Raw genomic sequence first — 108,828 nt, 5'->3', positions numbered from 1 at the left:
GTGTCGGTGTCAGTGTCGCCCGATGTCTTGTCGCCGCTCGTTGTGCCGGGCGTTTTATCCCCGCTTGTTGTACTGGGAGTCTTGTCCCCGCTTGTTGTGGTGCTCTGTGCTGAGACTGTTACGGTTCCGAGAGTTGTACGGCCGATTTCCTGAGTCAGCTTTGACTCATACGGCACGAACGCGACCGCTATAACGTTGCTTCCTGTTGACATTGCTGACGTGCTGAATGAAATTGTCGCTGACGATGACGACCCCGCCGAGATTGTTACGCCGTTTGCTGACGGAATGAACTCCGCACCCGCAGTGCCGGGTGATGTCGCCGAGGCCGCAAGCGTGTTGTTGACGTAGACGCGCCAGATGTCAACCTCGAAGCCGAGCGATAATGCAACGGGGCTTAATGTCTCGCCCTGCGTAACCTGAGTCACCGCTGTTTTCGAGAGTGATTTTGCTGACGTTCCTGTGCTGTAGTTCACTGCGCTGTCCGGGAGAGTCTCATCGGAATTGAGGCCGCCTTCCGCTATTATCTCGTTCACGTAAGCCTGAACCGTTGAGTCCCTTCCCGTGCCTGTGTCCGTGTCAGTGTTGCCGGACTGGTCGCCGCTTGTTGTTGTGTTGCCGTTATTGTTTCCGGTGTTGTTGTTGATTGCGACAGTCCCGCCGCCTGAGCCTCCGCAGCTTGAACCCATTGCGAAAAACGCAAGCACCATAATTGACGCGATGCAAAGCCAAAATCTTGCTGCCTTCATACTGCTATAACCTCCTGCAAAATTCTTCCATTCTGTTCATTGATTCCATAAGAGTCTCCGTAGACTGGGTGCAGGCGATTCTCACATAGCCTTCTCCAGTCTGCCCGAATGCGCTTCCCGGCAATACAGCAACTTTTGCTTCATTGAGCAATTGCCACGTAAACTCCTCGCTCGTTAATGAAGTCTGTGATATGTCGGGGAACAAGTAGAACGAGCCTTCAGCCCTGTGGCACTTCACCCCTTTCATCGCGTTCAATCTTGCCTCAACCGCTCTCATCCTTTCGCCGAAAATTTCAGCCCTTGCTTTTACTTTCTCGTCCTGCGTGTTAAGGGCATAGGCGGCGGCTTTCTGTGAGAGGGTATTTACGCCGTAAGTCTGGAATGATGACAATACGCACATAGTGTTGATTACGTTCTGCGGGGCGAAAAGGTAGCCGATTCTCCATCCCGTCATGCAGTGGCTTTTAGAGAGTCCCGCGGCCAGTAGTGTGCGCTCCTTCATGCCGGGGATTGTCGCAAAGCAAACATGCTCCCCGCTGAATATCATTGACTCGTATATCTCATCGCTGAGGACGAACAAATCACGCTCAAGCACAAATTCTGCTATCTCCTCAAGCTGTTTCCTTGTCGCGACTCTGCCTGAAGGATTCCCAGGGTAATTCAGGATTATTCCGCGAGTCTTGGGTGTTGCCGCCGCTCGTAATTCCTCGATTGTCGGGGCAAAATTATTCTCCTCTCGCGTTCTGACTGCTACCGGGACTCCGCCGTTCCATCGAATCTGAGACTCATACGGCGTAAAGTACGGCTCAATCAGCATGACTTCATCGCCAGGATTCAGCAATGCCCCGAACGCAAGCCACGGAATATGAAGCCCGCCCACCGAAATATATACGTTATCCGGGGAAGACTTGAGTCCGTGATGCCGTTCCCAGTAAGCGCAGGCCGCCTCGCGTGTCTCAAGATAGCCCTGAAGCGGGGGGTAATGTGTGAAACCTTCCTTTGCGGCTTTTGCTCCCGCGTCGACAATATCAGGCTCAGTAACAAAATCCGGCTCGCCTATGCTGAGATTCAACACTCCCTGCATTTTCTCTATGGCCTGAAAGACTCGAATCATGCCGGACGGCTTAGAGTCTTTGAATTTCCTTGCAAGCTCCATAAATTTACACTTCCTTAAATTTGGGTTGGAATGATTAAATATTATCACATAATGGAAATTGTTACGCGCAGGCACAAAAAAATGCCCCCGGAATTTTTCCGAGGGCTTCCCGTTTCCATCGCAAACTAGAACGGCCACCACCACGAATTTTTGCCCGCAAGCCGCTTCAGTGCCTTCTTCGCTCCCGAATGACCCATCTCCGCCGCTTTCGTGTAATGCTCCTTGGCTGTGTCAAGATTCCTGCTTACGCCCTGCGCGTGTTCGTGCATACGTCCTATCATGTATTCGGATGATGAGTTTCCCATTTCCGCCGACTGCCTGAACATTTCGAGGGCTTCCGTGTACTGCTTTGCGTTGTAGAGCCTCATTGCCTCCGCGTGAATCTCATCGGGGGACGGCTGTTTGGGCTTTTCGGGCTGGCTCGTGTAATCTTGGGACGTTAGCATGATACTTACGCACATGTTCTGCGAGTAAATATCACCGCCGAATCCCGCGATACGGTAATATTTCAGTGCCATGAAAGAATCCCGGCTCACTCCGAGTCCGTAATTGTACATGTCAGCAAGAAACGCCGAGGCCGGGACATTCCCCCCGTCAGCATAATCGCGGATGAGATTCAGAGCGCGGGAATAGCACGAGACATCCCCGGAAATTTCCGCAAGCCTCAGAATCTCAGCGAACCGCGCACCCCTCTTTGATTCTTCACTTGGCAGGGGGGACAGGAGACTCGCACACGCTTCAGCCTGAGTGATTAGCCGCAATGCATGACGCGAAAGAGGGCTATTATTTTCCCGCAATGACTCGTAATATTCTCCCCTGTCATCAAAATAATCCGCCAGAATCAAAGCCGCTTCCCTGTCAGAGTCATTCATGCCCTCCGTGAGGCGTGAAAGTTTCACCGCCCGCAATGTGTCTTCAGGCAGAAGGGGGAAATCAACATCAGCCCGCATTTGTTCAAGCATGGCCGAGCTTAATTCATACTCATAGCCGAAATCTACATTAATCTCCGCGCACTTTATTGCCTTGTCCTTTTCACCGAGCGAATAATACAGGGCAGAGGCAAAAAGATTATTCGTCCAATCCTCGCGCAATGTGTTTTCACGCATGATTTCAGCAAGCTCAAGAATATTTTTCCGCGACTCGTCATCGTTCACTCCGTCATTCAGCAGGATATTTATACTGTGCTTTACGGCCTCAAGTTTGTACGGGTCTTTGCGTAACACTGGCCGCCAAACTTCATTGAAGCGGTCAAAACATTTCTCCGCCTCGTAATTATCACCGTCATCAAGTGCCGCCCTTGCCCGGTAAAACCAGTAAGGCGGATACACCCGGAAATCTCCCTCAATGGCCTTCAGCATTCGGAGTCTTCTTGACGGGGTATCAGGCTCATCAACAGCCCTGAAGAAATCATCTAATGCCCGCTGAACTAGCCTGTAATCGTCCGGCAGATGATATTTGTTGAGCAGCCTCCACGATGAGGAAAGCAGCTGCTTCTGTAGCTCGTTGAAGTCTGTCATGTCCTCAGCTTTGAGCCGGAACAATTCTGCGCTGAGATTGACAGCCTGATTCACTCTGTCTGATTTGTCCCTGAAGTAACCTGCGGTGCAGGCAGAGAGAAGCCGCCCAAGTCCCACGAAAAATTTTCCGGCGTTCTCATCACCTGCTAGGACTCCCCGCCCGATTTCGGACATTTCCGTGAGTGCGTGCTTGATTCTGTTGCTGCTCTGAGCGTCATAACGCTTGCGGATTTCGGCAGCCTCGTCCTGTCGGAGTCTCTTGCTGTGCGAAACGTCTAAAAGTTTGCGGTAAAGGTCTGTGATTTCGGGGTCTGAGCGTATATTGCCTATGCTGAGATTGTTGATGATGTTCTGATATTCTGCGTCAAGAATGATTCTGTCCTGCGCGGATAATATCCTGTGGACTGATACGACCGCCATATTCAGGGCTAACATTGTGTGCTGAGGGTCATATGTTTCCTCAGCGTGTGAGACGGAAATGAACGCGACAGAAATCACTGCTGACAGAAAAATTTTCCTCATCAGTTCTGCGCCTTCCACGTCCGCAATAACTCCCCGGCGGTAAAATCAGGGTCAAGATTATTTTCCTTCAGCAATTGCTTGACCGTCGCCGCGTTGAATGGCTCGCCACATTTCACGGAGTCAAAAGCTACTGCCTCCATCAGCCCGGCAAATTCTTTATGTTCCTTCAGCCATGTGAGAATGTGCTTCTTCTTTGCGCGTTTCTCTGCGTCTTTGCTCCTGTCGCGTGTCTTGTAGGAATAAGCCGCGTATGCTTTCTGAATGCTCTTGTAGCCGTAACCTTGCGCATCGTCTAAAATTTCGCCGGAGTCTTTGTCGACAACAACATAACGCTTGTCGTATTCGCCTGAGAGTTTTGCGGACTCAATGACTGCTATATTTCCTGATGGCATTTTGTTTCCTCCTAAAATTTTCCCTGCGAAATTAATTCCTCGTAGTCGATACGGCCAGGACTAATCTTTATACTGTCATCTATGCAGCGTCCTTCCGTGAGAAGTTTATTTGAGTACTCATAAAGCATTTCCGTTACGGTATGAATGGCCTTTGCGTTACACGGAATCTGTGAGACATGCATTATGATTTGTGCGCCGCTGTTTGTTTTGTTCTGCCTGATACCAATCCACCACAGACAAATAAAAATTCTGCGGTTCTCCTTGCGCCTTCTGCTGTATACTCCGCTAATTTCTAGGTCAAATCCATTCTTGAAATTGCGGTACAAGCACGGCTCACCGTCGATATTCTTAATCTCGTAAGGCTCTCCGAGTTCATTTTGCATTTCAATTACACTTTTGGGATATTTCATGATTTTTCCTCCCTTCTGTAACGAAAGCGGAGAAGCAATATCTCAATCACTCCTCCGCAGATTTCCTCAGAATTTCAGCGTCTCACCTTCACGCGGAACATATACACGGTCTCCGAGGCTGTGAGCTTTCGTGAACTCTCTTACTTCCCCGCTGCTTGTCATCGTGTGATTCACAGCGTCCATGTGAACGGCGATAATTTTTGCTTCCGGCATTGTCTTATACATGCGGAGAATGTCATCTTTGCCCATGATGAGACTCCCTTCAATGCCGTTTACCATAGCATAGCCCGTATTCATCACTATAATTTCGGGCTTGTAGGTATCAAGCGCGACTTCAACAAACGGATGCCATGTAGTATCGCCGACAACGTAAAGAGTTTTCGCCCCGTCAGACTGAAACACGAATCCCATAGCGTCCCCGGCAAATTCAGCCATCGCAGGAACAGAATAAAGCTCGTCCGGCCCGTGCTGGCCTAATGTGCGAGATATTCGCACGTTCCTGAAGGGTGTATTTTTCCCGACGACCATGACATTTGTGAATCCCTGCTCGCGGATTATCCTTGCGTCCCCGGCATTCTGTACGAAAAACGGAATATCTTTCGGGAGAATCTTTTGCGCGGATTCGTCCCAGTGGTCTAAATGTGTATGAGTGAGAATTACCGCGTCAATCCCCTTTACGACCTCTGAGGCAGGCTCGGCCATGTCGATTAACGGTATGCGCTTGTCGGAATTTGGAGTCCCCTCGAAACCCGGATACGCTCCTTTGTCCGCAAGAAACGGATCAACAAGAAAGACACTCCCGGCGTATTCGATTCGTGCTGTTGCGTTGCGTACGTGCGTGTAGCTTATACCGTCAGCAAAAGAAATCCCCGCAATGAACAATGACAAAAACAATGCCGCCAAAATTTTTGTGACTCTCATGATTTTTTCTCCTTCTGTAACAAAAAACGGAGAAGCAATTTTCTCAATCACTCCTCCGCAAAATTTCACGCTGTTATGTTTCTTGTTACTTTCCGGCTAAGTATTCGTTCATGCTTGCGGCGGCTCTTCTTCCCTCGCCCATCGCAAGAATTACCGTAGCGGCTCCGAGTACTATATCACCGCCCGCCCAAACACGCGGGATGCTCGTTTTCTGGTTCTCGTCAACGATGATGTTGCCCCATTTAGTTGTGTTGAGTCCTTCTGTCGTCTGAGCCATTAACGGGTTCGAGTCATTGCCCAGCGCGATAACGGCCGCATCAATGTCAAGCACGTGTTCAGTTCCGGGGACTGGTACGGGCTTTCTTCTGCCGGACTCGTCAGGCTCGCCAAGCTCATACGTAAGCAACTCAACGCCTACAAGCCTTCCCTTGTCATCGCCGATAAACTTTGTCGGGTTCTCTAGGAAGTGGAAATCTACGCCCTCTTCAAATGCGTGCGCTACTTCCTCGATCCTTGCGGGCATTTCTGCGCGTGTCCTTCTGTAGACGCAGTAGACCTTCTCAGCTCCGAGACGTAATGCCGTCCTCGCGCCGTCCATCGCGACGTTGCCGCCGCCGAATACAGCGACTTTCTTAGCGTCATACATGGGCGTGTCTGCGTGTTCGCGGTCATATGCCTTCATGAGGTTGGAGCGTGTGAGATATTCATTCGCGCTGAAGACTCCGATGAGGTTCTCGCCCTCGATGTGCATGAACTTGGGAAGCCCCGCGCCTGTACCGATAAATGCCGCGTCAAATCCCTGCTCCGTCAAAAGCTGGTCAAGTGTCGCAGTCCGTCCAACAAGGAAACTTGTCTTGAACTCAACGCCCATTCTCTTGAGGTTCTCGACTTCTTTCGCGACAAGTGCTTTCGGAAGCCTGAACTCAGGAATGCCGTATACCATGACTCCGCCGGTCTTCTGGAACGCCTCGAAAACCGTAACGCTGTGGCCTTCCCTGCGAATGTCAGCCGCAACAGTGAGTCCTGCAGGGCCTGAGCCGATAACGGCGACTTTCTTCCCGGTCTCAGGTTTCGGAGTCGGGACGGTAATTTTGTCGTTGGCTCTCTCCCAGTCTGCTACGTAGCGTTCAAGACGGCCGATAGCTACGGCTTTCTCCGGGGACTTCAGCATTTTGCCGATTGTGCAGTGGCTCTGGCACTGTTTCTCCTGAGGGCAGACTCTTCCGCAGATGGCCGGAAGAAGGTTTGTTGTCTTGATTGTGTCGATTGCTCCCTTGAAGTCTCCCTGCTGAATGTGCTTGATGAACTCAGGAATCGGAACTCCTACGGGGCAGCCTTTCTTGCACGGGGCTGTAGGGCACTGTATGCACCTTTCCGCCTCGACTCTTGCCTGCGTCTCTGTGTAGCCTAACGCGACTTCCGACATGTTGTGAGCGCGTACTTCCGGCTCCTGCGAGGGCATTTCCTGCTGAGGGATCGCGAATCTGTCCTTGTTCGTTAATGTTTTTCCCTCAAGACCCGCCCAGATTTTCGCGGCTTCTTCCTGTAACATTTCTGTTGTCTTGTGTTCGCTCATCGTCTAAGCACCCGCCTTTTTCCCGGCATCAAGGCCGATTCTGCATTTGTGATCTGCTTCCTTCTCTTTGTCCTTGAAGGCTGTCATTCTCTGCATCATGTTGTCAAAGTCGACTTCATAGCCGTTAAATTCGGGGCCGTCAACGCAGACAAACTTTGTTTTACCGCCGACACTGACGCGGCAGCATCCGCACATCCCGGTGCCGTCAATCATTATTGTGTTGAGTGATGTTGTTATAGGTACGTTAAACGGACGGGCGGCGGCAACGCAGAACTTCATCATTATGGCCGGGCCGATTGAAACTATTTCGCTGACTTTCTCCTTCTCGCAAATTTCCGTGAGCGGTGCTGTTACGACTGCTTTGCGTCCATATGAGCCGTCATCAGTTACTACGATTAATTCATCGCTGGCCTTCCTCATTTCGTCCTCAAAGAAAAGTAAATCCTTTGTCCTTGCGCCGATGATTGTTACAACCTTGTTGCCGATTCTGTGATTGGCCTCGACAATCGGGTGAAGAGGAGCGATACCGATTCCGCCGCCTACGCAGAGGACTATACCGTCTTTTTTCTCGATGTGCGTGGGCTTTCCGAGAGGCCCGACAAGAACGGGTACATTGTCGCCAACGTTGAATGTCTCTGAGAATCTGCGAGTCGTTGCTCCGACTGTCTGGAATACGATTGCGATCCAGCCTTCCTCGGCGTTTGCGTCCGCGATGGTCAGCGGGATTCTTTCGCCGTAATCCTCATCAAGCTGGAAGATTATGAACTGCCCGGCTTTTCTGTTGCGGGCGATTTCGGGTGCTTCAACCTTGAAATAATAAACGCTCTGATCTCTTTCCTTGTCATAAGAGAGCTGGCGTTTCTCAAGAATCTTATGCAAAAATTTTTCCCCCTCATATAAAGATTATTGTTAGGAAATTGGATAATTAACTTGCAAATAATATGACAAAATCCCGTATCAGGCAAGCAAATATCAGACTCTAATTTTTGTGGCCGCGACAAATTTCCGGCGGTGCGGTAACATTTCAGCGAAAATTGAACACCATTCAAGCCTATGCTACAATTCACACAAAATCCAATCCCAATAACTGAAAGTGAGTGCGTTATGCTGAAGAAGTTTGCAATTGCAATTTTTGCGATTCTCCTTTTCTCCGGCACTGCTTGGTGCGATACGCTCATCGTAAAAAGAGGCACTGAAGTACTTATCAGAGCTGCGGAAAAAATCAAGTCCAACAAAGTATCAATAGGGCAGACAATCCGCTTTGTTGTTGAACGGGCTGTGAAGAATGAAAACGGCTATCACATTGATAGAGCGGGGGGCGTTTGCTTACGGAAAAATAACCAAAGCGACCTCGGCGGGCATTGTAGGCGCAAAAGGTTCGCTGAGTTTCTCAATTGATTCTGTTGAGGCGTTCAACGGGCAGGTGATTCCGCTTACGGGACATCAGGACAATGAAGGCTCAGCAGCACCGGAGTTGTCGCTGTAACTGCGTTAGTTATGCCGCTGGCACTTCTTTTCAGAGGCTCGAACGCTGTAATTGACCCGCGCACTATTTATCCCGTGTATGTTGCCGAGACTACGATGCTTGAAGGCGATTTCCTAGGAATCCCGAAGGACTCTCCTATGTCAGTGTCATCACAGAATCGAAAAGCGCAGGAGATGGAACAGACCACGAATGACCCTCTTGAGGAATACACGCGAAAGAAAGCCGCAAGGAAGAGAGGTCGCTAAATGTTCCAGGTATCATGGAAAATTCTTGCGTTTACGGTGCTGATTATGGCTGTGTCATCCGGGGCGTTTGCCGCAAGTTTCAGGGAAGTTAATGATGTAGGGATTGAGCTTGCCGACAGTATATCGTTTCTAGGCTCGCAGATTATCGCCAACAACAAGCCCGCGCTGCAGGTAAAGCTGTCGAAGGCTGAAAGGATGTATGACGAAGACGGGGGAAGCAAAGTATCTCCGTATCTCCTGAACCGCGTATGGGCAAAGGACAAAACAGTAGTATGCGGAGTCGCAAAGAAAAACAAGAAATTTGAGGTCGAACACCTAATCACAAGCGACCCAGGAATATTTTTCACAGGCGGGCTTCATGTCGGCGACACGCTGAAAGCACTTGAGGAAATTATCGGGGCTACTATCGTTGAGGCCGCTGAAGCCGGAGAATTTGAAGGCGCGGGATGGGATGTTGACGCTACATCATCGGGCGGCACTGTAACATGGGACTCAGCTCCTGAGAACGCCGACTCAATCGTGATATATTTCGACCAGACCAGAACAATAACGCAGATAGAATTTTTCTCCAACAAGTCATATATGCCCGTCTCAGAAAACACGCAGGCATTCATCATAGACAAAGCAAGGGAGCTTAAAATATTCTCGCGCTGACAAAAAAAATACCCTCCGCATTAATTTCACGGAGGGCAAATCTTCAGTTCACCGGGAAAAATTTATTTCTTGTCGCGGAATGTTCCTTCAGTCCTCGAAACTATTACAGCCGATGCCGCATCCCCGACAATGTTCGGAATAACCCTGCCCATGTTCAATATACGGTCAATTCCCGCAAGAAGCCCGATTGCCTCCATCGGAAGATTCACAGACGACAGCACTATAGTCAGCATTACGAGGCCTGAGCCGGGGATTCCCGCTGTGCCGATTGACGCAAGAGTCGCCTTGACATACTCCCCACGCCTAAAGGCGGGGGATTCTGGTATCAACAAACCTTGCACTCCGAAGAGCGTCTTACGGGTTCTCCTCCATTGGCTGATGTCCAAGCCATCAAGATGTTTTTTGCCGCGTTCTTATCCCTGTCGTGTATAGCATGGCAGTTTGGACATTCCCATTCCCTTATCTTCAAGTCCTTCACTGCCTTGTTTTTATACCCGCATACACTGCAAAGCTGGCTTGAGGGAAAATACTTATCCACAAAAATTATTTGCGTTCCTAGCTTCATTGCTTCATACTTCAAAATTTCTACAAAGCTATAGAACCCTAAGCTATGGACTTTCCTACCCCACCGCCGTGCCATTCCCTTTATGTTCAGCGTTTCAAGACATATCACTGCGTATTCTTCACAAAGCATTCTGGCTGTCTTGAAATGGAAATCTTTACGTTGATTGTTCATCCTTCTATATGCGCGGGCTAATTCTTTTCTTGCTCGGTTGCGGTTGTGTGAGCCTTCTTTTTTGCGGGATAAGTTGCGACACTTTTTACGAATTGTTTTAAGGTTTCTCTTTCGGTTTTGTGTTCTTGACTTGCAACTCCGTTAACATTGTATGCACCTCACTTTTAGGATTGACCGTAGAAAAATTTTTAGGGTTTGTATTTCTACGGTTCTTTACACGGTGTTATTTCGGTTTCAGCGGGTTTTTGTCGGTATTCAACGGAGTAATAATAACAAAAAAACCGCCTTATGAGCGGATTTTTATCTTTTAACGGTCTTCACCGTATTATATTCTGATGGAGGCGGGGAGAATCGAACTCCCGTCCAACGTGGGCCAGTCATGACGGCTCTACAGGCTTATTCTCTGTTCGTTGTCGTCGGGTCAAGTACAGGGACAAACTTTAACCGTTCCAGAATCCTTAGGGGTCTATCACCATGCCGGGATTCTCTACATGGCGGGGAGCTGACTTTCATGACACCTCAGGTGAACCGTCAGCATTGTCCATCCCTCGGCGTAGCTGGCAACTAGGCCGCTAATGCGAAATTATCTTCGACTTTTATTTTTTTGTCCGAGAGTTTTACGGGTGATTGCAGACTTTCCCCGGCCTGCTCCTTCAGACCCTCCTTCACGCTGTCGAAACCTGTCGCCCCCGTGAAAGTTAGTCGTCGTAGTCTCGTCCTTTTCCCCTTACTGCGCGGGCTATATCTCTCTTTGCGTCCCGGTCGGCTATCATGTCGCGCTTGTCGTGTGTCGTTCGTCCTTTCGCGAGTCCTAACTCGACCTTTGCGCGTTTCCCGTCCTTTATGTATACGCTGAGAGGAACAAGAGTCAATCCCTTCTCGCGTGTCTTGCTGTTTAGGCGGGTAATTTCGTGCCTGTGAAGCAATAATTTTCTGTCGCGTTCGGGTTCGTGATTGTAGTACGTTCCCTTCTCATAGGGGGAAATATGCACACCGTACAGCCAGATTTCTCCGTTTTCGATTGAGGCATAAGAGTCTTTCAGGTTGATATTCCCGGCCCTGACACTTTTTATTTCGGTGCCTGTCAGAACTATTCCGCACTCAAAGGAGTCCAGAATGAAATAATCGTGCCTTGCCTTTCTGTTTACGGCTACTTTCTTGTCGTTAGTGTGATTTGAACTTGACATAGCCGGAAATTATACACGAATTAGAATTTTCCGCAAGTAATTCACGCTAAAACAAATCGCTCTGAGTCCCCGTTCGCCTGAGAGCAAGAACCATTTTCCCGGCTTCCTTCTTGTATATCAAAAGCCAGTCCGGGTTAATGTGGCATTCACGGCAGCCCTTGTATTTTCCGCCTTCGAGTCTGTGATCTCTGTGCCTAGCCTCTAACGGCTCATCACGGCTTAACCTGTCAATTACATCTTCAAGCTCTTGCATTGAAAGCCCGCGCCTTTTTGCTTTCTCCGCGTCCTTCCTGAATCGTGAAGTAGGGTAGACGGTGTAAATCATATCAGGCCGAAATCCATCAGCATGTCCCCGGCGGTCATGTAGCCTTTGTGCCTCTCAGGGTGCGCGAGTATATCATCAAATTCCGCAATGTCGTCAAATGTTTCATCATCAAATCCGGCTGATGATTCAAGTACGGTATTTCCCTTCTCCAATGTATCAATGTTCACTGCAAAACACCTCCCGCATGATTCTATCACCGCAGATATTTCTTCAGCACCGCTTCTTTCTTCCCCTCAAGAGCTTTGAGACTCATTAGTGCCTGCGAGATTTCACGCTCAAGACTCATCACGTCATTCATGGCCGCAACCTGTGAGTCCATTTCAGGCACTCCGAACTTTATCCCGCCGATTCGGTCAAGCGATGCCCGGAAATTTCTTGAGAAGCCCAAGCGAGTCCCTTCACGTTCGAGAATGCGAGCCATGAATCTTGGGTGCACTCCGTCAGCAATAACACGCAACACTCCGCAGTGATCCGTAGGGTAAAACTCCCGGCCATGTTCCATGAAGCTCACCATAAAATCGCCGTCAATCAGTCTTGCAGAATGACCCCGAAACGGTGAAATATATCCTGTATTTTTGCTTTGTAGTCTTCCATGCTCATGCGCGTATTGTTGTATTCGGCATCAACTTTTTCACACTCACTCACGATTTGCCTTTGTATTTCCATCGGCGGAAGGGGAATTTTTATGTATTCTTTCAAGTACTTGCTGTTCAGACTTTTTCCGAATGCTTTATCTCCTACGCTGGTTAAATTTATTGCTCCGCTGTTGAAGACATAGAATATATACTTGTTGAGGATTGCGCTTTTGTCCTGCGGTATGAGGGCTGCTATTGCCTCGTTTGTGTACAAATCCGCCCCCGCGATAGCAGTCTTTCCTATGGTGAGTTTGAAGCTGAGTAACGTTGTGCCTTTCGGAATCAGTTTGACATTGGAGTTCTTCACAGCCTCATCGGTTATTTTTTCTTTTGTGTCTGTGATAACCTGCCCGCGCATTTCAGCGATTGAGACCCATAAATTATTGCCCCTGAAATATGCAGGATTGTTACGGCTTGGAGTCCCGCCTATTAATATTGCGCAGACGCTTCCGAGCTTGTGCATTGGGTATTTACTCTTGATTTCGGTGCGTTTGTTTTCCTCCAAATCAATACCCGCATTGAAAGTTACACGCGAGAAATCTAACATCCTCCACGTCTCAACAACTCGCGCATACCTCATATTATCCTCAGTCATCACTATATCCCCGTCCCCGAATGACTGCCTCACAACATCAGCAAGAGTCCCGGAGGCTTCACGGTCTGAATTTACGTACATTTTCCCGCCCCGCTCACCGTCATAGTGAATCCCCTCGTCGCCCTTCCTGTAGCTCCAGTAATATCCGAGAAACTCACGCTGCCCGGCATTGTCCGACGGCGCAATGATTACCGTTGTCCGCTGGCAGTACGTGAAGGCGTAATACAGCAGCTTTTCATATTCGACTCTTTTCGCCAGCTTGTAGAAATCTTCACCGTATGCGTCAATGTACATCCTGAAATATTCCGGCATTGTCTCAGGCGTTAATCTTCCGTGAACAAAATCATTCCACTGTTCCCGCGTCAATCCCTGCATATCAAGATAGCCCATGAGAATGTCTATATCCTCCCATGACTCTAAATCCCTCTCGCGCCTGTCTAGTATTGCATCTGTGCTGTCTAGTGCCTGAGCGAGTCTTGACGGGTTATGATAGTACCTTTCGAGGAATAATATTACGGTGTTCGTGCCTGTTGCGCCGAAAGTTTTGCTTCCGAGTTTCACGACCGCACGGAGCTTGAACGTCCGCAAGAGTTCCTGACGCGCTCCCGTGTAAGCCGCTGAGTCGTTGCTGAGGATTGATGACGGGAGAATCACCGCCGCGATTCCGTTGTCGTTCAGCAATTGCCCGATACGCTCGACAAACAGCACCTCAATCTCGGAGCTTGCTGGGCTGATTGAGTCCCACAATCTGAAATCTTTTGCCGTGAATCTCAAATGCTGCTTGAATGACGCTACAGAATAGGGCGGATTCGCTGTGAGAATGTCGAACTTCCCGCGCCGTATTCCCTTGTCGGGGGAATCTTCGAGGCCGTCCCCGAAAATTATGTTGCTTCCTCCTGCGCCGTTCATGAACATTGAGACTTTCGACACTCGCGAGAGCCTGTAATCTTTCTCGATCCCGAAAATTGAGTCCCGTATCCATTCGCGGGACTCTGACGGGATAAAGTGATTCACCGCCTCTATTGCCTCAGTCAGGAAATGACCCGCCCCGCAGGCGTAATCGATGACTTTCGGCCATGTCTCCCAGCGTTTCAGGGGAAGGCAGTCCCATATGAACCGCGCCAAAGGAATCGGCGTGAAGAATTGTCCCTCGTTCTGTCGGAATCCCTGATCCAATAATTTCTCGAACATGTCGCCGAGAAGCTGATGATTTTCCGTGTGTACTATCCTGTAATGCTCGAATAATTGCACGACTTCCACGAGAATTTTCCCGTTCTTGTAGAATAATTCCTCGTTGTGTACGTCAAGAAACGCAAAATCATTGTTCGTGAAAAATTTTAGCTTCCTGAATGCCTCGGACAGCTCATTGATTGCCCGCTCCCTGTCCCCGCCCCTGTACTGCTGCATGAACTCACGCGGATATTCGGCGGAAATGTACGTTATTTCCTCACGCATGAATGCCGACATTCCCTTGTGATATAACATCTGTAATCTGTCCTGTAATTTCTCGTATGTGTCTCTTCTCGGAACGTATTGGAACTCTAATTCGTCGCTGTCATTCTTGCTGTATTCGTCAACAAGTTTGCAGATGAAGAGGGCTACAAGGCGGTTGAAGGCGTTTTCTTTGTCGCTTACGTTGTTATGCCGCAAAATTTCCTCGAACCTGTTAATGATTCCCTTCTTGCTGTCCTCGTCAAAGGCTTTGAGATTCCTCTTGAGGATTGGACGGTTCCCGATGTCATACGCTGATGACTCGTCCGAAAATATTATGTCTTCCCGGAAATCACTGCCGTAAGTTTCCTGCCACACTTCGAATTTTTCCCGCGCCGTGTGTGCGTTCACGAATAATTTTATTGCAGGGTCATTATGACTCAGTAAGTTAGGATCATCGGTGCAGTTTATTGCGGGCGAAGGGTGAGTGATTTTCCCGTCAGCAAAATTTGACGTGTAAAGGACGAGCCACTTTGCTGAAATTTCCTGCTGCCAGTAAGAAAACAATTGCCCTCCGTCCGTGTTAGTGTCATTGAGTGCCTTTGAGTATTCCCGTCCTGCTGTCTTGCACTCAATAATCATCAGCACATTCTCTGAGCCTTTCTCGTAAACGCAAATATCAGCCCGCCCGCCTTTAGTGTCATGGCCGAGCTTCCATTCTTTTTCGAGCTCAATATCTGCGGGATCATAGCCCTTTGTGATTAGACGGTGTACGCACTCAAAGACAACGAAATTTTCCGGGGCGGTGAAAAGCGTGTTATGACTCCTTCCCCGGACTTTCTCAGGGTAGACGAGAGTCCCCGATGAGAAATCCGCGCTCATTGTGATTCCGTCATGCTCATACGTGAAAACCTTCCCGGCACTGTCAGCAGTGAAGCCCATAATCCTCAGCACCTCAGCGAAATTCCCGCGGTCAATCATTCTGCGTGTCTCCATTCTCCTGTAATGGTAATATAATATCGTAATCAGCAAAAAATTTTTGACGGAGGAGAGATTCATTTGCCCCCTGAATTTGACAGCAAGCTTGAATACTTCTATGACCCGGACGAATTTCACAGGGAAGTCATTTACGCCGGAGTCAATTCGCCGGAAGCATTTTCACGCCAGCAGGCAAGGGACGCTGACAAACGCGCCATTGAGACTTTCGGAATCCCAAGCATATTGTTGATGGAGAACGCCGCATTAGCTGTTGTGCGTGTCGTTCAGGAGTACGCAATTTTCGCGGTGGTGTGCGCTCCGGGGTCAAACGGCGGGGACGGACTCGCAATCGCCCGGCACTTGTGCATAATGGGAAAGGACGTAAGAGTCTACATTCTCGGCGATCCCAGGAAGGGAAGCGCGGACTTTCAGACTAACCTCAAAATCATGAGCCGTCTTGCGCCTGAAGTTTTGCACACGGTGAACGATGAGAATTTCGCGGAGTTCGAGAGCGCGCTGAAAGGGTGTGAGGCATGTATCGACTCTATTTTCGGGACAGGGCTTAACCGTCCGCTTGAAGGAATTTTCCGGCGGGCTGTCGAGGCCATGAATAAATTTGCGTCCCACATCGTAGCGGTTGATATTCCTTCCGGGCTTGACTGCGACACGGGCGAGGAGCTTGGCGTTTCCGTGAGGGCGGCGCGTACAGTTACGTTTCACCGAATGAAGAAGGGATTAGACATTTCCCCGGAATACGGCGGAGATGTTACAGTTTCATACATAGGCATTCCCAATTAAAGGAGGAAAAATCTATATGTTCAAACGTTTTGCGGCGGGATTAATCCTGCTGTCTGTTATGTGCGGGGCTTCATGGAGCGCGGAAACGCTTGACCCCTACAACCTGCATTACTGGTACACAAGCCACGATTACGAGGCGAAAGTTTACGGCACTTACGGCAACACGGACTATAATTTCTTCTACCAGCTCCGTGATATTACGGGGGCTTCACGGCGGGAGCAGGTTGGCGGGCCTCAGTGGTTCGCGACTGTCTACGAGAATTATTACGGGGGAATACGCGACACAAGCCGCACTATCGGAATTTACCGCAGGACAACGGGAGGCGGAATGCCCGACATAACATTTCAGACTGTGGGAGATCTTCTTGACGGGTTCAATTTCGTTTTCGCCGAGGAGCCTCAGCCCTATACATCATTGTGGTGGCGTTACATAAATTCCCAAGTCTATGACCCTTACCCTGACCCCGTAGAAAGTCTCTGCCTCGTAATCACAAACGGGCAGGGCGAGTTCAACGTCAATTTCGCCAACCCCTACGCCCGGCATTTTCCCTTCTGGTATTTTTATGGCACCGAGAGCAGCACCGCCGCAAGCACTAAATGGTGGCTTCAGAATCAGAACACAAGCCTGCTTGCCTACACTTTCCCGACTCAGGAGCCTATAGCCTACATTTACAGCTCCCCGAACGTTTACACCCGCAACAACAGACTCGGCAAGTACGAGAAAACGCACACCGTTGCGGCTTCCGGCGACAAACAGATCATCAGGAACACCGCAGGGACATGGCTCTACACAGTTTCAGGCGACAATGTTTATACTTCCGCCGATGTTCTCACATGGTCATTGAACGCGAGCCGGGATAAAGTCTACAATACTTCCGGGACTCTTCTCTATACGCTTGAGACTGACTCAGCCGGCGATATTCTCATCTGCGAGCCTAGGAGCGTAAACGAGTCTATAACCTTCTCGGACTTTGACGGGAAATATACCCTCACCGTGAACCCGTCATCAGAACAGGCAATATCATCAGGAAATTCACTGAGCGCGAATATCAGGGTCAGGGGGCTTACTCCATCGGATTACGGCAGCGCATTGGGATATATCACGTTCAGGCAGAGGGCGAGTCTTGCGACAGGCTACACGAATTACCGCGAGTTCACATCGCTTCCCCTCGTAATCGCCAATGTAGCGAACGGCAACGCCTCTGTTTACCCGCTAATGTTCGACATGATTTTGTCAGCCAGCGGGGATATAGTCAGCAGGATAAAATTCACGTGGGACGCTCAGAGCGACAACACCGGGCAGGACTTGGGTACGTTCTTCATGTTCGGCTCGCCTGATACATGGCCGGAATATGAACTTGAGACGCGAATCACTAACCGCACCGGGACACGCTACGAGCTTTACCGCTACGACATGACGAACACCGCAAACGGGACTCCCACATACCGCGACGGCTACAGCAGCATAATGCCGGATTACTGGAAGTATGACCTTACGCCGGACATGTACGGGACACTGCCGGAGACGTTCCTTCTTGACGCTCACAGCCAGATAGCTCCGGGGCTTGTTACGGTCTACAAGAGCAAAATCGGCGAGGGCTACAGGACAATCAACACTCAGAATGACACCTCTGAATCTTTCCGGCTCTACGAATATTCGTCAGCAACGCCCAGAAATTTGCGGCTCAAGTACAAGCGCGTTGGAGGACTGACTCCCATAGCCAGCCACAGCAATGTAACCGGGGTTAATGTCGCGGAGTTCATTATGGATTTCGCTGACGTTGTGCAGAACAGCAATGAGACAGCAATGGAGCTTTACAGGCTCACGGGGAAATATCCGGCCATGATAGGACGAGGGCGGCTGTTTGACGATTCAAGGATTTCTGCCTCTGAGTATGACTACAGCACGGGAGATGCGGCGGCGGTCTCATCAGTACACATAAACTCGTCAGCCGTTGACGCTTTCAGGATCGTGAAATATGTCCCGGAAGGACTCGTATCAGCCGACACGACTTCAGGCACAGTAACTTCTGACGACACGACAGCCTCCGCTGACATCGGAGTAGCCCCGGCGGAAACCGTAAGCATTGACATACCGCTTCTGCCCGTCGCAATAAGGATGACGATACCGCGTCAGAACAGCCTTATAGTGAATCACTGGGACGAGCTTGACGGAGCTGCAAATTCTGCGGAGCTGTTCAACATATTCTCGCGTTACGGAACTGTGTGGGTTCGTGCGGAGAACACCGGCGAGAAAGACGCGAATCTCTTCACGGCCATCAACAACAAGGGGAGCAATCTCGGAGTCAGCGCGGGCAACTGCGTAAGGGCATTCATATCTAACGATGAGCTTTGCCTCGACTTCATTGTGATTATGGCGGACGGCTCAAGCGTCAACAGCGGGAAAACTGCCTACGTTGGAATCTTTAAGGATGACGATGTTCCGTATATCCTCATCGGCGACGGAGACGAGGACGGGAAATGGGAGCTGACATTCTATGTCGCATCGTCAGCGGAAAGAACAACCGACACTGATACCAGCACGAATACGAATACCAACAGCAACACGAATACGAATACCAACACTAACACGAACACGAACACGAATACCAACACGAACACAGGCACAGGCACCAACACCAACGGCAACACCAGCACTAACAGCGACACAGGTACAGCAGGTGCTTCCGGCGGGGGCGGAGGCTGTAACAGTTTCGGGATGATTTTCGCGGGTATTCTTGCGGGAATTATTCTGAGGAAGAAATAGCGTTAAAGGACAAAAAAATTTCCCCTCTGTCAGAAAACGGCAGGGGGGATTCTTTCACTGCACGAATGCGTTGTAGATGGCTTTCACGGCGCGTTCAAAGTCTTCATTAATCACGCCCACGATAATATTCAGCTCGCTTGCGCCCTGGTCAATCATTCTGACATTTATTCGTGCGTCCGCCAATGCCTGAAAGATTTTCGCGGCTGTTCCTGTCTGAGATTTCATGCTGCGTCCCACAACCGCAATCAGCGCGATTCCCGGCTCAACTTCAACCGACTCAGGCTCGACAAATTTCACGATACGCCGCAAGACATCCTGCTCATGTTCGACAAAAAGAGACTCCCTCACAACTACCGTCATTGTGTCAATCCCTGAAGGCAGATGCTCAAGCGGAATATTATTCTCCTCGAAACACTGAGCTACTTTCCTGTAGAAATCCGGCTGTGAGTGCATGAGGTCTTTTGCGATTATGATGGAGCAGAAATCTTTTCTCCCGGCGATTCCCGTGATTGTGTGCCGGGAACGTTTTGCGGTGTTCTCGACAATCCATGTTCCTGAATCGGCGGGGCTGTTAGTGTTCCGTATGTTGATGGGTATTCCTGCGCTCTTGACGGGGAAAATTGCGTCCTCGTGCATTACGCTTGCGCCCATGTAGGCAAGCTCGCGCAACTCGCGGTAAGTTATGCTGTCGATTCTTGCGGGGCTTGTGATGATTCGCGGGTCAGCCATGAGAAGCCCGGATACGTCCGTCCAGTTCTCATAGACAGCCGCACGGCACGCCCTCGCGGTGATTGAGCCGGTAATGTCGCTCCCTCCCCGTGAAAATGTGCGTATCTTCCCGTCATGGCCGAGACCATAGAATCCGGGTATCACTGCCCGCTCTGTGTGTTCGAGTCTCTCGGAGAATATCGGGTAGGTTTTCGCGCCGTCAAAATTCCCGTACACGTCAAAAAATATAACGTCTGACGCGTCAATAAACTCATATCCCAAGAACGCCGACATGATTAGCCCGTTGAGGTATTCCCCGCGTGAGGCCGTGTAATCTTTCTCCGGCTCATGAAGCAGCTTGTCTTCTATTTCGTCAAACGCACCGGACAATGACAGATTGAGTCCGAGTCCCTGTATTATTTCGTTGTACCTGTCTTTGACGGTCAAAAACGGCTCGTAGAAATTCTGACCCTTTGACGCAAGCTCGTAGCATTCATATAGCAGATCAGTAATCTTTGTGTCGGACGGATTCCGCTTTCCCGGCGCAGAAGGAACAACATACACCCGCGAGTCATCAGCCCGGATTATGTCAGCAACTTTCCTGAATTGCCCAGCGTCAGCAAGAGAACTCCCGCCGAATTTCACAACCTTCTTCATTAAAACATGCTCCCTTTTGCCTTATGCTGTTACCCCTATAACCCCTCCGGCGACCCCACCGTCAGCAAGCTGACACCTCCCCTTGCGCAGGGTTGTCGACCCCTCCGGCCTTCGGCCACCTCCCCTTGCGCAGGGGAGGCAAGAACCCAAGCGAGTCTAGTCCCCCTAACTTAGGGGGGATTATAGGGGGGTCAGAGGATAAATTATTCACCAAGTACGCGGAATTTCTGCCCTTCAGGTTTTGACGGAGCATTAACCGAGTCAACTGGCTGAATGTCAGCGAACCCCGTCGGAATGTTATGGCCGATGTTTTTCGCGCACTCTATAACGTCAGACACTACCGCGCTTGCTGTCGGCAATTTTCCCGCGCCCCTGCCGTAGAACATAACATTGTCGACCATGTTCCCCGAAATCATTACGCCGTTGAACACGTCATTGACCGCGTATAACGGACTCGATTTCGGCACAAGGTACGGAGCGACAACAACAGAAGGCCCGTCAGCCTCATAGACTCCCAGCAGCTTTATGGCCATTCCGTTTGACTCAGCGTCTGCTATATCCTGCTGTGTGATTCCCGTAATGCCCTCGCATGATACCTGCTCATAGGAAAATTTCCGGCCTGACACTAACGAGGCAAGTATCGCGATTTTCCGGGCTGTGTCGTGGCCTTCAACGTCTGCGGCGGGGTTTCGTTCGGCAAATCCTTTCTCTTGCGCTTCCTTCAATGCGGAATGGAAATCTTTTCCGGCTTTCATGTTCGTGAGAATGTAGTTGCATGTCCCGTTGAGGATTCCTGCTATGCGTGAGACTCTCTCATGGCCGAATGCCTCGCGGATAGTCCGCAAAAGGGGTATCCCGCCTCCTACGCTGGCCTCAAAGAGATATGAGCAGTGATGATCCCGGGCTATCGCGCTGAGTTCCACGCCGTGAGCGTCTACAAGCTCCTTGTTCGATGTGCAGACGGAAATCCCCCGCTCTAGTGCAAGATGTGTGTACGTGTACGCGGGTTCCTTGCCTCCCATAGTTTCGCAGACTACCTTAATGTCCGGGTCATTCACGATAATGTTGATGTCGTTGACGACTCCGGGAATGTCGCGAATGTCGAGGATGTATTTCACGTGAATGTTGTCGCCCAATGCCCTGCGTATTTCGTTCTGATTCTTCTCGATTACCTCAGCGACTCCGCCTCCGACAGTGCCGAGTCCCAGTATTGCAACGTTAATCATAATTTCACCGCCCTATTTGGCCTCAATGTATTTCATGTTCACGAGCAATTCAGCGCATTCAACCGCGCCCCCTGCCGCACCCCTGAGCGTGTTATGAGAGAGTCCGACAAATTTCCAGTCATATATAGTGTCAGGTCTGAGTCTGCCGATTGTAACGCCCATTCCCCCGCCGTAATTCACATCAAGTGCTACCTGCGGGCGGTTATCCTCTTCCATGTACTTTATGAACTGCGCCGGGGCTGTGGGAAGTTTCTCGCGCTGAGGGATTCCCGCAAAGTTATTCAGGAGGTCGATTAACTGCTCTTTGCTGTCGGGCTTCTTGCGGAATTTCACGAACGCCGCCGCCGTATGACCGTAAAGCACGGGAATCCGTATGCACTGAGCGGAGATTGACGGCTCTTTTGCCGGGACTATCGCGCCCCCCTCAATATGTCCGAATATCCGCAGGGGTTCTTTCTCGGATTTCTCTTCCTCGCCGCCTATGTAGGGGATCACATTGCCGACCATTTCCGGCCATGTCGTGAAGTTTTTGCCCGCCCCTGAAATCGCCTGATATGTCGTAACGATTGCTTCATACGGTTCAAACTCCTTCCACGCCGCGAACGCAGGAACATATGACTGAAGCGAGCAGTTCGGCTTTACGGCAATGAATCCGCGGGAAGTGCCGAGTCTCTTTTTCTGCACGGGGATGATTTCTGCGTGATTGGGATTGATTTCGGGGACTATCATCGGTACATCGGGTGTCCATCTGTGAGCGGAGTTGTTCGACACTACCGGGGTTTCTGTGCGGGCGTAATCCTCCTCAATTTTCTTTATCTCGTCTTTCGTGAGGTTGACCGCACTGAACACGAAATCTACATCATCTGCGACCGACTTCACATCATTCACATCACGGAGAACGAGTCCCTTCACATTTTCGGGGATAGGCTCATCGAGAAGCCATCTTCCTGTCATGGCCTCAGCGTAAGTTTTTCCCTTGCTGTTAGGGGAAGCGGCTATGACTTTCACATCAAACCACGGGTGATTGTGGAGTATCTGAATAAATCGCTGTCCTACCATCCCGGTAGCACCCAGGACTCCAACGGATAACTTTTTCTGCAACGCTGTACACTCCCTTTAATTGTCAAAAAATTTCTGCATAGTATATCACTGACATGTTCAGATTTTCGGGATATAATGCCTAATATCCACCCACCTGAAAATCTATTGACGTAAGGAGTCGTTATACATGCCGTTATTCGGTTTCAGCAAGAAAGAGCCTGCCCCCGTAGTTTTCCCCGCCGTGTTAAGCTCGCCCGCCGCCGGGGATTTCGTGCCGATGTCAGCCATTAAGGATGAGGCGTTCTCAGGAGGCGCGCTCGGACAGTGCATAGGGGTAAAGCCCTCGGACGGGAACATAGTCGCGCCCATTGACGGAATAATCTCGGAGGTTACCGACACAGCACACGCGGTTGTAATCATGGCCGGAGAAATCGAGGTATTAATTCACGCAGGTATTCACACGGTCAACATGAAAGGCGAGGGCTTCAGGAATCACATCAGGCTCGGCCAAGTAGTGAATCGCGGGGATATTCTGCTTGAGATGGATTTGTGGAAGGTCAGAAATTCGGGGTACGATGACACGGTGATAATGGCCGTCTCGAACTCAAAGGACTTTGCGAAAGTTGAAGCACTCGTTACGGCGGGAAAGGTAACAACCGGGGACAGCGTTATGAAGGTCAGCAAGTAACAGAAAAATTCCGGGGGGAGTATTGCGGGAGGCGCGGTACTCTCTTTATTTTTGCGCCGTTCACATTATGCTACAATTCCGGCCATGAATCCCAAACACACAAAGGAGAGAATCAAATATGCCCGGAAAAATTCTGCTTGCCCTAGGGGATTACGGCAACAATTACGGCACAGTCCTTCAGGCGTTCGCGACATACAGGAAAATTTCTGACATGGGTTATGACGCAGAAGCGATAGACTTCACCAACCTGAAAAAATCCATACGCAACAGAAAATTACGGTACTTTGCCGGAAAAATATTCGATGCCTCTGTCATTCAGGACAAAGGAAGAATCGCCGTCAGCAAAATTTACAAGCTCTTCAACCCTGAATACAGGCGCGGACATTCACGGAGGGGAAAACTTTTCGACACCTTTCGCCGTGAGATGATAAAACATTCTCGGCCGTTTCAGTCGTGGGATGACCTTTCGGAATCATGCCGCCAATATTCAGCCGTCCTTATCGGAAGCGATCAGCTCTGGCTTCCTTCACAGATAGCCGCCGATTTCTTCACGCTGAATTTTGTTCCCGATGAGATAAAGCGAATCTCATACGCTTCAAGCTTCGGAGTCTCTTACGTCGAGAAAGCCCAGGAAGACAAAGCCCGAAAATTTCTGTCGCGCATAAATCATCTCTCTGTCCGCGAAAAATCCGGGCAGGAAATCGTGAAGAGACTCACAGGCCGGGACGCTGAATTAGTCTGCGACCCTACACTCCTTCTTACCGCTGATGAGTGGAATACGGCACTAGTCAACCGTAGTTCTATTGAACAGGGGAGAGGGGATTACGTTTTTTGTTACTTTCTCGGCGTAAATGATTGGCAGAGGAAATTTGTACGTGCGCTTGCGGACAAACTCGGCCTCCCAGTTATCGCGCTTCCGAATCTGGATCAGTACATTCCTTACGACAATAGCGGGTGGGCTGAAGAGATGCCCTATGACATTTCGCCTTCAGATTTTCTCCGGCTTCTGAAAAACGCTGCGTATGTCTGCACGGATTCATTTCACGGGACAATGTTCTCGCTGATTTTCGGCAAGAAATTTTTCACGTTCAGGCGTTTTCCGGGCAAAGAAACTCTGTCGACAAACACACGCATTGAGTCAGCAGCGGAAAATTTCGGAATAAAAAGCAGGCTCGCGGCGGAAAATGATACTGTTGATTCCATGCTTGCGCGTGAGCTTGACTTTCAGTCGGTGCAAAAGAGGATTCACGATTTCCGGGAGTCCTCGCTGAAATTCCTGCGCGAATCATTGGAGGCTCACTCATGATAACTATCACCGACAAGGAAAAATGCTGCGGCTGTTCGGCGTGTATGAACATCTGCCCCGTGAACGCAATAGAAATGACTCCCGACAGTCAGGGCTTCCTTTACCCGTCAGCAAACGCAAAAATCTGCATTGAGTGCGGAAAATGTGAGGCCGTCTGCCCAATCCTTAACCCCGAAAAAGAGTCAGCCTTTGAGCAGGAAGCGTACATCATTCAGCACAAAGACCCCGAAATCCTCAAAGACAGCACATCAGGAGGAGCATTTACGGCGGTTGCGGAGTCGATTCTTGAGAAGGGCGGAGTCGTATTCGGAGCGGGCTACGGGGAAAATTTCAGGGTGATTCACAGGTGCGCGGAAAACTCCGGGGAGCTTCACGCTTTCAGGAATAGCAAATATGTTCAGAGCGACAAAGAACGGACATTCAGCGAGGCGCGGAAATTCCTGCGGGAAGGAAGGCACGTTCTCTTCAGCGGGACTCCCTGCGAGGTTGAAGGCTTGCTGAAATTTCTGGGAAGTGAAAGCGAGTCGCCACTGCTGATTACAGTTGATATTGTCTGTCATGCCGTGCCGTCTCCGGCTGTGTGGAATGCGTATCTCAATATCATCGGTGCTGAGAATGTGAGAGACCTGCGATTCAGGGACAAAGATAAATACGGCTACCTTTACTCACAGTTTGCGGCTGTCAGGGAAAATTCGCGCACGGTTTATGAGGGCATAGAAACAAACATAATGATGAGGGCGTTTTTCTCGAACGTCTGCGACCGCCCATCGTGCTATTCGTGCAGATTCAGGAAACGTTACAGGAGAAGTGATATTACGCTCTGGGACTGCTGGGATGTCTCAAAGTTCAGCAGTCAGGGCAGTAAGTTTAATCAGAATGCCGGAGTCACACGGGCTTTAGTGCATTCGCAAAGAGGCAGGGAAATTATGACTGACGCGCTGAAGTTCTGCCTTTATGACAGGATAAGCGCAGAAGATGCCGTGCGTTTCGATGCCAACGAAATGTTTAACCCTGTTCCGAAAGACGAGGAGCGTTACGCAAAATTCTGGGACTCATTCGGCCATGACCCTGAAGGGACGCTGAGAAGATTTTTCCCGCGAACATTAAGGACGAGGCTTGAGTCATTTCTCAGGAGAGTCGCATTCAGAACGGGGATATACTCATTTGTGAGGAAGATGTACAAGAAACTTTTCGGTTCACGCAGGAGGTAAACGGACGGCGCAATCATGTACACGGCTAGGGCAATGCGCTTCAGAAATCTGCCGATGGAGTCGCAGATGTAAAAATCCGCAATACTGGTAATTATGATAATAGCTATGAGGCCGTTAATCCGCTATAATATCCTCATCCACAAAAAATTTTATGAGGAGGAAACACCGTTGAAGCGTTTTGCATTTGTAGTACTCACTGCACTTTTCACGCTGTCGATTTTCGGCGCATGTTTCGCGGCTGACGAAGCGACTCCGGCATCGTCGGCGTGGAAGTTCGACCGCAAAATCATCATCGTATGCCCCTGGGGCGAGGGAGGCGGAGCAGACTCAACCCTCCGCGCTTTAGTGCCTCTCCTGAAGGAAGCCACAGGCCAGGAGATTGAAGTCGCCAACATCACAGGCGGGGGCGGCGTAAACGGAGCATCATTCACACGCGGAAGAGAAGCGGACGGCTATACGTTCATGCTTGGGACTCAGAGCCTTTTCGCGATGGATGTACAGGGGGCAATGCCCTTCAAGTTCAGGGATGAGTTTGTCCCGGTCGCCCGTCTCGTGAACGCCATCAACATTATTGCGGCCTCGCGCAAGGCAATGGAGGAGCGCGGCTACACGAATTTCACGGAGTTACGCGATTTCGTGAAGTCTCACCCGTTCAGCGTAAGCGTCGGAATGCTCACAAGCACAGGCATTGACGGAATATCGATGAGGCAGGCTCTTGAGGGTCTGAATGTTCTTGAAGTCTCTTACCCTTCAGGTGCAGGAATGAATGACGCTCTCAAAGCAGGACAGATCGACCTTATGATTACGGGAACAGATGAGATTGAAGACCTCATAGCCACCGGGGATATTGTCCCGCTCCTTGTGCTTTCACGGAATCCGATGAGGCGTTATCCTAATGTCCAGGCTTCCGGCGAAATCGGGATTAATGCTTTCTTAGGGCCTGAGAGGGGAATTTTCGCCAAGAAGGGAACACCTCAGCCCGCAATTGACGCAATGGCCAAAGCAATTGAGGAAGCCACAAAGACAGAGGCATGGAGAGAGTTCCTGATTCGCGGAGGATATGACGAGCGTCCCGGATTCGCGTCAACAGAAGAGTATCAGAAAATCATGGCTGACGAGTACAAGACATTCACCGACATGCTCAAGCCCGCCGCAAAGGACTCAAAAGCTGCCAAATCCGCGGCGAAACCCTCACCGAAACTTGCGACAATCGGATTCCTGATGGTACTCGTTCTCATCATCTGCCTCATCAAGAAGATTGTCATCCCTCCGATCGCGTTTATACTCCTTCCGACAATCGCGGCATTAATCGCAGGATTTGACCCGCTTGTCATCAACAAGTTCGCGGCTTCCGGCATAAGCAAAATGGTATCTACCGTGTCGCTTTTCGTGTTCTCGATTTCGTTCTTCTCGCTGATGTCGGATCAGGGAGTCTTTGACCCCGTTGTGAATTTCCTCATCAAGAAGGCCGGAACAAACGTAACACTCGTATTGCTGGCCACAGCTGCCGTTGCGGTAATCGGACATCTTGACGGCTCCGGCGCAACAACATTCATCATCACAATAACGGCAATGCTTCCGCTGTTCAAGAAGCTGAAGATGGACAACCGCGCATTGATGATGCTCGTGTGCGTTGCAATCGGCGTAATGAACGTATGTCCGTGGGGCGGCCCGACAATCAGAGCGGCGACAGTGCTTGAGACAGATCCCAATATTCTTTGGCACAGACTGTTACCGGTTCAGGGATTTATGCTTGTGGTTACGTTCGTGGTGGCGTTCCTCCAGAGCGGTATACAGAAGAGGAGAATAAAGAAGCTCGGACTCACCGCTGACGACTCAGCCGTCGAGGATACAGCCGCGGAAGTGAAAGACGACAAGCCGAAAGTGTCAACGGCTCTTCAGTATTGGAACTTCCTTGTAGTCGTTGCGGTTATCGCTGTGCTTATGATGGGTCTGCTTAACCCTGCGTACACATTCATGCTTGCGCTTGCATTGACTCTCCCGTTCAACATCAAGAGCCTGAAGGAGCAGAATGGCAAGCTCAAGAATTACGGCGTTGCGGCAATGTCGATGGTTGTAACGCTGTTCGCGGCCGGAATTTTCACGGGCGTATTGAGCGGTACGGGAATGCTTAACGCTATGGCCTCTGCTGTCGTTACGGTAATCCCGCCGGATCTCGGACGCTATACGCATTTCATCGTGGCATGTTTCGCGGTGCCTCTGATTATGTGCTTGGGTACGGATTCATTCTACTTTGGGCTTCTTCCTGTCGTTGTGGGAATCGCGTCGCAGTTCGGCGTGAACCCGATGGATGTCGCGTGCGTGTTGCTCGTAGCTGAGAACGTCGGAGTCATGATTAGCCCGTTAAGCCCGGCCATGTATCTTGGTCTCGGACTTCTTGAGATTGACGTGGGCGAACACATCAAGTACTCGCTTGCGTGGATCTGGGGAGTCAGCATTCTTGCTATTGCGGCCTGCATAGTGCTGGGAGTTACTCCGCTGTAACAGAAATATAACCTGTCCCCCTGTCATTACGGCGGGGGGATTTTTTTTGTGAGCCGCGAATCTTTCCTGACATTTTCACCAGCTGTTGATTGCTGTAAAATTACGGTGCTTTTATCCCAGTGCAAAGGAGGATATTTTTATGACGCGCAAAATTTTAATGGCCGTGATGATTCTTGCGGTTATGTTTTCGTGCGCCCATGCTGAAATCTCAAAGAAGACAGTAGAATCAGCGTTCACACGAATCGCAAAGGCTGACAGCTTCAAGGCAGTCCCGATAAATTACGAGAATGACAGCTCGCCGAATGCCTGGGTCGCGTTCAAGTCGAAAGATGACTACACCATTCACGTAACAACCGGGCTAATGAAGATTCTTACGACTGAGGACGAAATGGCAGGCATCTGGGGACACGAGATAGGGCACGTAAGACTAGGGCATTACACAAAAGGAAGACTCCGCAATATAGGCTGGTCAGTCGCCGGAAAAATTCTCGAAAGAAAGACAGGGAAAATCACTCAGACAGTCGGCAACATCGGCATGAACCTGGCGGAAAACGGTTTCAGCAGGAAGCAGGAGACAGAGTCGGACGAGTACGGCGTGAAACTTCTCGTGAAAGCCGGATATAATCCCATGGGACTCTACAATGCCATGAAAGCCTTTAGGGATAACGGCTACGGCACGCAGTCAGGAATCGCAAACTGGTTCAGCACACACCCGGCCACAGATGACAGGCTGAAGAATCTCGCGTCTTTCGCGGAAAAATACAGGAAGGCAAGGTGATAATCATGCGTAAAATTTTTGCGGCGATAATATTTGCGGCGTTGTCATGCACATGCGCCCATGCTGAAATCTCAAAGGACATTGTAGCGTCGGCATGGAGGAGAATCGCCAAGGCTGACGGATTCAAGGAAGTGCCGATAAACTACGAGAAGCAGGACTCGCCAAATGCTTGGGTAAGATTCCAGTCGGAGAAAAATTACAGCGTCCACGTTACGACCGGGCTAATGAAAATACTTAACGCCGAGGACGAAATAGCCGGGGTACTCGGTCATGAAATCGGCCATGTTAGACTCGGACATTACAGCAAGGGAGTCTCCCGGGCTGTGGGCTGGAATATTCTCGGTGCCCTTCTTGGGAGAATCGGCGGCATAGGCGGAGTCGCGGCGCAGACAGCCGGGCAGATAGGCGCGAATCTTGCTGAGAGCGGATTCTCGCGTGGGCAGGAAGTTGAAGCGGACGACTACGGCACAGAGCTTCTCAGGAGAGCCGGCTATGACCCCTACGGCCTTTACAGGGCAATGAAGGCGTTTAAGGATCACAAATACATTACACAGCCTGACGGGTTCAACTCACATCCGCCGACAGACAGAAGACTTCAGCACCTCCAAGAAAAAGCAAAGGAAGTAAAAGAGCGCAAAGAAGTCAAATCATCATCAGGCAAATCACAAAGCAGGAAGGCCAAAGCGAAATCACCCAAGCACAAAGAAAACGAGTGGGTGAAATAGCAATAACATACCCTGAAATATTCTGCCCTCTCTGAAACATGAGGGGGCTATATTTTTGCTATAATACGCGGGAAAAATCACACACAATAACAGCAAGAGCAGGTGAAAAATTTTGTTATCCTCGCGAATAAAAACGGCGGTGATAATTTCTGCTGTCATTATGGCACTGATACAGCCTTCGCACGGAGCTGAAAGACTCACAGTCCGTCCGGGCGGAGTGATACTTGAGGGGGCGAGGTCATACGGCGGGGCGGTAATGTCGGCATATCAGAAGGCTTACGCGATGAATTTCGAGATATGGCGGCCTGCTGACCTTCCTGCGGGATGGTACGCGACATTTGACGGCTTCCCCGTGGCGCAGATTGCCGAAAACAGATGGGTATACGGGCAGTTAGGCATTGACGGCGCAATTTCCCCGACAAATATTCTCGTAGGCTCAGTGATTCCGGGGCGTGTTCCCGGGCTTGCGAGGATTGCGGCGGTATGGAGCTGGGGCAGAAAGCTCGACAGCCCGGATTTTCTCAGCATACGCAGAAAGCGCATAAACCGAATGGGCTGGCTCAATACCGATTACATGAACACGATAATAGCATGGCACACACAAAGGCCGGGGATATATATATGGCTCGGCGACAAATGGCACAGGTTTGAACCCCGCCCTGGCGAATACACCTATCAGATGATAAAGCGCATTGGTCCGTGGGTAGCTAACCGTCTCAGGAAAAATAATGCATACTATTACGGCGGAGAACCTGTAGAAGTGGCAGACCTTGCGCGGCAGTGGGGACTTATATGGGGAGGGCGCGTGATTCTCGACAGCCTCAAAGCATACGGCTATGACGGAGGGCGCGACATTCAGGAGTCAGCCACAACGACAATCAGCGAGACCAGCACGACAACAGAGACCAACACAGGCCCGCAGGAACCTACCCGCAACGAGGGGCAATGGGACGTTGATTAGCCATGTATGACGACAGAACAGCAGACCTCCTCAATGAGGCGTGGAACAGTCCCACAAGCACAAAGGCGGTATCATTGGCGCGGAAAGTCCTTGAGGCTGTCCCCGAATGCACAGAGGCACTAATCATCATCGCAGACAACACAGACTCGGACGGCGAACGAATGAATACCCTTCTGCGCGCACTGAAGTCCCTTGACGATGAGAGAAACTATCAGCCCGGCGAAAAGGAAGATTTATCGTTCTCGGTGAATTACAGACTGGCATATACCTATCTCATCATGCGGAATTTCCCGGCCATGCTCGCGGCGTGTGAGTCGGCAATGAAGTCCCTTAATGACCCCGACAGCGAGGACGATATAAAGTCCCTGCATTACCGTGCGTTAATCGGGCTGTGTAAATGGCAGAAGATATTAGCCCTCACGATGAAGGACGAAACACACGGGCTTGCTTGGGCGTATTCGCGGCTGATTGCGGCGTGGATGACTTCCGGCAATAAATCTCTCTGCGCTAATATGTTCTGGGACGCTCTGATTATTGCGCCTGATGTCCCGTTCTACATGCTGGGATATTACGGAGAGCCGGAAGACGGAGACGACAACGGGGATTTTGATTTCGCGCTGATATATTCTGATGTCGTGAACATGTCCGACGATTTCCGGGAATGGTTCACGCGGGGTACTGCGCTTTTCGGGCTTCTGACAAACAGATTTGACGGCCGGGAGCGGGAATATATGCTTGATGTCCTTGACGCTTTCGGCGGATATGAGGAGTATGAGAGAATGAGCGGTATTATGATGGAGGCTGACGACGAGTCAGTGATAGAGACATTAGCGGCGAATAAATGCCTTACAGAATAGGAGAACGATTTGACGAATAAATTATTACCCGAAAAACTGAGGAAGGTTAAGCCTTCAGAGACATGGAAAATTTCAACGACAGACGATATACCCTTGACGAAATCCCGAAAGCCTGAGCCTTTAATCGGACAGCAGAGAGCCTTTGAGTCGATGGAGTTCGGCTTGAGGGTTGACGGTCGCGGCTACAATATATTTGTTGTGGGACAGCCCGGAAGCGGGAGAACGAGCTATGTTCTTGAGCGGTTAAACGACATGGCCGGGAGTCTTCCCGCGCCGGATGACTGGCTGTATCTCTACAATTTCGCAAAGCCCGGTGAGCCTCTCGCGGTGTCAGTTCCAGCCGGAAAAGGGAAAAAGTTATCCGATGATCTTGACGAATTATTGAAGGACTTGAAGACAGTAATCAGCCGGGCATTTGAGCAGAGCCAGTACGAGGAGACGAAAGCCCGCCACATAAAAGAGTTTCAGGAGAAAGCCGGGGCAATCATGGACAAGCTGAAAGCCCGCGCCGAGCGTGAACATTTCAGCCTCAAGAGAACCCCGCAGGGATTCGTGAATATCCCCCTCATCAAAGACAAGGACGAGGACGGCAAACCCATAACCCGCGAGCTTAAACCGGAAGAGTATGAAGCACTTGACGACAAGACGCAGAAAAAGTATCAGGCAAAGAGCGAGAAAATCTCACAGCGTACTGTTTCGGGAATGCGTGAGATTCGCGACATGGAGAAGGCCCTGAAAGAGACACTCAGCAGGCTTGACGCGGACATGTGCCGGGTAGCAATCTCCCCCGTGATGGACGAGATTCGCGGCAAATACGCGGGCAATGACGCTCTCATGAAGTGGTTTGACGCAATGACGGATGACATCATCGAGAATTTCGGGGCGTTCGTTACGGCGGCGAGGGAAGAGAATGCAGAAGTTGACTTCACGCGCTACCAGGCTAATTTGTTCGTCAGCAATGACCCATCAAAAGGTGCGCCGGTGATTTGGGAGACTAATCCGACATACTACAATCTTTCCGGGCGTGTCGAATACGAAAGCCATCAGGGATATTTGTACACAGACTTCCGGCGGATATTGGCGGGGGCGTTCCACAAGGCCAACGGGGGATTCCTCGTTCTTGACGCGGAGAAAGTATTGATGAACTTCATGGCGTGGGAGTCGGTCAAAAGAATCCTGCGGACAGGCTCGGCTTCAATTGAGAATCTCGGCGAGCAGTACGGCGCATTGCCTGTATCATCATTGAGGCCGTCAGCAATTCCCATCAGCCTCAAAATCATAATGACCGGGACAGCGTATATATATGAGCTTCTGCAATATTATGATGCTGAGTTCGGGAAAATCTTCAAAGTTAAGGCCAGCTTTGACTACGATATGCCCCGCACAGCTGCAAACGAGCGAAAAATGGCACGTTATGTTGCTGAGTATGTGAAAATCAGAAACCTGAAGCCCTTTGACGCTCCGGCGTTGTCAGAAATAATAGAATGGGCAGGGCGCGAGGCGGAAGATCAGAATCTATTATCCGTCGAAACAGGCAGGCTCCGGGAATTAATCACCGAGTCAAGCGCATGGGCGGAAGGTGCGACAGTAACACGCTCAGACGTAACGAGGGCGATACATCACAGAAATTACAGGCTCGGACTGTATCAGGAAAAATTATCGCGGGCGTTCCGGGACGGTGTTATACGTGTCGACACAAGCGGGAGTCAGGTCGGGCAGATAAACGGTCTCAGCGTTATAGATTTGGGCGATTACCGTTTCGGGCATCCGTCAAGAATTACGGCAAATGTCTTCATGGGTCAGGAGGGAGTTGTGAATATTGAGCGCGAGGTCAAAATGACAGGGCCGATTCACAACAAGGGCCTCATGATACTGTCGAGCTACTTGGGACGGAAATACGCGCAGGATATGCCGTTGAGTCTTTCGGCTCACATAACGTTTGAGCAGAATTATTCCGGGATTGAGGGCGACAGCGCGTCATCAACGGAGCTTTACTGCATACTGTCGGCACTCTCAGGACTCCCCCTGAAGCAGGGAATAGCCGTAACGGGTTCTGTTGACCAGTTCGGGAACGTTCAGCCCATCGGAGGAGTGAACGAGAAAATAGAGGGCTTCTACGAGTACTGCAAAATCTCCGGGCTTACAGGGGAACAGGGCGTAATGATTCCTGAGTCTAACGTTCGTCATCTCATGCTGAACAATGAAGTTATTGACGCAGTGAGAGAGGGAAAATTCTCGGTGTGGGCGGTGAAGGATATTGACGAGGGACTCGAAATCCTCACGGGGATAACAGCAGGAAGACAGCGCAAGGATGGCTCATTCAGCGAAAAGACAGTACACGGAAAAGTGAAGTCCCGCCTGAAAAAAATGCTGTCGGACGGAATGAGGCTAGAGAAGAGATTTTCACGCAGTCCCCGAAAAAAGAAAAAGCAGCAGCCTCCCTCTGACCCCCCTTTATCCCCCCTAAATTAGGGGGAGGGAGCGACAGCGGAAGGGGGGTCTGTAATAAAAGATGAGGGAGTGTACGCGGAAGGAGGGCAACATCTCACAAAATGAACAAGATAATCCGCATTCTTGACGCATTAGAGACGCAGTACCGCAACGAACAAAACCCGCCGGAGCTCGGACATTCTGAGCCTCTCGACGGGCTTATTCTTACGGTGCTTTCACAGAATACGAACGACATCAACCGCGACCGGGCATATGAAAATCTCCGCGCAAAATTTCCCACATGGCATGACGTAATGACAGCAGGAGCCGCAAAACTTGAGGACGCTATCCGCACAGCCGGACTCGCTCACACAAAAGCCGGGCGAATCATAACGATACTCAGCAGGATTCATGATGATTTCGGCGAGTACTCTATACGGAGTCTTGCGGGTCATGGCCGGGAATTTATCCGCGAATATCTGCGCGCCCTTCCGGGAGTCGGCGCAAAGACTGTAGCATGTACTCTCCTGTTTGATTTCGGGCTTCCTGCTTTCCCTGTCGACACCCACATAACACGCATATCACACCGTACAGGAATCGCCCCGGAAAAGTCATCCCCGGAGGAAATTTCCCGTATGCTTGAAGGAATTGTGCCTGCACCGCGCTGTCTCGGCGGACACGTGAACATGATAGCCCACGGCCGTGCGGTGTGCCGTTCTCAGAAGCCCGCGTGTAATTCGTGTGTGCTTGCGGAAATGTGCAAATACTTCCGGCGGTAAATCCGCGTCAGCAATATCATCATCAGAATCAATCCCGCTCCCGTGAAATTACAGCCGCTGCTGGTGCCTTTGCCTTCCCTGAAATACGACACGCCGAGGGCATTATCAAGAAGCGCAACAGTTTCGTAAAACATGTAATTCGGCATATTCTCAATCCTTAATCTGTGAGACTGCCCCGCGTCCGCAAAATAATAAATGTTGGGATTATCGTCAAATTCCGGGACATGGAGAGAGTACCACGGATCCGATTTGCTGTAGAGGATTAAGACTCTTCTGTCTGTCGATGCGAGAAAATCATAGACCCTGTTACGTGTTGCGGGCGAAAATTTGAACGCGCTGAACTGCTCATCCGTGAATACCATCCTGAAAAGTATATCCTTCTCCATTTCCGGCGTAACAGAAAGTGCCGCCCCGCTTCCGTCAGACGCAAGAGCATTCCGCAAATGCGTGAAGTAATAATCATGCTCGCCGTTTTCTTTGGCCGACTGAATGTAATACGGCAGCAAGTAATTCACTGACCAAATATTTGGGCTTACGTTTGCGGATTTGATTTGCTGAATTACCGCGTCAAGAAATTTCTGATTCTCGTTGATTTCGGTTGACGGGTCATCTTCTCGCGGCATTGCAAGCACTTTCTCAAGCTCGTCAAATTTCTGATCGTACTGCCACACTGAAACAGCAAACTCAAGAAGTATCATGTCAAAGAGTATCTCTTTTGTTACGTACGGCCTCATTTTTATGTCTTCTGACTCGACTACATTCCAGAAATAATTTTGCAGGTACTCACGGTTTTTGACGGCTTCAACCTGAAATTCGAGAATCTCCGCGCGGTATTTTGCTGCCTGTTCCGCGCCGTATTTCTCATCGCCGATTTCCTCGTAAAGATAGCGCGTGAATTTCCCGTCAGTCTCATCACCGAAAGGAGCAACGCTCGACACGTAAATATCCGCGTCATCGGGATAATATGAGGCGAATACCATTGCGGCTTGTCCTCCCTTGCTGGCCCCTGCGAAAACCCATTTTCCCGACAGAATATCTTTCAGCTCAGAAATTATCCTGTGAAAATCATGCGAGGCGTTCTCGTCCGTGAGGTGCTGCCATAAATCTGTGGAGTCGTTCGACAAGCCTTCGGGGAGGGATTTGCCGAAAAATCTGTACTCCGGCTTTATCATGTTTGCGTTGTACATTTTCACAATCTCTTGGCGGTCATCGTTCGGAAATGAACTGTTATAGAGCAAATATCCCGGAACGTAGAAAACATTCGGGCTTGTGTCGGACTGATAACCGATTTCGACTCTCTGCGGGAACATGGCCGAGTCCGGGTCTGACCAGTCAACCGGCTGTGAGAGAGTGAGAATATATTTCTCGGCAAAAACTTTCGTCTTCTGCTCTACAACGTCAACGGATATTACACCGTCAATGTCAAGCAATTTTTCGCGGAGTGATGCTGCGTGTGCGTCTGAGAAAAAGAAAAGAGAAATGATGATTGAGAGCGCAATTTTTGACTTCATGAATAACAATCAGCCTTTCGGAAAAAATTTCATGCTAAGATTATCATAATTTAAATTTTAACAAAGAGGAGAATTTTTCACGATGCAAAAATTTTTCACGGTTCTTGCGCTGCTTCTTGCCGCGATTCCTGAAGAAGACATGCGGAAAGTGATCCGGCGCGTCAGGCCGGGCTGTGTCGTTATGATGGACTTGCAGAGAAACATAAAGGGATATTAGCATGAAGATATTGATTGACTTGTTCGTTACGTTCGCGAAAATCGGGGCTGTAACATTCGGCGGAGGCTATGCGATGCTCCCGATACTGCAGCGCGAGATTGTCGAGAACAAGAAATGGGGAACAGATGAAGAGCTTGCAGACTATTACGCGCTCGGACAATGCACGCCCGGAGTCATCGCCGTAAATGTCGGGACATTCATCGGGCGGAAAGTTGCAGGGAATTTGGGCGGAGTCGTTGCGACATTGGGAGTCGTTTTCCCGTCAGTCGTAATAATCACTCTTCTTGCGGGAGTCATTGAGGCTTATTCCTCGCTTGAATTGGTAGCTCATGCTTTCGCGGGAGTCCGTGTCTGCGTGTGCGTCTTGATCTTCAACGCCGTAGCAAAACTCTTCAGCAAGTCGATAATTGACATTTGGACTCTGGGAATATACCTGCTTATTCTCGCGGGGTCTATATTCCTGAAAGTGTCGCCCGTAATTTTCGTTGTCATAGCGGGACTCGCCGGAATAATCCTGAAAGTGATGGTGAAAAATTAATGCTTTACATCAAATTGTTCTGGGAATTTTTTCAGACGGGATTATTTGCTGTCGGCGGAGGAATGGCGACTCTTCCGTTCCTTTACGACATTTCAGACCGCACAGGCTGGTTCACTCACGGACATTTAGCGGACATGATAGCGGTCTCGGAATCGACTCCCGGCCCCATCGGTGTGAACATGGCGACATATGCGGGCTATATCACGGCGGGGATTCCGGGTGCTGTTACTGCTACAATCGGACTCATTACACCGAGCGTTATTGTGATTTTGCTTGTGGCGGCGTTCCTGTCGAAATTCCACGAGAATAGATACGTTCTCGGAGCATTTTACGGACTTCGCCCGGCAAGCTCGGCCATGATTACGGCGGCGGGACTCATTCTTGCGCGTGTTGTGTTTTTCGGAGGGAGCTTCAGCAATACGCTTAACGTGAAGGCGGCAATACTGGCGGTGATTCTCCTTGTGCTGACTCACGGCGTAAAGTTCACGGAAAAATTTCACCCTACAGTCTGGATTGCGCTGTCCGCGGCTGTAGGGATAATATTCGGGTTCTAACTGCTGTAAATTTTCGTGTCGATTAATTTTTCACGGCTGGCGAGGGCTGTTGTTACTGCGATGTCGCCGATTACGTTTATTGTCATCCTGAACAGCGACACAAGCGGCTCGACTCCAAGCGCAAAAGCGGCGGCCTCCGCAGGCATTCCCAGCGACTGAATAATAGTCGTCAGGCATATGAATACACCGCCGGGGACTCCCGGTGCGCCTATCGAGAAGGCTATTATCGCAATGAACAGCGAGATGAAGAAGTCCGGATCCGTCTCAACTCCGTACATTTTCGCGGCCATCACCGTAAATATCGGGAAATATATACAGCTCCCGTCCATGTTGACAGTTGCGCCCAGCGGAAGCGAGAATGACGCGAGTCCGGGAGACACTCCGATTTTCTCAGAGCAGAATTTCATCGTGAAGGGCATTGTAGCGGTGCTGCTTCCCATTGAGGCGGGAGTGAGGGCGAATCCTGACAGCTTCCGCAGGAACGGCAACGGGGAAAGTTTTCCCAAGAACACGACAAGAAGAGTGTATACCCCTATCATCACTAATCCGCCCGCAATCTGTGTGAAAATGACTTTTCCGAGAAGGTACAGAGAGTCCGCCCCTAGTTTCAGCATAAGCGAAGCCATTGACAGAAATCCCACAAGAGGAATGAATTTCGCGATGGCCGTTATGATTCTGAGGTTCAGCGTGTTGATGATGTCCGCGCCTTTCAGGAGGGGCGATGCTTTTTCCCTCATGATGTTTATTGTTGCCCCGAAAAGGAACGCGACAAATATTATCTGCAGCATGTCGCGCTTCAATATGGGCGTGATTAAATCTTTCGGGATTATTCCTACTATCATGTCAACAACTGAGACGCTTACCGCAGAGCCTGCCCCTGCCGGATGTCCCACAACAGGAAGCCCGGAGCTGAATACCGCCGAGCTTAACGACATTCCGAGAACAGCGGCGATTACGGTCGTGAACATGTAAATCAATATCAGCCTGCCGCCTATCCTGCTTATGTCAGAAGCGTCCGCCATGCTCGTTATTCCCGCGATTATCGAGAAGAATACAACGGGGGCTATCATCATATTCAGGGCGTTTAGGAACATTGTGCGGATGCTCGTGATTATGTTCTTGTCGACAAAAGACACAACGGAATCCGGCGCAAATTCCTTCAGCACGAATCCGGCGATTATTCCCAGTATCATGGCCGCAAGAGTCAGCCTGAACTGCCTCTCCTCCATCCGCAGGTTTATTGTTACGACATTTTCCGAGTTCCTGCGGGTGTAAGCAAGCTGCCTTTTCCGCGAGGCAAGTATAAGCGTCCTGTAATAGTCTTCATCATGTTCATTCTAGGATTCGAGAGCCTCAAGAGGGTTGAAGGGTTCACCTTCCGCCGCGACAAGAAGACGGACATTCCCGGAAACTGTCATATGTCAGCGTGAATTTTCTGTTGCCCGCTGAGAGCCTCCACTTAATTTTTCGTGTCATTGTTATTTCAGCCTCACAGGAGCAGGATTAGCGGCGGGGGTTAAGGCGGTGAGGAATCTTTTTGCTGACATCAGATTTTCGCCTCCGTAAAAATTTTTGAATGCTGAAAATTTTAGTACAAACCTGCGCCCCTGTACACAAAAAAATCCCTCCCGGAAATCTCACAGGAGGGACAAACTTTCTCAGCGTGAAAATTTAGTGTATCGGGTTAAATTCTTTCGTCAGCAATTCCCGGAAAGCCTCAAGACTCATGCTCCCTAAATCACCCTTTGAGCGTTCCCGGACTCCCACAGTCCCGGCTTCCTTCTCCTTGTCCCCGACAACAAGCATGTACGGCACTTTCTGCATCTGTGCATCGCGGATCTTGCGGCCAAGTTTCTCGTTCCTGTAGTCGACTTCCGAGCGGACTCCCCAGTCCATGAAGGTCTCGTGAAGTTTGCGTGCGTAGTCTGCGTGAGAGTCGGTAATCGGGACAATCTTCACCTGAACAGGCGCGAGCCAGTACGGGAATGCCCCGGCGTAATGCTCGATCAATATTCCCATGAACCTCTCAATGCTCCCGAATACAACGCGGTGAATCAACACGGGCGTGTGTTCTGCGCCGTCATCGCCCCTGTAGGTTACATCGAATCTTCCGGGAAGCTGGAAATCAAGCTGTATAGTTCCGCACTGCCATGTGCGTCCGAGGCAGTCCTCAAGGTGAAAATCAATCTTAGGCCCGTAAAAAGCACCGTCCCCCGGATTTATCGTGTACGGCGTATTTGTCGACTCTAGTGCGTCCTTCAGTGCCGCTTCTGCCTCGTTCCACTGCTCATCAGTTCCCATTGAGTCAGCAGGGCGGGTCGAAAGCTCAACAGTATACTTGAAGCCGAATACATCCGTGTACACATAGCGGTCAAGCTCCATTATCGCGAGTACTTCCTCTTTGATTTTCGACGGCTCTATGTACGTGTGCGAGTCGTCCTGAGTGAAACAGCGAACCCGCATAAGGCCGTGAAGGACTCCGCTCTTCTCGTGGCGGTGGACGCAACCCAATTCCGCGAGTCTCATCGGCAAATCACGGTAGCTGCGTAATTGCGTCTTGTAGACGAGAATACTTCCCGGGCAGTTCATCGGCTTGATTGCGTAGGGCTTCTCGTCAATCTCCGTAACGTACATATTTTCCCGGTAATGCTCCCAGTGTCCCGAACGTATCCACAAATCGCGGTCAAGAATCTGCGGTGTCTTTATCTCAGTGTAACCCCTCCTGATATGCTCGCGCCGCCAGAAATCTATTAGCGTGTTCATGATGGCCATTCCCTTTGGGTGGAAGAAGGGAAATCCGGGGCCTTCCTCGTGGAGGCTGAAGAGGTCTAAATCTTTTCCGAGTTTGCGGTGATCTCTGAGCTTGGCTTCCTCAATGCGCTTGAGATACTCTTTCAGCTCATCGGGAGTCGCGAATGCCGTTCCGTATATGCGTGTCAGCATTTTGTTGTGTTCGTCCCCGCGCCAGTATGCCCCCGCTACGGATAACAGCTTGAAGTTGTGCAGGCGTGAAGCGTCCGGGACATGAGGCCCGCGGCAAAGGTCTGCATATTCGCCCTGCCTGTATACTGAGACTGTATCAGCGTCAATATCTGTGATTAATTCTGTCTTGTAGGGGTCATCGGCAAAGAGCTTCAGAGCGTCAGACTTGTTCATTTCCGTGCGTGTTACGGGTTCGCCCCTGCCTGAAATTTTCCGCATTTCGGCTTCAATCTTGGGCAGGTCTTCTTCCGTGATTGGTGCGGTCGCGTCAATGTCGTAATAAAATCCGTCCTTTATCGCAGGGCCTACACCGAAATGTGAGCCGGGGTAGAGTCTCAGCACTGCCTGCGCCATAAGGTGGGCTGTTGAGTGCCGGAGGATTTCGAGTCCTTCAGGGGAGTCAATTGTTACCGGGGAAATTTCGCCGCCTTCTGTTACTGTGCGTGAGAGGTCAGAAATTTCGCCGCTGAAATTTGCCGCGATTACTTTTTTGCTGTCGAGGCCGAGAGATTTTATGACATCATGAAGAGTCGCGGAGGCATTATTGATTTCGATGGATTTGCTTTCGTGTGTAAACTGCAACAATGATGTACCTTCCTTTATGATTATGATTGTGATTTTGCCGAAAGAATATCACCGATACAATTTCACCGCAAGCCGTGAAGGTTATTGCTGTCCCCTATGCTTTTTCTACTCCGGCCATGATTTTGCGCGGTTAATTTCTTTCTCGCGGGGAACAAATACGCCGTGAAGCTCGAAAGTTAAGCGTGATTGAGAAAGCTCAAGTATAATTTCAGCGGAAATCAAGCGCAGGGCAGCAGACTTTTGAGTCGCAGGTGATAAATTAATGTATAACTTTGAGGAATTTACCCGGCCTGAATGGGCGTTAATGTCGCAGGTGTCGAGGCCGTCGCGTTATTGTTACAGTGAGTGGAGACCGTCAGCAAAAAATTCATGGGACGGGGCAGAATTGCGGGTGTGCTTGCTGTTCCCGGACGTTTACGAGACTGGCATGAGCTATTACGGCTTCCAGATAATAGAGGCATTTATTCACAGCATGGGAAAAAATTACCTCGCTGACCGCGCTTATTGTCCCTGGCCTGACATGGCCGGATTAATGAGGGCGAACAATATCCCGCTTTCGTCAGCAGAACAAAAAAAGCCCGTGAAAGATTTTGACGTTGTAGCCTTCACACTTCCTCATGAGACAAGCTACACGAATATATTGACGATGTTACAGCTATCGGGGCTGGGTATATATTCCTCAGAGCGCGGAAATGACTCACCCCTCGTTATCGCCGGGGGCTACGGTGCGTATAACCCTGATGTGATGTCGGCATTCGTGGATGTCTTCTGCGTGGGCGAGGCTGAAGCGATATTGCCGGGATTATTGGCCGCGATTCATGGCATGAAAGGTCGCCCACGTTCCGAAATCCTGAAGGCCGTATCAGAGATTGCCGGGTGCTACGTTCCTGTAATCGGCGGGAAAGTTACACGTCAGTACACGGAAAATATTTTCACGCTGGACTCTATGATAGTGCCGAGCGTGGGAATCGTTCACGACCGGGCCGCGGTTGAGCTGTTCCGTGGGTGCGGAAGGGGCTGCAGATTCTGCCAAGCGGGAATGGTAAACCGTCCTGTGAGGGAACGACCAGAGTCAGAAGCCGCAGAGTCAATACTCAGCATAATACGGTCTACAGGATGGGAGGAAGCCGGGCTTTTGTCGCTCGCGTCATGCGATTATTCCGGGATTGAGGCTCTCATTGATGACCTTTCGCCGACACTCAGCGAACATCACGCAAAATTGAGCCTCCCAAGTCTGCGGATGGACGGATTTTCTGTAGGGCTTGCCGAAAAGTTAGAGGGACTCCGCTCAAAGCACGGCGGAATAACTTTCGCGCCTGAAGCCGGGACTCAGCGGCTCCGGGACGTAATCAACAAGGGCATAACGGAAGACATGATTACAGCCTGCCTCACGGAAATATTTTCGCGCGGATGGGAGCGAGTCAAGCTGTATTTCATGATGGGACTGCCGACAGAAACGGACGAGGATTTAGACGCTATAGCCGAAATATCACACATGACGCTGAAATTAGCGCGTTCATTGGGACGCAGGCGGGCAAGTGTCAGCGTATCGGTGTCGGGATTTGTGCCTAAGCCGCATACCCCGTTTCAGTGGGAGCGTCAGAATGACATTGACGAACTACGCGAAAAGGGCAGGCGCATAAAGTCTCAGGTTCACGACAGAAATATATCCGTGAATTACCATGAGCCGGAGCAGACTTATCTTGAAGGATTGTTATCACGCGGGGACAGAAGGCTCTGTGATGTGATATTCAGGGCGTGGGAGAAGGGCGCGTGTTTCGACAGTTGGACGGAATATTTTGACCTTCAGCGATGGCTTGAGGCGTTCAATGACTGCGGGATTGACCCGGAGAATTACACCCGCGAAAGAAACGAGTCCGAGACTCTCCCGTGGGATTTCGTGAATGTCGGACTGAGCAAAGAATTTCTCCTCCGTGAAAGGCACAAAGCATACAGCGGTGAATTGACTCAAGACTGCCGGACAGGGTGCGCCGGTTGCGGAATTGGCTGTGTGAAGTGAGATATAATTCACAGAAAAATTCAGCGTCAAAGGAGTGTTAATCTTGGCACGAAAATTATTGCCCGCGTTGATTCTTGCTGTCGTGATGTGTTCGTCAGCATATTCCGCGCCCGTCCCGCCGTCAAAAGGACAATGGGCTTACCCTTTGGAGGAATATATGACGCTCTACAGGAAGGCCGGAAGAGATTCACGGAGCGAGGAAATCACAATGCCGCAGAAATGGATCAGCGTACCCAGCGCAGTGCGTGATGATGATAATTATTTGTGGTACAAAGTCAGCGTGAACGGCAAATCAGGCTGGCTCCCTCAGAACGGAATCCGTCTCAAAATGGGCGGAAAAAGCAAGTCAGCCGCAAATCTCTACAGTAACTACGTCAAAGCCCGCCGAAGAATCATGAGCAGGCCGGGGAAATGGACAGTCAGAGAGGAAGACGGCTATACCAGCTACAGCACAGACAATGCGGAGTTCAGAGTCATCGAGGGCAGGAACGGAGTCAGGGATGTATTTTTCACGACAGACAGCTACGAGATATGCCGGGAATTTTTCGGCGTTGACCTCATAGACTTTTCACAGCCGGAAGTACGCTCAAAGCTGGGTACTCCCACAATGCGCGAGACCCCCTACGATTCCCCGGAGATTAGCATACTGTCATATGAGCTTGACGGAAGGAACATGACTCTCTCAGTCCTCGAACGCCGCGAGCCTGGCGATAAAGAGGGGACTGTTTACCGCGTTGAGCTTTACGCAGGCAGGACAGGGGAGCCGGAATATTAGCCCGTGAAATTCGCGCTGATATTGTGCCTTGCGGTTATTTCTGACGGGATATTAGGAGACCCGCGGAGCTTTCCTCACCCTGTGAGATTTCTCGGCCATGTCATAAATTTCTGGCGCGGAATATTTTTCACTGATACAGGCTCATACATTCGCGGCCTCGCTGTTGTGATTATGACGGTCATAACGGCGGGGCTTTCTGTATGCCTTGCGCTTTCTGTTACGGGGTGCAGTGTCATTCTTGAAGTGTACCTGCTGTACTCGGCCATTGCGTGGCGCGACCTGAAGGACGAAACTTTACCCGTATTTCTCTCACTCATGAAGCACGACATTGACGGGGCGCGGAAAAATTTATCGTATGTTGTCGGGCGCGATACGGAAAATCTTGATGAGGCGGGAATAATCCGGGCAGTGATTGAGACTGTCGCGGAAAATTCTGTTGACGGCGTTATGTCGGTGATATTCTTTGCGGCTGTGGGCTGGGCTGTCGGCGGTGATTACGGGATGTGCATAGCGGTGTGGCTGTTCAAGTCAGCAAGCACATTAGACTCAATGCTGGGATATGAATCATTCGGCAGATTCGGGAGTCCGTCAGCAAAACTTGACGACATAATGAATTTCATTCCGGCGCGTCTCGGAGGTGTCATCATAATTCTTGCGGGGCTTTTCACGAGAACGGGGAAAAATGTCCGGGAGGCTTGGCGGGTGTTCATGTCTGACCGTCTGAAGCACAAGAGTCCCAACAGCGCACACGGTGAGAGCGCGTTTGCGGGCGTGTTAGGTGTGAGGCTGGGAGGAGGCGCGGAATACGGCGGGAAGTTCGAGCCCCGGCCATGCCTGAACGAGAATGCGAATGACCCGGAAATTTCCGACATCATAGAGGCGTGGAGGCTGCTTGATATTTCGTGCCTGCTTTCGGCTGTGTTCTGTTTTCCGCTAGGCTGTGAATTATTTTTGTGAGGGAAGATACGCGATATAATTCCCTCATCAACATTCAACGGAGGAAAAATTACATGGAGAGTCTGCTGCTGCTGTTCACAGATTCATTGCCCTGCTGGGACTGGGAGACCGTGAAAACCGCAGGCGAGAATCCCGATGCCCTGAAATTTCTTGCCGAGTCCGGGGATTTACTGCCCATTGCAGGAGGCTACGTACTCACGCAGAAGGGAGTCATTAGCCGCGAGAATGCCGCCCGTGATTTGTGCCTTCCTGTAACACCCGCTGAAATTATCACGGACGAGTCAAAAGCGCGTGAGCTTCTCGAAATCAACCGCATGACTCAATTTTTGGACCGGGCATTTGTTACGGACTGGGGCATAAAGGAAGTTACGACAAATGAAACGTTCCCGCTAATTCCGTTCCTGAATGATGATGAGTATTTCGCATTTGAGGGTGAAAGAGTCATAGCGACATGGCCAGAGCATGAGACAGTGAAAAAATTTCTTGCTGACTTCCCGAATGTAGGAGTCTCCGCGAGGAAATATCCTGCTCCCGGTCAAAAGGGACTCGATGAATGGGCATCACGGAATAATATTGCCTGCGGAAAATTCACGGTTGATTTTGTCATGAGGAGCCGCGCCGATTTCAATCACTACAAGAATTACCCGCAGTTAGCCTCCGACAGGTATAAATTTCTCGACTCGGATCAACTTTTCGCGCACAGGGTAACGGAATCGCCTGAAGATTTATTGCCATTCATAGGGAAACTTCACATTCTGCTGACATTGCAGAGGCGTATATATCTGCCCGGCTGGTTCGACATTGACCACGACGAGAATGAAGACTGGCATTTGCTCGCGCTTGTTACGGACTCGGAGTCGGAGCTTGAGAATCTTACGGGGACTCTGCGTTCATATGGCTGTGAGCTGATTAACCCCGTCAACCCTCTTTTCATCATCGGAACTAGCATAGAGCATCTCAGGAATCAGACCGAGCAGAAGCGCACTATATACGACTGGTTTTGTGATGAGACTGTGAAAATTCTGCGCCCGGATTCTGATGATGACGAGTAATATATTATTGCTGTTCTCGGATGATTATCCCTGCTGGGACGCTGAGACGGTGAGACTTTCGGGCGAAAATCCCGGCTCCCTCGCGGTGCTTGAGGCTTCCGGGAAAATTTTGCGGCTCGGAAATGGCTATATCATTACGCAGGCGGGCATTCAGGAGCGGGAAAATTTATCGCGTGAAAACTTTGTCCCCGTCAGCAAAATCACACGTATCATCAATGACGCAGACACGGCAAATAATCAGCTCGAAATCAACCGAATGACACAGCTTCTTGACCGGGCATTCATGACTCAATGGGGCATAAAGGAATTTACGGTTAATGAAACGTTCCCGCTGTCGCCAATGCTGAATGATGATGAATATTTTGCGGTTAATGGACGCGTCAAAGCCCTGTGGCCTGAGAATGACTATCTGCGCTCGTTCATGGCCGAATTTCCCGATAAGGGCTGGGAGGCGAGGAAGCTCCCTGCTCCGGGACAGCCCGCGCTTGACTCGTGGGTCAGAAAGAATCATGTACCCTGCGGAAATTTCACCGTTGATTTTGTGCTGAGACATCACCATGATTTCGAGCATTACAGGCAGATGCCCGCGCCTGAAGAGGATATATTCAGGTTCGTGAATGCGAGTCTCATTTTCGCGCACAAGGTCAGGGAGAAGCCTCAAGAGTTATTGCCGCTAATCGGAAAAATTCACATACTCTTCACGCTTCAGAGACGCATATATATTCCGGGATGGTTCGACATGGACTCGGAGGAACAAGAGCCGATGAAGCTATTGACGCTCGTAACAGACACAGACACGGAGCTTGACGCGCTGACTCAGACTCTAAGGTCATACGGAAAAGATCTTGTTGACCTTGCCCGGCCAATGTACATTATCGGGACAAGCGTTGAACATTTGCGGACTCAGGAAGTCAAGCCGATGTTTTACGACTGGTTTGCGGAGGAGACCGTGAAGATTCTGCGCCCTGATATTCAGGATTATGATTAAGTTTGCTGACTCCAGCTCAGTGTCGCCCGCGTACAATCTCGCCTGCGAGGAATATATCTGCGGACTCGATGCTGATGTCTTCATGCTGTGGCGTAATTCCCCCTCAGTGATAATAGGCCGCTTTCAGGCCGTCGAGTCGGAGGTGTTCACGGACTTTGCGAGGGATAACGGGATTCAGGTCATACGGCGTAATTCCGGGGGCGGTGCTGTCTATCATGACTTGGGCAACGTGAATTACAGCTTTATTTTGGCGGACGACAGGAGGCTGACTCTTGAGCATTTCTCGCGGATAATCATGGAAATTCTTTCGGGGCTGGGCGTTAGGAGACTCGAATTTCGGCATAATGATATTCTTTCTGACGGGCGCAAAATTTCCGGCGGGGCGCAGTATCATCATGACGGCAGAATCCTTCATCACGGCACACTGTTATTTGACTCGGAGCTGGGAATAATCCCGCAGGTTTTGAGGCGTTCGGGGAAAATCGCTAACATCAGGCCGCTTCTGAGGAAAAATATTTCGGCTGATGACTTTATGACGGCGATACGCAGCAGGATGGGAATATCCGAAAATTTGACTCTGACTCAGAATGATTATGACAATGTTGACAGGATTATGCGCGGTAAATATCTCAGTCCTGAATGGAACATGCGCGGGATTTCTTAACCGAGCTGCAAATTTTTCCCGTTAAGGTAAAAAAGTCCCCGCAGTCGCAAAAGGCTGAGGGGATTTTTCATTTCATTCTCCGCCCAGGTACCTCAATCATTGCGCTTGTCTCTACATATCCGCTGTCGTAGTTTTTCCATTCCGGAAGTGAGGTTGTGTATCTATAGTTTCCAGAATTAAGAGGAATGCTGCCGGTCAACATACACTGCTTCAGTATAGCCAGATAATTATCGGGCATACCCTCAGAACCTGTTCTCACTAGACTTTTTCCCATTCCCGCAGCCGCCATCAGCCAGAGATCTCCGATTGAGCGTCCGCCGATAGCACTGTGCTTAGTGGAGCTCACATCAACGTAGAATTTCTTGTCGCTGTTGAAGTTCTGTGAGTTGACGTTGTAGTAGGTTATGCCGTCGAAAGTGTACGTGTCCGCAATGGCCTTCGGTGTTTTTGCTGCTGCCTCTGCGCCGTGCGGAAGTGCCGCGAATGTCAGAGCAAGGAGAAGAAGCCCTGACAAAATTTTTGCCTTCATGATTAATCTTGCCTCCTATGAATTAATATGCTTTGGTGAATTAATATGCTTTGGACACGGATAACCGCGCCCGACCTTCTGCGCCTCTTCTTGCGGACGCTACCATAGGAGACCTGTACCGTCATTCCAGAAGCCTATAGATGACCAATGACTTAACGCAGGTGTGCAGTAATGATTAAGGGGGAATTTTGGGGAATAGTTATGCCGAAGCCCGAAGCCTTTTACGCATATATATCTTCATAAGTCAAGAGGCATTTTCCTGAATTTTGTGCAAGCATTTGAAATTATGCCTCCGTATTACGCTTTACTTCTCTGCATTAAAAACAGTCCGCAGTGTGATAAAATTCCATGATATGTTATTCTACACTATGTTCACTATAAATTCATTTTTACGGGAGGCTGAGATTCTAAATTGTCCCCTAAAGGTGTTCACTATATCGTTGAAGTATCAGGCTGTGATGAAACAATCACAAACGTTGCAAGACTTCAGGATATTCTTGTTGAGGCCGCCAACCGCGCACATGCTCAAGTCTGGTCGGTGTCGTTCAACAAATTTCCCCCCAATGGCGTTAGCGGAGTAGTCGTAATCAGTGAGTCGCACTTGTCCATTCACACATGGCCGGAAGTGAATTACATGGCCTTGGACATTTTCACCTGCGGCGCACACACTGACCCGATGAAAGCGGTCGATTACGTCCTCGAAAAGGTGAAAGCCTCGCACATTCACATAACAGAAATCACACGCGGGCTTGACGACAATGACCAGAAATATTATCACTCGTTCATTACGTGGGAGGAAGACAGGAAAGAAGGACTCAAACCGTGAGGAAAATTATTCTCCTCGCAATGCTCCTGATTTCTACAGCGTGTTACGCCTCAAGCGCGGATGAAAATTTCCGTTCAGCAAGACGCGCAGACATTTACCGCCCGGACAAATCCGCCGACAAATTATTACAGTCTCTAATCACAGAATACGCCAAGAAATTCACGCATTCAGAATATATTGATGACTCAGGAATGAAGCTGCCGTTTGCGGTTTACGTTCCTGAAAATTATTCTGCGGACAAAAAATTTCCCGCTGTATTCTTCATCGCTGACGCAAGCTCGGCAGGGAAGGACGTAAATTATTCCCTCACTCAGGGACTCGGCGGACTCATCTGGTGCCGTCATGACTGCGTTGTGATTGTGCCATCGTACCCGGAAATTGTGCTTGACGATCATAACGGCTTCACGGAGAGTCAATATGTCGAACTCACAGCAAGATTCGTGAAATGGGCGGTGAAACATTATCCTGCTGATGAGTCGCGGGTATATGCTACAGGGCAGTCGATGGGCTGTATGACGTTTCTTGTGTTGGCGGCGAAATACCCGGACATGTTCACGGCCTGCATGTTTGTGTCGGGTCAATGGGACATCAACGCGCTGAAAGGACTTCTGACTCAAAAATTCGTTTACGCCGCTTCAGCAGGAGACCCGAAAGCATCGGCCGGAATGAATGAAGTGATTGACATGTTCAGGAATGACAGCAGCAGAAGTTTCACCGTCAGCATGAACGTGAACGCAAAAGACCCAGCAATCGCGCTCATAAAAAGCCTGCCCGTGAATTTCATCATGTTCACGAAGGGAAGCACATTGCCGGCCATGACAGACGGGAATTTTTCCGAGCATATGTCATCATTCGATTATGCTTACAGGACAGAGGCAATAAGGGAATGGCTTTTAGCGCAGAAGAAGGAGACAAAATAATTATGGACAGATTTTTTGACAAACTCGCGCCGAGCTACACATTCGAGATTTTCCCCCCGAAAGGCAACAAAAGCACAGAAGGCACCTACGGCGTAATAGACAGCCTAGTGAGCTTCAACCCGGATTTAATCAGCGTAACTTACGGTGCGGGAGGCTCAAGCCGGGACAACACCGTAGAAATTGCGTCAGGGATTCAGAACCGCTATCACGTAAACGGAGTCGCGCACCTTACCTGCGTAGGCACAACACGCGCCGAACTCAAAGCGATTCTCGACCGCCTGAAAGCCAGCAACGTCCGCAACATTCTAGCGTTAAGGGGCGACCTCAAAGACGAGTCAGATCTCGGAGAATTTCACCACGCCTCGGAGTTAATCGCGTTCATTCACGAGGAATACGGCGATGACTTTGACATTTTCGCGGCCTGCTACCCGGAAAAACACCCGGAGTCAGAATCCGTTGAGCAGGATTTGTATCACCTCAAAGAAAAATGCAGTCTCGGTGTAAAGGGCTTAATCTCGCAGCTATTCTTTGACAATGATATTTTCTGCGCGTGGCGTGAAAGAGCGCGTGAAATGGGAATCACTCAGCCGATAATCGCCGGGATAATGCCCATCACAGCGGCGGCACAGATTCCGAAAGTCGTTGAAATGTGCGGTGCCTCAGTCCCGGAGCGTGTGAGGAGATTCGTTGACGCATACGGACATCATCAGGGAGCCGTAAAGGAAGCCGGAATAGCCTACGCAACCGAGCAGATAATAGACCTTCTAGCGCGGGGCGTTGAGGGGATTCACCTGTATACTATGAATCAGGCCGACACGGTGAGGCGGATTGATTCGGGTATACGTTCGGTGCTTTACACAAAGCGTTATGCAGTTCATTCCGACAGATAAGCAGATAATTGACGCGCTCCGATACATGGGAATCCCTCCCGGAGGCCAGACGGAAGAATTAGCGCGCACTGTCGCCGAGGCTTTCGGGAAACTTGAAGCCTGCATTGAACCGCGGTGCGTCTGGGGGAGATTTCACATCATACATTTTGACGGCGGTATAGAGCTTGAGGGAGCGTATATCTACAGCGATGACATTGCCCGGCTCACGTCAAGAAGCACGGACTGCATAGTGATTGCGGCGACGCTGGGTCATGAGACAGACAGGCAGATTACACTGGCGCAGAACAGGAATATGCTTGACGGACTCGCGCTTGACGCATGTGCTTCAGTGATGATTGACTCGTACATTGACGAGTACCTCAGGAGCGATATTGCAGGCTGGCTTCGCCCGGGTGAGAGAATGACATCGAGATTCAGCCCGGGCTACGGGGATTTGAGCATGAATGTTACCGATGACATTATCACGATACTGAACGCAACGAAACGAATCGGACTCAGCGTAACGCGGTCTATGATGATGTCGCCTGTGAAATCTGTTACGGCTATAGCGGGCTTGTTCATGAAGCAGGGTTGATACAAGAATATTGCAAATTCTCAAAACCGAACGTAAAATTTCACATTAAGACACAATCATGAAAGGATATGAAGTTATCCCATGCCCAAATTAAGCGACAGGGTAGGAACATTCACCGACTCCGTAATCCGCCGAATGACTCGAATCTGCAACAAGCACGGAGCAATAAACTTGTCTCAGGGTTACCCTAACTGGGATCCGCCGACTGAGATGATGGACTCCCTCGCCAAAGCCGCCCACACAGGCCCGCACCAGTACGCAATAACATTCGGGGCAAAGAATCTCCGCGATGCTATATGCGCCAAGCAGGGCAAAGCAATAGGCCGCGAGATTGACCCGGAGTCCGAGATAGTAATCACATGCGGTTCAACAGAAGCAATGATGGCCGCGATGATGACGATATGCAACCCCGGCGATAAAGTTATGGTATTCTCTCCCTTCTACGAAAATTACGGCGCAGACTCGATTCTTTCCGGCGCGACTCCTATATATATTCCGTTAGTGCCTCCGACATATGACTACGACATTAAATTGATTGAGGACGGCTTCAGGAACGGCGCGAAAGCTATAGTAATCTGCAACCCGTCAAACCCATGCGGAAAAGTTTTCACCGAGAAAGAATTAACCGAAATCGGCGCGCTTGCGGTGAAGTATGACGCATTCATAGTAACGGATGAGGTATACGAGCATATAATCTTTGACCCGTACAAACATGTATACGCTTCAGCATTGCCGGGACTCTTTGACCACGTAATCACCTGCAACTCAATGTCAAAAACGTACTCCATTACGGGCTGGCGTTTGGGCTATCTCATCGGGCCTGCTGATGTTGTTGACGGGGCGAGGAAGGTACACGACTTCCTGACGGTAGGAGCAGCCGCGCCGTTACAGGAGGCCGCCGTAGAAGCGTTCATGCTCCCGCCGGAGTATTACGCCGCTCTTCAGGCAAAGTACACGAAACTCCGCAATATGTTCCTTGAAGGGCTTGACGAGGCCGGACTGAAGCACAATGTCCCGCAGGGTTCGTATTTCGTGATGGTTGACGTGTCTGACTTCCTAGAGCTGCCGCAGTTCAAGGGCTGGAGCGATCTGGACTTCTGCGAGTGGGTCATCAAGAACATCGGAGTCGCGGCGGTTCCGGGTTCGAGCTTCTTCCGTGAGCCAGTCAACAATCTGATTCGCTTCCATTTCGCACGGACTGAGGACATACTTTCGGAGGCAGTGAAGAGACTTCAGAAACTCGGCGCAATGGTGAAGTAATAATTTCATGAGCATACTAATTGCGATGAGCGGGGGCGTTGACAGCAGCGTTTCCGCTTTTCTTGTGCGCGAAAAATACGGCTCCTGCGCGGGGGCTACAATGCTTCTTTCTGACGACGACGGGAAAAATGTCGCTGATGCCCGGTCTGTGTGCGACTCTCTGAATATCGGCCATGAAGTTATAGACATGCGGGAAATTTTCCGGGACAACGTTATACGGCGTTTCGTGAACGTTTACGAGTCTGGCGGTACTCCGAATCCCTGCATAGAGTGCAACAGGTTCATGAAGTTCGGTGAATTTCTGGGACATGCGCGGGCTTCGGGGCATGACATGATTGCGACGGGGCATTACGCTAGAATTGAGCGGGATTCGGGGCGGTGGCTTCTGCGCAAGGCTGTTGATTTGTCGAGAGACCAGAGCTATGTGCTGTACATGATGACACAGGAGCAGTTATCGCACACGGAATTTCCGCTCGGAGGAATGCTTAAGCCTGACGTTAGGGAGCTGGCAGAGAGTCTCGGCTTCACGAACGCCCGCAGGCATGACTCGCAGGATATATGCTTTGTGCCAGACGGTGATTATGCCGGGTTCATCGAGTCATACACGGGGAAAGTTTACCCGCCCGGTGATTTCGTTGACGCTTCGGGGAAAATTCTCGGCCATCACAAGGGGATAATACATTACACGGCGGGCCAGCGTCGGGGCTTGGGTGTTGCGGCAAAATCGAGGCTCTACGTCTCCCGGATAGACCAGGCCATGAATACGGTAACTCTTGTTCCTGAGACTGACGCGGGACTCTTCACCCGGAGAATCACTGTGAGGGATGTTAATCTCGTTGCGTGTGAGACTCTGCCTGAGAATTTCCGGGCGTGTGTGAAGGTGCGTTACCGCCAGCTTGAGATCCCTTGCACCGTGAACCAGACCGGGCCGGGTGAAATGGTGATTGAGTTTGACGGGGCTGTGAGGAGTCCTGCTGTGGGTCAGTCTGCGGTGATATATGACGGTGAATATGTGATAGGCGGTGGGGTAATTTCGGGGGTGATATAATCCGGTCATGAGACAGTCAGGAAGATTAACGAGCCAGCACAAAGAATCGCACGGGGCTGAAGGGATATTCGGAAGCTAGGCAAAAACGGAAGCAAGCATACAGCCGGACGGAGGAATAATAGAAGTCTGGGAAAGGACATAGAACGGGTGCACAAAAACGTATCGGAGATTGCTAACTTCATGCTGTCAGAATCTCATCAGGCACAGGTTATAATATTCCCGAAAAATTCACAGGAGGCATTCACATGAAGAAGGCAATTTCAGCATTAATATTTGTGTTTGTGATGTGCGGTGCGTTTCAGGCTCTGGCGTTAAGCGACAAGGATTATACCGCCATGATGAAGGACTCTGCTTTCGCGGAGGCAGACAGAAATCTCAATGAGGCATGGACAGCGGCAAAAGAATCTTTATCCCCTGCAGATTTCGCGGCTCTGAAAAAATCCCAGTCCCAATGGCTGAAGACAGGACGGGACAATGAAGCGCAGAAGCTCATGAAGTCCGGCGGCATGTCAAAGACTCAGGCATACGCGCAGGCCACAGAGAACAGAGCGGAATACATACGGGGCATGTTTCAGATTGACACGGAGTCAGACCCCTACAGCGATTTTGCTGACAGCTTGAAGGCAATCGCGGACAGAATCATGAAGGGAAAGCCGTCTTTAACAGTCGCAGGCTCTAGGGTCTGGGCAGGGGAAAAATACATCATAGGCCGATCCGGGGAATATCTCTCGGATTTCTTCACTGTTGACCCTTCTATGACATTCGCGGGCGGACTCCGAATCGGCTCAAGCGAGTCTGACCTTCTGAAGTTTTTTGGCGATGAGCTTCACAGGCATGATGACGGAACTTATTACTCCGGCGGGATTCACCAGTGGATAGAGTTCGACGCACGCGGCGGGACTCTCAGGACGATTTATTTCACGCAGGCTGACGCACCTTTAGCCGCCCAAGCCGGGGATAAGGTCTCAGACTTCATTTTAGCCCATACGGAATAATCACCCGCAAATTTCTTTCACGTAACGCAAATACATATAGTCGCAGGGACTCTCATACTCCTTCACGCGCCTGAAATTTTCCATCACCGCAGGAAGCCTCCGCATATATTCAGCCTCTGTACACTGCCTCAGAATTTCAGCGATATTCCCTGCGTCTTTCTCCGTAATTGCTATTATCCCGTCCCCGTCAAAGAAGTCGTTAATCCTCGTTGCGCCCAAATATATTGGTATCGTCTGAGCGGCAAAGCAGTTTGTGATCTTCTCCGTGAAGAAATACGGCGTTATGTCGTTCTCGATTATGATGGAATACCTGTAATCCCTCAGAGTAGACTCAGGCGTTACGTATTTTCCCCCGTCAAATGTCCCGTAAGTGTCAGCAAGATTATTATCCCGGCATATTCGCGCAAGATTTTTCCTGAGACGGTGAAGGGGCGTTGAGTTTTTGTCCGATGAAAGTATCGATATATTCCGTGTCTTTCGGCTGTAATTTTCGGGCGATAAAGTTGCTGTGCCGTCAATTTTTCCGTACCAGTATCCCGCGCAGAAGGGGACAAATTCGGCGTTGCTTAATGCGCTTAGTATCTCGTCATCATATGTGAATACCCGGTCAAATTCATTCTGAATATAATTTTTCTCGCGCAGGAATTTCCTGTAGCTTTTCGGGCTGACTGAGCGCGACTCTATCAGCACGGCAAATTTTCTCTCAGGCTTCCCTACAGTGTTAAACGCTTCGTAATGGCTGTAAAAATGAGTCTTCAGGCCAAAATTGTACCTGTCCCACAAAACATAGCGCGGCTGAGTCATTCCGGGCCAGTAGGGTGTGTGTGCAAATTCCCGGTCTGAGATAAAGAACACTCGCATTCTTTCCCCGGAGCTGTTGTAGATTTCCGGCTCGTCTGAACAGAGTCCGGCCTTCCGGCTGTAATACGGCGTGAAGTACACATGCTTCCTCATGAAATTCTCGAACATCCCGGACAGCGACATAAATTTTCCCCTCCGTCAGCAAAAAGAAAACCCCCGGCCATGTTCACCGGGGGGAATATATTTCAGGCTCTAGCCCATTGTGTCCCAGCTCTGTCCTTCTTCAAGCTGGTCGCTTCCTGTCAGGTATAATTCTTTCGGCACTCCTGCGACAACGATTCCCGATTTCGGGTCAACGTAGTAATTTTTCGCGTCAAGATCGGGATCCTCGCCGATAACAGTCCCGTCCGGGATAATGTTATGGCCGTCAATGATTGCGCGCTTGATTCTGCAATTCCTGCCGATGACTACATCATGGCCGATGATGCTTTCCTCAACGACGCTTCCCGCCTGAACGAGGCTGTTACGCGCAAGAACGGAATTTGACACGTCCGCGCCGAAAATCCTGCTTCCCTCCGAGAGCATGACCCTGTTGATGTTGCAGGGGTGTCCGCTGTCCGGGTAGCAGTATGAAGGGGGATCACCGTATGACACCGTGCGTATCGGCCACATGGGATTGTAGAACGACATCTCCGACTCATGGCCGATAAGCTCCATATGCGCCTTCCAGTAAGCGTAGAGCGTCCCGACATCACGCCAGTAGGGTTTATCCGTCCTCCACTGGTGAATTAGCTCGGTCTCTGCTGACGGGTGCGGGAGTACGTTTGTCGAGAAGTCATAAGCGCAGACCTTCATACCGTGTTCCACAAGGTCGGGGATAATGTCCTTGCCAAAGTCGTGGCTTGTCTCTTCCTTCATTGCGTCATCGTCGAGGGCTTCCTCAAGCACTTTCCTGTCAAAAACGTAATTTCCCATTGAGACATACGAGAAACCGGGCTTTCCGGGAATCTCCGGCGGGTTTTTCGGCTTCTCCATGAACTCGACAATGCGCCCGTTCTTGTCGGTCTTAATGCACCCGAACGCGGTAGCCTCTTCAACCGGCACGACATTTGCCGCTATTGTTACGTCAGCGTGCTGCGCGTCATGGTACGAGAGCATTTGCTCAACGTCCATCTTGTAGATGTGATCCGCCGCGAAAATGCAGACTTTATCGGCTCTGAAGCGCGTAATCATGTGCTTTGCCTGATACACAGCGTCCGCTGTTCCCTGGAACCAGTGTTCACCGCTCCACATCTGCGCGGGAATTGTCGTAACAAAGAAATCACGCCCCCGCATAGCTCCGCCGAACTGCCAGCCACGCTCTATATGCTCGTTAAGCGACTGGCTTTTGAACTGCGTCAGGACGTAAACCGAATAGATTCCGCTGTTGATGAGATTGGAGAGTGCAAAATCAATGATACGATATTTCGCGGCAAAATATACGGCAGGTTTTGCGCGGTAACTAGTCAGGGGCATTAAGCGCTCGCCCTTTCCCCCGGCAAGCACTATACCTAACACTCTTCCGTGTTTGCCTGTGTACATGAAAATTTCATCTCCCTTATATTAACAATGCCCCCGGCAGAAATCACAAGGGGCATAATTCACCCTTTTTACTGCATTAAGTCCTCGTACATATCCTTGTAGAGTCCGGCTGACCTGTCCCACGTGAAATCCTCTCGCATTCCCTCAAGCATGATTTTCTTCCACGCAGCTTTGTCGGTGTCGTAGCGGTCAACCGCACGGCGCAATGCCCACATCATTCCGTCTGCGTCGCATGTCTGGAACGTGAAGCCGTTTCCGCCCTCCGGCCTGTCAACATCAAACACAGTATCACGGAGTCCGCCGACCTCGCGCACTACAGGAACAGTGCCGTACCTCATGGAGATCATCTGCGACAGTCCGCAAGGCTCGAACACTGACGGCATGAGGAATATATCACCACCCGCGTACATTAAGTGCGACAAAGGCTCATCGTAGCCCTTGAACAGCTTTATGCTCTGCGGGTGAGTCTCGGCCGCCTGCATTATTCCGTTCTCTATCCAGTCATTTCCCGAACCGAGTATGAGAAGTTTTGCGCCTGTCTCCGCAATCTGATCCGCCGCGCTGAATACCATGTCAAAACCTTTCTGTTCAACGAGACGGCTCACGCACACAATCACGGGAGCGTCTGACTCAGGGTCAAGCCCGGCGCGTGATAATAATTCTCTCTTGCAGGCCGCTTTTCCCTTCAGGTCTTTCGCGCTGAACTTGGCGGGAATCTCTTTGTCTCCGGCGGGATCCCAGAATTTCACATCAAGGCCGTTGAGGATTCCGCGTAATTTGCTTCTCTGCTGGTAGAGTATCCCGGACAATTCGCGGGTTGACTCGTAGGTCTGAATCTCGTTTGCGTATGTCGGCGACACTGTGCTTACTGCTGAGGCCGCGACTATTCCGCCCTTCAGGAGGTTGACTTGTCCGTAAAATTCCATTGTTGACGAGCTGAAGCTCCACGGCTCAAGCCCGGATGCCTCCAAGAACGGCGACGGCTCAAATATTCCCTGATACGCTACGTTGTGCAGGGTCATAATTGACTTGCCGCCGATCTGCCTATAGTGCCTGTGCCACGCAAGCGCGCAGGGAAGGAATGCCGATGTCCAGTCGTGGCAGTGGTATATATCCGGCTCCCAGTCTATAGCGTCTTTCAGCTCAAGTGCCTGCATACAGAACACCGCAAAGGGTGAGGCCGTCCAGAAGTTGAGCTGTGAAGGGTACATGTCTCCGGTGTAGTCCTCTGCTTTGAGGAAATATGTCGGGACACCTTTCACTTCAGCCTTTATCACTTCTGCTTTGTGTATGCGCCAGTCATATGCCGCGTATACTTTGGTCTTTACTGTTGTGGTTTTGAGTCCTGCCGCCGCTGCCCTCTCAAGGACTCCCGGCCATGCCGGAGTTACGACTCTGACATCGACTCCTGCCTGCCTTAGTGCTTTCGGAAGAGAACCTGCAACATCACCGAGTCCGCCGACTTTCGAGAACGGCGCAAGCTCTGTTGTTACGAACAATACTTTTACCGCACTGCCGTTTTTCGTCATCGCTGTTTTACTGCATTCCTTTCACTGCAAAAATTTTGCTACATTCCCCTGAAATCGATTGAGTATGCTTTTGACGCGTATTCATGCACTACTCTGTGAGTGTTGAAGAAGCTCGCGTCAAGGGCGATTGTATGCCTCATCATGTCAACCCATTTGTCATGGTTCTCGTAGTATGTGGGAATTACTTTCTCTTCAAGTTTCCTGTAGAAGTCATCCGCGTCTTTGCTCTCGTCATAGTGCTGTGAGTTTGCTAACTTTGCTTCTGCCGCTGACGGCTCCGGCCCGATTGACCAGCCGGTTACGTCCTCAATCCATCCTTCAATCCACCAGCCGTCAAGCACCGAGAAATTCATTATTCCGTTCATGGCGCACTTCATGCCGGATGTGCCACTTGCCTCGCGGGGTCTTATGGGATTGTTCAGCCAGACATCAACACCCTGCGTCAGGAGCGAGGCTATCTCCATGTTGTAATTGTCGATGAATACGATCGTAACGCTGTCCCGGAGATTCTTGGAGGCTTGGCGGATTCTCTGCAATAATCTTTTTCCGCCGTCATCCTGCGGGTGAGACTTTCCCGCGAAAATAAACTGTACTTTGTTTTTCCCGGCTATTTTCCTGAGCCTGTCGATGTCTGTCAAAAGCATATCCGCTCTCTTGTACGTCGCCGCCCTTCTCGCAAAGCCGAGTGTAAGAATATTCGGGTCAAGCTGGACTCCGTTTGTCTCAAGAATCCGCGCAAACAGCCTCAGCTTTGATGCCTGATGAGCTGACCACACTTCATCTTTCGGGATTGTCAGAGCCTGAACGAGCCTGCCCGGGTCAAGCTCCCAGCCTGGTATGTGCTTGTTGTAGAGCTTCCGCATTCCTGAGCTTACCCACGTTGTAGGGTGTACGCCGTTGGTAATCCAGTCTACTGTCTCCATGTGGAACATTGCGTTGCTGACCTCGGCGTGCTTCTTTGCGACTCCGTTGACGTACCTGCTGTATCTGAGGCCTAAGTCTGTCATTGATACGCCGGGTTTGTCGGGAATCATCTTGTGTATTGTGGCTTTTGCGTCATCGGGGAATACCTGATCAATTTCGCCGAACGTGAAATAGTCGTGTCCTGCCGGGACTGGTGTATGTGTCGTGAAAACAACCTGCTCGCGGATTCTGTCGGGGTCATAATAGCCTAACTCGCGCATAAGTTCGAGCGTCAAAAATCCTGCGTGGCCTTCGTTCAGGTGGAACGTGTCAATGTTCATGTAACCTAGGGCGCGGAGCATTCTCAAGCCGCCTACGCCGAGTATAAATTCCTGGCATAACCTGTAATGATTATCACCGCCGTAAAGATACCAGCATAATTTGCGGTCATCGGGGTGATTTCCGTCAAAATCTGTGTCAAGGAAATATATCGGAAGAGGGTAGCCTGTCGCGCCTATGCATTCGTATACCCATACGCCGACTTGAATCTCACGGCCTCTCATTGTTACTGATATTTTGTTGGGAAGAAGGGTTAATTCTTTTGACGGATCCCAGATTACCGGCTTTTCCTGCTGCCAGTCCTGGTCATTGAACTCCTGAACGAAATAGCCTTTGCGATATAAGAGCGTAACACCTGCCATCGGAACGCCTAAATCAGCCGCGCTCTTGAGGATATCGCCCGCCAGCACTCCGAGACCCCCTGAATATGTCGGGATTGACTCCTTTAGGCCGACTTCCATAGAGAAGTAGGCTACAGGGCGGAAGGCGGGATCGTTTTCCATAAGCGTCCTAAGCGAGTTGCCGAGATCGCTTCGGTGCAGTCTTTGAATCATTTTGTCTTTGCTGACTCCTTTCCTGTGTAAAAGCAGACGGGCGAATAAGAAATTTGACCACCTGCAAAAATTAATATGTAATTGAATGGATTTTGTTCTATCGCATTATCTCCTGAGCCTCCCGAAGCCTTTCGGCATAGGGTTCTTGAGAAGTTTGATTTTAAGTTTCCACCTGCAAAACAGGCACCCTTATTCTCAAAGGCGTGGCCAGTCCGCCCCTACTGTATAGCCCCATCAGGGACACAACATTACTTTCTACATTTTTGTTAATGCGGAACGACTAACCGCAAAAATATTATACTATATTGCGCCTTATATCCACATAGCTAAAGCGATGGGGTTTGTCGTAGGACTCAGTACGGCGAGTTTCGATAAAACAAAATTTTTTGCAGTACACAGCCTTTCACAGTCCGCAAAAAAAGAGCCTCCCGCTTTCACACGGAAGACTCCGAAAATTTCACGCCTGCGTTATTTTTTCCCGCGCATAATTTCTGCTACCTCGTCCATACCTATGAGGCTGTCGGCCTTTATGCAGTATGATATTCCGGCTTTCTCGGCGGCGTTTGTGAGCCTCTCATGCGAAACAGTCCCGGACATGAAGCCGCTGTGCCTCCTGACATATCCCTTGGCGGCAATCTTCATCATTGCGTCATAGAGTCCTCTCGGATTATAGCGGGCTTTCCTCAGCAAATTCACGCCGTAATCGTCCGCTTCAATCTCCTCACCCGCGCTGAGTTCCCCTTCACCGTAAACCCCCTCGAAATTCGCGGCTATGTCGCTGTTTATCCCTGTGCCGTATTCGGGGACGCTTAGGGACTCGTAGTGGCCGAGCTGTATATGTCCAAGCTCATGGCCGAGTACCCCGGCGATTTCGTCCTCAGTGTCAAGCATACGCATTAAGCCTCTTGTTACGTGGACGGAAAAATTCCCGCCTCCATCGGATTTTACCCAAGCATTTGGCTCGGAGTCCTTCTCGTATGTTATTGATATACGCGGAAAATTGTCGGCCTTTGTGATTCTCTTCCAGGCTTTGTTGATTGTTACTTTGCTGATTTCGCCGTATGCTGTCCCGCAGAATGTCAGCAGGAGAATTAACGCTAATTTCTTCATGATTTGACCTCTCAATGAAATTTTATGCGGACAATATAGCGCATATCACGCGGGAACGCAAAACGCCGTATCACTGTCCAATGAGAATATCGGCGCAAAAACTCACAAAAAAACCCCCGGTGAATTTCCCGGGGGCTGAATGGATTTCTGCTTGTTACTATTTCTCTTTGATGCTTTCGAGCATGGCCGCGATCTCTTCTCCGGCAGTCTCAAGCCCGGTCATTACAACGAGCTTGCAATTTCCGTCCTCAACCGCAAGCATGGCTGTTGACTTCACGCCCTGGGCCGTTGTCATCTCCCATGAGTATGAGCCGTCGCCCTCCGCCGCGGGTGTTGCTACAGACGCAAATGACTTCTTGAACTCCTCCGCGAATGCGTTTGCGAATGTCTCCGCCGTGTTCCCCTCAGCAGGCATTATCGTTACGGAAAGTGAAGCTGTCTTGTCATCCTTTGTGGCGATCCCTGTAGGGCCGTTTGTTGACGCTGACCACCCCGCAGGAATGTCCATCGTGAAAGCTCCGAAATCCTGAGCGAATGCCGCCGCCGAAAGTACTACCGCCAGTACTGCCGCAAAAACTATTGTGCGCTTCATGAGAATTTTTCCTCCTGATGAATGTATTAATACCATCGGGACTCTTTTACCTTCCCGCAATGATATTCCGTGCGTGTGAGTGTTATTTCTGCTTTATGCTTCCGAGCATGGACGACAATTCAGCCGGAGCCGCCTGCGGATTCGTGATGACGAGAAGCACAAAGTCTTTGCCCTCAATCGACAGCATCGCATGTGAGTCCGCCCCTGCCGCTGTCTTCATGTCCCACGAATAATCGCCGTCAGCGTCTGCTACAGGCTCTGAGACCTCAGAAAATGACTTCTTGAACTCCGCAACAAATGCCTCCGCTAACTCTTTCTTTGTCGCCCCGCCGGCATCCTCAATCGAGATTGTGAGCTGGGCTGAGTTGTCGTTCTTTGTGATTACCGCTGTTCCCTGCTGGGTTGTGCCTGTCCACCCCTGCGGAACGTCAACCGTGAACTTCCCGAAATCCTGCACTCCCGCGAACGCCGCAGAAGCCATAGCGAGCGCAAATACTGCTGACAATGCCAATAAACGTTTCATGATAAAAATTCCTCCTGTCAAAAAATTTTGCTGCCATGCACGAAAATATCACCGTGGTTATTCTCATGAGTATAAGATTATATCAGCCGTGAAAATATTTCCCTCTGTGCCTATGCTCATGCTTCCGGCGTAATGATTCACCGTGTTCATGACCGAAATTAATCCCGTCCCGTGTCCTTTTCGCCCCGAAATCGGAAGGCCGTCCGCCCCGAACGTTATCGCCCCGCTGTATTCATTGCTTACCGAAAGCCCAATCATATTACGGCTCAACATTGAAGATATTGCGGTGATATTGCGTTTTTCCTGCGGAAGAATCTTAACGGCGTTCAGTGCGTTCTCTACGAGGTTTCCGAGCATGGCGCAGTATTCCGGCTCTTTCACCGGGAGTGTGCTGGGAAGATCGAGCCTCCACGAAATTTTTGCGCCCGCTGTCCCGGCTATGCGGTCATAGTGCGAGGCTATTGCGTCAACCGCTCTGTTCACGCAGAAAGACTTGTAGCCACGCCCGGCTTTTTCCGCCATCTGTGAGATATACGCTTCAAGCTCCGGGATTCTTCCGGCCCGCGAAAGCTCCGACATCACGGAAATATGCTGCCTGAAGTCGTGCCGCAATGCTCTTGTCTCGTCCATGTATGCGCGCAATTCCGTGTAGCGTTTTGCCTCCATGCTGAGAATGTCATTCTCCTGCTGAAGCCTAGCACGCTCGCTCATTCGTGAGACAATCAGCCAGAAGACATGACAGAGCATGAATATTCCCCCCGTCAGCGAAACAACAAGAGCCAATCCCACCGGCCTGACGCGCCCCGTCATGACTACCGCCGGGAAATTCGGGGTCATCCAGAAAATCAAAGCCGACATCATCAGCGGAATCACGAACATATACCGCCATATGTCCCGGATTGAGTCTTCCCTCATGAGAAAGGGAAATTTCACCGTCAGAGTCTGAAAGAATATCGCACCGAGAATTACGGAGACTGTTACGCTGATTATCCCGGACGAAAGCGTGAAGACCCCCGAAAAATTCATCATCTCGCGGGGCGCGTTGATATACATCGTGTACATAGGGCAGGCAAGGCACAGCATTATAGCGTTGAAGAAGCAGAACAGCTTTTTACCCGTGCTAGCGTCAACAGCAAGCATATAGAGAATGAAGAGTGCCGCGGCTATGGGTACTGCTATGTATCTGACCCTGATTCTGTGAGACGCTCCGAAACTCGCAAGAAATGCCCCGGCCATAATCACCCCGGCCATAACGAAAGCGCACGGGACTAACGCATAATGCCTCACGCGCACAGAGTCAGCGACAGGGAGAACCGCGAATATCACGGCGGGGATTAACAGCGACAGTTCGAGGGCGTATCTCAGAGTCATGAATCACAGCCCCCGCTTCATTCGTGAGATCTGGTACTGCGTGAATGCCCGTATGATTTCCGGCCTTCCCCGCGTCTTTACCGGGTACGAGCTTCCGTCATTCATGATGACTGATGACTTGTCCCGCGACAATGACGAAACGCAGTCCATGTTGATTATGACTCCGCGTATGCAGGCGAGAAATCTAGCGTCCTTCATGAGAATGTCTGAGACCTCGCCGAACTTCATCGAGCAGAGCATAGAATTTCCGTCAGACATAACGATTTCGACAAAATGATCGTGGGCAATGGCCGCTGAAATTTTGCGGAACGGTACATTGTATGTGCTTCTCGCGACTCTGGCCGTGAATGAAGGTTCCGGGGTCTCAAGCACTTTCACCGCCTCGCTCATGACATGGCCGACTCTCTCCTGCGTGAAGGGCTTTATGACGTAATCAAATGCGTGAAGGGGGAAAGCGTCAAACGCAAACTCATCCGAGTATGTCGTGAACACAAGAAGGGTTTTGCTGTCGGAATCCCGGAGTCTTTTGGCGGTATCAATTCCGCTGAAATTTCCCATGATGATGTCCATGAAGATGATGTGAAATTTCTCCGGCTCAAAAACTTTCAGGAGCGAATAGCCGTCATTGAAGCATGAAACGTTGTGATGCCCTGCGTGATTTTCGGCGAGCCATCTGTGAATGCCGCGCTGTAAAAATACGCTGTCCCTGCGTCTGTCGTCAACAACCGCGATATTGTAAGCAGAATCCTGAAGCATTAGCAACCCTCCTTAGCGTGAGAAAATTATTTCACCGCTGAGAATCAAAAACAATAGGGGCGTGATGTCATTCACGAAAATTTGACGGCACTTGCGAAAAATTATTGATATTGCGGATTGCGGATAAAAAAATTTCTGGTAGATTCCCGAAATCCTAAATTAACAGGAGGCAATCAAGCAACAAAATGGATATGGCATATTTGCTTTGGGTACAGGACTTGCGGAACGGAATCGAGGCCGCATTAGACAGCAAAATCATCAGTGTGTTCTTTGAGGAATTATCGTTCTTTGCGCTGACGTGGCTGATATTTATTCCCGTTCTTGTGTACTGGACAATCAGCAAGAGAAACGGACTCTTCCTTCTCGCCTCAATGGGAATAAGCTGGTTCTTCAACGGATTTGTGAAAATGACGGCCTGCGCCTATCGTCCGTGGATTCGGGACGCAAGAATAATCCCGGCAGGCGACGCGATAAAGACGGCGGGCGGATACTCGTTTCCGAGCGGGCATACTATGTGGAGTTCACCTATCTACGGAGGACTGACGGCACTCACGAGGAAGCGCGCTCCGTGGTTCGCATGTCTGTGCGTGATTCTGTTACTGCTCACGGCATTTTCGCGCAACTATCTCGGAGTCCATACCCCGCAGGATGTCGTTGTCGGCGTAACATTGGGCCTCTTCTCGGCGTGGCTTGCGTCAAGAATTTTAGCCCATCCCGACAAAGAGAATATTATTCTTGTTATCGGCCTCGTGCTTTGCGCGGCTAACCTGCTGTATATCATGTACAAGCCTTACCCTGTGGACTACAAAGCTGACGGCTCGTTGCTTGTTGACCCTGTAGCGATGATGAACGATCCTTTTCACGGAATCGGCATGATGCTGGCTCTGATTATCGGGCGTTATTTTGAGCGCGAGTACGTGAAATTTGAGGCGACCGGGCTGGGCGTGAAGGGGATAATTCTTGCTGTTATCGGCTTCATTCCGTATTACTGCCTTGTGTTTAATTTCGTGAAGACTTACACATTTATCATGAATCCGCTTGTCGACATTCTCACAAAGAGATGGGCATATATGGTAATCGGATTCCTGACTATGTTCTGGGCGATATTCGTATGGCCTTGCGTGATTAAGCTGATACAGGGCAGGAAGTAAATGGACATTGAGATTCTGCTCTGGCTTCAGGATTTCCGCGAATCAGTCGGCGACATAACACCGTTCATAAACTGGCTCTCACACGCGGCTATAACGTGGCTTTTGTTCGTGCCGTTCGCTGTGTACTGGTGCATAAGCAAGAAGGCTGGACTCTTCATGATAATGTCCGTATGCCTCAGCAGATTTCTCAACGGAATAATGAAGGTTACGGCGTGCGCTTACCGTCCCAACATCAGAGATCCCCGGATAATTCCTGCGGGTCATAAGCCATCGGGTTATTCATTTCCCAGCGGCCATATAATGTGGGCTTCACCGATATTAGGCGGGCTGATTGTCCTTACGCGAAAGAAATCGCAGCTCTTTGCGTGGCTCTGCGGAATCGTGATAATTCTTGTGGCGTTCTCGCGGATGTATCTGGGAGTCCATACTCCGCAGGATGTAATTTTCGGGATACTTGCCGGGCTATTCGCTGTGTGGCTTTCGTCATTAATCATGAAGCGTCCTGAGCGTGAAAATTCTTTCCTCATGGCCGGGTTGATTCTCTGCGTTCTCGGAGTGATATACACGCTCTTCAAGCCTTACCCGATGGATTACACGCCTGACGGTAAATTACTCGTTGACCCTGACAGAATGATGCTTGATACTTTCTACGCTGTCGGACTCATGGCGGGCTTCATTGCCGGGCGTTTCGTTGAGCGAAAATATATCGGCTTCAGCGTAACAGGTTTTAACGTCAGGGGAATAATCCTCGCGGTGATCGGGCTTATTCCTGTTTACTTTATCGCGTGGACATTCGCCGGGGATTACAGGTTTCTTTATGATTTTCTCGGCTCAATGTTCGGCGTAAAGGGCGGGCGTTTCGTAATGGGAGTCGTTTTCATGCTGTGGACTGTGGCAATTTGGCCGTGCGTGATTAAGATGACGGCAGGCAAAAAGTAATGGACATCAAATATTTGTTGTGGCTTCAGAATCTCCGGACTCTTGCGGGGAAATTCTGACTCCGTTCATGGTATGGGTATCGGATGATTTCGCGGAAGGGGTCTTGCTGATAGTTCCCTTCATTGTGTACTAGTGTATGAGCAAGCGCGGAGGAATGTTCCTTCTTTTGTCAACGAGCATCAGCCAGTTTCTTGCGAACGTAATCAAGATGACATTCTGCGTTTACCGACCGTTTATCTGTGATACGCGAGGCTCATACCCTACGGGCACAGGCCATCAGGGTATTCATTTCCGAGCGGGCATACTATGACGGCGGCTCCGATATTGGGAGGTCTTGCGGCGTTGTCGCGTGAAAAATATATGTACCCTTCCCGCCTAAATTTATTTCTCACGCGGCTGTTATGTCCTGTGATGATTTTCGCGGTGATGTTCTCGCGTAATTATCTGGGAGCGCATACTCCGCAGGATGTCATTGCCGGGCTGATTCTGAGCGTGATTATTCTTTACGCGGTGAATGTGATGATGTCTCACCCTGAGCATGAGAATATGTTTGCGCTTCTCGGAATCTTTGCGGTAATCACGTGCGTTGCGTATGTGAGTCTGAAGTCATACCCTAAAGATTACGGGCTTGACGGAAAACTATTAGCGAATGCGTCAAAGAAGATTAAGAACATATATTTTTACGGCGGGAGTCTTGCGGGAGTGATTGCAGGGCGGCTCATCGAGAGAAAATATATCAGGTTCACTCCGGCGGGGCTGGGTGTGAAGGGGGTAATTCTTGCGGCTGTCGGTTACGGAATGTACACGTTCATACATTCGATGGAAAAATACAGCGCGAAATTCCTTGCACCTTTCATTATAGAATAGGGCGGATATTTTGTTCATGATTTCCTGATGATGATATTTGTTGCGGCGTTATTGCCGTTCGTCATCAAAAAAGTTTGCGGTAAATGACCTGTGAGAAATCGCGGGCATTAATATAAAATCGGAGGCGTATAAACATGAAGAAGTTTCTGTGCGCATTAATGCTGATGGTTCTTGCGGTGTCGGGGGCAGCTTTTGCTCAGAGCTATGAGGAGGAAACATACGTACGCGAGGAAGCCGCAAAAAGGAACATGAAGCTGATCACGCTGAAGGAAGTTCAGAGAATAGCAACAGAGCGCATCGGCAAACCCGGAGTAACCTTCAAGGAAATCGAGCTTGAAGACGAAGACGACTACTACACTACAAGGCAGGACTTCAAGCCGGTATGGACAATGGAAGCAATCGCAGGCGGGCAGAAGTACAAGATTGACATTGACGCTGTTACGGGCGAGGTGCTGAAATTCAAGCTGGACGACTGAGAATCACAGAGCCTCCCAAATTCGCGGGGGGCTTTTTCTTTGCGCTTTAACAAAATCCGCAGGCAAAAAATCCCCCGGCCATGCTTCCGGGGGGACTTTCATTATTTTCCGTCAAAGAAATTATGTATCATGCTCCTGATTTCGCGGAGGGGAAGAGTCTTCAGCATATGCCCCTGCGTGTTCATAGCCTCAATTTTTGCGATGCTGTCAGCGTCATTCTTGGCCGTCAGGAACATCACCGGAATATTCGCCGTCTCAGGATTCCCCCTCAGTGCCTCCAATACCTGCGGGCCGTTCATTTCGGGCATTTCGTAGTCAAGCAATATCAGATCAGGTTTTGCCCGCGCAAGAATCTTCAGGGCGTTGGCTCCCGAATTTGCCGGCAATACCTTGTAGCCTGCGCTGAGTCCCTCTCTCAGTGTCCGAATCATTACAGCGTCATCATCCACAAGCAATAATGTACGCTGAACATCTCCCGCGTTCCCTGAGAGCGATAATAATTTGGCTTTGACCTCCGCGGCGTTGAAGGGCTTTGCGATTCCCTCTGCGCCTGTAATGCCGGAGTCGTCAATTTCGGCCTGAGTCCCAAGAATGAAGACTTTTGCCGCCGTAAGATTCCGCACCCTGTCAGAAGTCTCAAGCCCCGCAAGATTCACAAGCACAATTCCCGGCACCTGCTTCACATCGTCAGACGAACGAACCTGCATAACCTCGAACGTATCGCCGAGAGTCTTCACCAGCATGTCAGCTCCCATTGACGGCCTGTCGCTTACGTACAATATTTTTCCCTTCATGACAATCTCCTCTCTATATATCCTTTAATGCTTCCTCTAATCCGCTCCAGTCAGCAGAATCCGCACATGTCGCAATTCTGTTGAACCGTTCTGACTCATCGCCGGGTATCTTGTACTTCCTCAGCATGTCCATTATCCCGTCAATCGAGTCGCTGTCGAACATGGCGGTGAACTCCCTTATAGCCTCGTAAGCCTCGTGAAGCCTGTCCGGGGAAATCTCTTCTTTGTCGTCATCCTCTGCGTAAAGCGGTGCTAATTTCTTCTGGCACGCCCGGTAATTCGCGAGCAAGTCCGGCGTGAAGTCAGCAATGCTTGAAGTGTCATTATTGTTCCCGCATTCCTCAAGATAGGCGGCCTGCTTTGACAGCTCCATAGCTCCGATGAGACGCGCCGAGCTTTTCAGGGCATGTACTTTTATCGTGTAATTGTGGATGTCGTTATTTTTCCAGAATGACTCAATGTCGCGCAGGTTGTTGTTGATTGAGTTCCAGAACTGCTGAAGGGTTTTCGTGAGTATCGCCTCTGTAGCGCAGTTCCTGATTGCCTCCGTGTAGCTGAGTCCATCGGTGTGGGCGTAAAAATCCTCAAGTGCTGTGCGTTCGTGCTGTTCGTCCTGCAATGACTCTGAGGCTTCCTGCAATACGATTTTTTCCGGCGGGAGATACTTTATCAGGGCGGCTTCAAGACTCGGCCCTTCCACAGGTTTCGACAGGTAATCGGTGAATCCCTCCGCAAGATATTTGTTCCTCGCACCGCTCACAGCGTCAGCGGTAAGGCAGATTATCGGCGTATCCTGATTCATTCCGCCGTCTTGGGCGCGTATGGCCTTCATTGTCTGAGTGCCGTCCATCAATGGCATACGCTGATCCATCAATATCAGGTCATACTTTTTCCCGCGTGTGAGGGATAATGCCTCATGGCCTCCTGAAGCGGTGTCAAGCTGTATTTCCGTCTTGCTGAGTAAGCCTTCTATGACGGTCAAATTCATGTCAGTGTCATCAACAACGAGTAAATGAGCCTCTGACGCTTTGAAAGACTCCTGATATGCCCTCATTGTGTGAACATAGCGGTTAAATTTATCGTGGAAGTTCCCGATAGGCTCATCGGAGATTATGCGCTGAGGCAGATATATTATGAACGTTGAGCCTTTGCCGTATTCGCTTTCGACTTCTATGCGCCCGTTCATGAGCTGAAGCAGGTTGTGAGTGATAGACAGCCCAAGCCCGGTGCCTTCAACCGTATTATTCTGCACAAGGTCAATGCGCTCGAATTTCTTGAAGAGCTTGGGCAGATCCTCTTCCTTTATGCCGATTCCCGTATCTGTTATCCTGAACACAAGATTGATTGTCTCTGAGCCGTCCTCGCTGTAAGTCTTCCCGCCTGAAACGCTGAGTCCGACGCTCCCCTCATGGGTATATTTCACGGCGTTGTTGAGTACGTTTGTTACTACCTGGCGGACTCTCACCTCATCGCCGTAAAGGACATCGGGCAGTTCCTCATCAACATTCACGGAGAAGGCTAAATCTTTCTGTCTTGCTTTGAACACAATCATGTTTGTTACGTCATTAAGGACTGAGCTTAGTTTGTACTCGCCCTCGGCAATCTCCATTTTTCCGGCTTCAATCTTGGAGAAGTCTAATATGTCGTTGATGATTGAGAGAAGATTTTTCCCGGCACTTTCTACGTTTCGGGCGTAAGTTGTGATTCTGTCGCTTGTGCTTTCGCGTATGATCATCTCATTCATGCCTAACACGGCGTTAATCGGTGTGCGAATTTCGTGGGACATGTTCGCTAGGAACTCACTTTTTGCGGAATTTGCCCGGCGTGCCTGCTGCATTGCGGCGTTTGCGAGGTCTAGGGCTTCCTCTAACTGTTCGGAGCGTTCCTGCTGCTCTTTGTGCAAACGTGTCGTATCAGAAACGAGGATGATATAAAATCCCGGGTTTACGGCGTAAAAATTGAACTGCTTGTAGAAAATTCTCCCGTCAATATCGCACACTATATTTACTTCATACAATGAATTTTTCTGAGTGCCGAACGCTATCGAGTCCGGGGCTAATGCGCGTGTCATCTCGTTAATTTGCTCGTCAGTCCCATGCAGTATGGGCAGTATCTCATCATGAATATATGCGTTGAAAGTCTCATGCTCAGATTTAGGGAGAATGCTGCCTTCTTTCTGTCCGTCGCTGACAGTGATGTGATAGCGTCCGACAGCCATATACGCTATCATCTCAAACTGCCTGGCTAAAATTTTGTCGACAATAGTCTGATACACTTTCGAGTTGTTGCACTCGCGCTCAGTAATGAAGGCGGCTACATGGCCGTTAAGGGGGTTGCGTGTCATGACGGCGGAGAACTCAATGTAACATATTCCGCCGTTCTCGCGCCGGGACAATAAGACCTGCCGTATTCCTATTTTGCCTTTGACGTAAGAATCGAGGAGGGAGTTCGGGCTGAAGGTGTCCATGAGCTTTTTGCGCTCCATGAAATTAATGTAGTGCTTTGAGCGGGCTTTGAGCATTCCTGAGAATGACTGCTGCTCTTGGTCTGTGCTGAACAAGTCCCTGCCCCGGACTTCCTCAAGAGTGTCAAGCGTAATGTCAGCCCGGAACATTCCCAGCGTGAATTTGTCCTGATGGTAGAAATTCTGCCCGATTGAATCGTAGCTAGTGCGTATTTTCTCCTCGTAATTCTTGAACAGCGTTATGTCCGAAAAGGTGATGTAAACATAATCTTCCCCGCCGACCGTGAGAAAAGCATAGTGTGCGCTGCACCAAATAATATTGTTCTTTGCGGTGATTTTGCGTATCTGAATGCGCTGTGATTTGTCGGGGGCTTCGTGATTCTTCAGCATGTAATCAACAAGCGGCCTGTCTTCCGGGTAAATTATCGGGCTGAAGTCTCCTGACTCGTTGAAGCGGTCAGCACCTGCGGGGTCATCCTCCATCATGGCGATATATTCGGGGGAAATATAGACGGCTTCCGATTTGCCGCCCTTGCCGCAGCGGATAAGGATTGCGCTGTTGCCTAACTGTTTTATTGTGTCGATAAAATTTCTCTGTTCATGATTCTGTGGACGGCACATAAATTTTATCCTGGCTCCTTGTGATAATTTTGCGAGATATTAATCAATTATATTACGGCGCATAAAAAAACGGACACCCATAAAGTTTTGGGCATCCGTGAATTTTGCGGACGTGTGTATGTTATGAGAGCCTGCCCCGCGACAACGCCCGGAAGATTTTTGACCGCAGCAAATCAATCAGGGTGCAAGAAATATACACGATGATTATTGCCGCCAGCGAGTAAGGGATAAGATAAGGGCTGTCAGTGAATGAAGGCATCCTGAAAATATCCTGCCACAAGAAATTTTCGCGGACAAATTCATTCTCATGAATCAGGTACACTCCAAGAGTAGCCGATGCCGCGATATTGATTGCCCTGCTGTTTATCCTGACACGCTTGAAGCCTATGAACAGGAAAAGCGCGGAAAGAACAGGAAGCGGCCTCATCATATCAAATAAGTATTCGACAAAAAGAGGATGCCCCGCGGCAAAATTCCTGAGAGGCTCTATTCTCATCGCCGCAAACTCAAGAACAGCCATGAGAAAGAAATTACCGAGCGCGGACAATGCCCCGTACATGATATATTTCCTGTCTCCAAAGCTGTCAGCCCATAACCTGATATAGCCTCCGAGTGAATACAGGCATATGAAGCTGATCAAAGGATTTCCCTGAAAATCTGAGTTCGTCAGCATTGGTATTATGCTCCAGAAAATGAAGACCGAGACAAGGTATTTTCTGTAATCCTCACGGCTGAATGAGTGAAGCATGGCGTTCACATACGGGTGAATGAGGGACAACACAAAGTATGTCGCAATGAACCAGTTTGCCGGCCTAGTAACGGGACACATGACTCTCAGGGCAGTTTTCATGTCAAACTCCGCCATCCCTGCCCAGACAAACAGGAAGTAAATTGACACCGCGTAGAAGAATGCCCGCACCCATAAGCCGAACGCCTTCAGCCATTTCACGCCGGAGGATTTTATGAGGAAATAGCCCGATATGATGACGAATATGTTATCGCCTATATTGGCTGTGGACAGCAGGAACTGAACCCATAGCTTATTGACGGAAAGCACATCAGCGGGGAAATCAAAATTTCCGTGCCTGTAAATGTGATGGCCTATGTCATCATCATAGCGGCAATTCTCAGTAGCTCAAGCGATGAATTTCTTGTTGCAGGATGATTCTGCTTGGTTGGACATAATACGGAGGACATTTTCACTTTTCAGCTCCCTGCGAAAAATTTAGCTAAAAATTATAGCATTATTCCTTTACTCACTTCCGCCAATGACGCAAAGCCCCGTACATCTGTCATCAATTTCCGCAGGTCAGAGCGAATTTTACGGCATGTATTTTTGAGCGCGGATGACTCTTTCTCATGACTCGTTTTTCCTGTTCTGCCCTCGCAAAAAATCAGGCGGCATTTCCGTTTTTCCTTCCCTATAATCATAGCAACAAAATTCCGCAGCCTGCCTCCCTTCAGGACAGCACAAAAAGTGAAAGGGGCATTATATAATCAGCACTGTTGAAAATTAATATGTATCAATTAACAGATAACCGACAGTAAAAATTTTTGACAGGGAAGAAATAAAAGCCTCAAGCAACCGTGAAGGCTATAGCATCCCGCTTAATGCTAACTAATGCAATCTAAATCAAATGAAGTCCTGAGTTGATGATTTTCTGTGAATATGGCATGAAAAAGTCAGCAACGAATCCGACTAAGAAAGCGCAAATTATTGTGCCTATTCCAAGTTTACCGCCCATAATAAAGCCAGCCAGAACAAATATACTGTCTGTGATTACTCTTGTAAGCCCAAATTTGAAATGCCCCTTTTCGCTTATCACAACGGCTACTAAATCATTAGGCCCTGTGCCGGCTTCTGAGCGTATTACGATAGTCATCCCAAAAGCAAGAATGACACAGCCGAGAATCAAAACCGGGATTTTTATCGCCAATCCTGTGCTTTCTATCTCAAGCTCATTCAGCACCCACATGAAGAAATCTATTATCGGGCCTCCGCAGAACATACATATGATTGTACCTGCCTTGATGTAGCTTCTGTCTGCGACTAACAAGACAAGTATTATCATGAAAGAAATACACATATGAATGATACCGTGTGAGAGATTGAAGCCACGCATTAAGTGATTAAGTCCCTGAACAAAAACATTAAACGGATCTGCAGCGAGATTTGCTAGGAGATTTGCTAGAAGGAATAATGTAACGCCGAGATGAGCAACCGTAAGCCCACAGAAAAGGAACGCCAGCCGTAAAAATATTTCCTGTTTTGTCTTCATTGCCGTTATGCCTCCAAGTATGCGGCATCTTCCGCGCTGAGGGGACTATTTGCCGCATGAATATTCATCTGTAGCCGTTCTGCTGAAGTCGTGCTGACCACCGCAAAAATATTCATCTCATTGCTGAAAACGTAGCGCATTGCGATTTCCGGGACTGAAACCCCGTACTTATCCGCTAATTCTTCAGCAGACGTATTCGGGTCATCGCGGTGAAGGAGATAAATATCAATGCAATTTGTACGCAGTGCTTCTAAACTTTGATTAAGCTGTTCCATAATTACGCGGCGGTTCACTAAAACTTTTCCTGCTTTTACATCACCGCATTTGCTGAGAATTATTGCCTTCTCGCGGCATTTGCGGGACTCAATCCATTTCCCTAATACTTTTTCCGCTTTGCCATAACTGCGGGCGCAGTCAAATGCATTGACTCCAGAAGCAAAAACGGTGTCCATAAGGTCATAAGCTGTTTTCTCATCATCTGACACAGGCGGATTGGCTGTTCCGAAAAATATACGTGAAGCTGTTTTCATCGGTATTGGAAGCTGTCCCATTTTTGTCATCTCCGAATTTATACTGCCGCTGTTTTTCTGAAGGTTTTTATTATAGCAGTTACAAAGCGGTTTATTTCTCAGCGGAACAAAAGAATCCCCCTGCCGTTACGACACGGGGGTTTATCGTGCAAATATTCTAGTTCTTCATGTCAGCGACTGCCGAATCTGCTGCAATCTTTCCTGTAACCATTCCCTGAAGCAGCCCGCTTGTGTATGCTCTTCCTTCCTGAGCCTCAAGAGAACCGAGAATTTCACCGGCAGCATAAAGACCTTTTATCGGCGTTCCGTCCCTGCGAATTACGCGGAAATTCTCATCTGACTTCACTCCGCCGAAAGAAACATAAATTGCCGGCCATGCTCCTATAGCGTAGAAATGTTCCCCGGTGAGTCCGCGCAAATTTATGGAGCGTCCGAAATCCTCATCTTTTCCGGCTTTGCTCATGGCGTTATAGTGTTCGACAGTAGCAGGGAGATTCGGAGCTGAGATTTTGTTTGCTAATTCATTGACTGAGTTCGCTTCTGTTACTATGCCCATCTCGAAATAATGCTCTATGGGTTTGTGCATTGCCCTTGCGGTGTCGTCAAAGACAAACCAGCCCTTTCCGCCCTTTTGTGATCTCAAAGCGCGTGCGGGAATTGTGAACGGCAAAGACTCATTCACGAAGCTATCTCCGCTCAGGTTTACCATGATGGAAGATGCGAAAGTCGACAGCGTCGGCAGGTCGTAAAGGCGTTTTGTGTCAACGCAGAAAAATTGATAGCCTGCATCAGTTGCCCATAGATACCCGCCGGCAGACTCTGCGAAAGTTATCCCGTCTCCTGTAGCCCCTGAATTGTCGCGCGGAATTACTCCCGAATATTCCGGCGTGAGTTTCGCTACAAGCCGCATATTGTTCGAGTAGCCGCCAGTCGCAAGAATTACGGCCTTTGCGTTCACGGTTACTTCTGTATTTTTCCCCTCTGCTTTTACGCCTGTTACTGTTCCGGCATCGTCAAAAATGAGTCCTGTAACTTTCGTGTCAAGAATAGCTTTTCCGCCTGCTTTGGCAAAATCTCTCTTCCACAGTTCTATTATTGTGTTGCCGCCCTGATACATGGCAGGGGCTGCGATATGAATACGCGGGCGCATTGTGCTGTAGTCGACAAATTCCAATCCTCTGCCGCGTAGTTCCTCTATCATTTTGGCTCCGTTTCGGTGCATTATCAGGCTGAACACGGGATTGTCGGTTATGTATTTGCTTGAAGGATTCGCGAGATCCTTAACGTTATTTTCGGGCGAGTCATTGATTCCGTTTTCACGCTGAAGACTCGTCCCGGCAACATTCATGACTCCTGCCGCAAGAAGTGCCGAGCCACCAAGCTGACTCTGTTTCTCGATGATGAGGACTTTTTTCCCGCTCTCAGCCGCATGAGTTCCGGCAGACAACCCGGCGATACCGCCTCCGACAATCGCAATATCAACATCATAAACTGCCTTTTGCTTTTCGTGCTGCGACGGAGGAGTCATGTATTTGTTCGCGTCAAGCCCTGCTGCTGTTATGGCATTTCGTACAGCGTTAATCACTGCGCGTCTGTGATTCTTCCCGGCATTTCCTTTATGGCTCGTTCTGAGACTCCAGCCGTTTCGATGTGTGATGTAACTTCAGCCTGAATGATTTTCCCATCACCGTCGATTTTCACCGAAACGCTTAAAGGCCCGTTATGACCTTCCGCAGTGCCTTTGAATGTCTCATCCGCGCAAGATATTCCGAACGTCAGCGAAACCGTAAAGATGACCGCAAACATGAATATGATTTTCTTCAAGATTGCAAACCTCCTGATGATTATTTTGACACAGTGTCAGTATAAATTATATCCGCTGATAAAATGTTGTCAACGAAAGCATTTTACATTTGACAGCAAACTTTTTTTGTATAAAATGCGAATTAACGTTAACGCGATGTCAGGAAAGAAGGTGCTGAAAATTTCAAGGGGTTCTGCTGAACTGGCCAGAGCCAGAAGAGACGAGATAGTGAACGCCTGCGCTTTGCTTTATGAAAGAATGAGCTTCAGGGAGATAACAATGAAGGACATCGGGGAGCTTACTTCATTAAAGAGGCCGGCTATCTATAACTATTTCCATACGAAAGAAGAGATATTCCTTGCCCTTCTTCAGAGAGAGTATGAGCAATGGGCAGAAGAGCTTACTATGATTACCGACAGCCGCGAATCCATGACAGCCGATGAGATAGCGCGAGAGCTTGCCCGTTCATTAGAGAAGCGCGGAAGAATGCTGAAACTTTTCTCAATGAATCATTTTGACATGGAAGCTAATAGCAGGCTTGAGAAGCTCACGGAGTTCAAAGCCGCTTACGGGAAATCAGTAAAGGCGGTTGAAAGGTGCATTGCGAAATTCTGCCCTGATATTTCGGAGCAGGAGCGGCAAAATTTTATCTATGCTTTTTTCCCGTTCATATATGGAATTTACCCCTATACGGTAGTTTCAGAGAAGCAACGCAAAGCCATGAAGGACGCGGGGATAGATTTTACGTATCTTTCTATTTACGACATAGCATATACATGCGCCAAAAAACTTTTGGGAGTTAAAGACTAAGGAGGAAGACAAATGCAATATACTAGGCTCGGAAATTCGGATTTGAAGGTGTCAAGAATCTGTATGGGCTGCATGGGTTTCGGAGATGCTTCGAGAGGCCAGCATTCATGGACAGTTGACGAATCACAGACTCGTGGAATCATTCGGCGCGGATTAGAACTCGGCATAAATTTTTACGACACAGCAATAGCATATCAGAGCGGTACAAGTGAGCAGTATGTCGGGAAGGCTCTGCGTGATTTTGCGAGGCGTGATGACGTTGTAATAGCGACAAAGTTTCTGCCCCGAACACAGCAGGAAATAGAAGACGGTATCTCAGGCCAGCAGCATATAGCGAACATGCTTGACATGAGCTTTAAGAATCTCGGCGTTGATTATGTTGATTTGTACATTTATCACATGTGGGACTGGCAGACGGATATTTACGACATTCTTGACGGATTGAACAGAGCCGTAAAAGCCGGGAAGGTTCGTTACATAGGAATATCGAATTGTTACGCGTGGCAGATCGCGAAAGCTAACGCCCTTGCAGAAAGGGAAGGCTTCCCGAAATTCGTATCTGTTCAGGGACATTACAACCTAATTTTCCGTGAGGAAGAGCGCGAAATGGTGCCTTACTGCGCTGAAGAAAATATAGCTCTCACACCTTACAGCCCGTTAGCCAGCGGAAGACTCTCAAGAATGCCGCAGGAAGACTCAAAACGACTCCGGGAAGACAGTTACGCCCGCTTCAAATATGACGCGACAAAAGATCAGGACGCAGAAATTATTTCCAGAGTGTCGGAGCTTGCGGAAAAAAGAAATGTAACGATGACAGAAATCGCGCTTGCATGGCTTTTGACTAAGGCCGCTTCACCAGTTGTAGGTGCAACAAAAATAAGTCATGTTGAAGGTGCTGTGAAATCAGTTGAGTTTGTTTTGACGGAAAAAGAGACTGCATATCTTGAGGAGCTGTATGTTCCTCATGCCCTAGCCGGAGTAATGGCACAGAACAAACCTGAGAACGCGAAGGAAAAACATGTTTGGTCAATTGGCAATCAACGGTAATATGCGCCGTATCTATAATTATTCTTCTTGTCTCGCGGCTTACTCCCTTTTTGTTGTTCAGTGCTATTGAAACCGCTGACTCTGAAATCCCTAACTCTTTGGCAATCATTTTCGCTGTTACTGTCATTGTTTACATCACCGAAAAAATATTACCATAATGCTTAGTTTAGTAAATATTCCTAAAGAATAGCTTGATAATTTATTGAAATTTAGCTGTGTAATTTAGTAAAATTTGCGACATCCACAAAAAATAAATCAGGGGGGACTTTTCGATAATGAAGAGATTTATTACCGTATCAGTCGCTCTATTAATGGTTATGTGTCTTGCTCTCTCAGCGTCAGCCGCAGGGATCATTACATCATAACCCCGTCAGCGTCAAATCCGTTTTTCGGCACTGAGCAGAGAGTCGGAGCCGCAAAAGCTACAGCACTCGGCTATACTCCGAAATGTTTCTCTCACGATGATGACGGGCAGCACAGCTTCAGCTTTTCGAGGCGGCAATTTCTGACAAAGCAGTCGCAATCATCTGCGACAACGCCGGGGCAGACGCTTCAATCGAGGCAGTACGAAAAGCAGTCGAGGCAAAAATTCCCGTGTTCCTCATTGACCGCGAAATCAACGCTTCGGGACTCGCCATCGCTCAGATAGTCGCCGACAACGCCAGGGAGCCGCCGCAATCGCTGAGAAATGGGTCGAGGCTATGGACTACAAAGGGAAATACGCGGAGCTTCTCGGACTTGAGTCGGATACAAATTGCTGGGTGCGTTCGCAGAATTATCACTCAGTAATCGATGAATATCCCGATCTGAAGATGGTCGCTCAGCAGTCAGCAAACTGGAGTCAGACAGAAGGCTACTCAAAGACAGAGGCCATCCTCCAGGCGAACCCCGACATTACCGGCATTATCTGCGGGAATGACACGATGGCCTGCGGAGCTGCTCAGGCCTGCATTGACGCGGGAAGGAAAGACATCAAGATTATTGGCCTCGATGGCTCAGATGATGCCGCCGCCTACATCGCAAAAGGCCAGATGGTAGGCACAGCATTACAGCAGATTGCGAGAATAACAGAAATCGCCGTTGAGCAGGCTGACGCTTACATCAAGAACGGAACAAAGCCCGCCTCAGAAAAACAGCTTGTCCCCTGCATAGCAATCACAAAGGACAACGTTGCGAATCTCTCGCAGTTCGTCTACACAGAGAAGTAACTTCACTTTTCCCCCTTCAAACGCGGAGGGGGAGATTTTTTTTATCCCACGAAAGGAGAGATTATCTTGAAGGGAAAAATTTTAGCCGTAATTATCGCTGTGGCTATTGTCGCTTTTGTAGCAAATTCCGCGCTCGTCATCGAAAAAGGGACGGAAGGAAAATACACGGGCGTTGTTGCTTTTGACGCTAATGCAAGTTCGGGAAGCGACTGGGCGAAAATTTCCGCAGAAATCACAGGCAAGGCAGAAGACATTAACGCGGTAAACCTCAAAGAGTTAGGCGCAGGAAAGGCGATAAAGTTCCGGGGGACAGTCAGCGATTACTCGTCAAAGGCCGGGGGAAAGCGCAAAACTATGGCCGTAACTCCTGAAATTTATTCGGGCGGTATGCAGTTCGTGATTCAGCTCGGAAGCATTTATACCGGGACTGCTGTCCGCGATGTTCAGACCGTCAAAAGTTTCGGAGACTTCACGAATCAAACCGAATGGAGCCAGTACGCAAAGGCTCTGAATACTCAGGTAGACAATGAAGTAGTTTCGCCCCTCGCAATCAATGACAGCGTGAAGGGAAAAACTGTAACAGTTATCGGCGCGGCTGTGTCATCAGGGAATCAGGTCAATATTACCCCTGTTTCAATCGTTGTTGAATAGTGGAGGGGATTTTATGTTTGATGATCCCAATGTAGTTTTGCACTGCGAGAAAATCGACAAAATTTACCCCGGCACAAAGGCTCTCGACCAAGTTTCATTTGACCTTCTCAAAGCAAAAGTGAATGTGTTAATCGGCGAGAACGGAGCGAGAAAATCTACGCTCATGAAAATGATTGCCGGGATTGAGCAGCCCTCAGCGGGGAAAATGTACATGGACGGAGAAGAGGTTTACTTCCGGGACATTAACGATGCAAAGGCAAAAGGCATCGGAATAATTCACCAGGAATTAAGCCTCTTCCCGAATCTGACAGTGTATCAAAACATCTACATGAATCATGAGAAGACTAACGCAGGATTTCTTGACGACAGAAAACACATTGAGGGAGCGCGGAAAATTCTCCAGCGTCTTGAGCATGAAATACCGCCTGAGACTCTAGTCGGTGATTTGCGGGTCGGACAACAGCAGATGGTAGAGATTGCCCGGAATCTTGTTGACGATGATTTGCGCGTTCTCATTATGGACGAGCCTACATCATCACTTTCTGCCGCTGAAGTAAAAGTGCTGTTCAAGATTATGCGCGAGCTTCTCGAACAGGGTATATCAATCGTGTACATCTCACACAGGCTTGAAGAGATTATGGAGATCGGCGACCACGTTACTATTCTCAGAGACGGGAAATATGTTGCTGACGCTGACATAAAAGACATCTCGCTTGAATGGATAGTTGAGAACATGGTCGGGAAAAATACACAGTATCACAGATTCGAACGGAGCATTAATCTTGACGAGGCCGAAAAAGTTCTAGAGGTCAACAATTTGTATCTTCCCAAAACAGGCGGAGGATGGCTTCTTGATGATGTGAGTATGTATCTCAAGAAGGGCGAGGTTCTCGGAATCTACGGGCTATTAGGCGCAGGACGTAGTGAGCTGTTCGAGTGCCTGATGGGAATGCGTCCCGAACATTCAGGGGAAATCATCTACAAGGGGCAGAAAATGAAAGTAGGAACGATTGCCGACCAGCTTAACGCGGGGTTTGCGATTGTGCCGGAAGACAGACAGAGGCAGGGACTCGTTCAAAGTCTCGACATCTGCAAAAATGCTTCTCTTGCGTCTCTTGAGGAGTTCACGCGCTTCTGCTTCATGGATTACACAGCAGAGGGGAAAGCCGTTGACGAGGAAATCAGAGAGCTTCACATAAAGGTTGCGGATAAACATCTTCCGATTCTCTCGCTTTCAGGAGGCAATCAGCAGAAGGTTGTAATCGCAAAAGGACTCATGACAAAGCCGGAAGTGCTTCTGATGGACGAGCCTTCATGAGGAATTGACATCGGCGCAAAAACGGAAGTGTTCGAAATCATTCACGACTTCTCGGAGCGCGGACTCTCAATTATCGTAATATCGTCAGAGCTGAAAGAGATTATGGCGATTGCTGACAGAATTTATGTCCTCTCAAACGGCAAATGCACCGCTGAATTAACCGGCTCAGAGATAACAGAAGACAACTTAGTCCGGGCTTCATATGCTGGACTCGGAACAGGCAAACACGCGGCGGCGTAACAGAAATTTGATTAGGGGTGAAACAATGAAAAAAGATAACAGCCAGTTGATTATGACCTTGCTGAAAGGCCGTACGTTTATCGTCTTGATTCTTCTCGTGATTTTCTTCAGCTTTGCGTCATCATCGTTCCTTTCACTGAACACATTAACGATGGTCGCGAAACATGTAGCGCTTTACGGCATTCTTGCGCTCGGTATGACGTTCGTAATCATCACGGGCGGAATTGATTTGTCTGTCGGCTCAGTTGTCGGGCTTGTCGGAATGCTCGCGGGCGGATTGATTCAGGAAGGCTTGACGATCGGCGGAAAACGATTTATTTCACAGTCCCGGCTATCATTGTGCTGATGCTCTGCATGGGCTGCCTTATTGGACTCGTCAACGGATTAATCATCACAAAACTTAACATAGCGGCATTCATTACGACACTCGGAACAATGTACATCTGCCGTGGACTCGCTAACCTGCGTTCGGCGGGCGCGACATTCTAAAGCATAGGAGGCTTTGAGGGACTCGGCAATGTCGGCTTGAAGTCATTCGGTGCTAACTGGTTTGGGATTCCTGCGGGCGTTTATGTCTTTGCGATACTCTCAATCATAGCGGCGTTGTTGCTGAACAGGACTCCAACGGGCTGGCAATTCCTCGCTGTCGGAGGCAATGAGAAGTCAGCGAAACTTTCAGGGATTAAGGCTGACCGCGTGAAGATTCTTGCTTACGTGATTTCGGGATTCTGCGCGGCGTGGATAGGAATCATCAACACGGCTCAATTGTCGGCGGCTCATCCTGCTTCGGGCGACGGCTGGGAAATGAACGCAATCGCGGCTACAGTTCTCGGCGGCACGTCAATGTCGGGCGGCTCAGGTACGATTATCGGGACAATTGTCGGAGCTTTCGTTATCGGCGTAATCAATGACGGAATGACGATGTGCGGAGTCTCTGAGTTCTGGCAGAAAATCATACGCGGCGCAGTAATAATCCTCGCGGTAATAATCGACCAGACGCAGAGAAATTTACAGGCAAAAATGGCGTTACAGGCACGCAACGAGTCAAAGTAACAAGATAAAGGGGGAAAATCTATGAGCGCAAAAATCAAGATAGGATTCGCGCCTACAAGACGGGCAATCTTCAGCGCACCCGCGGCGGTTGAGTACAGGAAACTTACAGCAAATCGACTCCGTGAGCTGAACATTGATTTTGTTGACATTGACGACGTGAACGAGGAAGGATTGCTGTATGACGATGCCGGACTCGAAAAGATTACCGCGAAATTCAAGGCCGAAAATGTAGCCGGGCTTTTCATTCCTCACGCTAATTTCGGGACGGAGTACGAATGCGCAAGGCTCGCAAAAGCGTTAAACGTTCCTGTACTCTTATGGGGTTCTAGAGACGAACGCCCAAGCCCGGACGGTATGAGACTCCGCGACAGCCAGTGCGGACTCTTCGCAACGGGAAAAGTTTTGCGGCGGTTCAGAGTCCCATTCACCTACATGAACAACTGCAACCTTACTGACCCGGAATTTGAGCGCGGATTACGGGACTTCATAGCGGTCTGCAATGTCGTAAAAAGTTGAGTCTGTAAAGTTTTCAGGCACACAAGAATTTTGCAGATTGGCCCGCGTCCGTTCGATTTCTGGTCAACAATGTGCAATGAGGGCGAGCTTCTCGAAAAATTCAACATTCAGCTTTCACCGATCCCCCTTCCTGAACTTTACGCGGAAATGCGGAAATGGAAAGAGGAGAAAAACGAGGTCGCAAAAGTCATCGCCTACTGCAAGGAAAATATGTTCTGCAAGATTGAGGATAAATCGCTTGAGAAAGTCGCCGCGCTGAAAGTCGCCATGAAGAGTCTTGCGGAAAAATACGGGTGCAACGCCATCGCGATTCAGTGCTGGAACGCATTGCAGGACGAAATTAACATTATGCCCTGCGCCGCTAACAGCCTGCTTAACGAGGAAGGAATCCCCGTTGTGTGTGAGACTGACATTCACGGGACAATCTCGCAGTTAATCGCCGAGGCAGCCTCAATGAATGAACGCCGCGTAATGTTCTCTGACTGGACAGTGAGACACCCCGACAACGAGAACGGAGAATTATTGCAGCACTGCGGGCCATGGCCGATTTCAGTCGCAAAAGAGAAGCCGTCTATCTGCGTACCTGTCGCATTCCCTCAGAACGGCGCAGTATCGGCTGAAGCGAAACACGGACTAATGAGCCTTGTACGTTTTGACGGCGACGGCGGGGAGTACTCAATACTTCTCGGACATGCAAAGGGAATCGACGGGCCATTCACGCGCGGGACTTATGTGTGGATTGAGGTCAACAATCTGAAGCGGCTTGAGGCAAAAGTTGTTGAAGGGCCGTATATCCATCACGTAGCGGCTATACATGCGGAAAATTAAGAACGTCAAAGAGTTAAGCATTAAGGCTTTCGACATTCGCCGGGACGCTCTCGACATCATCATGGCCGGGGGCGGAGGTCATATCGGCGGAGACATGAGCGAACCCGAAATACTTCTCACGCTCTACGAGAGAATGAACGTTACGCCCGAAACACAAGACTCACCCGACCGCGACAGATTCGTACTCAGCAAGGGACACTGTGTAGAGACTCTTTACGCGGTGTTATCGTACGAGGGTTTCATGAATCTTGACGAGGTGAAAGCGAAATTCTCAAAATTCGGCTCTGAATACATCGGTCATCCTCATAACACTTTGCCGGGAATCGAAATGAACTCAGGCTCATTAGGTCATGGCCTCTCTGTGTCTGTCGGAATGGCTTTAGCGGGGAAAATGGACAAGAAAAATTACCGCGTCTATACCCTAATGGGAGACGGCGAGCTTGCAGAGGGTTCTGTGTGGGAAGGTGCTGCGGCCGGCGGTCATTACAGGCTGGATAATCTCTGCGCGTTCGTGGATCACAATCACCTTCAGATTTCGGGGAATGTTGACGAGGTTTTGTCGCCGGGAAATATCGCGTTAAGGTTCGAGGCTTCCGGGTGGAATGTGATTAACGTAATGAACGGCAACGACATTCAGCAGATAAGCGACGCTCTTGACGTTGCGGAGAGGACGAAAGGAAAACCCACCGTAATTATCGCTGAGACTCTCAAGGGCAAAGCGTCCCCGTTAATCGAGAACAAAGCGAACTGGCACCACAAATTGCCGACACAGGAAGAATACGAAAGAATCTGCGCTGATATTGCCGCGTACAAGGAGGCGTTAATCAATGGCTAACAAAATCGCAAACCGCGCTGTAATGTGCGAGGTACTCAAAGAGGCAGCCTCAAAAGATAGAGATGTCGTTGTGCTGTGCAGTGACTCGCGGGGATCTGCTTCCCTGTCGTCATTCGCTGACGCATTCCCGGAGCAGTTCGTGGAAGTCGGAATCGCAGAGCAGAATCTCGTGCGCATTGCGGCGGGTCTTGCCTCATGCGGTAAAAAGGCGTTCGCGGTCTCTCCTGCGTCATTCATTTCAACACGGAGCTATGAGCAGTGCAAAGTTGACTGTGCATATTCCGACACGAACGTGAAACTTATCGGGATTTCCGGCGGAGTGAGCTACGGCGCGTTAGGGATGACTCATCATTCAGCGCAGGACATCGCGGCCATGTCAGCAATACCGAACATGAGAGTCTATCTTCCGTCAGACAGATTCCAGACTCGCTGTGTCTTTGAAGCACTCCTGAAGGACAACAAGACAGCATATGTGAGAATCGGACGCAATCCCGTTGAAGATGTCTACTCAGAAGGAAACGTGCCATTCGCGATGGACAAGGCTACAGTTCTTGCTGAAGGCACAGACGTTCTCATTGTCGCCTGCGGTGAAGTCGTAAAAGCCTCAAAGGATGCTGCCGAATTGTTGCGGGCAAAAGGAATCTCAGCGGGAGTCCTCGATATGTATTGCGTTAAGCCTCTCGACACTGAGACACTGCTCAAACACGCCGCCGGGAAAAAGTTAGTACTTACGGTTGAAGAGCATTCACCGTTCGGGGGACTCGGAAGCATGGTAGCTCAGGTAATCAGCGCGAACGACCCGAAAAAGGTAATCAACCTGTCGCTTCATGATGAGCCTGTAATCACGGGAAAATCGCAGGAAGTTTTCGCCTACTACGGAATGAACGCAGATGGAATCGCGAAAAAAGTCTGCGAAATTTTAGGCTGATGGGAAAATATATTCTTAGTGTTGACCAGAACACGCAAGGCACAAAGGCTTTGCTGTTTGATGACAAAGGCGCACTCCTTTGCAGAACCGACAAACCGCACAGGCAGATCATCAACGACAAAGGCTGGGTTGAACACGACCTCAGCGAAATTTACGCGAACACTTTGCAGGTTGTGAAAGACCTCGTGTCAAAAGCCGGAATCGACAAGGGCGAAATTTCCGCGTTGGGAATAAGCAATCAGCGCGAGACTTCAGCATGTTGGAGCAGGAAGACGGGTGAGCCTCTGTACAACGCTATTGTGTGGCAGTGCGCAAGGGGAGCTGAAATCTGCGAGGGACTCGAAAAGCAGGGATATTCCGAGACTGTTTACAGGAAGACGGGAATCAAATTATCTCCCTATTTCCCGGCGGCTAAATTGACGTGGATATTCCAGAATGTCGCAGGAGTCTCTGAACGCTCAAAGGCCGGAGAAATCGCAGTAGGAACGATTGACTCGTGGCTCGTCTACAAACTCACGAACGGCGAACGGCATCAGACGGATTACTCTAGCGCCTCGCGGACTCAGCTCTTCAACATCAACACGCTTGAATGGGATGATGACCTTCTGAAAATTTTCGGCCTCGATAAAAATTGCATGGCTGAAGTTACAGACTCTGACGGCGATTCTGGCATGACAGATTTTGACGGCTGGCTTGACAGGAAGATTCCTATCTGCGGAGTCTTGGGTGACTCTCACGGCGCGTTATTCGGGCAGGGCTGTCTTGACGCGGGAATGATTAAGGCGACTTACGGCACAGGCTCTTCTGTCATGATGAACACGGGAGAAAAGCCGGTCTTCAGCGACGCGGGAATTGTAACGAGTCTCGCGTGGAAGATCGGCGGAAAAGTGAATTACGTCCTAGAAGGCAACATAAATTATACGGGAGCCGTAATCACTTGGCTGAAAGACGGCCTGAAACTTATAGCGAGTCCCGGAGAAACTGAATCGCTTGCACGGTCAGCGAACAAGAACGACAAAACATATTTAGTCCCGGCGTTTTCGGGATTAGGCGCGCCGTATTGAGACTCTCACGCTTCAGCCTGCATTGTGGGAATGACTCGCTCAACGGGCAAAAATGAGATCGTCAAAGCCGCGCTTGATTGTATCGTGTATCAGATTACGGACATCGTAGAGGCAATGCGTTCAAGCTCAGGAATCACAATTAGCGGACTAAGAGTCGACGGAGGCCCGACACGCAACAAATATCTCATGCAGTTTCAGAGCGACATGCTGAATATTCCCGTGAGAGTTCCTGACGCTGAGGAATTATCCGGGATTGGCGCGGCTTACTGCGCGGGAATTTCTGCGGGGCTTTACGGTGATGATGTCTTCAAGAATCTGAAACGCACTTTGTACAAGCCGGACATGGCCGAGAGTGAACGCAGAACTTTATATGACGGCTGGAAAAATGCTGTAACAAAATCGCGTTAAGAATCAAAAAGGGGGACGGTAAAATTCAATCCCCCTTTTACTTTTCACTTCATTCTCTCTAATACTTCTTCCCTTGATGGTATTGACGGTGCCGCGCCGTGTCTTGTTACTGCGATTGCTGAGGCGTTCGTTGCGAATCTCATCGACCACTGCGGAGTCTTCCCCTCAAAAATTCCCGTCAGGAAAAATCCCGTAAATGTATCTCCCGCCGCTGTAGTGTCAACCGCATTCACTCTCAATGCTTCCTGAGGGAACGTAATCTCGCTGTCAGAATACACAGCTCCATTAGTGCCGAGCGTCAAAACAATTTTTGTGTCAGGCAATTTTTCCCGGAGTCTTCCTGCAATTTCTTCCGGCTTTTTGCTTGAGACATCATCATTCAGGAACTGCCCTGCTTCAATCTCATTCAGCAGCAAATAATCAGCATACTTGAAGACGGGAATAATTTTCTCTTCCATCGGCGACGGGTTGAAGGCTACAATCATTCCGTGAGACTTTGCGCTTTCGGCGAGGTATTCCGACTCGCTGATTTCGTTTTGAATGACGAGAGCGTCCCAGGCCGCAAAATTTTTCAGTGTCTCATCAATCTGTGCGCGTGAAATTTACTGATTGGCTCCTCCGTATAACAGTATACAGTTGTCGCCGTCCGTGTTGTTCTGTATTATCGTGTGGCCTGTCTTGACTCCCTTCAGCCGCTTTATGTACTCGGTGTTTACTCCTGCCGCTTCAAGCTCATCAACGAGAAACTGACCGTCATTTTCACCGATTGCCCCTGCGTGAAAAACTTTCAGCCCGGCTTTTGCGAGCGCGACAGACTGATTCAGACCTTTTCCCCCGCTGAAGACGTTTAGCGAACGCGCCGCGAGAGTCTCACCTCGTGCTATGAAGTGAGGAACGCTGTAAACATTATCGATGTTGAGAGAGCCGAATGATAACACCCTCATGATTTTATTACGCCCTTTTTCAGAATCATGCAGGCATACAGAGCTTTCTCACTTGTCGCAATTATTGCGTAGGCTTTTTTCGACTCCTCGTAGAAATCGAACCTTTCGAGGAACTGAATCGCGTCTTTTCCCCGCTCATCATACTTGGCGATTATCTGCCCATACGTGTCCCATATAGGAGTCTCGACTTCCTGACCGGGTACAACTTTCATGAGGGTAACGGGCTTTTCGACAAACGTATCAAGCGGAAGCAGGCTCAAAACAGCGTCGAGAATTTCCGGGCCTCCGTGCCCATCGCAGCGAATAACAACGCCATTCTTGCCCATTGAAGCGGATGGAAAATTTCCGTCAATATAACAATCGTGTCGCCGTGTCCCATTTCGGCAAGGACTTTCAGCAAGTCGGGCGACAAAATATCGGGAATACCTTTTAACATTGATATAATCCCCCCTGAATTGTATTTGGGTGAATAACTATGAAGGTAATTTCATTTCACGGACACTTTTTTTCCATTGCCCATAAAACAGAAAGTATTGATACTGATAACACAAAAAATAAAAACTTAGCCTGGCTGTTGCTGTGCCTGACAAAAATTTTTCTGCAGCTGTTTCTGCGGAGTATGCTAAGTAAATCAGCAGTATAGGGTAAAATATCCGGCAGGAAGGTGAAATTAATGATACAGAAAATCACAACAGAGAAAATCAGAATCACAAACGCAGGTTTAGGAATGCCGGAAGCCCTCAGCATGACCGAAAAAGCAGCAGGGCTTCTGCATCTCAGCGAGAAGGAAAAACTCCGGGTGCGTCTTCTTTCTGAGGAGATACTCAGCATGGTTCAGTCAGTGGCGGGCGAGTTCAGCGCGGATTTCTGGCTTGAGCTTGAAGAGCGGACATTCACGCTTCACCTCACGGCAAAATCCGATCTCGACTACGGAAAGCGCAAAGAGTTCCTCTCAGTGTCAACAACCGGCAAGAACACGGCGCACATTGGAATCATGGACAAGATTCGCGGGATGATTGAAGCGAGTCTTTACGGCATTGAGGAAAGTTTCAGGCTTCAGGCGGAATACGGCACCGGGCTTATGCCTTACGGGGCGTTAGGGATTCCCGATGATGGAATGAGCGACTCCCTTTATGCGTGGTCAATGGAGAAATACAAACAGGACGTAGAAGCACACGGAGAAGATGAGCTTGATTTGTGCGATGAGCTTGAGAAGTCAATAATCGCAAACATTGCCGATGATGTCCGCGTGGGTGTAACAAAAGACGGCATTGAGCTTGTCGCGGTCAAAAAGTTTTAGGAGGAGTTCATGTTGAGGAAAATATTATGCGCGCTAGTTGCTGTGATGATTATGTGCGGTGCTGTAATGGCCGCCGAGTCTGACAAGGTGGACTCAGGAATCCTCACATACTTGGGTACGACAGAGGCCGAGTTTCAGGAAGCGTTAGACGACTTGAGGAAGGCACTAACGCCGCTAATCACGGAGGAGTCAGCCAAACAGGAATGGGAAGATTATGACCTTCTTGATGGATTCCTGTCGGAGCTTGTGAGGGCAAGAAGGGTAGTCCACTTCTACGACTCACTGCTGGCAATGCAGATGGCTCTGAAGGCGCGCAAGATTGATGAGATCGTCCTGCCTGAGCCTGTAGTGATGTACCTTACCGCCACTAACCCGAAAGATTACGAGATACAATTCTCGCTGAACATGATGCCGTCAACAATATCATTCGGCTTCAAGGCAGGAAACACCGCACTCAAGAAAGATTTTGACACCGCAATAAAGGCCATGAAGCAGGACGGAACATTAATGACAATCGAGGACAAATTCATCAAGAACATCGGGACAAACGAGCCTGAAGAAGTCAAGCTCACCGAGTTCAAAAGCTCAAAGCCGATAAGAGTCGCGGTAACAGGAGACCTTCCCCCTATCGACTACATAGCTTCGGACGGCCGCGCTACAGGCTACAACACGGCAATACTGGCGGAAATCGGCAGGAGGCTCAAGCGCAATATACGTGTAATCAGCGTTGAGGCGGGCGGAAGGTCAGCGGCTCTCGCGTCAGGCCGGGCGGATGTCGTTTTCTGGTACAGGAACACCGAGGGCATAAAGACTCCCAAGAAGCTCGGCAAAAACCTTAAAGGCGTAATGGTTGACTCGTCCTCTGGCGGCGTAATACTCTCTGAGCCTTATTACGAGTGGGATACCGATTTAGTCGTGGGCAGGTCAAAATAACGTGAAGAGATTAATTTTTGCGTTAGTGCTTGTTGCAGGGCTGTGCGGAACGTCGTACGGCCTCGAAAAGCGCGTTATATCGCTGGGAATGCTTGAGAAGCTGAACTCAACGGAGGAGTCATTCTCGCAGGAATGGCAGAAATCCTTTGCCCCTCACAATGAGCTGCTAGAAGTCCGCGTGAAGTTCTACCCGAATTTGAACGCCATGCAGATGGGACTGAACGCCGGGGAAATAAAGCACATAGTATTACCCGAAGCAACAGCCGAGTATCTCATGAATCAGAGTCCCGAATATGAGTCAGTATTAGTATTGCGCTCAAAGGGGATGGGACTGGCATTCGGTTTCCGAGCCGACAACAAAGAATTATGCGAGAAATTCAGCCGGGCAATAACAGAAATGCGCGGGGATTGGACGCTCTCAGCACTTGAAGGAATGTACCTGTCCTCAGCCGGAAAGAATCCCCCGAAAGCTGTCGAGTTCGCGAAATTTGACGGAGCCGGGACAATCCGTGCGGCTGTAACGGGAGATTTGCCGCCTGTCGACTACATGAATGACGCGGGAGAGCCTGCCGGGTTCAGCACTGCGGTGCTTGCGGAAATCGGGAAGCGTCTCGGCGTGAACATTGAGCTGCTGAATATTGAGTCGGCTGCTAGGAGTGCTGCGCTTGCGTCGGGACGTGCGGATGTCGTTTTCTGGTACGAGGTCGTGAAAGGCTCCGCGACTCAGCCGGACATACCTGAAGGGGTCATAGTGTCAGAGACATATTACGACTGGGAGAAATTCATTCACCTTCGGAAGAGACCCGCCGGGGGGAATCCATGGAGCTGGAACATATTTAGCCGGGACTTTCTTGACTTCTACATACACAACTGAATGAAGTTTGCCGACCCTTTCGCGGGAATCGGCGGTATTCGTCTCGCTTTCGAGAATGCCGGGTGCGGGTGCGTTTTCTCGTCAGAAATTGACCCTTCAGCCCGTGAGACTTACGCCGCTAATTTCCGCGATATTCCGTTAGGCGACATCAGGAACGTGAAATCCTCACAATCTGAATCATCTTGAGGGACTCGGCTACCACGTCCACACGAAAATCCTCAGCGGCACTTAGGGCGGGAGCGTCCGCAAATTACATCCTCATCAATGACGAGAGAAGGCCGACTGACTGACAGACATTCACAGCTGCGGGAAGCGTTAGTATCGTGGTATCATAAGAGCCTTCAATACCTGAAAAGGAGTCTGATACCGTGAAAAAATTTCTGTGTATTCTCATGATTTCGGCCATGCTGGGCGGAATCTCGTATGCTGATGATGATTATGTCGGACTGCTGACACGCCTGCAATCTTCCCCGGATGAGTTCTTCATGCTCATGCGTAACTCTTGGGCCGCAAAGGGCTGGGCGATTCTCGGCGATGATCACACAACAAGCAAAGCCCGGTTCTACGACTCACTGTCCCAAATGCAGATGGCACTTTCACGCGGGGACATTGAAGAAATGATATTGCCCGATTTCGTCGCCGAGTACCTCATGAAGGTCAACAAAAGCTATACACCCTGCTGTATCTCAAACTCCGGGCAGATGAGTCTTTGTTTCGGCTTCATGAAAGACCGCGTTCACCTCCGCGACAGATGGAACGCCGCTTTAGTCTCAATGAGGAATGATTACACGCTTTCCGGGCTGTTTCAGAAGTACGTCAAAAATTTCCCGCCCGATGAAACTTATGATGCCATTTACGGAATCACACCCAAGCAAAGACGCAGGCAGAACCGCATAACATTCGACAGCTTCCCGGACGCGCAAACGGTGAAAGTTGCTGTTACGGGGGATCTTCCGCCTGTTGATTTTGTTGATGACATGGGACTCCCAGCGGGCTACAGCATGGCCGTTCTTGCGGAAATCGGGAGGCGGCTCCGTGTAAACATCAATGTGATTCAGGTTGAGACGGGCGCACGGACTGCCGCTATTGTCTCAGGGAAGACCGATGTCGTTTTCTGGTATGAAGTCAGCAAAATGACCGACAAGTATCTTGATGTCCCTGAAAGTATAATACTCTCTGAACCCTATCTCGAATGGAACACGTTTATTCATTTGAGATTTGACGAAGATTGAAGGAGGAATTGTTTTCATGAAAAAAGTTTTATGCGCCCTAGTTATGATTCTCGCTTTCGCTCCGGCTGTGTTCTCGGCTGAAGCCTCGCACCGTGTCGGAATGATTGAACGCCTCAATGTTACCCCGAAAGAGTTCCGCAATATTATCGCCAATGCCGGCCATGTCGTAATGATGGCTAACAACCCGGCCATGCCTGAATTTTTCTTCTACAGGTCAATCACACAGATGATTATGGCTCTCAACGCCGGAGAGATTGACGAAATCCTCATGCCCGAATCTGTCGCCGAGTATTTCATGAACGCCAACCACGGCTACACAATCAACTGTATTGTGATGACTCCCAAAGATCCGTTTTTGCTGTCGTTCGGATTCTTTGAGAACAACAAGGCATTGTGCGAGTCGTTCGACAAGGCAATCACCGAAATGAAGCGCGACGGGACTCTCATAACCCTTCAGGGGAAATACATACTCGGCACAGACACAGCAGTGATGGAGGAAAGGCACATCACCAACCCCGACTTGCAGGAAGTCGGCCCGGTGATGTTCAGGAATTTTGACGGTGCGCCCACAATCAACGCCGCTGTAACAGGAGACATGCCCCCGATAGACTACATTGCCCCGGACGGTTCAGCAAACGGCTTCAACGCCGCAATACTCGCCGAAATCGCAGGCAGACTCGGAATCAATGTCAGGCTTCAGAACATCGAGTCCAGCGCAAGAGCCGCTATGCTCAGTTCCGGGCGGTCTGATGTTGTCTTCTGGTTCGAGCACAAGCGCGGAAGAGGCACAAAGTACGATGTCCCGAACGGCGTAATACTCTCTGAGCCTTATTACCAGTTCGATACGTTCTATCACCTCAAGCCCGCAAAGTAGCCGCAAAAATTACGGGGGGTGAGACAGCTCCCGCCCCCCGCATATTTTCCCGCTCAATATCAATAATCCCCGCCGTAAAATTCGCTCACTACTTCTGACCGCTCAACAAGAATCGTATTCTGCCGGAAAATTTTCAGTGCCTCATTCATGACTTTCTGCACGGATTCTTCTGACACGTCAACGATAACGCAGACTAGAGTCTTCTCGCTGTATGTATTTTCGCCCTCGCGCCAGAATCCCTCAGCGTCATACACCGTGTAGCCGTCAACATATTTCCCGGCAACGTTCACGAGAATCTTCCGGGCTTCCGCCAAGTCATATGTAGGTTTTCCCGTCTTGCCGTCATTCATGCCGATGTAAAGCGTGTACTTTGTGTGAGGCTGTAGCCTTAGTGCGGAAAATGCCGGGGCTGTGAAAATTGTTATGAGTAATACCGCAGTGATAAGCCGGAAAATCTTTCTCATCGGATATTTATCCCCCCTGAAAATTTCTGCGCGTTCATTATAATATACGCATAATTTCACGGAAGGAGTCAAAATCTCAATGCCATTAAGCGAAATCCTATACAGGATTCTAATTCAGGGCGGCTCATACATGACCATCCTGAAGGGTCTCAACGCGACAATATATATTTCTTTCTTCTCCATGCTTTTCGGGACTCTTCTCGGCGCGTTAATCTGCCTGCTGAGAATGTCAAGCCTCAAAATATTTAGCGTCCCGGCGAAAATATATATTGTTGTCCTGAGAGGCTCTCCCGTTCTCATGCTGTTAATGCTCATGTACTACGGAATATTCGCCCGCAGTCCTCTTGACGCGAACACTATCGCCGTGATTACTTTCTCCCTTAACGTGGCGGCGCATGTGGCTGAATTGCTCCGGGCATCAGTCAGCGCGACAGACAAAGGGCAGGTAGAGGCGGCAAGGACTCTCGGCTTCTCGGCGTGGCAGTCTTTCAGGCTCATAACACTGCCGCAGGTGATACGAATCGCAAAGCCCGTGTACCAGTCAACAGTAGTAAACCTGATTCAGTGGACGAGCGTTGTCGGCTACGTATCAATCACAGACTTAACGCGGGTAATCAACAACATAGCTTCCCGGACAATGCAGCCGATGATCACAATCATAATCGGAATGCTGATATATCTTGCGCTGGCGTATATCGTTCACGGGATATTCGCGCTGTCTGACTATTTCCAGAACAGAAGGGAGCAGTTATCATGAGCCTTATAGAAGTTAAGAATCTCTGCAAGTCATTCGGGAGTCTCAGCGTCCTTCATGATGTGAATCTTACTGTTGACGAGGGAGAAAGAATCGCCATAATCGGCGGCTCAGGGTGCGGGAAAAGCGTCTTTCTGCGTTCGCTTGAGCTTCTCGAAAAACCCGACAGCGGGCAGATATTCATTGACGGCGAGGAAATCACAGCCCGGGGTGCTGACGTGAACAGGATACGGCGGAAAATGGGAATGGTGTACCAGAAATTTTATCTGTTCTCGCACATGAACGTGATGGATAATTTGTGCCTCGCCCCCGTAAGGCTCGCGGGAATGTCCCGGAAAGAGGCCGAGTCCCTCGCGCATGAATGGCTGTCGAAAGTCGGACTCACGTCAAAAGCTCACTCAATGCCAGCGCATTTGTCCGGCGGCCAGCAGCAGAGAATAGCAATATGCCGCTCCCTCATGATGAAGCCGAAAGTGTTATTGTTCGATGAGCCTACGAGCGCGCTTGATCCCACGATGGTAGGGGAAGTGCTTGCGATGATTCGTATGCTGACGAAACATAACATGACGATGCTTATTGTTACGCATGAGATGAATTTTGCGCGTGAAGTTGCCGACAGGGTGCTTTTCTTTGCTGACAGGGGAATATATGAGCAGGGTACTCCGGCGGAGATATTCGACAGTCCAAAGCGTGAAAAGACAGTGGCATTCATCCGCAAACTGAAGTACCTTAGCTACGAGATACGGCAGAAAGATTTTGACCTTCTCGAAATGCAGGGGAGGATACACGGTTTCAGCGAAAAATACGGACTTGCTGCGGGGCTTGCGTACAGGCTTGAATTGTGCTGTGAGGAGCTTGTGTACGAGATAATTTCCGGGTGCTTTGCTGACGGGCAGAGCGTGAATATTGACTTGGGCATATCATATTCTGAGGCTGACGGCTCTACGGCGATTGATTTTGCGTACACGGGGAAAGAATTTGACCCATTCCGTGCAGATGATGACGATGATATTCATTTGGGCGTGGCCATGCTCAGGAAGATAGCGAAAAATATCGCGCATAATTATTCCGACAGCGTGAACAGAATCAGCATAATACTGTGAGAAAATGCCCCGGCTGTTTCAGCGGATAATCATTTATCCCCCCTGCTTAACACATGGCCGGGGGGCTTGCCTTCCGAGTTTCTCTAATCCTTCTATGACTCTCAGCACAGTGTTGCGGAAGAAATTTAGCTGTGTCTCTGAAATTTCGATTACACTACCGACCTTATAATTTCTGAAAAAAGGATTATCATCAATGTCATATGTACCCGTGTAAATGGGATGCATAGCGAGCCTTTTTTCGACATTTTTCAGGCGGCTATCCGTGTTATTTTTCATGCTGTCATGAAATTTCTGATCCCATATTCCCGCGCTGTGTGCTATGCAGTGTCGCAGCAAAGTATAGTAGAGCCAGACGGCATTAATATCTTCCATAGACGCAAAAATGCCCCCTGTTGTGCGCGTTACAATTTTTACATAGGTCTTAAGAGTACCCCGCCCGCTGAGTATTTGCGAAAGTATTGACAGTATTTGTTTCTCTTTGATAAATCCGCCGTTATTTTCCGCTGTCTGTTCTGTGTCGGAAATGAAGTGAATTATTGCCCGCTCGCACACGGCATAAACCATCAGAAATTCATTCGTCAGCAAAAACCAGTCAAGCGGGTCTCTTTCTTCCTGAGACAGTCGGCAGAAAAATTGAGAAGATCCTGAGAAAATCCGCGGTCTTCTTTTTTCAGCTCCTCCAAATATGGAATACATACGCCCATACCTTTAAGGAACACCGAATTTTCTTCATTCTCTTCGCCGTTCATGTGAACTACAGCGTGAACAGCCCGCAATTTTTCTTCTTTAGGGATAACTTCAACAGCGTAACGCATACAGAGGTCATTTGCCTTAATAAAACTGTACTGGCTGAAAAAGTACCTGTAAAAATCAGCAGATGACGGAATCGGCTTCAGCGGTGTGAATGAAGATTCAAGCATAAGTAAAATGCCACCTTTCAATTTTTCACATTCTATCACGTAAATCATAGGGAAAATTTCAGCACAAAAAAAATCGGGACTCCCCTGAAGGAATCCCGATTTTTGCCGCTATCGGGGCGAGAGGATTCGAACCTCCGACCTCATGGACCCGAACCATGCGCGCTAAGCCAGACTGCGCTACGCCCCGTAAATCACAGCGAGCATTCTACCACGCGCAAATTATCCCGTCAAACCTCAAGCCCTGCGCCTACATTGACCCGGAGCAGCCCGGCCCGATGATCATGCTTGTGCCTTCTGATTTGCGTATCACGTTAATCTTTGCGGTGATACGTTCGCTTATGCCTGAGATGTGAGAGATTATGCCTATCATTCTTCCCTCGCGGCGAATTTCTCCGAGAGCGTCAAGCGCGGAGCTTAATGCTTCCTCGTCAAGAGAGCCGAATCCCTCATCAATGAAAAGCGAGTCAACCTGCGCCCTGCTGCCTGAAATCTGAGAAAGTCCGAGGGCTAATGCAAGGCTGATGATGAATTTTTCCCCGCCGGACAAGTTTTCGGTTGTTCTGACTGTCCCGGCCTGCTCGCTGTCCTTCACGCTGAGTTCAAGCTCATCGCTTCCGGGAGTCTGTATCAGCGTGTAGCGTCCGTTCATTTTGCGTAAATACTCGTTGGCGTTGTTCACGACAAGGGATAGCGTTACTTTCTGCGCGTAAACCCGGAACTTGTCGCCCTCCGCCGAGCCTATGAGATCGTTCAGCATGTCCCAGTCATCGCACTTGGCTTTGAGATCGTCATATTCGGCCTCAAGTGCTTTCACTTTCGCGGCACTGTCTGTTACGTTCTTCAGTCTCTGAGTCAGTATGCCGATTTCCTGATGAAGTTTTTTGAGGCTGGAGTCTTCCAGTCTGTATAATTCCTCTATTTTTTCGGGAGACTCTGATGTGAGGTTCCGTGCTGATTGTTCGTCAAGCTGTTTCTGTATGCTCATCAATGCCCCGTCAAGCATGGCCGTTTTTGCTGACAGCTCATCGCGTTTCCTGCGGAGAGACTCAATTTCACCTGAACGACTCCGCGCCCGCAGGAAAGATTCTTCACCGTCAAAATTCTTCTGCCTGAGCTTTTCCGCGAATGACGATTCGAGTCCGCCAAGCTCCGCCGAAAAAGTCTCAAGCTCCCGGCGTTTCGCGTCAAGAGATTCACGCCCGGAAAGTATTACGGCCTGTATTTGACTCAAATCCTGCTGTGATGACTGTATGCGTTTTTCGAGGCCGTCAATTTTCGCTGACCATTCCCGCGCCTGCGTCATCATTTTCCGTGTGTCATCGTCCCATGTGATTCCCGCAGGGCGGATTGAGTCGGTCAATGCTGATTTTGCCTCAGAAAGTTTCGTTTTGCACTTTGCTGCCTCTTCAACAAGACGTGAATATTCATTGAAGGCCGAAATTTTTTCATCGTGTGCCTCCTGCCATCTGTCGCGCTCGTCCTGCAATTTTTTATCCGCGACATTCACAGCCTCCTCCGCCTTTTTGCAATCCTCATTGAGTTTGGCTTTTGCCGCGAACATGTCATCAGGATTTTCACCGCCTGAAGATGTATGAGCGATTCCGGGGTGAGACGTTGAGCCGCAAAGGGGGCAGGGGACATCGGGCTGAAGTTTTGCGCGTTCCTCGTCAAGAACTGCCTCGCGTGTCTTTGCGTCCATGCTCATGAACTGTTCATGAAGAGTCCTGCGCCTTTCGTCAAGCCTGTTTTTTTCCGCCAGTAATTTTTTCCCGCTGGCCTCTATGCGTTCGAGATTGTCTTTTGCTGTCCTGCACACATGGCCGAGCCGTGATATTTCCCGTTCTGCCTCCCCAAGATTATTTTTCTGACGCTCATAATCCTTCACAGCCGCTTCAATCTCTTTGACGACAGCCTCAGAAGACCCGGAAATTTCCCCTCTGAGGCGCGACAGCTCATCATTCATTCCGGGAAGCCCCGCCGAAATTTTCGAGCATTCCGACTCCTGTGATGAGATTTTCGCCGACAATGCAGAAATATCACCCTCAGCCCTTTTCACCGCCTCACGCTTTGCCCGCAGAGCTTCATATTCACCGCCGAGACTCACCGCACGTTCCGCCGACTCAAGAAGCACGCGCCCGGCCTCAAAGTTTGCTGACTCCTGTGCGTGAATGGCTATATCTCTGCGGACTCCGGCCATGTCATTGTTCAGCTTCATGATTTCGCGCTGCCATGTCAATATTTCCCCGGTTGACTTGTGCCCGGCCTCAGCCCGTAAAATTTCGTCATTCATACGTGAAATTTCTGCCTGCAAACTTTCCTGCGTCATTCCCTCAAAGCGTGATTTCTCTGACTCAAGTTCTTTGCGTTTTCCGTCAAGCTCCGTGCGTTTGTCCTTGCTGCGCCGATATACCCTGCTTGAAATTTCGCTGTATATCCCTGTTCCTGTGATAAGCTCTAAGACTTCTGCCCGCTCGTTTTTCTTTGCGTTAAGGAATCTGTCAAAGCCTCCCTGCTCAAGAAGCACTGCCTGCACGAACCTGTCAAAATCCATCCCGGTTATTTCTTTCACGCGGGCTGATGTGTCTTTCTGTTTCTGCGAATCCGTCAGCGGCTTTCCGTCAAGTGATATAGTATGAGTCGCCTGAAATGTTTTCCCCGTTCGTCTCTGACTCCATTCGCAGACGTAAATTTTCCCGCCGGACTCAAATTTCACTTTTGCCCCGCATGAATTAGTGTGCTTTGACATTATTTCGTTCTCGCCTGATGTTACATGCGGGAGTCTCGGAGTCCTCCTGTAAAGCGCAAGGCATACAGCGTCAAATATAGTAGTCTTTCCCGCTCCTGTCGGCCCTGTTACAGCGAATATACCGCCGGAAGTGTACGCTTTATCCTCAAGATTTATATTCCACGTCCCGCGCAGTGAGTTGAGATTATTTAACGTTATGGATAATATCTTCATGATAATTTTTCCTCCGCTGATATTTCCCGCAGTATTTCCCCGTAAAGCTCCTCCATTTTCGTGCGTTTCTCCTCCGGGATTTTCATGCTGTCCATTTTCCGCCGGAGCATTTTCACCGGGTCAATGTCATCTAGCGTTTTCCCGCCGAAACCGTCATCATTCACCGAAATATATTCCCCCTTGTCGATAATGCTTATGACTTCAACCGCTGACTCCTTCACGATCTCTTCAAGCTCCTGCTGAATATCGCCCGGCTGTGTGTCGCCTGTGTACGTAACTTCCGCCCACACTGACTCATTCAGCGACATTAATCCGCGCAGGTCTGCCTCAATTTTCGCCATGTCCCCGGAGATTCGCTTCATCTTCTGCCACATGGGAATCTCAATCTCACGGACTCCCGCAAAATTCCGCCCGTCAAAGTCAATAATGCTGACAGTTTTCGGGACTCCCCATTCCCCGAACGTAAGCGCAATCGGCGACCCGCTGTAGCGTATATTCGCCCGCCCGACTGCCTGCGGTGAATGGAGATGTCCCAGCGCAATATACGCAATATCATCCGGGAAAATGTCCGTACCGACCTTTACCGCCGTCCCAAGATACATAGACCGCTCGCCCTCATCGGTTCGGGTTTTCCCCGCCTCAAGAAACAGATGACCCGCCGCCACTATCGGAATGTCATAATCCCCGCGGATTTCACGCGCACGGGCGAAAATTTCCGCGTAATGATTCTTTATGCCCTCCTGAATCTTTCGGGTAATGTCGAATGTGTCCCCGGCGTTCGCTGTCCTTAGTTCGCTGTCATGCAGAAACGGAACAGCGCACACTATCATTTCCGGCTTTCCGTCTGAGTCTGTGAGGGTAATAATTTCGTCCTCACGCGAGCGGCCAATAACGTGAATATTGCAGCGTCCCATTACCCCGGCGGGAGCGTCAATCAGCGCGGGGGAGTCGTGATTCCCTGAGATGATTACGGCGTTCCGGCACGACCTTTCACCCCCGGCGATCTTCCCGAAAAATGAATAGTACATTTCCTGCGACTCGGCTGACGGGTTGCGGCTGTCGAAAACATCCCCGGCTACTATAATCGCGTCGGGCTTCTCTCGGTCAACAACGTCCTCAAGCCACGCAAAAAACTTCCTGAACTCGTCTGCGCGGTCATGCTCCTTCAGCTTTTTGCCTATGTGCCAGTCTGATGTGTGAAGTATCCGCAAAAATTTCACGTCCTTTTTTCTGCGTCTTTTACTGATAATGATACATTAATGACAAAATTTTTTCTTGATTTGCCGCGTGTTTTTGGTAAAATTTACTCATCCTATAAATTTCCACAAGTCAATAATATTCTCACAGAAGGGAATCGTGTATCATGAAAAGGAATTCGTACGATTATGACGCGCAAATGAAAGCCAAAGCTACAGCCACAAAAGCAACTGAGGCCGATTACGCACGCGCCATGAAAACGTACAAACTTTTTGCCTACGCAGCAGGCGCAGTCATCACAGCCGTATACGCCATATCGCTGTTTTTCTAGTGCCTGAACGCAGAAATACTTTATCCGTTAATCATTCTCGGAGTTTTCCCGGGAAAGATTAGTTTCCGCCGGGAATGTCCGTTACTGACCCGGTATTTTTTCGTAGGTGCCACAGTCATTACGCAATTTTTTCATGCTAAACCGTTAAGATTTTATGACGGTAATTTTTTTGTCCAAAGATAAATTTTCCCGCCCTCAAAATTTCATTCCTGATATATTACGAAATAATCCCCTCATGCTAAACTTATCCCAAAATTCCGCATGGAGGTATCATCTTGGTACACAGAATTTTCACGGAGCGTAAAGACTCCCACAACCCCGAAGCATTATCACTCCTCGCAGAAATACGAACCCTCAAAGGCTCCGAGTCCGTCAGAAATATACGTATCCTCAACCGCTACGATATTCAGGGACTCACAGACTCACAGCTCATTACGTGCAGGGACTCAATTTTCGCAGAGCCTTTCACCGACAACATATTGACCGAAATCCCGAATGACGCGGATCATATTCTTGCTGTCGAATTTCTTCCGGGACAGTACGATCAGAGAGCCGACTCCGCTATGCAGTGCGCCGGCCTCCTTCTCGGTTTCAGGCCGATGATACGCACCGCAAAAATCTACCTGTTCTACGGCGAAATCTCTGACTTCATGGCCGTGAAGAAACACCTGATTAACCCCGTCGAGGCAAGAGAGGCACAATTAGCCGAATATGAATCCCTCACCGCTGATTATCCCGTTCCCGATGACGTTATGACGGTTGACGATGTTATGACGCTTGAAGGACTCGCGATGAGCCGGGAAGATTTAGCCTGCGTAAAGAAATATTTTGATGACGAGGGACGCAAGCCGACTAGGGCAGAAATTAAGGTGCTTGATACATACTGGTCTGACCATTGCCGGCACACTACATTCACGACTCACATTGACGGCGCGGAAATTCATGATGACGCTGTGAGGGACGCTTACGCATTGTACACGGACATACGCAGGGAGCTTCATTACCCGGAAGGAAAGCCCGTTACCCTCATGGACATTGCCACAATCGGCGCGAAATATCTGCGGTCAAAAGGACTCCTCAATGACATTCACGACAGCGGGGAAAATAACGCCTGCACCGTGAGAATTGACGTTGACGGAGAGTCATGGCTCTTGCTGTTCAAGAATGAGACCCACAATCACCCGACAGAGATCGAGCCTTTCGGAGGTGCTGCGACTTGTATCGGAGGAGCGATAAGAGACCCGCTTTCAGGGCGCGCATATGTCTATCAGGCCATGAGAATCACAGGGGCAGGAAATCCATACGAATCACCCATGCCCGGAAAATTACCGCAAAGGACAATCATCACAAAGGCCGCGCAGGGTTACAGTTCATACGGAAATCAAATCGGCCTGCCTACAGGGATCGTCCGCGAAATATATCACGAGGGCTTCAGGGCAAAACGTCTTGAGGTCGGAGCGGTCATAGCGGCGGTGAAAGAGTCTGACGTTATCCGCGAGAGTCCCAAGCCGGGCGACATTGTATTACTTCTCGGAGGCAGAACAGGCCGGGACGGTATCGGAGGCGCGACAGGCTCATCAGTCTCACACACAGCCGACTCAATCGGGACATGCGGCGCGGAAGTCCAGAAAGGCAACGCCCCGGAAGAACGCAAATTACAGCGTCTCTTCAGGAATCCCGAATTTACCCGGCTCGTGAAACGTTGTAACGATTTCGGCGCGGGCGGGGTTAGTGTCGCTGTCGGTGAATTGGCTGACGGTCTCGACATAAATCTTGACGCTGTTCCGCTGAAGTATTCCGGGCTTGACGGAACGGAAATAGCAGTAAGCGAGTCCCAAGAGCGTATGGCAGTCGTAATTTCCCCGGAGAATGTCGAACGCGTGAAGGCTCTCGCACTGTCTGAGGACGCAGAAGCCACAGCAATAGCAACCGTGAATGACTCAGGCCGTATGCGAATGACTTGGCGCGGACGTGAAATCGTCAACATATCGCGCTCGTTCATTGACACGAACGGAGCCGCCCGGCATATTTCGGTGAAGGTGAGTCCAAAGTCAGCCGAGAAAATTTCACCCGCAAAATTCCCGGACTGCCTCGCAGATCTCAACAACTGCTCACAGCGCGGACTGTCAGAGAGATTCGACTCCACTGTCGGCGGGAACACGGTATTAATGCCGTTCGGGGGGAAATATCAGAAGACTCCGGCCTCGGCCATGTGCGCGAAAATCCCTGCCATGCGTGAGACTGATACATGCTCGCTTATGTCATACGGCTTTGACCCGTATATGAATCCTTTTGACGGGGCATATACTGCGGTGCTTGAGGCGTTATGCAGGATTGTTGCGGCAGGGGGGAGTCTGTCTCATTGCTGGCTGTCATTGCAGGAATATTTCGGGAAGCCTGAGAATGACCCGGCGCGGTGGGCATTGCCGTTTGAGGCGTTATTGGGAGCATTGAAAGCTCAGATAGATTACGGAGTCGGCGCGATAGGGGGAAAGGACTCTATGAGCGGGACTTTCACGGGGGCTGACGGAGTGAGATATGATGTTCCGCCGTCATTGATTGCGTTCGCGGTCTCTGTCGCAAATGTCAGCCGGGTAATCTCTCCTGAGTTCAAGCGGGCTGGGTCAAAGGTTATAATTCTCCGGCCTGAATATGATTCGCGGGGGCTTCCGGTGAGAGACTCAATGCTGAGAATTTTTGCCGATATTGAAGCAATGAATGAGCTGGGGAAAATATTGGCGTGTTCTCTCGTGTCAAACGGCGGAATCGAGGCAGAGATATTCCGCATGTGTCTGGGAAATAATCTCGGCTTCACGTTTTCGGGGAATGTCCCGGAGTCCGGGCGCGGTGTTTTTGTGATTGAAATTGCTGAAGACTCGCCCGTGAATTATCCCGTTGTCGGGCGCGTTATTGATGAGCCTGATATTATTATGGCTGACGGAGAAAGAATCCCGCTGTCTTATGCCGAGTCTATATATGACTCCCCGCTGGCTGAAATTTTCCCGTCAAAGACAGACGAACCCGCCGAAATTCCCGCCGTAAGCATTTCTGCTGACATCAAACGGGCTGAATATACCCTGCCTCCGATTCAGTCGCCGAAATTCCTGATACCTGTCTTTACCGGGACTAATTGCGAGTACGAGACAGCGCGAGCCGTGAACATGGCCGGGGGGAAAGCCGAAATATTCATAGTGAGGTCTCTTACGCCTGACATAATGAGGGAGTCCGCCGAAAGATTCGCGCAGGCATTGAGACAGTCGCAGGGGCTGATTATTCCGGGAGGATTCTCGAACGGGGACGAGCCTGACGGAAGCGGGAAATTCATCGCGATATTTCTGCGTAGTCCTGAAGTCCGCAGTGCTGTGGAAAATCTCATTGATGACCGGGGCGGGTTAATCTGCGGAATCTGCAACGGCTTCCAGGCACTAATCAAGACCGGGCTTTTACCGCACGGGAAATTCATGAATCCCGGCGAGCTTTCCGCGACTCTCACGTTCAACCGAATCGGGCGGCATCAGTCGAGAATAATACGCTCCGTAGTCGTCTGCAATAATTCTCCGTGGATGAGATTCACGAACCCCGGCGAGGTTTACTCAATCCCGATTTCACACGGTGAAGGGAGATTCTTGTGTGATGAGGCGGACTTTACGCGGCTTATGACGGGCGGACAGATTGCGGGGCAGTACTGCGACTTCTGCGGAAATCCGTCAATGCTCACAGAAAATAATCCCTCTGGTTCGCGTTTTGCTGTAGAATGTATAACATCCCCGGACGGACGCATTATCGGCAGAATGGGGCATGTTGAACGCGCCGGGAAAAATCTTTACAGGAACGTTCCGGGAAATTTCAGCATGAAGTTTTTTGAGGCGGCCTGTTATTATTTCAGTAAATTCTAGTAAAAAGGGGTTGTTAGTTTTTGAACCGTAATATTATTCAGCAGTTTCTTGGGCGTAATGTTGAGATTATGATGATGCCGGACGGACGGAAAACCTCCGGCGTAATTCTCAGGTGCGAGGATGATTTTTTCACTCTTGGCAGTCCCTCCGGCGAGGCTATTTACGTTTACCCGATTGTATGGGGAATTAACCCTCTTGCGGAGCAGCCGATGTTACCTTCATTGCCCGCTTCATTTACCGCACCCGCTGTAGCCTATGCCCCGCCGTCTGTAGCTCCGTCAGTCCCAATCCCCGCACAGCCTCCCGCACAAGCTCCCGCACAGCCCGAAAATATTACGCCCTCATTCACAGATGAGCTTGAAGAATGCTATGATGATCTTGACGCTAAATCAGACAGCTACATACTCAATACCGACTATGTTCGCAAATTCCGCAAAGACCGCATGGACAAAATACAGTCCACACTAGAAAGCATTCTGACGAAATACGATTACGCGGTGAGAGTCCACGAGGATAGGCCATACTCCATGAGAATGCGCCAGATTCTTGACGAGGCAAAAAATTTGTGGCGGTCGAATCAGACTAACACGGCGGCTTCTGAGATTTACGGCTTTGTTCTTTACCTGATGGGCGAAAACGCACGGAGCGTGAAAACTTACATGAACATTCACGATTTCCGGGCGGCCTTCACCGCGTCAACATCAGCAGCTTCAAGAATGTTAGCCGCGGCATGTCTCATAGTCAGCGAGCCGATTACACCCCGTAATTTTTCCGTCATCCTCAAACTTGAGCCGCCGCAGGTCAATGCGCTGTTACGGTGGATAATTACCAGTGCCGTTACGAATTACGACTACCCGGAGGATCACAGGGAGCTTTGCTTCAGGTGCGTATGCTCTGCCGCGTGGAAATTATTGGGATATTCCCCGGAGAATTTCCCGGAGAAGTCCGCGCTTCACTCACAGGCAAATATTGACGCGCTAAAAGAATGGCTAGAGTCCCAGCCGTCAGACACAAAAATCATTGATGACGCTGTGAGACTGTCGGACAAAGCTAACATGGCCGTGAAGACTGAGCCGGAAAAATTCAGGAGCATCGACTGGCAGACTCAAAGGTTCGAGGGAGATTTTGACTACTTCAACCCTAACAGGGATAAATTGTACGGGTTCATCAAATGTCCAATCCTCAAGAAATATAATGTCCCGTTAAGGTCTGAAGGCTCCGTGTTCATTCACCTGAATCAGATAGAGGACCGCGCACTGAGGCGGAAATTGCTGACCTGCGGAAAAATGAAGCCGATGATCCGCGTAACATTCAGGCTCGGCAACAACATAGAAGGCCCCGCGGCGTATGACGTAAAGGAGAAGACAGAATCGCCCGCGGCATTGTCTGTTGATGTCATGTCGGCATTGTCGGAGGAAGGCGAGATAGATTTCTTCATGCGCTACAATGATCCGCCTTTCGGGAAAGTCCGCGCAAAGGACAGCACGCTTTACACCTTCAACGAGAAAAATATCATTGACCCGGTATTAGCCGTGTTTCTTGAGGTTGAGCCGTCAGCGGAAGGGCATCCCGTAAGATTCACAAAGAGCATGAACGACAGCGGGAAGATACAGATTCAGAACGTCGAGTCGGCAGTCCCATTCCCTGAAGAAAAACTAAAGGCATGGGAAAATTCCGGCATGATTCAGAAGGCAAGAGAGCGGCTCAATATCCTTCACCCTGAAGAGAAAACAGAGGCCGAAAAACTCCCGGATCTCCCTGCGGATGTCAGCGAGGAAATTGAAGAGCTTGTAGCCCGCGGATATGTCCCGCTTGAAGCCTATACCCCCGAAACAAAAGGCCAGAAATCACACGGAAACCCTGAGCCGAAAGAGTCACGAAAGCCCGTGAAGGTTGAGACATTCGGGGAGCTTCCGAAATTCCTTCAGGGGAAAATTCTTGCCACAAATATGAATGGCAAATACGGCACTCCCTACCTAAGCGACACTCATTACAGCGCGGGGCATTTCCGGGAAGTCAGAGCCAACTATCTCGCAATGGTAAGCAGCTTCAACAGCGATGACACTGCCATGACCAACGCAGAGAGGGCCGAGAGATGTTTTATCATGGCGCGTTACGTCTATAGCTTCTTCATGCTCGCCGACGAGGACGACAAAAAGCAGTACCCCGCCTCCGAGGAGGACAATATCAGGATTATGGCCTACAAGGGGCTGGAATACCTGCTTTACTCACAGCTTGACGGCGCAAAGAAGGACGAGTCGAATTATGACACCGCCCGGAGATATTGCCTGCTGAAAATTGCTGACGAGATTCAGGAGTCGCGGAAGATTGATGAGAACAACGCTTGGCTGAGGATATATATATATTCGTATTTCGTGAACGGCCTGCGCTTTCACAGCTCTTCCGGGAAATGGTCGGCGCAGAATGTCTCACTCTCAGGGTGCAGCCTCTTGGAGTTTAACGACTTCGGGAAATTCTTTGAGGGACTCCTGACGCTGGCATACGTTACGGAGGCAGATATAATTTTGCCGACACTGAAAGCCCTGCTGCACAATCTCGAATATTCTGGGAGTCTTCTGTCTGAATTAGGGCTTGACGCTGGAGTCTACTCGCAGGAAAATGCAGACGCTGAAATTCTCGCGGCGTTCAAGAAGAAACTTGACGGCTACAACAAGGGCGATACGCTGATACTTGACGCGGAAGTGAAATTGTCGCCTGAAATCCTGCGGATTCTGAGCGTTCAGAAAATGATAGTCCGCCTAATGAAGGACGAATTATCGCGGATACTGAACACCGTCCCGGAAAATCTTGATGACGCACTCAAGAAGGCAAATCCCATGCTGGCGACTGAGGAATATATGAACTCACTTGAGAAGACAAAGCGAAAGTACAACCCTGACGCAGGACTCCTCGATGTGTTGCCGATAAACGCGCTCGGAGCTGTAATGCGTCAGTACTGGAACGAATGTTTCGGGGCGTATTTCGGCGGTAAACCCTACTCATCATACTGGAAGGAGAAATTCGCCAAACTGCAATGGGTGAGAGATCCTATATTCCACGCTCACCCGGAGTATATCAGGGATGAGGATATTGACGAGGCAAAAGCCGTATGTATTGAGATTGCCGGGTACTTAGGCGCGAGGAAGTAAGACGGCCACTGACCCCTCCGCGCCCCCTCCGTCAGCGACCCCTCCGCCTTTCAGGCACCTCCCCTTACGCAGGGGAGGCGAGAATCCCCGGCGAGTCTTGTCCCCCCTGCCAAGGGGGGATTTAGGGGGGTGATTTTCGCGGAGATATACAGGGGGTGAACCTGCAAGGGGGGG

Annotated in this window: 107 protein-coding genes, 1 tRNA gene, 1 other RNA gene and 2 pseudogenes; 62 read left to right on the top strand and 49 right to left on the bottom strand. The window is 49.8% G+C overall.

The window, feature by feature from the left end:
• The 8 genes from IKQ95_04270 to IKQ95_04235 form a co-directional block, all read right to left on the bottom strand.
• A partial coding sequence (locus IKQ95_04270) for a hypothetical protein (GenBank protein ID MBR4195909.1) occupies positions 1-746 on the bottom strand: 746 nt, incomplete at its 3' end.
• Between the two features lie 4 nt (positions 747-750).
• Entirely contained in the window at positions 751-1,902 is a 1,152-nt protein-coding gene (locus IKQ95_04265; protein MBR4195908.1) for a pyridoxal phosphate-dependent aminotransferase, read from the bottom strand.
• A gap of 125 nt (positions 1,903-2,027) precedes the next feature.
• The gene (locus tag IKQ95_04260; protein ID MBR4195907.1) at positions 2,028-3,941 is read right to left on the bottom strand and encodes a sel1 repeat family protein; all 1,914 of its coding nucleotides are present in this window, start codon (positions 3,939-3,941) and stop codon (positions 2,028-2,030) included.
• The gene (locus IKQ95_04255; GenBank protein ID MBR4195906.1) at positions 3,941-4,333 is read right to left on the bottom strand and encodes a hypothetical protein; all 393 of its coding nucleotides are present in this window, start codon (positions 4,331-4,333) and stop codon (positions 3,941-3,943) included. Before IKQ95_04255 ends, IKQ95_04260 begins: the two co-directional genes overlap by 1 nt.
• Before the next feature lie 11 nt (positions 4,334-4,344).
• Entirely contained in the window at positions 4,345-4,743 is a 399-nt protein-coding gene (locus IKQ95_04250) for a hypothetical protein (protein MBR4195905.1), read from the bottom strand.
• Between the two features lie 66 nt (positions 4,744-4,809).
• Positions 4,810-5,664, bottom strand: coding sequence for an MBL fold metallo-hydrolase (locus tag IKQ95_04245; protein MBR4195904.1), 855 nt, complete (start codon positions 5,662-5,664; stop codon positions 4,810-4,812).
• Positions 5,665-5,749: 85 nt separating this feature from the next.
• Positions 5,750-7,126, bottom strand: a complete 1,377-nt coding sequence (gene gltA, locus IKQ95_04240) for an NADPH-dependent glutamate synthase (protein ID MBR4195903.1) — start codon at positions 7,124-7,126, stop codon at positions 5,750-5,752.
• Positions 7,127-7,243: 117 nt separating this feature from the next.
• Positions 7,244-8,119: a sulfide/dihydroorotate dehydrogenase-like FAD/NAD-binding protein gene (locus tag IKQ95_04235; GenBank protein ID MBR4195902.1), complete on the bottom strand. Its 876-nt coding sequence runs from the start codon at positions 8,117-8,119 to the stop codon at positions 7,244-7,246.
• 406 nt (positions 8,120-8,525) lie between these two features.
• On the opposite strand from IKQ95_04235, the gene IKQ95_04230 reads away from it, so the two are divergent.
• The 3 genes from IKQ95_04230 to IKQ95_04220 are packed head-to-tail and all read left to right on the top strand — an operon-like array spanning position 8,526 to position 9,625.
• On the top strand, positions 8,526-8,726 hold the full coding sequence (locus tag IKQ95_04230; GenBank protein ID MBR4195901.1) for a hypothetical protein: 201 nt from the start codon (positions 8,526-8,528) through the stop codon (positions 8,724-8,726).
• A gap of 11 nt (positions 8,727-8,737) precedes the next feature.
• On the top strand, positions 8,738-8,971 hold the full coding sequence (locus IKQ95_04225; protein MBR4195900.1) for a hypothetical protein: 234 nt from the start codon (positions 8,738-8,740) through the stop codon (positions 8,969-8,971).
• Positions 8,972-9,625: a hypothetical protein gene (locus tag IKQ95_04220; protein ID MBR4195899.1), complete on the top strand. Its 654-nt coding sequence runs from the start codon at positions 8,972-8,974 to the stop codon at positions 9,623-9,625.
• A 62-nt stretch (positions 9,626-9,687) separates the two neighbouring features.
• Here the strand turns inward: IKQ95_04220 and IKQ95_04215 are convergent.
• The 8 genes and pseudogenes from IKQ95_04215 to IKQ95_04180 all read right to left on the bottom strand — a co-directional run bounded on the left by IKQ95_04215 (position 9,688) and on the right by IKQ95_04180 (position 15,530).
• Positions 9,688-9,909, bottom strand: a pseudogene (locus IKQ95_04215) (cation:dicarboxylase symporter family transporter).
• Positions 9,910-9,950: 41 nt separating this feature from the next.
• Positions 9,951-10,361 (bottom strand): transposase, encoded by a 411-nt coding sequence (locus tag IKQ95_04210; protein ID MBR4195898.1) that lies wholly within the window; start codon positions 10,359-10,361, stop codon positions 9,951-9,953.
• A gap of 333 nt (positions 10,362-10,694) precedes the next feature.
• Positions 10,695-11,052, bottom strand: a transfer-messenger RNA (tmRNA) gene (gene ssrA, locus IKQ95_04205).
• A gap of 7 nt (positions 11,053-11,059) precedes the next feature.
• Positions 11,060-11,548 carry an SsrA-binding protein SmpB gene (smpB, locus tag IKQ95_04200; GenBank protein MBR4195897.1) on the bottom strand — a complete coding sequence of 163 codons (489 nt, stop codon included), beginning with the start codon at positions 11,546-11,548 and terminating at the stop codon, positions 11,060-11,062.
• Between the two features lie 46 nt (positions 11,549-11,594).
• Positions 11,595-11,870, bottom strand: coding sequence for a type II toxin-antitoxin system YafQ family toxin (locus tag IKQ95_04195; GenBank protein MBR4195896.1), 276 nt, complete (start codon positions 11,868-11,870; stop codon positions 11,595-11,597).
• Positions 11,870-12,040: a hypothetical protein gene (locus tag IKQ95_04190; protein MBR4195895.1), complete on the bottom strand. Its 171-nt coding sequence runs from the start codon at positions 12,038-12,040 to the stop codon at positions 11,870-11,872. Before IKQ95_04190 ends, IKQ95_04195 begins: the two co-directional genes overlap by 1 nt.
• A 26-nt stretch (positions 12,041-12,066) precedes the next feature.
• Positions 12,067-12,387 (bottom strand): hypothetical protein, encoded by a 321-nt coding sequence (locus IKQ95_04185; protein MBR4195894.1) that lies wholly within the window; start codon positions 12,385-12,387, stop codon positions 12,067-12,069.
• A gap of 14 nt (positions 12,388-12,401) precedes the next feature.
• Positions 12,402-15,530 carry an N-6 DNA methylase gene (locus IKQ95_04180; GenBank protein ID MBR4195893.1) on the bottom strand — a complete coding sequence of 1,043 codons (3,129 nt, stop codon included), beginning with the start codon at positions 15,528-15,530 and terminating at the stop codon, positions 12,402-12,404.
• Between the two features lie 63 nt (positions 15,531-15,593).
• Here IKQ95_04180 and IKQ95_04175 point away from each other — a divergent pair, with 63 nt between their 5' ends.
• Together IKQ95_04175 and IKQ95_04170 are read left to right on the top strand one after the other, a co-directional pair.
• On the top strand, positions 15,594-16,310 hold the full coding sequence (locus tag IKQ95_04175) for an NAD(P)H-hydrate epimerase (protein MBR4195892.1): 717 nt from the start codon (positions 15,594-15,596) through the stop codon (positions 16,308-16,310).
• Between the two features lie 16 nt (positions 16,311-16,326).
• Positions 16,327-19,077 carry a hypothetical protein gene (locus IKQ95_04170; protein MBR4195891.1) on the top strand — a complete coding sequence of 917 codons (2,751 nt, stop codon included), beginning with the start codon at positions 16,327-16,329 and terminating at the stop codon, positions 19,075-19,077.
• A gap of 54 nt (positions 19,078-19,131) precedes the next feature.
• Here IKQ95_04170 and IKQ95_04165 read toward each other — a convergent pair whose 3' ends face one another.
• The 3 genes from IKQ95_04165 to asd form a co-directional block, all read right to left on the bottom strand.
• Positions 19,132-20,442 carry an aspartate kinase gene (locus tag IKQ95_04165; protein ID MBR4195890.1) on the bottom strand — a complete coding sequence of 437 codons (1,311 nt, stop codon included), beginning with the start codon at positions 20,440-20,442 and terminating at the stop codon, positions 19,132-19,134.
• 203 nt (positions 20,443-20,645) lie between these two features.
• Positions 20,646-21,668 (bottom strand): homoserine dehydrogenase, encoded by a 1,023-nt coding sequence (locus IKQ95_04160; protein MBR4195889.1) that lies wholly within the window; start codon positions 21,666-21,668, stop codon positions 20,646-20,648.
• 12 nt (positions 21,669-21,680) lie between these two features.
• The gene (gene asd / locus IKQ95_04155; GenBank protein ID MBR4195888.1) at positions 21,681-22,769 is read right to left on the bottom strand and encodes an aspartate-semialdehyde dehydrogenase; all 1,089 of its coding nucleotides are present in this window, start codon (positions 22,767-22,769) and stop codon (positions 21,681-21,683) included.
• A 127-nt stretch (positions 22,770-22,896) separates the two neighbouring features.
• Here asd and IKQ95_04150 point away from each other — a divergent pair, with 127 nt between their 5' ends.
• From IKQ95_04150 to IKQ95_04105, 10 genes are all read left to right on the top strand, one after another.
• On the top strand, positions 22,897-23,397 hold the full coding sequence (locus IKQ95_04150; protein MBR4195887.1) for a PTS glucose transporter subunit IIA: 501 nt from the start codon (positions 22,897-22,899) through the stop codon (positions 23,395-23,397).
• Between the two features lie 118 nt (positions 23,398-23,515).
• Entirely contained in the window at positions 23,516-24,703 is a 1,188-nt protein-coding gene (locus tag IKQ95_04145; GenBank protein ID MBR4195886.1) for a polysaccharide pyruvyl transferase family protein, read from the top strand.
• Entirely contained in the window at positions 24,700-25,914 is a 1,215-nt protein-coding gene (locus IKQ95_04140; protein ID MBR4195885.1) for a Coenzyme F420 hydrogenase/dehydrogenase, beta subunit C-terminal domain, read from the top strand. The genes IKQ95_04145 and IKQ95_04140 overlap by 4 nt, the downstream gene beginning before the upstream one ends.
• Before the next feature lie 168 nt (positions 25,915-26,082).
• Positions 26,083-28,419, top strand: coding sequence for a hypothetical protein (locus tag IKQ95_04135; GenBank protein ID MBR4195884.1), 2,337 nt, complete (start codon positions 26,083-26,085; stop codon positions 28,417-28,419).
• 139 nt (positions 28,420-28,558) lie between these two features.
• Complete coding sequence (locus IKQ95_04130; protein MBR4195883.1) at positions 28,559-29,197, top strand: M48 family metallopeptidase; 639 nt, start codon at positions 28,559-28,561, stop codon at positions 29,195-29,197.
• A gap of 5 nt (positions 29,198-29,202) precedes the next feature.
• Positions 29,203-29,922: a M48 family metallopeptidase gene (locus IKQ95_04125; GenBank protein MBR4195882.1), complete on the top strand. Its 720-nt coding sequence runs from the start codon at positions 29,203-29,205 to the stop codon at positions 29,920-29,922.
• Between the two features lie 112 nt (positions 29,923-30,034).
• Positions 30,035-30,883, top strand: a complete 849-nt coding sequence (locus tag IKQ95_04120) for a hypothetical protein (GenBank protein ID MBR4195881.1) — start codon at positions 30,035-30,037, stop codon at positions 30,881-30,883.
• 2 nt (positions 30,884-30,885) lie between these two features.
• Positions 30,886-31,740, top strand: a complete 855-nt coding sequence (locus IKQ95_04115; protein ID MBR4195880.1) for a hypothetical protein — start codon at positions 30,886-30,888, stop codon at positions 31,738-31,740.
• Positions 31,741-31,890: 150 nt separating this feature from the next.
• Positions 31,891-34,212: an AAA family ATPase gene (locus IKQ95_04110; protein ID MBR4195879.1), complete on the top strand. Its 2,322-nt coding sequence runs from the start codon at positions 31,891-31,893 to the stop codon at positions 34,210-34,212.
• 80 nt (positions 34,213-34,292) lie between these two features.
• Positions 34,293-34,949, top strand: coding sequence for an endonuclease III (locus IKQ95_04105; GenBank protein ID MBR4195878.1), 657 nt, complete (start codon positions 34,293-34,295; stop codon positions 34,947-34,949).
• Here the strand turns inward: IKQ95_04105 and IKQ95_04100 are convergent.
• Positions 34,889-36,460 carry a hypothetical protein gene (locus IKQ95_04100; GenBank protein ID MBR4195877.1) on the bottom strand — a complete coding sequence of 524 codons (1,572 nt, stop codon included), beginning with the start codon at positions 36,458-36,460 and terminating at the stop codon, positions 34,889-34,891. The two genes, IKQ95_04105 and IKQ95_04100, sit on opposite strands and share 61 nt — an antisense overlap.
• A 218-nt stretch (positions 36,461-36,678) precedes the next feature.
• Between IKQ95_04100 and IKQ95_04095 the strand changes: the two genes are divergently transcribed.
• On the top strand, positions 36,679-37,215 hold the full coding sequence (locus tag IKQ95_04095) for a chromate transporter (protein ID MBR4195876.1): 537 nt from the start codon (positions 36,679-36,681) through the stop codon (positions 37,213-37,215).
• Positions 37,215-37,769: a chromate transporter gene (locus tag IKQ95_04090; protein ID MBR4195875.1), complete on the top strand. Its 555-nt coding sequence runs from the start codon at positions 37,215-37,217 to the stop codon at positions 37,767-37,769. Before IKQ95_04095 ends, IKQ95_04090 begins: the two co-directional genes overlap by 1 nt.
• Here the strand turns inward: IKQ95_04090 and IKQ95_04085 are convergent.
• Positions 37,766-38,998: a dicarboxylate/amino acid:cation symporter gene (locus IKQ95_04085; GenBank protein MBR4195874.1), complete on the bottom strand. Its 1,233-nt coding sequence runs from the start codon at positions 38,996-38,998 to the stop codon at positions 37,766-37,768. The two genes, IKQ95_04090 and IKQ95_04085, sit on opposite strands and share 4 nt — an antisense overlap.
• A gap of 442 nt (positions 38,999-39,440) precedes the next feature.
• On the bottom strand, positions 39,441-41,306 hold the full coding sequence (gene thrS, locus IKQ95_04080; GenBank protein ID MBR4195873.1) for a threonine--tRNA ligase: 1,866 nt from the start codon (positions 41,304-41,306) through the stop codon (positions 39,441-39,443).
• A 292-nt stretch (positions 41,307-41,598) separates the two neighbouring features.
• Here thrS and IKQ95_04075 point away from each other — a divergent pair, with 292 nt between their 5' ends.
• Genes IKQ95_04075 through IKQ95_04050 form a run of 6 tightly spaced genes read left to right on the top strand, consistent with a single transcriptional unit; the run spans position 41,599 to position 47,792 of the window.
• Positions 41,599-43,356 carry a radical SAM protein gene (locus tag IKQ95_04075; protein MBR4195872.1) on the top strand — a complete coding sequence of 586 codons (1,758 nt, stop codon included), beginning with the start codon at positions 41,599-41,601 and terminating at the stop codon, positions 43,354-43,356.
• A 43-nt stretch (positions 43,357-43,399) separates the two neighbouring features.
• Entirely contained in the window at positions 43,400-44,131 is a 732-nt protein-coding gene (locus IKQ95_04070; protein MBR4195871.1) for a hypothetical protein, read from the top strand.
• Between the two features lie 3 nt (positions 44,132-44,134).
• Positions 44,135-45,088 carry a cobalamin biosynthesis protein CobD gene (gene cobD / locus IKQ95_04065; GenBank protein MBR4195870.1) on the top strand — a complete coding sequence of 318 codons (954 nt, stop codon included), beginning with the start codon at positions 44,135-44,137 and terminating at the stop codon, positions 45,086-45,088.
• Between the two features lie 53 nt (positions 45,089-45,141).
• Positions 45,142-46,140, top strand: coding sequence for a hypothetical protein (locus IKQ95_04060; protein MBR4195869.1), 999 nt, complete (start codon positions 45,142-45,144; stop codon positions 46,138-46,140).
• Positions 46,127-47,128 (top strand): hypothetical protein, encoded by a 1,002-nt coding sequence (locus IKQ95_04055; protein ID MBR4195868.1) that lies wholly within the window; start codon positions 46,127-46,129, stop codon positions 47,126-47,128. Before IKQ95_04060 ends, IKQ95_04055 begins: the two co-directional genes overlap by 14 nt.
• A complete protein-coding gene (locus IKQ95_04050) occupies positions 47,121-47,792 on the top strand; it encodes a lipoate--protein ligase family protein (GenBank protein MBR4195867.1) in 672 nt (223 codons plus the stop codon). The genes IKQ95_04055 and IKQ95_04050 overlap by 8 nt, the downstream gene beginning before the upstream one ends.
• A gap of 67 nt (positions 47,793-47,859) precedes the next feature.
• Here the strand turns inward: IKQ95_04050 and IKQ95_04045 are convergent, their stop codons facing one another.
• The gene (locus IKQ95_04045; protein MBR4195866.1) at positions 47,860-48,321 is read right to left on the bottom strand and encodes a hypothetical protein; all 462 of its coding nucleotides are present in this window, start codon (positions 48,319-48,321) and stop codon (positions 47,860-47,862) included.
• A 412-nt stretch (positions 48,322-48,733) separates the two neighbouring features.
• On the opposite strand from IKQ95_04045, the gene IKQ95_04040 reads away from it, so the two are divergent.
• The 8 genes from IKQ95_04040 to IKQ95_04005 all read left to right on the top strand — a co-directional run bounded on the left by IKQ95_04040 (position 48,734) and on the right by IKQ95_04005 (position 54,834).
• Positions 48,734-49,147, top strand: coding sequence for an adenosylmethionine decarboxylase (locus IKQ95_04040; GenBank protein MBR4195865.1), 414 nt, complete (start codon positions 48,734-48,736; stop codon positions 49,145-49,147).
• Positions 49,144-50,067 (top strand): hypothetical protein, encoded by a 924-nt coding sequence (locus IKQ95_04035; protein MBR4195864.1) that lies wholly within the window; start codon positions 49,144-49,146, stop codon positions 50,065-50,067. The genes IKQ95_04040 and IKQ95_04035 overlap by 4 nt, the downstream gene beginning before the upstream one ends.
• A 2-nt stretch (positions 50,068-50,069) precedes the next feature.
• Positions 50,070-50,957 (top strand): methylenetetrahydrofolate reductase [NAD(P)H], encoded by an 888-nt coding sequence (gene metF / locus IKQ95_04030; GenBank protein MBR4195863.1) that lies wholly within the window; start codon positions 50,070-50,072, stop codon positions 50,955-50,957.
• Positions 50,935-51,531 (top strand): methionine synthase, encoded by a 597-nt coding sequence (locus tag IKQ95_04025; protein ID MBR4195862.1) that lies wholly within the window; start codon positions 50,935-50,937, stop codon positions 51,529-51,531. Before metF ends, IKQ95_04025 begins: the two co-directional genes overlap by 23 nt.
• Positions 51,532-51,612: 81 nt before the next feature.
• Positions 51,613-52,791, top strand: coding sequence for an aminotransferase class I/II-fold pyridoxal phosphate-dependent enzyme (locus IKQ95_04020; protein ID MBR4195861.1), 1,179 nt, complete (start codon positions 51,613-51,615; stop codon positions 52,789-52,791).
• A 7-nt stretch (positions 52,792-52,798) separates the two neighbouring features.
• Complete coding sequence (mnmA, locus tag IKQ95_04015) at positions 52,799-53,839, top strand: tRNA 2-thiouridine(34) synthase MnmA (GenBank protein MBR4195860.1); 1,041 nt, start codon at positions 52,799-52,801, stop codon at positions 53,837-53,839.
• A gap of 66 nt (positions 53,840-53,905) precedes the next feature.
• A complete protein-coding gene (locus IKQ95_04010; protein ID MBR4195859.1) occupies positions 53,906-54,088 on the top strand; it encodes a hypothetical protein in 183 nt (60 codons plus the stop codon).
• The gene (locus tag IKQ95_04005; GenBank protein MBR4195858.1) at positions 54,085-54,834 is read left to right on the top strand and encodes a DUF1311 domain-containing protein; all 750 of its coding nucleotides are present in this window, start codon (positions 54,085-54,087) and stop codon (positions 54,832-54,834) included. Before IKQ95_04010 ends, IKQ95_04005 begins: the two co-directional genes overlap by 4 nt.
• Here the strand turns inward: IKQ95_04005 and IKQ95_04000 are convergent, their stop codons facing one another.
• The 9 genes from IKQ95_04000 to IKQ95_03960 all read right to left on the bottom strand — a co-directional run bounded on the left by IKQ95_04000 (position 54,835) and on the right by IKQ95_03960 (position 64,893).
• Positions 54,835-55,818: a hypothetical protein gene (locus tag IKQ95_04000; GenBank protein ID MBR4195857.1), complete on the bottom strand. Its 984-nt coding sequence runs from the start codon at positions 55,816-55,818 to the stop codon at positions 54,835-54,837.
• 69 nt (positions 55,819-55,887) lie between these two features.
• A complete protein-coding gene (gene glgC, locus IKQ95_03995) occupies positions 55,888-57,216 on the bottom strand; it encodes a glucose-1-phosphate adenylyltransferase (protein ID MBR4195856.1) in 1,329 nt (442 codons plus the stop codon).
• Positions 57,217-57,284: 68 nt separating this feature from the next.
• Positions 57,285-58,745, bottom strand: coding sequence for a glycogen synthase (locus tag IKQ95_03990; GenBank protein MBR4195855.1), 1,461 nt, complete (start codon positions 58,743-58,745; stop codon positions 57,285-57,287).
• Positions 58,746-58,783: 38 nt separating this feature from the next.
• Complete coding sequence (gene glgP / locus IKQ95_03985) at positions 58,784-60,541, bottom strand: alpha-glucan family phosphorylase (GenBank protein MBR4195854.1); 1,758 nt, start codon at positions 60,539-60,541, stop codon at positions 58,784-58,786.
• Positions 60,542-61,009: 468 nt separating this feature from the next.
• A complete protein-coding gene (locus IKQ95_03980; protein MBR4195853.1) occupies positions 61,010-61,651 on the bottom strand; it encodes a M48 family metallopeptidase in 642 nt (213 codons plus the stop codon).
• A 157-nt stretch (positions 61,652-61,808) separates the two neighbouring features.
• A complete protein-coding gene (locus IKQ95_03975; protein ID MBR4195852.1) occupies positions 61,809-62,243 on the bottom strand; it encodes a hypothetical protein in 435 nt (144 codons plus the stop codon).
• Positions 62,244-62,325: 82 nt separating this feature from the next.
• The gene (locus IKQ95_03970) at positions 62,326-62,766 is read right to left on the bottom strand and encodes a hypothetical protein (GenBank protein ID MBR4195851.1); all 441 of its coding nucleotides are present in this window, start codon (positions 62,764-62,766) and stop codon (positions 62,326-62,328) included.
• Between the two features lie 63 nt (positions 62,767-62,829).
• Positions 62,830-64,137: a GHKL domain-containing protein gene (locus IKQ95_03965; protein MBR4195850.1), complete on the bottom strand. Its 1,308-nt coding sequence runs from the start codon at positions 64,135-64,137 to the stop codon at positions 62,830-62,832.
• Positions 64,138-64,140: 3 nt separating this feature from the next.
• Positions 64,141-64,893, bottom strand: coding sequence for a response regulator transcription factor (locus IKQ95_03960; GenBank protein ID MBR4195849.1), 753 nt, complete (start codon positions 64,891-64,893; stop codon positions 64,141-64,143).
• A 191-nt stretch (positions 64,894-65,084) separates the two neighbouring features.
• Between IKQ95_03960 and IKQ95_03955 the strand changes: the two genes are divergently transcribed.
• The 4 genes from IKQ95_03955 (at position 65,085) to IKQ95_03940 (ending at position 68,326) form a co-directional block, all read left to right on the top strand.
• Positions 65,085-66,044: a phosphatase PAP2 family protein gene (locus IKQ95_03955; GenBank protein ID MBR4195848.1), complete on the top strand. Its 960-nt coding sequence runs from the start codon at positions 65,085-65,087 to the stop codon at positions 66,042-66,044.
• On the top strand, positions 66,045-66,983 hold the full coding sequence (locus IKQ95_03950; protein ID MBR4195847.1) for a phosphatase PAP2 family protein: 939 nt from the start codon (positions 66,045-66,047) through the stop codon (positions 66,981-66,983). It begins immediately after the preceding gene.
• A gap of 306 nt (positions 66,984-67,289) precedes the next feature.
• Positions 67,290-67,850 (top strand): phosphatase PAP2 family protein, encoded by a 561-nt coding sequence (locus IKQ95_03945; protein ID MBR4195846.1) that lies wholly within the window; start codon positions 67,290-67,292, stop codon positions 67,848-67,850.
• 134 nt (positions 67,851-67,984) lie between these two features.
• Positions 67,985-68,326, top strand: a complete 342-nt coding sequence (locus IKQ95_03940) for a PepSY domain-containing protein (protein MBR4195845.1) — start codon at positions 67,985-67,987, stop codon at positions 68,324-68,326.
• Positions 68,327-68,427: 101 nt separating this feature from the next.
• Here IKQ95_03940 and IKQ95_03935 read toward each other — a convergent pair whose 3' ends face one another.
• The 8 genes from IKQ95_03935 to IKQ95_03900 all read right to left on the bottom strand — a co-directional run bounded on the left by IKQ95_03935 (position 68,428) and on the right by IKQ95_03900 (position 76,838).
• On the bottom strand, positions 68,428-69,120 hold the full coding sequence (locus IKQ95_03935; GenBank protein MBR4195844.1) for a response regulator: 693 nt from the start codon (positions 69,118-69,120) through the stop codon (positions 68,428-68,430).
• Between the two features lie 13 nt (positions 69,121-69,133).
• Positions 69,134-72,205 carry a response regulator gene (locus tag IKQ95_03930; GenBank protein ID MBR4195843.1) on the bottom strand — a complete coding sequence of 1,024 codons (3,072 nt, stop codon included), beginning with the start codon at positions 72,203-72,205 and terminating at the stop codon, positions 69,134-69,136.
• 121 nt (positions 72,206-72,326) lie between these two features.
• Positions 72,327-73,262, bottom strand: coding sequence for a hypothetical protein (locus IKQ95_03925; protein MBR4195842.1), 936 nt, complete (start codon positions 73,260-73,262; stop codon positions 72,327-72,329).
• Positions 73,263-73,441: 179 nt separating this feature from the next.
• Positions 73,442-73,636, bottom strand: a complete 195-nt coding sequence (locus IKQ95_03920; protein ID MBR4195841.1) for a hypothetical protein — start codon at positions 73,634-73,636, stop codon at positions 73,442-73,444.
• Positions 73,637-73,833: 197 nt separating this feature from the next.
• Positions 73,834-74,484, bottom strand: a complete 651-nt coding sequence (locus tag IKQ95_03915) for a YitT family protein (protein ID MBR4195840.1) — start codon at positions 74,482-74,484, stop codon at positions 73,834-73,836.
• A 5-nt stretch (positions 74,485-74,489) separates the two neighbouring features.
• Positions 74,490-75,035 (bottom strand): aldo/keto reductase, encoded by a 546-nt coding sequence (locus tag IKQ95_03910; GenBank protein MBR4195839.1) that lies wholly within the window; start codon positions 75,033-75,035, stop codon positions 74,490-74,492.
• Between the two features lie 136 nt (positions 75,036-75,171).
• The gene (locus tag IKQ95_03905; protein MBR4195838.1) at positions 75,172-76,599 is read right to left on the bottom strand and encodes an FAD-dependent oxidoreductase; all 1,428 of its coding nucleotides are present in this window, start codon (positions 76,597-76,599) and stop codon (positions 75,172-75,174) included.
• Positions 76,596-76,838: an FMN-binding protein gene (locus IKQ95_03900; protein MBR4195837.1), complete on the bottom strand. Its 243-nt coding sequence runs from the start codon at positions 76,836-76,838 to the stop codon at positions 76,596-76,598. The genes IKQ95_03905 and IKQ95_03900 overlap by 4 nt, the downstream gene beginning before the upstream one ends.
• Before the next feature lie 151 nt (positions 76,839-76,989).
• Here IKQ95_03900 and IKQ95_03895 point away from each other — a divergent pair, with 151 nt between their 5' ends.
• The 16 genes from IKQ95_03895 to IKQ95_03820 all read left to right on the top strand — a co-directional run bounded on the left by IKQ95_03895 (position 76,990) and on the right by IKQ95_03820 (position 87,724).
• Positions 76,990-77,628 (top strand): TetR/AcrR family transcriptional regulator, encoded by a 639-nt coding sequence (locus IKQ95_03895; protein ID MBR4195836.1) that lies wholly within the window; start codon positions 76,990-76,992, stop codon positions 77,626-77,628.
• Between the two features lie 12 nt (positions 77,629-77,640).
• Positions 77,641-78,675 carry an aldo/keto reductase gene (locus tag IKQ95_03890; GenBank protein MBR4195835.1) on the top strand — a complete coding sequence of 345 codons (1,035 nt, stop codon included), beginning with the start codon at positions 77,641-77,643 and terminating at the stop codon, positions 78,673-78,675.
• A 319-nt stretch (positions 78,676-78,994) separates the two neighbouring features.
• Positions 78,995-79,324, top strand: a complete 330-nt coding sequence (locus tag IKQ95_03885) for a hypothetical protein (GenBank protein ID MBR4195834.1) — start codon at positions 78,995-78,997, stop codon at positions 79,322-79,324.
• 52 nt (positions 79,325-79,376) lie between these two features.
• On the top strand, positions 79,377-79,883 hold the full coding sequence (locus IKQ95_03880; GenBank protein ID MBR4195833.1) for a substrate-binding domain-containing protein: 507 nt from the start codon (positions 79,377-79,379) through the stop codon (positions 79,881-79,883).
• Positions 79,884-79,949: 66 nt separating this feature from the next.
• Entirely contained in the window at positions 79,950-80,534 is a 585-nt protein-coding gene (locus IKQ95_03875; protein MBR4195832.1) for a DUF2291 family protein, read from the top strand.
• A gap of 13 nt (positions 80,535-80,547) precedes the next feature.
• Positions 80,548-81,852 (top strand): sugar ABC transporter ATP-binding protein, encoded by a 1,305-nt coding sequence (locus tag IKQ95_03870; protein ID MBR4195831.1) that lies wholly within the window; start codon positions 80,548-80,550, stop codon positions 81,850-81,852.
• Between the two features lie 27 nt (positions 81,853-81,879).
• Positions 81,880-82,092, top strand: coding sequence for a hypothetical protein (locus IKQ95_03865; protein MBR4195830.1), 213 nt, complete (start codon positions 81,880-81,882; stop codon positions 82,090-82,092).
• A 25-nt stretch (positions 82,093-82,117) separates the two neighbouring features.
• The gene (locus IKQ95_03860) at positions 82,118-82,438 is read left to right on the top strand and encodes an ABC transporter permease (GenBank protein ID MBR4195829.1); all 321 of its coding nucleotides are present in this window, start codon (positions 82,118-82,120) and stop codon (positions 82,436-82,438) included.
• A gap of 8 nt (positions 82,439-82,446) precedes the next feature.
• Positions 82,447-82,581, top strand: a complete 135-nt coding sequence (locus tag IKQ95_03855) for a hypothetical protein (GenBank protein MBR4195828.1) — start codon at positions 82,447-82,449, stop codon at positions 82,579-82,581.
• Positions 82,582-82,617: 36 nt separating this feature from the next.
• Positions 82,618-83,145 carry an ABC transporter permease gene (locus IKQ95_03850; GenBank protein MBR4195827.1) on the top strand — a complete coding sequence of 176 codons (528 nt, stop codon included), beginning with the start codon at positions 82,618-82,620 and terminating at the stop codon, positions 83,143-83,145.
• A 21-nt stretch (positions 83,146-83,166) separates the two neighbouring features.
• Positions 83,167-83,661 (top strand): hypothetical protein, encoded by a 495-nt coding sequence (locus tag IKQ95_03845; GenBank protein ID MBR4195826.1) that lies wholly within the window; start codon positions 83,167-83,169, stop codon positions 83,659-83,661.
• A gap of 30 nt (positions 83,662-83,691) precedes the next feature.
• The gene (locus IKQ95_03840) at positions 83,692-84,489 is read left to right on the top strand and encodes a hypothetical protein (protein ID MBR4195825.1); all 798 of its coding nucleotides are present in this window, start codon (positions 83,692-83,694) and stop codon (positions 84,487-84,489) included.
• Positions 84,476-85,324 carry a transketolase gene (locus IKQ95_03835; protein ID MBR4195824.1) on the top strand — a complete coding sequence of 283 codons (849 nt, stop codon included), beginning with the start codon at positions 84,476-84,478 and terminating at the stop codon, positions 85,322-85,324. The genes IKQ95_03840 and IKQ95_03835 overlap by 14 nt, the downstream gene beginning before the upstream one ends.
• On the top strand, positions 85,317-86,252 hold the full coding sequence (locus IKQ95_03830) for a hypothetical protein (GenBank protein MBR4195823.1): 936 nt from the start codon (positions 85,317-85,319) through the stop codon (positions 86,250-86,252). The genes IKQ95_03835 and IKQ95_03830 overlap by 8 nt, the downstream gene beginning before the upstream one ends.
• Entirely contained in the window at positions 86,252-87,316 is a 1,065-nt protein-coding gene (locus IKQ95_03825; protein ID MBR4195822.1) for a glycerol kinase, read from the top strand. Before IKQ95_03830 ends, IKQ95_03825 begins: the two co-directional genes overlap by 1 nt.
• A 30-nt stretch (positions 87,317-87,346) precedes the next feature.
• Positions 87,347-87,724 (top strand): hypothetical protein, encoded by a 378-nt coding sequence (locus tag IKQ95_03820; protein ID MBR4195821.1) that lies wholly within the window; start codon positions 87,347-87,349, stop codon positions 87,722-87,724.
• A gap of 44 nt (positions 87,725-87,768) precedes the next feature.
• Here the strand turns inward: IKQ95_03820 and IKQ95_03815 are convergent, their stop codons facing one another.
• From IKQ95_03815 to IKQ95_03805, 3 genes and pseudogenes are all read right to left on the bottom strand, one after another.
• Positions 87,769-88,209, bottom strand: coding sequence for a hypothetical protein (locus tag IKQ95_03815; protein MBR4195820.1), 441 nt, complete (start codon positions 88,207-88,209; stop codon positions 87,769-87,771).
• Positions 88,210-88,326: 117 nt separating this feature from the next.
• Entirely contained in the window at positions 88,327-88,668 is a 342-nt protein-coding gene (locus IKQ95_03810; GenBank protein MBR4195819.1) for a hypothetical protein, read from the bottom strand.
• Positions 88,665-89,104, bottom strand: a pseudogene (locus IKQ95_03805) (fucose isomerase). Before IKQ95_03805 ends, IKQ95_03810 begins: the two are co-directional and overlap by 4 nt.
• A 237-nt stretch (positions 89,105-89,341) precedes the next feature.
• Between IKQ95_03805 and IKQ95_03800 the strand changes: the two are divergent.
• From IKQ95_03800 to IKQ95_03775, 6 genes are all read left to right on the top strand, one after another.
• Positions 89,342-89,968, top strand: coding sequence for a hypothetical protein (locus IKQ95_03800; GenBank protein MBR4195818.1), 627 nt, complete (start codon positions 89,342-89,344; stop codon positions 89,966-89,968).
• Between the two features lie 12 nt (positions 89,969-89,980).
• A complete protein-coding gene (locus tag IKQ95_03795) occupies positions 89,981-90,901 on the top strand; it encodes a transporter substrate-binding domain-containing protein (protein ID MBR4195817.1) in 921 nt (306 codons plus the stop codon).
• Position 90,902: 1 nt separating this feature from the next.
• On the top strand, positions 90,903-91,775 hold the full coding sequence (locus IKQ95_03790) for a transporter substrate-binding domain-containing protein (GenBank protein MBR4195816.1): 873 nt from the start codon (positions 90,903-90,905) through the stop codon (positions 91,773-91,775).
• Positions 91,776-91,961 carry a DNA cytosine methyltransferase gene (locus IKQ95_03785; protein ID MBR4195815.1) on the top strand — a complete coding sequence of 62 codons (186 nt, stop codon included), beginning with the start codon at positions 91,776-91,778 and terminating at the stop codon, positions 91,959-91,961.
• Between the two features lie 182 nt (positions 91,962-92,143).
• Positions 92,144-93,007, top strand: a complete 864-nt coding sequence (locus IKQ95_03780) for a transporter substrate-binding domain-containing protein (protein ID MBR4195814.1) — start codon at positions 92,144-92,146, stop codon at positions 93,005-93,007.
• A gap of 16 nt (positions 93,008-93,023) precedes the next feature.
• On the top strand, positions 93,024-93,881 hold the full coding sequence (locus IKQ95_03775; GenBank protein MBR4195813.1) for a transporter substrate-binding domain-containing protein: 858 nt from the start codon (positions 93,024-93,026) through the stop codon (positions 93,879-93,881).
• 59 nt (positions 93,882-93,940) lie between these two features.
• Here IKQ95_03775 and IKQ95_03770 read toward each other — a convergent pair whose 3' ends face one another.
• Positions 93,941-94,345, bottom strand: coding sequence for a DUF3574 domain-containing protein (locus tag IKQ95_03770; protein MBR4195812.1), 405 nt, complete (start codon positions 94,343-94,345; stop codon positions 93,941-93,943).
• 130 nt (positions 94,346-94,475) lie between these two features.
• On the opposite strand from IKQ95_03770, the gene IKQ95_03765 reads away from it, so the two are divergent.
• Together IKQ95_03765 and IKQ95_03760 are read left to right on the top strand one after the other, a co-directional pair.
• Positions 94,476-95,102 carry an amino acid ABC transporter permease gene (locus IKQ95_03765; protein ID MBR4195811.1) on the top strand — a complete coding sequence of 209 codons (627 nt, stop codon included), beginning with the start codon at positions 94,476-94,478 and terminating at the stop codon, positions 95,100-95,102.
• A complete protein-coding gene (locus IKQ95_03760) occupies positions 95,099-96,202 on the top strand; it encodes an amino acid ABC transporter ATP-binding protein (protein MBR4195810.1) in 1,104 nt (367 codons plus the stop codon). The genes IKQ95_03765 and IKQ95_03760 overlap by 4 nt, the downstream gene beginning before the upstream one ends.
• 33 nt (positions 96,203-96,235) lie before the next feature.
• Here the strand turns inward: IKQ95_03760 and IKQ95_03755 are convergent, their stop codons facing one another.
• From IKQ95_03755 to IKQ95_03735, 5 genes are all read right to left on the bottom strand, one after another.
• Positions 96,236-96,574, bottom strand: coding sequence for a hypothetical protein (locus tag IKQ95_03755; GenBank protein MBR4195809.1), 339 nt, complete (start codon positions 96,572-96,574; stop codon positions 96,236-96,238).
• Positions 96,575-96,780: 206 nt separating this feature from the next.
• Positions 96,781-97,122 carry a hypothetical protein gene (locus IKQ95_03750; GenBank protein ID MBR4195808.1) on the bottom strand — a complete coding sequence of 114 codons (342 nt, stop codon included), beginning with the start codon at positions 97,120-97,122 and terminating at the stop codon, positions 96,781-96,783.
• A gap of 111 nt (positions 97,123-97,233) precedes the next feature.
• Positions 97,234-97,309, bottom strand: a tRNA-Pro gene (locus tag IKQ95_03745).
• Between the two features lie 60 nt (positions 97,310-97,369).
• Entirely contained in the window at positions 97,370-100,081 is a 2,712-nt protein-coding gene (locus IKQ95_03740; GenBank protein MBR4195807.1) for an AAA family ATPase, read from the bottom strand.
• Positions 100,078-101,292 carry an exonuclease SbcCD subunit D C-terminal domain-containing protein gene (locus tag IKQ95_03735; GenBank protein MBR4195806.1) on the bottom strand — a complete coding sequence of 405 codons (1,215 nt, stop codon included), beginning with the start codon at positions 101,290-101,292 and terminating at the stop codon, positions 100,078-100,080. Before IKQ95_03735 ends, IKQ95_03740 begins: the two co-directional genes overlap by 4 nt.
• Before the next feature lie 152 nt (positions 101,293-101,444).
• Between IKQ95_03735 and IKQ95_03730 the strand changes: the two genes are divergently transcribed.
• From IKQ95_03730 to IKQ95_03720, 3 genes are all read left to right on the top strand, one after another.
• Positions 101,445-101,609, top strand: coding sequence for a hypothetical protein (locus IKQ95_03730; protein MBR4195805.1), 165 nt, complete (start codon positions 101,445-101,447; stop codon positions 101,607-101,609).
• A 275-nt stretch (positions 101,610-101,884) separates the two neighbouring features.
• The gene (locus tag IKQ95_03725; GenBank protein ID MBR4195804.1) at positions 101,885-105,505 is read left to right on the top strand and encodes a phosphoribosylformylglycinamidine synthase; all 3,621 of its coding nucleotides are present in this window, start codon (positions 101,885-101,887) and stop codon (positions 105,503-105,505) included.
• 20 nt (positions 105,506-105,525) lie between these two features.
• A complete protein-coding gene (locus IKQ95_03720; protein ID MBR4195803.1) occupies positions 105,526-108,654 on the top strand; it encodes a hypothetical protein in 3,129 nt (1,042 codons plus the stop codon).
• Positions 108,655-108,828 lie beyond the last annotated feature (174 nt).

The sequence above is a fragment of the Synergistaceae bacterium genome, from assembly GCA_017540085.1.
Classification (GTDB): Bacteria; Synergistota; Synergistia; order Synergistales; family Aminobacteriaceae; genus JAFUXM01.
Note: the sequence above shows the minus strand (reverse complement) of the source record. Positions and strands in the feature narration are given on the sequence as shown.

Coding starts and splice junctions, on each gene's coding strand:
- IKQ95_04255 (MBR4195906.1), bottom strand. CDS start 4,333: ATGCCATCAGGAAATATAGCAGTCATTGAGTCCGCAAAACTCTCAGGC.
- IKQ95_03800 (MBR4195818.1), top strand. CDS start 89,342: ATGATACAGAAAATCACAACAGAGAAAATCAGAATCACAAACGCAGGT.
- IKQ95_03870 (MBR4195831.1), top strand. CDS start 80,548: ATGTTTGATGATCCCAATGTAGTTTTGCACTGCGAGAAAATCGACAAA.
- IKQ95_03785 (MBR4195815.1), top strand. CDS start 91,776: ATGAAGTTTGCCGACCCTTTCGCGGGAATCGGCGGTATTCGTCTCGCT.
- IKQ95_04055 (MBR4195868.1), top strand. CDS start 46,127: ATGATGACGAGTAATATATTATTGCTGTTCTCGGATGATTATCCCTGC.
- IKQ95_04150 (MBR4195887.1), top strand. CDS start 22,897: ATGCCGTTATTCGGTTTCAGCAAGAAAGAGCCTGCCCCCGTAGTTTTC.
- IKQ95_04125 (MBR4195882.1), top strand. CDS start 29,203: ATGCGTAAAATTTTTGCGGCGATAATATTTGCGGCGTTGTCATGCACA.
- IKQ95_03955 (MBR4195848.1), top strand. CDS start 65,085: ATGGCATATTTGCTTTGGGTACAGGACTTGCGGAACGGAATCGAGGCC.
- IKQ95_03980 (MBR4195853.1), bottom strand. CDS start 61,651: ATGAAGAAATTAGCGTTAATTCTCCTGCTGACATTCTGCGGGACAGCA.
- IKQ95_04050 (MBR4195867.1), top strand. CDS start 47,121: ATGATTAAGTTTGCTGACTCCAGCTCAGTGTCGCCCGCGTACAATCTC.
- IKQ95_03935 (MBR4195844.1), bottom strand. CDS start 69,120: ATGAAGGGAAAAATATTGTACGTAAGCGACAGGCCGTCAATGGGAGCT.
- glgC (MBR4195856.1), bottom strand. CDS start 57,216: ATGTACACAGGCAAACACGGAAGAGTGTTAGGTATAGTGCTTGCCGGG.
- IKQ95_04075 (MBR4195872.1), top strand. CDS start 41,599: ATGTATAACTTTGAGGAATTTACCCGGCCTGAATGGGCGTTAATGTCG.
- IKQ95_03810 (MBR4195819.1), bottom strand. CDS start 88,668: ATGAGGGTGTTATCATTCGGCTCTCTCAACATCGATAATGTTTACAGC.
- IKQ95_03930 (MBR4195843.1), bottom strand. CDS start 72,205: ATGTGCCGTCCACAGAATCATGAACAGAGAAATTTTATCGACACAATA.
- IKQ95_04165 (MBR4195890.1), bottom strand. CDS start 20,442: ATGAAGAAGGTTGTGAAATTCGGCGGGAGTTCTCTTGCTGACGCTGGG.
- IKQ95_03910 (MBR4195839.1), bottom strand. CDS start 75,035: ATGGGACAGCTTCCAATACCGATGAAAACAGCTTCACGTATATTTTTC.
- IKQ95_04210 (MBR4195898.1), bottom strand. CDS start 10,361: ATGAACAATCAACGTAAAGATTTCCATTTCAAGACAGCCAGAATGCTT.
- IKQ95_03825 (MBR4195822.1), top strand. CDS start 86,252: ATGGGAAAATATATTCTTAGTGTTGACCAGAACACGCAAGGCACAAAG.
- IKQ95_04020 (MBR4195861.1), top strand. CDS start 51,613: ATGCCCAAATTAAGCGACAGGGTAGGAACATTCACCGACTCCGTAATC.
- IKQ95_03940 (MBR4195845.1), top strand. CDS start 67,985: ATGAAGAAGTTTCTGTGCGCATTAATGCTGATGGTTCTTGCGGTGTCG.
- IKQ95_03990 (MBR4195855.1), bottom strand. CDS start 58,745: ATGACGAAAAACGGCAGTGCGGTAAAAGTATTGTTCGTAACAACAGAG.
- IKQ95_03775 (MBR4195813.1), top strand. CDS start 93,024: ATGAAAAAAGTTTTATGCGCCCTAGTTATGATTCTCGCTTTCGCTCCG.
- IKQ95_04160 (MBR4195889.1), bottom strand. CDS start 21,668: ATGATTAACGTTGCAATACTGGGACTCGGCACTGTCGGAGGCGGAGTC.
- IKQ95_04105 (MBR4195878.1), top strand. CDS start 34,293: ATGAACAAGATAATCCGCATTCTTGACGCATTAGAGACGCAGTACCGC.
- IKQ95_04145 (MBR4195886.1), top strand. CDS start 23,516: ATGCCCGGAAAAATTCTGCTTGCCCTAGGGGATTACGGCAACAATTAC.
- IKQ95_04100 (MBR4195877.1), bottom strand. CDS start 36,460: ATGAAGTCAAAAATTGCGCTCTCAATCATCATTTCTCTTTTCTTTTTC.
- IKQ95_03890 (MBR4195835.1), top strand. CDS start 77,641: ATGCAATATACTAGGCTCGGAAATTCGGATTTGAAGGTGTCAAGAATC.
- IKQ95_03820 (MBR4195821.1), top strand. CDS start 87,347: ATGACTCGCTCAACGGGCAAAAATGAGATCGTCAAAGCCGCGCTTGAT.
- gltA (MBR4195903.1), bottom strand. CDS start 7,126: ATGCCCTCGCAGGAGCCGGAAGTACGCGCTCACAACATGTCGGAAGTC.
- metF (MBR4195863.1), top strand. CDS start 50,070: ATGGACAGATTTTTTGACAAACTCGCGCCGAGCTACACATTCGAGATT.
- IKQ95_03965 (MBR4195850.1), bottom strand. CDS start 64,137: ATGACTCTGAGATACGCCCTCGAACTGTCGCTGTTAATCCCCGCCGTG.
- IKQ95_04110 (MBR4195879.1), top strand. CDS start 31,891: ATGGAGTTCGGCTTGAGGGTTGACGGTCGCGGCTACAATATATTTGTT.
- IKQ95_04060 (MBR4195869.1), top strand. CDS start 45,142: ATGGAGAGTCTGCTGCTGCTGTTCACAGATTCATTGCCCTGCTGGGAC.
- IKQ95_03755 (MBR4195809.1), bottom strand. CDS start 96,574: ATGGAAGATATTAATGCCGTCTGGCTCTACTATACTTTGCTGCGACAC.
- IKQ95_04220 (MBR4195899.1), top strand. CDS start 8,972: ATGTTCCAGGTATCATGGAAAATTCTTGCGTTTACGGTGCTGATTATG.
- IKQ95_04265 (MBR4195908.1), bottom strand. CDS start 1,902: ATGGAGCTTGCAAGGAAATTCAAAGACTCTAAGCCGTCCGGCATGATT.
- IKQ95_03770 (MBR4195812.1), bottom strand. CDS start 94,345: ATGAGAAAGATTTTCCGGCTTATCACTGCGGTATTACTCATAACAATT.
- glgP (MBR4195854.1), bottom strand. CDS start 60,541: ATGATTCAAAGACTGCACCGAAGCGATCTCGGCAACTCGCTTAGGACG.
- IKQ95_04115 (MBR4195880.1), top strand. CDS start 30,886: ATGTATGACGACAGAACAGCAGACCTCCTCAATGAGGCGTGGAACAGT.
- IKQ95_04025 (MBR4195862.1), top strand. CDS start 50,935: ATGCAGTTCATTCCGACAGATAAGCAGATAATTGACGCGCTCCGATAC.
- IKQ95_04170 (MBR4195891.1), top strand. CDS start 16,327: ATGTTCAAACGTTTTGCGGCGGGATTAATCCTGCTGTCTGTTATGTGC.
- IKQ95_03845 (MBR4195826.1), top strand. CDS start 83,167: ATGAGCGCAAAAATCAAGATAGGATTCGCGCCTACAAGACGGGCAATC.
- IKQ95_03730 (MBR4195805.1), top strand. CDS start 101,445: ATGAAAAGGAATTCGTACGATTATGACGCGCAAATGAAAGCCAAAGCT.
- IKQ95_04250 (MBR4195905.1), bottom strand. CDS start 4,743: ATGAAATATCCCAAAAGTGTAATTGAAATGCAAAATGAACTCGGAGAG.
- IKQ95_04245 (MBR4195904.1), bottom strand. CDS start 5,664: ATGAGAGTCACAAAAATTTTGGCGGCATTGTTTTTGTCATTGTTCATT.
- IKQ95_04230 (MBR4195901.1), top strand. CDS start 8,526: ATGAAAACGGCTATCACATTGATAGAGCGGGGGGCGTTTGCTTACGGA.
- IKQ95_03835 (MBR4195824.1), top strand. CDS start 84,476: ATGCGGAAAATTAAGAACGTCAAAGAGTTAAGCATTAAGGCTTTCGAC.
- IKQ95_03815 (MBR4195820.1), bottom strand. CDS start 88,209: ATGATTGTAGCCTTCAACCCGTCGCCGATGGAAGAGAAAATTATTCCC.
- IKQ95_04000 (MBR4195857.1), bottom strand. CDS start 55,818: ATGTCGCTGTCCGGGATGTTCGAGAATTTCATGAGGAAGCATGTGTAC.
- IKQ95_04085 (MBR4195874.1), bottom strand. CDS start 38,998: ATGGAGGAGAGGCAGTTCAGGCTGACTCTTGCGGCCATGATACTGGGA.
- IKQ95_04045 (MBR4195866.1), bottom strand. CDS start 48,321: ATGAAGGCAAAAATTTTGTCAGGGCTTCTTCTCCTTGCTCTGACATTC.
- IKQ95_04260 (MBR4195907.1), bottom strand. CDS start 3,941: ATGAGGAAAATTTTTCTGTCAGCAGTGATTTCTGTCGCGTTCATTTCC.
- IKQ95_03765 (MBR4195811.1), top strand. CDS start 94,476: ATGACCATCCTGAAGGGTCTCAACGCGACAATATATATTTCTTTCTTC.
- IKQ95_03960 (MBR4195849.1), bottom strand. CDS start 64,893: ATGCTTCAGGATTCTGCTTACAATATCGCGGTTGTTGACGACAGACGC.
- IKQ95_03760 (MBR4195810.1), top strand. CDS start 95,099: ATGAGCCTTATAGAAGTTAAGAATCTCTGCAAGTCATTCGGGAGTCTC.
- IKQ95_04180 (MBR4195893.1), bottom strand. CDS start 15,530: ATGGAGACACGCAGAATGATTGACCGCGGGAATTTCGCTGAGGTGCTG.
- IKQ95_03880 (MBR4195833.1), top strand. CDS start 79,377: ATGGACTACAAAGGGAAATACGCGGAGCTTCTCGGACTTGAGTCGGAT.
- IKQ95_03855 (MBR4195828.1), top strand. CDS start 82,447: ATGGGCTGCCTTATTGGACTCGTCAACGGATTAATCATCACAAAACTT.
- IKQ95_03920 (MBR4195841.1), bottom strand. CDS start 73,636: ATGATTATAGGGAAGGAAAAACGGAAATGCCGCCTGATTTTTTGCGAG.
- IKQ95_03950 (MBR4195847.1), top strand. CDS start 66,045: ATGGACATTGAGATTCTGCTCTGGCTTCAGGATTTCCGCGAATCAGTC.
- IKQ95_04095 (MBR4195876.1), top strand. CDS start 36,679: ATGAAGATATTGATTGACTTGTTCGTTACGTTCGCGAAAATCGGGGCT.
- IKQ95_03860 (MBR4195829.1), top strand. CDS start 82,118: ATGAAAAAAGATAACAGCCAGTTGATTATGACCTTGCTGAAAGGCCGT.
- IKQ95_04140 (MBR4195885.1), top strand. CDS start 24,700: ATGATAACTATCACCGACAAGGAAAAATGCTGCGGCTGTTCGGCGTGT.
- mnmA (MBR4195860.1), top strand. CDS start 52,799: ATGAGCATACTAATTGCGATGAGCGGGGGCGTTGACAGCAGCGTTTCC.
- IKQ95_04130 (MBR4195883.1), top strand. CDS start 28,559: ATGACGCGCAAAATTTTAATGGCCGTGATGATTCTTGCGGTTATGTTT.
- IKQ95_03970 (MBR4195851.1), bottom strand. CDS start 62,766: ATGAAACGTTTATTGGCATTGTCAGCAGTATTTGCGCTCGCTATGGCT.
- IKQ95_04185 (MBR4195894.1), bottom strand. CDS start 12,387: ATGGTGAGCTTCATGGAACATGGCCGGGAGTTTTACCCTACGGATCAC.
- IKQ95_03740 (MBR4195807.1), bottom strand. CDS start 100,081: ATGAAGATATTATCCATAACGTTAAATAATCTCAACTCACTGCGCGGG.
- IKQ95_03750 (MBR4195808.1), bottom strand. CDS start 97,122: ATGCTTGAATCTTCATTCACACCGCTGAAGCCGATTCCGTCATCTGCT.
- IKQ95_03830 (MBR4195823.1), top strand. CDS start 85,317: ATGGCTAACAAAATCGCAAACCGCGCTGTAATGTGCGAGGTACTCAAA.
- IKQ95_03945 (MBR4195846.1), top strand. CDS start 67,290: ATGACGGCGGCTCCGATATTGGGAGGTCTTGCGGCGTTGTCGCGTGAA.
- IKQ95_04005 (MBR4195858.1), top strand. CDS start 54,085: ATGAAGAAGGCAATTTCAGCATTAATATTTGTGTTTGTGATGTGCGGT.
- IKQ95_04090 (MBR4195875.1), top strand. CDS start 37,215: ATGCTTTACATCAAATTGTTCTGGGAATTTTTTCAGACGGGATTATTT.
- IKQ95_04225 (MBR4195900.1), top strand. CDS start 8,738: ATGCCGCTGGCACTTCTTTTCAGAGGCTCGAACGCTGTAATTGACCCG.
- smpB (MBR4195897.1), bottom strand. CDS start 11,548: ATGTCAAGTTCAAATCACACTAACGACAAGAAAGTAGCCGTAAACAGA.
- IKQ95_03975 (MBR4195852.1), bottom strand. CDS start 62,243: ATGAAGCGCACAATAGTTTTTGCGGCAGTACTGGCGGTAGTACTTTCG.
- IKQ95_03915 (MBR4195840.1), bottom strand. CDS start 74,484: ATGAAGACAAAACAGGAAATATTTTTACGGCTGGCGTTCCTTTTCTGT.